We start from the raw sequence: 112979 nt of genomic DNA on the forward strand, positions 1-112979 counted from the left end.
CGCCAGCAGGCCGCACGCATCCAGGCCCAGGCCATCACCACGCAGATCATGCCCCTGGGCAATATCACTCAGATGACCCAGCAGGAACGTGACCTGATCGGTGCCTGGATCAACCAGGGGGCACAGACCAACTAAGTAATGCCGAGAAAGGCTGCGCTACCGGAAACGGTACCGCAGCCTTTGTTGCACAAGGCTGTGGGCAACCACACAGCCGCAAAATCACAAGAATAAAAAAGACCTGAGGTGTTGCATGTCCGAGTTATCCGAACCGCGCATCCCCGACGCGCCTGCGATTCAGCGCCTGCCGCTGCTGCAACTGATCCTGGTTGGCTTGCAGCATGTATTGCTGATGTACGGAGGTGCGATTGCGGTGCCGCTGATCATCGGACAGGCCGCAGGCCTGAGTCGTGAAGAAATCGCCTTCCTGATCAATGCCGACCTGCTGGTGGCCGGCATTGCCACTGTTGTTCAATCCCTCGGCATCGGCCCCATGGGCATCCGCATGCCGGTGATGATGGGCGCCAGCTTCGCCGCCGTCGGCAGCATGGTGGCCATGGCCGGCATGCCCGGTATCGGCATGCAGGGGATCTTCGGTGCCACTATCGCCGCCGGCTTCTTCGGCATGCTCATCGCGCCGTTCATGTCCAAGGTGGTGCGCTTTTTCCCACCCCTGGTCACCGGTACGGTCATTACCTCCATTGGCCTGTCGCTGTTTCCGGTGGCCGTGAACTGGGCCGGGGGCGGCAGCAACGCCGCTCAGTTCGGCTCCCCCATCTACCTGGCTATCGCCGCCCTGGTCCTGGGCAGCATCTTGCTGATTCACCGGTTCATGCGCGGCTTCTGGGTCAATATCTCGGTGCTGATCGGCATGGGCCTGGGCTACGTGCTGTGCGGGCTGATCGGCATGGTCGATCTCAGCGGCATGGCCGAGGCGCCCTGGCTGCAGATCGTCACGCCGCTGCATTTCGGCATGCCGCAGTTCCACCTCGCACCGATTCTTTCGATGTGCCTGGTGGTGGTGATCATTTTTGTCGAATCCACCGGGATGTTTCTGGCCCTGGGCAAGATCACCGGCCAAGAGGTCACGCCCCGCATGCTGCGCCGTGGCTTGCTGTGCGATGCCGGCGCGTCTTTTTTTGCCGGTTTCTTCAACACCTTCACCCACTCCTCGTTCGCCCAGAATATCGGCCTGGTGCAAATGACCGGCGTGCGCTGCCGTTCGGTGACCATCGTCGCCGGCGGCTTGCTGATCGTCCTCAGCCTGCTGCCCAAGGCGGCATTCCTGGTGGCGTCGATTCCAGCCGCGGTGCTCGGCGGTGCGGCCATCGCCATGTTCGGCATGGTGGCGGCCACCGGCATCAAGATTCTCCAGGAGGCCGACATTGCCGATCGCCGTAACCAGTTGCTGGTGGCGGTGAGTATCGGCATGGGCCTGATCCCGGTGGTACGTCCGGAGTTCTTCGCCCACCTGCCGCAATGGATGAGCCCGATCACCCACAGTGGGATCGCCATGGCGACCTTGAGCGCCCTGACGCTGAACCTGTTGTTCAACATCCTCGGCGGCCATGAGCGCGCCGCCGAAAATGCCCGACACGCCCACCCGCACTGATCGCCAATAGGGCGAGCAACGCCTCGCCCCGCTCACCTGCTGCACCGCACGCCCACCCCGGTCGACACCCGGGAGCTGGCGCCGGCCCCCTACGCCCTGACAATAAAAACAACAGAGGCCACAGGATGCGCGCTCCACACTCTCGCTGCCTGACGAGCACCGAACCGTCGGTGGCCATCAACCAGCCCTGGAGGGCTGTGCCCGCGCCTGGGCCGCAAAATGCCCGGCATTGGCCACGTGAGGACTCCCCCTCTTTGCGGACCCCAGTCCAAAGCCAGGCCAAACATGCCCCAAAGTTGTTTCAAGTGCGCTGTTGCGGGGCACTTGAGCCAGGTCACGGGAGCCAGTATTCTCCGCGACCGCGCATATCCGGTGAAAAAAAAAGCCCGGATCTAAAACCTGACCAGAAAGCCAACTTACCCAGGCCCTGGACAGTATCAAGGCGCATTGAATTCAAGCCGAATCCACTCTCAATCGACTGTTTCGCTACAGCCGAGCGGGAGTTTTTTTGCTTTTTAAGCGCGTTGGCTCAGCTCTTGCTATCAGCAATAAAGCTGACCGAATGGATGACTTTTACTGCAATTAAAAAAGGCGCCACACCAGAGCGCCCATTTGAAAAAACGTCGGACCACTTAACTTTGGGAGCAACCGAATGAAACATACGTGCACACGCCTGATGCTTGCAGGATCCTTGCTGGCCGGGGGCCAGGCCATGGCCGGCGACCTGTTGCAATGGCAAAACAACAGCCTGACTTACTTGTACGGCAAGAACTTCGAAGTCAATCCGCAAATCCAGCAGACCGTCACTTTCGAACACGCCGATGGCTGGAAATACGGCGACAACTTCTTCTTCCTCGACCGCATCTTTTACAACGGCAAGGAAGACGGCAACGTCGGCCCGGATACGTACTACGGCGAGTTCAGCCCACGCCTGTCGTTCGGCAAGATCTTCGACCAGAAACTGGAGTTCGGCCCGATCAAGGACGTGCTGCTGGCACTGACTTACGAGTTTGGCGAAGGCGATAACGAGTCATACCTGATCGGCCCGGGCTTTGACCTGGCGATCCCCGGCTTCGACTACTTCCAGCTCAACTTCTACCAGCGCCACACCGAAGGCAGCCGCCCGGGCGACAACGTCTGGCAGATCACGCCGGTGTGGTCCTACACCATTCCAGTGGGCGACTCGAACATCCTGATCGACGGTTTCATGGACTGGGTGGTGGACAACGACAAGAACGCCCGTGGCACCTACCACGCCAACCTGCACTTCAACCCGCAGATCAAGTACGACCTGGGCAAGGCGCTGAACTGGGGTGAGAAGCAGTTGTACGTCGGTGTCGAGTACGACTACTGGAAAAACAAATACGGGATCGAGGATTCGCGCAACTTCGAAACCAACCAGGACACCGCCAGCCTGCTGGTCAAGTACCACTTCTAAGGTCGTGGATGATGCGGCTTGCCTCGGTGCCTGAGGCAAGCCGCGTCGAGCCGGTGCTCAGGAACTGCGCGATCCCGGGCTCTGCCAAAAGGCCGGATCGGCGTTTTTCAGGCGTTCGACCGCGTTATGGATATGGGTCAGAGCCGCCTGCCGCGCGCCTTCCACATCCCTTGCGGCAATGGCCGCATATACTGCGAAATGCTCGGTACGCACCGTACTCGCCAGATCCCGCCGCCGCTCTTCATTGGAGCGCGTGATGCGGATCGCCTCCTTGATGAACTGCGCAATGAATTCATGCAACGAGGGATAAAGCGGGTTACCCGTGGCCTGGGAAATCGAAAAGTGAAAGGCCAGGTCCTGCTCCACTCCATCAAGGCCCGCCTGCTCGGCCGCATCGATGGCCAGCAAGGCCTGATGGATGGCCTGCAACTGTTCCTGGGTATGCCGCTGCGCCGCCAGCGCTGCCGCCTCGCCTTCGATGCCGCGCCGCAACTCGGTGACCCGCAGCACCGCCTCGATCGAGCCGCGCACGTCCAGGTCAATGGTGAAGGCCTTGATATGGGCGCCCTCGCTGACCACCGTGCCACTGCCCTGGCGCACCTCCACCAGGCCGGCTGATTTCAGGCGCGAAATCGCCTCGCGAATCACGGTACGGCTGACACCAAAACGCTCGGACAACACCGGTTCAGTCGGCAGGCGCGAGCCCGGCAGCGCCTCGCCGCTGGCGATATGCGCCTTGAGCGCGGCCGTCACCTGATCCGCCAGCGTGCCCTTGGCCGAGTCCTTGAGCGACGCCAGGGAGTCGACGCGGGAAGAGTTATCAGGCTTGGACATGGGTATCTCTGTATTCAAATGGGCTAACGGTACTGGATTTCCGTTAAGCCGTCGCGTCCGGTCGCCGACCATTGAATTCGTATGATGTATTATGATATCTAAGACACCTCAGCGAGTCCGATAAAAACAAAATCACCCAAAACAAGAAACTAGGATGGGTAAAGACATGCCTGAATCACTGACGCAAACTGCTGCCCGCTCACCCACTGCCTCCCTCGAGGATGTGGCCTACCGCAAAGTTGCCTGGCGCATCCTGCCCCTGCTGTTGCTGTGTTACCTGGTGGCCTACCTGGACCGGGTCAACGTCGGTTTTGCCAAGTTGCAGATGTCGCAAGACCTGCAATTCTCCGAAGCGGTCTATGGCCTTGGGGCCGGGATCTTCTTCATTGCCTACTTCCTCGTGGAAATTCCCAGCAACCTGATCCTGCACCGGGTCGGCGCCCGCCTGTGGATCGCCCGCATCATGATCAGCTGGGGCATCATTTCCTCGTGCATGGCCTTCGTCACCACGCCGACCTCGTTCTACGTGATGCGCTTTTTGCTGGGCATCGCCGAGGCCGGGTTTTACCCAGGGGTGATTCTCTACCTCTCGTACTGGTTCCCCTCCAGCCGTCGCGGCAAGATGTACGCCCTGTTCGCCACCGCCGTGCCGCTCTCGGGGCTGATCGGCGCGCCCTTGTCCGGCTGGATCATGACCGCCCTCAACGGCTTGCATGGCTACGCGGGCTGGCAATGGATGTTCTTCCTCGAAGGGCTGCCGTCGATCCTGGTCGGCGGCCTGGTGATCTACTGCCTCAGCGACCGCATCGCCGATGCCCGCTGGCTGACCCGCGAACAGAAAACCCTGCTGCAAACCCGGATCGAAGCCGAGACCGATGGCCATCAGGTGCACAGCGTCCGCCAGGTATTCCGCCAACCGCGGATCTGGCTGCTGACCGCGATCTACTTCTGCATGATCGCCGGCTTCTACACCGTGGGTTTCTGGCTGCCGTCGCTGATTCGCCAGGCGGGCGTCAGCGATATATTCGAAGTCGGCATGCTCACCGCGATTCCCTATGCCGCTGCGGCGCTGACCATGGTCCTGATCTCGCGCAGCGCCGACCGCCTGCGTGAACGCCGCTGGCACCTGGCGTTGACCGCCGTGCTGGGCGGTATCGGGCTGATGATCTCCGCGACCTGGAGCGACAATTTCACGGTGTCGATGATCGGCCTGACCCTGGGCGCCATGGGTGCCTTCAGCACCTTGCCACTGTTCTGGAGTTTGCCGACGGCCTTCCTCGGCGGCACGGCAGCCGCAGCCGGCATTGCCCTGATCAACTCCTGGGGCAACCTCGCGGGCTTTGTCTCGCCCTACCTCATGGGCTTTCTCAAGGACCTGACCCACAGCACCACGATCGGCATGTACGTCATGGCCAGCGCATTGTTCATCGGTGCCCTGCTGGTCTTCAGAATTCCCGGAAAACTCGTCAATCGCTGATAGTTGGAGTCACTCATGAATATTCTCGTCACCGGCGCGGCCGGCTTTCTCGGACGGCGCCTGATCGAAGCCCTGCTGCAACTCGGCTCGCTCACCAACCGCCACGGCCAGTTGCAGCCCATCACCCGCATCACCGCGTTCGACCGCGAACCTGTGCAAGGCATCACGGACCCTCGGGTCCTGGTCAAAGGCGGAGACATCACCGATGAACAGGTGCTGGCCAACCTGATCGACGCCGATACCGACAGCATTTTCCATCTGGCGGCCGTGGTTTCGAGCCAGGCCGAAAGCGATTTCGAGCTGGGCATGCGCGTCAACTTCAGCGCCACCCAGGGCCTGCTGGAGCGGGCGCGGCAATTGGGCACCTGCCCGAAGTGGGTCATGACCAGCTCGGTGGCGGTGTTCGGCGGGCAACTGCCCCAGGTCGTCGACGACGATCAGGTCTGGGCGCCGCAAAGTTCCTACGGCACCCAGAAAGCCATGAATGACCTGCTGCTGGCCGACTACAGTCGCCGCGGCTTCGTCGATGGCCGCAGCCTGCGCATGCCGACCATCGTCGTGCGCCCGGGCAAGCCGAACCTGGCAGCGTCAAGCTTTGCCAGCGGCATCATCCGCGAGCCGCTCAATGGCCTGGCCAGCGTCTGCCCGGTGCCTTTGAGGACCCGGCTGTGGCTGATGTCGCCGGCCCAGGCCATTGCCAACCTGATTCATGGCCATGAGCTGGCGGCGCAGCGCCTGACTGAAGGCCGGGTGATCAACATGCCCGGCCTGTCGCAAACGGTGGAGCAGATGATCGGCGCCTTGCGCGAGGTCTCGGGCGACGAGGTGGCGCAACGCATTGAGCTGCGTCCGGATGCCAGCATTGAGCGGATTGTCGGCTCATGGCCCGGAGAGTTCAGTGCCCGCTACGCCTGTAGCCTGGGGTTTACCGCCGATGAGAATTTTGCCAGCGTGATCCGCCAGTTCATCCGGGATTACCCGCCCCAGTGACTGGGTTTGCCTCTCCTGCCAGCCCAGTGGGAGAGGCGGCCGCCAACCCGAGAAAGCGCGACAACTCCTCGCGCTTGGCCAAGGCGTCCTTGCGTCCCAGCTCGATCAGTTCGCTGCAATATCCGGACTCGAACAACAGATAGCTGAGCACCCCGGCGCCGCTGGTCTTGGTGGCCCCCGGGCCACGCAAGAACACCCTCAGGGGCGCCGGCAATTCCTGGCGGTGACGGGCGGCGATCTCGTCGATCGGCTGGCTCGGGGCAATTACCAGCACCTCGACCGGCGCCACACCCAGGCCATTGCCCACGAACTCCGGAGGTAACAGGCGGCCGAACTGATTGAGCCGTTGCAACAGTTCGATATCGCTTTCAAGACTGTCAATAAAGGTGCTGTTGAGCATGTGCCCGCCGATCTGCGCCAGGGTCGGCTGCTGCCCGGTGTAGGAGCGCGGCCCGGCAGCATCCGCGCCTCGCGGGTTGCCGCTGACGCCCACCACCAGCACCCGCCGTGCGCCCAGGTGCAACGCCGGGCTGATGGGGGCCGACTGGCGTACGGCGCCGTCGCCAAAGAACTCCTGGTCGATCTTGACCGGCGCAAACAGCAACGGAATCGCCGAGCTGGCCAGCAGATGCTCCACCGTGATCCGCGTAGGCACGCCGACACGACGATGGCGCAACCAGGCATCAATCACCCCGCCGCCCTGATAGAAGGTCACTGCCTGCCCCGACTCGTAGCCGAATGCCGTCACCGCCACCGCGTGCAACTGGTTTTGCTCAATGGCTTCCTGGATACCCGACAGGTGCAACTGATCATTGAGCAAGTCGCGCAATGGCGAGCTGTTGATCAATGCCACGGGAACCTGGGCACCGAGGCCCAGCAGGCTATGGCCGACAAACCGACTGGCCTGGCTGATCACGCCGGGCCAGTCGCTGCGCATCACCTGGTGGCTGCGGAAGTTCTGCCAGAACGCCGTCAGACGCTGGATGGCCGCAGTAAAATCCATGGCACCGCTGGCCAGGCTGACCGCATTAATCGCGCCAGCCGAGGTGCCGACGATCACCGGAAAGGGGTTGGCGGCGCCCGCCGGCAGCAACTCGGCAATCGCCGCCAGCACCCCCACCTGATAAGCCGCACGGGCACCACCGCCAGACAGAATCAGACCTGTGACCGGTTCAACTGGGCTCATCGCAACACTCCGTCCATGGCGTTCAAGGGGGCCTGAAAGAAATCAACTCAACCGCGTTTGGCGTAGAGCTTAGGCTCACCCGGCGGCCGGCTCTTGAAACGCCGATGGGCCCAGAGGTATTGCTCCGGGCATTCACGCAAGGCGGCTTCGACCCACTGGTTGATGCGCAGGCAGTCGGCCTCTTCGGTTTCACCGGGGAAGTCGCTGAGCGGCGGGTGGATCACCAACCGGTAGCCGCTGCCATCGGCCAGGCGTTGCTGGGTGAAGGGCACCACCAGCGCTCGGCCCAGGCGGGCGAACTTGCTGGTGGCGGTCACAGTGGCGGCCTGAATCCCGAAGAACGGCACGAAAATGCTCTGCTTGGCGCCGTAGTCCTGATCGGGTGCATACCAGATCGCCCGGCCCGCACGCAGCAGCTTGAGCATGCCGCGCACGTCCTCGCGCTCAACCGCCAGGGAATCCAGGTTATGCCGCTCGCGACCGCGACGCTGGATAAAGTCGAACAGCGGGTTTTTATGCTCGCGGTACATACCGTCGATGGTGTGCTGCTGGCCGAGCAGAGCGGCGCCGATTTCCAGGGTGGTGAAGTGCAGAGCCATGAGAATCACGCCCTTGCCCTCACGCTGCGCCTGCTTCAGATGCTCCAGCCCTTCGACGTGGGCCAGACGTGCCAGGCGGGGCTTGGACCACCACCAGCTCATAGCCATCTCAAAGAAGGCGATACCGGTGGAGGCGAAGTTTTCCTTGAGCAAGCGCTTGCGCTCGGCCACTGACTTCTCGGGGAAACACAGTTCCAGGTTGCGCTTGGCAATCCGCCGCCGGTCGCCGGCCACCCGATACATCAGCGCCCCCAAAACACGGCCCAGGCGGACTATAAAGGGATAAGGCAGCTGGACCACCAGCCACAACAGGCCCAGGCCCAGCCACAGCGGCCAGAAACGCGGGGATAAAAATGCAGCTCGAAAACGCGGGCGATCCATTACAGATTCCGGACAGACAACAAGGCCGCGCATTCTACATCGGTTCGACCCGGCTTGCGGCTCGCGGGCGTTCTCGTTATAAGTCTCGGCACTTTTAGTGACAAGCCGCTTTATGCCGACCATGAGCCAAACCGAATCGCTAGACCAAGATCCTGTGTTCCAGTTAAAGGGCAGCATGCTCGCCATCACGGTGCTGGAACTGGCCCGCAACGACCTTGAAGGCCTCGATCGCCAATTGGCCGCGAAGGTGGCACAGGCCCCGAACTTCTTCAGCAACGCCCCCCTGGTGCTGGCCCTGGACAAACTGCCGGCCAGCGAAGGTGCAGTCGATCTGCCGAGCCTGATTCGCGTATGTCGCCAGCATGGCCTGCGTACCCTGGCGATCCGCGCCAATCGCATCGAAGACATTGCCGCGGCCATTGCCGTCGACCTGCCGGTGCTGCCGCCCTCCGGCGCCCGCGAACGGCCGCTCGACCCGCAGGAAAACGAGCTGCGCAAAAAACCGGAAAAACCGCCGGAACCGACCATCAAGCCGACCCGTATCATCACTTCGCCAGTACGTGGCGGGCAGCAGATCTATGCCCAGGGTGGCGATCTGGTAGTGGTGTCCTCGGTCAGCCCGGGCGCGGAACTTCTGGCCGATGGCAACATCCATGTATACGGCCCCATGCGCGGTCGCGCACTGGCGGGCGTCAAGGGTGATACCAAGGCCAGGATTTTCTGTCAGCAGTTGAGCGCTGAACTGGTCTCCATCGCTGGCCAGTACAAGGTTTCCGAAGACTTGCGACGTGATCCGTTATGGGGTGCGGGCGTGCAGGTCAGCCTGTCGGGTGACGTGTTGAACATCACTCGTCTTTAACGGATACTGCCGCATTTTCCAAGCATCTCTAAAACGTAGCGAAAACGGCTCAAACGAAGTGGGAAATTGGCAATAGGCGGTGTTTACCGAGGGTAAATCCTGCTGCTGACCGAACTCCAGCCCAGGCTGTCCGACTGAAGTAGTTTTCAAGAGATGTTTTTCAGGGGCTAAAAGTCCTTTTTCCTTAGGGGTGAAACACCTTGGCCAAGATTCTCGTGGTTACATCCGGCAAGGGTGGTGTGGGTAAGACCACCACCAGCGCCGCTATCGGTACCGGCCTCGCTCTGCGCGGCCACAAAACAGTCATCGTCGACTTCGACGTCGGCCTGCGTAACCTCGACCTGATCATGGGCTGCGAACGCCGCGTGGTGTACGACTTCGTCAATGTGGTCAACGGCGAAGCCAACCTGCAGCAAGCCCTGATCAAAGACAAGCGCCTGGAAAACCTCTACGTACTGGCCGCCAGCCAGACTCGCGACAAAGACGCGCTGACCGTCGAAGGCGTGGAAAAAGTCCTGATGGAACTCAAGGAAACCTTCGAGTTCGTGGTCTGCGACTCTCCTGCCGGTATCGAGAAAGGCGCTCACCTGGCCATGTACTTCGCCGACGAAGCGATTGTCGTGACCAACCCTGAAGTGTCTTCGGTACGTGACTCCGATCGCATGCTGGGCCTGCTGGCCAGCAAATCGCGCCGCGCCGAAAAAGGCGAAGACCCGATCAAGGAACATTTGCTGCTGACCCGCTACAACCCCGAGCGCGTGAGTAACGGCGAAATGCTTGGCGTCGAAGACGTCAAGGAAATCCTCGCCGTGACCCTGCTGGGTGTCATTCCGGAATCTCAAGCGGTGCTCAAGGCCTCCAACCAGGGCGTGCCGGTCATTCTCGACGACCAGAGCGACGCCGGTCAGGCGTACAGCGATGCCGTCGATCGTTTGCTGGGCAAAACCGTGGAACATCGGTTCCTTGATGTCGAGAAGAAGGGATTCTTCGAGCGCCTGTTTGGAGGTAGATAATGAATCTTTTTGACTTCTTTCGTGCCAATAAAAAGGTAAGTACCGCGTCGGTAGCGAAAGAGCGTCTGCAGATTATCGTGGCGCATGAACGCGGCCAGCGCAGCACCCCCGATTACTTGCCGGCCTTGCAGAAGGAACTGGTGGAAGTGATCCGCAAGTACGTCAATATCGGGTCCGATGATGTGCACGTCGCCCTGGAAAACCAGGGTAGCTGCTCGATTCTGGAACTCAATATCACCCTGCCGGATCGCTGATCGATCCCGCTGGAGCCACGGCGGCTCGGGACCTGATGCACTGCATCAGGCTTCCGAGCCGCCGTTGGCGTTTGTTACGAGGCTGTTTTAATGCCGCTGTCGAATATCCGCATCATCCATCAGGACGCCGCCGTACTGGTGGTGAACAAGCCCACCCTGCTGCTCTCCGTGCCCGGCCGGGCCGATGACAACAAGGACTGCCTGATTACCCGCCTGCAGGAAAACGGCTACCCCGAAGCGCGAATCGTCCACCGCCTGGACTGGGAAACCTCAGGCATCATCCTGCTGGCTCGCGACCCCGACACCCATCGCGAACTCTCGCGCCAGTTTCATGACCGCGAAACGGAAAAAGCCTACACCGCACTCTGCTGGGGCCAGCCGGAACTGGACAGCGGCAGCATCGACCTGCCCCTGCGCTACGACCCGCCGACCAAACCACGCCATGTGGTCGATCACGAATTTGGCAAGAACGCCCTGACCTTCTGGCGCGTGCTGGAACGTTGCGGCGACTGGTGCCGGGTAGAGCTGACACCGATCACCGGGCGCTCGCACCAGCTGCGCGTGCACATGCTGTCCATCGGCCACCCCCTGCTTGGCGACGGCCTGTATGCGCACCCACAAGCCCTGGCCGCCTGGCCACGCCTGTGCCTGCACGCCAGCATGCTCAGCTTCACTCACCCGCAAAGCGGCGAGCGCTTGCGCTTCGAGTGCCCGGCGCCGTTCTGATTCTTGCCGGAGTCAGCGCCCGTCTCAAAAAAGCCCCTCATCCCAGGGGCTTTTTTGAAACACCTTGTAGTGAAAGAACTCAAAAAAAATGTAACTTAAATGTGAATTTTTTGTGAAATAATGTGAAAAGTTTCGGATCCAAAATTGAAGAAATAAAGGCGGGATGCCAGCGTGCTCAGCAGTATGAATCTTCACATTGATTACCCTTTCACGTTTTCCTTTCTGAACACCACCTTGCATCTTCGTGAGAAACCCTCCAGCAAGGTCGCTCAAGCGCTCAAAAAACTCATCAAACATCGCCACGAAAAAAAGCAGACCCGTGCCAGTGCCCCCCTGAGTACCACCGATACTTCACTGTTCGCCAAAGTCCAGCCCCTGGACAGTTTCAAGGCGAAAGTCCGCGTGACCCTGGGCAAGCCACAACGCAATGGGCGTTTCGACTGGCCCCTGGAAGAGTTGATCAACACTCAGGAAGCCCAGAGTCGCGGGGTCAACATGCCTCCACTGCAGGGTTATGGCTACACCAAGGGGCGCCTGGGGCTGACCCACGAATATTTCATCATCACCCACCTGCTGGAAGACCACATAAACGGCGTGGAGTGGCTGCAAAAGTACCCTGAGAGGATCGAGCAGTTCGTGCGCGACGCCTTCGCCCTGCTGGGTTCCCTGATCCAGAAAGAAATCATCCACATGGATTTCTGGGCCGGCAATATCATGCTGCCGCCTACTGTCGACGCTGAACTCAAAGTCATCGACTTCGAAAACTGCTTTGCCAGGCCTGCCCAACACCACAGCGAAACCCTGGGCTTCCAACTGGGTTTTTTCTATCGGCGGGAAATCTACAAACTGATTACCGAAGCCGATTACGATCGCCTGGTCGATGAGTATGTGGGCCAGCAACAAAACGTCTCATCAGAGAAATTCCACGCGTTCTACCAGCCCAGCAAACATGAGCACGTGGGGCGCAAGCAACGGCGCGACGTCTATCTCAGCGGCCAACTGGTGGTTGGCTGAGCCGCGGGGGCAAGCGGACAACAATCGCCGCGTTGTCCCTGCAATGCCTTGGGCCAATACGTTAAACTCGCGCCACTGCTGTCTGGAGCTACTTATGCGCGAAGAGTTGAACCAAGGCCTGATCGATTTCCTCAAGGCCTCCCCTACCCCTTTCCATGCCACCGCCAGCCTTGTCCAGCGCCTGGAAGCGGCAGGTTTTCAACGTCTCGACGAGCGCGAGCCGTGGACCACCGAAGCCAATGGTCGCTATTACGTCACTCGCAATGACTCCTCAATTGTCGCGTTCAAGCTGGGCCGGCATTCGCCGCTACAGGGCGGGATTCGCCTGGTCGGCGCCCATACCGACAGCCCGTGCCTGCGGGTCAAGCCGCAGCCGGAGTTGCAGCGCCAGGGCTTCTGGCAGCTGGGTGTCGAAGTCTATGGCGGCGCGCTGCTGGCGCCGTGGTTCGACCGCGACCTGTCGCTGGCCGGGCGCGTCACCTTCCGTCGTGATGGCAAGGTTGAAAGCCAACTGATCGACTTCAAGGCGCCGATCGCGATCATTCCCAACCTGGCCATTCACCTCAACCGTGAGGCCAACCAGGGTTGGGCGATCAACGCCCAAACCGAATTGCCGCCGATCCTGGCCCAATTTGCCGGTGACGAGCGCGTGGATTTCCGTGCCGTGCTCACCGATCAGCTGGCCCGCGAGCATGGTTTGAACGCCGACGTGGTCCTCGACTACGAGCTGAGCTTCTACGACACCCAGAGCGCGGCGATCATCGGCCTGCATGGCGACTTTATCGCCGGCGCGCGCCTGGACAACCTGTTGTCCTGCTATGCGGGCCTGCAAGCCCTGCTGACCGCCGAGACCGATGAAACCTGCGTACTGGTGTGCAACGACCACGAAGAAGTCGGTTCCTGCTCGGCCTGCGGTGCCGATGGACCAATGCTGGAGCAGACCCTGCGCCGCCTGCTGCCGGAAGGTGATGAGTTCGTACGCACCATTCAGAAATCGCTGCTGATCTCTGCGGACAATGCCCACGGCGTGCACCCCAACTATGCCGACAAGCACGATGCCAACCATGGCCCGAAACTCAACGCTGGCCCGGTGATCAAGGTCAACAGCAACCAGCGCTACGCCACCAACAGCGAAACCGCCGGCTTCTTCCGCCACCTGTGCATGGCCGAAGAAGTGCCGGTGCAGAGCTTTGTGGTGCGCAGCGACATGGGATGTGGTTCGACCATCGGCCCGATTACAGCCAGCCACCTGGGCGTGCGTACCGTGGACATCGGCTTGCCGACGTTCGCCATGCACTCGATTCGTGAACTGTGCGGCAGCCACGACCTGGCGCATCTGGTAAAAGTGCTGAGCGCGTTTTACGCCAGCCGCGAGTTGCCATAATCCTGTAGCCGCTGCCGAGGCACTAGGCTACGCGGGCCGAAATGGGCGCAGTGGAAGTGTCAGTTTTATTGGACCAGCGCAGCCTTCGGCAGCGGCTACAGGTTTGTTTCTGATACACATCAATCCGGGTCGCAGTAAAGCGACCTAGACTTATTAGTACTCTCTCTGACAAGGCAGTCGCCATGATCTCGATGTCGTCGTTTCACTCCATGCTCATTCCGATCCTGACCGGGATGATCCTGCTGGCCATCGGCTTCAACTTCCGCGACAAAAACGCCGGGGTGTTCACCATGTGGGTGGGCATGCTGCTGATTCTCGGCACAGTGGTCTACAAGATCCTCGCCAAACTCGCCGAATAAATCAGCCCGCCAAGCTCGCATTGGCCCGGACTGCCTCGTACACTCGGTCGATCCGCTATTGTCCGAGGTTGCCCGCCCAGTGTTCGCTCGTCTGTTCCGCCTGCCCTACTGCCTGCTTGTCTGCCTGCTGACCCTGCTGCCGCTGACAGCTGCCCAGGCGGTCGGCCTGCCGGGGCTGCTCAATAACTCGAGCAAGACCCAGGCCCAGGCCGACCAGCCACTGGGGCAATCCCTGGATGAAGTGATCAAGTCACTGGAAAACGACCAGCAACGGGCGAAGCTGCTGGCCGATCTGAAAAAGCTGCGCGACACCACGAAAAAGGCTCAGCCGATCAGCGAGGAAGGCGTGCTCGGCCTGATAGGCGGCACCCTGGCGAGCCTGGAAAAACAGTTCTCCGGTGCCGACAGCCCGATCAACCGCTGGTCCGCAGAATTCGACCAGGCCAAGGACGAACTCTCGGCGCTGATGCTGCCCGCCAGCGAATGGCTGCCGATCATCTTTGCCTTTGCCATGATCCTCATGCTCTGGAGCCTGCTGGCCGCCGCGCTGATCTGGATCAGCCACCGGGTCCGCCTGCGCTTTGGCCTGACCGAGGAACTGCCGCAACACCCCAAGACCTGGGACATGCTGCGCTTTGCCCTGCGCAAGCTCGGCCCCTGGCTGATCGCGCTGTTGATCACGGTGTATATGAGCTACGCCCTGCCTTCCTCCCTGGGCAAGGACCTGGCCATGGTCCTGGCGTATGCGCTGGTGGTCGGCACCTTCTTTTCGGCGATCTGCGTGGTGGCGTTTTCGGTGCTTGACGGCCCGCATCGTCACCGCGCGCTCTACATTCTGCGCCGTCAGGCATTCCGCCCGCTGTGGTTGATCGGCAGTTTTGCCGCCTTTGGCGAAGCCCTCAGCGACCCGCGCCTGGTGGCCAGCCTGGGCAGCCACCTGGCGCACACCGCCGCCACGCTCGCCAATGTGATGGCGGCGCTTTCCACGGCGGTGTTCATCCTGCGCTTTCGCCGCCCGATCGCCCACCTGATCCGTAACCAGCCACTGTCGCGGCGCCTGACCCGCCGTGCGCTGAGCGATACCATCGAAATCATTGGCACGTTCTGGTACTTGCCAGCGCTGCTGCTGGTAGGCATCTCGCTGTTCGCCACCTTCGTTTCCGCCGGCGACACCAGCACCGCCCTGCGTCAATCGCTGATCTGCACCGTGCTGCTGGTGCTGTGCATGGTGATCAACGGCCTGGTGCGACGCCACTCGCTCAAGCCCCTGCGCGGACACAAGCGCCATGCGCTGTATTCCGAACGCCTGAAAAGCTTCTGCTACACCCTCGCCCACCTGCTGGTCTGGCTGGCGTTTATCGAGCTGGGATTACGGGTCTGGGGCATGTCGCTGATCCGCTTCACCGAAGGCGAGGGCCACGAAGTCAGCGTCAAACTGTTCAGCCTCGCCGGCACGCTGATCTTCGCCTGGCTGATCTGGATCCTCAGCGACACCGCCGTGCATCACGCCCTGACCCGCTCGCGCAAAGGCCTGGCCAATGCCCGCGCGCAGACCATGATGCCGCTGATCCGCAACGTGCTGTTCGTGGCCATCTTCATCATTGCCACCATCGTCGCCCTGGCCAACATGGGTATGAACGTCACGCCGCTGCTGGCCGGTGCCGGTGTGATCGGCCTGGCGATCGGTTTCGGTGCGCAGTCCCTGGTGGCCGACCTGATCACCGGCCTGTTCATCATCATTGAAGATTCCCTGGCTATCGATGACTACGTCGACGTCGGCGGCCACCTCGGCACCGTCGAGGGCCTGACCATCCGTACCGTGCGCCTGCGGGACATCGACGGCATCGTGCACACCATCCCGTTCAGTGAAATCAAGAGCATCAAAAACTACTCCCGGGAGTTCGGCTACGCGATTTTCCGCGTGGCCATCCCCTACAACATGGAGATTGATGACGCCATCAAGCTGATGCGCGATGTCGGCCAGAAGATGCGTTCCGACCCGCTGCAACGGCGCAATATCTGGTCGCCCCTGGAGATCCAGGGTGTAGAGAGCTTTGAATCCGGCAGCGCGGTGCTGCGCGCACGCTTCAAGACCGCGCCGATCAAGCAATGGGAAGTGTCACGGGCCTTCAACCTGTCGCTCAAGCGCCACCTCGACGCCGCAGGCCTGGATCTGGCGACCCCACGCATGAGCATCCAGGTGATCACCGGCGCCGGCGGTGCAGAAAAAGAGTAAGCCCCTCCCTCCTGCACGCCGGTCACTTGGCCAGTGGTCGGTATCAGGCCACGTCGACCCCGACATGGATCGCATCATGGCGCCAGAACTCCAGATCACAATCGATCAGCCGCTCGTGCTGGTCGTAGTTGACGCGGGCAATGCGCAATCCGGGGCTGCCCACCGACACCCGCAAGGCCGCCGCCGCCTCCACCTGCAACGAGGTCGGCACGATCTCGAAGCGCACCCGCCCGTAATGCAGGTCGTAGTGCCGGGCGTAGAGTTCGGTGATCGACTGGTTCAGGTCAAGATCGAGGATCTTCGGAAAGTACTGCGGGTTCAGGTAGTGCTCGACATACAGCACCAGCCGCTCATCGATGCGTCGCGCCCGGCAGATCTGGATCACGCTGGATAACGCCGGCAGTTGCAGCCAGGCACAGACCGCCGCCGACGCCGGCTGCAAGCGTGCGGAGATGACCTCGGTGGAAGGTACCCGTCCCTGGGCACTGACCATGGCGTGGAAGTGGCTGCGCTGCATCAGGTTGTAAGCCAGCCGTGGCGGCGAGACAAACCAGCCGCGGCGCTCCTCGCGATAAATCTGGCCCTGGGCTTCCAGCTGCAGCAACGCCTCACGCACCGTGATACGGGTGGTGCCGAACAACTCACTGAGTTTGCGCTCGGCCGGCAGCTTGCTGCCTGCCGCCAGCAGGCCATGGTCGATCTGTTCCTGCAGGACCTGGCCAATGGCGGTTACCGCCTTTGTTGCATCGATGCGCATCAACGTTACCTATCTGGACTAGACCAGCACTGTTACAGGGCAGCCAGCCTGGCAAACAAGGCCTCTGCAAGTCGCCCAAAGCCTAGGCAATACATATGACTGACAGATGACAAAGCCGCCGAACGGCTGTTGCAGACACCTGCAATTACTTCGCCAAGTCCTTTCATATCAGCTGTTTAGCCATGGTCTACGCTTATCTCGCGGCGCCCAACCTGCGGCCATCAAAAACCTTGCAGGACTGATGCCGACATCAAAGTGTCATCCAGCACGCCTAAATTGGCTCAGGTATTGCTGACCTAGACCAACCCAACCGCAAACGTCGATAAAAACGCAGCGTTGAACACGCCCAAAGGAGCTTTGGATGAAACAGCTTTTCCTGGCATCACTGTTAGGCTCGACCATTGCCATGTGCACCGCAGCCATGGCGGCTGATACCGATTTGAAAACCCTGGAAGCCGCTGCGAAAGCGGAAGGTGCGGTCAACAGCGTCGGCATGCCCGATGACTGGGCCAACTGGAAAGGCACCTGGGACGACCTGGCCAAACTCTATGGCCTCAAGCACATCGATACCGACATGAGCTCGGCCCAGGAAATCGCCAAGTTCGCGGCCGAAAAAGACAACGCCAGCGCCGACATCGGCGACGTCGGTGCCGCCTTCGGCCCGATCTCGGTCAAGCAGGGCGTGGTTCAGCCTTACAAGCCAAGCACCTGGGCCCAGGTCCCGGATTGGGCCAAGGACAAGGACGGCAACTGGGCCCTGGCCTATACCGGCACCATTGCCTTCATCATCAACAAGAAATTGCTGCACGGGTCCGAAGCGCCGAAAAGCTGGGCCGACCTGGAGAAAGGCAAGTACAAGGTTTCCATCGGTGACGTCAGCACCGCCGCGCAAGCCGCCAACGGTGTATTGGCCGCCGCCATCGCCAAGGGCGGCGATGAAAAGAACATCGAGCCGGCGTTGCTGCTGTTCGCCGAAATCGCCAAGCAGGGACGCCTGTCCCTGGCCAACCCGACCATCGCCACCATGGAAAAGGGTGAGGTCGAAGTCGGCGTGGTCTGGGACTTCAACGGCTTGAGCTATCGCAACAAGATGGTCAACAAGGACGACTACATCGTGCTGATCCCTTCGGACGGTTCGGTGATCTCCGGCTACACCACCATCATCAACAAATACGCCAAGCACCCGAACGCCGCCAAACTGGCACGCGAATACATCTTCAGCGACGCCGGCCAGACCAACCTGGCACGGGGCAACGCCCGGCCGATCCGTGCCGAACACCTGACTCTGCCGGCCGAGGTCCAGGCCAACCTGCTGCCTAACGAGCAGTACAAACACGTCACGCCGATCAAGGACCCCGATGCCTGGGAAAAGACCTCCAAAGGCCTGCCGCAGAAGTGGCAGGAAGAAGTGATCATCAACATGCAGTAAGGCTGCAATCCCCTGGGGCCGGGTTGCCGGCTCCTGGCGGTTCAACGCTGTATCTGATCCGGAGTCCTGCAACCCATGAAGCACAACGTCATCCTGGTGGTGCTCGACGGCCTGAATTACCAGGTCGCCCGAGATGCCATGGGCCACCTTCAGGCTTACTGCGGTGCAGGGCGCGCAGCGCTGTACCAGCTCGAATGCGAACTGCCCGCCCTGTCTCGCCCGCTCTATGAATGCATCCTCAGCGGGGTACCGCCGATCGACAGCGGCATCGTGCACAACAATGTCTCGCGGCTATCGACCCAACGCAGCATCTTCCATTACGCCCGGGATGCCGGGCTCAGTACCGCCGCGGCGGCCTATCACTGGGTCAGCGAGCTGTATAACCGGACGCCCTTTGTCGCGGCCCGTGATCGGCATACCGACAACCCGGAGCTGCCCATCCAGCAGGGGCATTTCTACTGGAATGATCACTACCCGGATTCGCACCTGTTCGCCGACGCCGAGCACCTGCGCCTGCGCCACGCGCCGAACTTCCTGCTGGTGCACCCGATGAACATCGACGATGCCGGGCACAAGCACGGCCTCGACACCGCGCAGTACCGCAACAGCGCACGCTCGGCCGACATCATCCTGGCCGACTACCTGCAAGGCTGGCTCGACGCCGGTTACCAGGTGCTGGTGACCGCCGACCACGGCATGAACAACGACCGCTCGCACAATGGCCTGTTGCCCGAAGAGCGCGAAGTGCCGCTGTTCGTGATCGGTGATGCGTTCAGTTTCAACCCTGACGCCGCGCCCACGCAGACCCAATTGTGCGGCACGGTCTGCGAGTTGCTCGGCGTCCCCCACGACAAACCTGCATGCCGGGAGCTGTTGAAGTGAATTCAGTCACCCGTGGTAAATGGCTGGCGATCCTGTGCCTGGTGCCTTTCGCCCTGTTCTTCATCGTGTTCCAGATCGCGCCGCTGATCTGGGTCATGACCAACAGCCTGCGATCGGAAGAGTTCGGCTGGGGCCTGGCCAACTTCAGCAAGATCTTCAACTCCAAGTTCTACCTGCAATCGATCCAGTACAGCCTGGAGCTGGCGTTCTGGTCCAGCACGTTCGGCATCGTCATCGCGGTGCTCGGCAGCTACTCGCTGCGTCGCGTGGATTCCAGATTGCGCAACTTCGTGAACGCCTTCGCCAACATGACCAGCAACTTTTCCGGCGTGCCACTGGCCTTCGCGTTCATCATCCTGCTGGGCTTCAACGGCACCATCACCCTGATGCTCAAGCAGTCGGGGATCATTCAAGACTTCAACCTGTACTCCAAGACCGGGCTGATCATTCTCTACACCTACTTCCAGATTCCCCTCGGCGTCCTGCTGCTGTACCCGGCGTTCGATGCCCTGCGCGAAGACTGGCGCGAGTCGGCTTCCCTGATGGGGGCCAATGGCTGGCAGTTCTGGCGCCACATCGGCTTGCCCGTGCTGACCCCGGCCCTGCTCGGCACGTTCGTCATCCTCCTGGCCAATGCCCTGGGCGCCTACGCCACGGTATTTGCCCTGACCACCGGTAACTTCAACGTGCTGCCGATCCGCATCGCGGCGATGGTGTCGGGGGATATTTCCCTGGACCCGAACATGGCCAGCGCCCTGGCCGTGGTGCTGGTAGCGCTGATGACCCTGGTGACCATCGTCCATCAGTTGCTGCTGAAGAGGAGCTACCATGTCTCGCGCTGAACAAGGCTCCGCCCACCTCTACCACCGGGTAGTGGTCTACCTGCTGTTCGTGATCCTGTTGCTGCCCCTGGCCGGGACCCTGATCTACTCCCTTGCCAGCAGCTGGTCGGCGACCATCCTGCCCAGCGGTTTCACCTTCAAGTGGTTCGTGCAGCTGTGGAGCGATCCGCGTTTTCTGAGCGCATTCGGCCAGTCACTGCTGGTCTGCGTCGGCGCCTTGATCCTGTCGGTGGTGCTGATCCTGCCGTTGCTGTTTGTCGTGCATTACCACTTCCCCAGGCTCGACGCGCTGATGAATATCCTGATCCTGCTGCCCTTCGCGGTGCCGCCGGTGGTGTCGTCGGTCGGCCTGTTGCAGCTTTACGGTTCAGGCCCCTTCGCCATGGTCGGCACGCCGTGGATCCTGATCGGCTGCTACTTCACCGTCGCCTTGCCGTTCATGTACCGGGCGATCACCAACAACCTGCAGGCAATCAACCTGCGCGACCTCATGGATGCGGCCCAATTACTGGGCGCCAGTACCTGGCAGGCGGCGATCCTGGTGGTGCTGCCGAACCTGCGCAAAGGCTTGATGGTGGCGTTGCTGCTGTCGTTCTCGTTCCTGTTCGGCGAGTTTGTGTTCGCCAACATCCTGGTCGGCACCCGCTATGAAACCCTGCAGGTCTACCTCAACAACATGCGCAACAGCAGCGGCCACTTCACCAGTGCGCTGGTGATCTCGTACTTCCTCTTTGTCCTGGTCCTGACCTGGGCCGCCAACACCTTGAACAAGGACAAAAGCCAATGAGCTATGTCAGCGTCCAGCATCTGCAAAAAAGTTACGGGCAAAAAGGCGCCGCCGCCACGCCGGTGTTCAGCGACATCAATTGCGAAATCGCCAAGGGCGAGTTCGTCACCCTGCTCGGCCCCTCCGGCTGCGGCAAATCCACCCTGCTGCGCTGCATCGCCGGTTTGACCCCGGTGGACGCCGGCAAAATCCTTCTCGAAGGCCAGGACATCGTGCCGCTGAGCCCGCAGAAACGCGGAATCGGCATGGTGTTCCAGAGCTACGCGCTGTTCCCCAACATGACCGTGGAACAGAACGTCGCCTTTGGCCTGCGGATGCAGAAGGTCAACGCCGACGACAGCCACAAGCGCGTGCTCGAAGCCCTGCAATTGGTCGAACTCAATGAGTTTGCCGGGCGCTACCCCCATCAGCTGTCCGGCGGCCAATGTCAGCGCGTGGCCCTGGCCCGCTCCCTGGTGACCCGCCCGCGCCTGCTGCTGCTCGATGAGCCGCTGTCGGCCCTGGATGCGCGGATCCGCAAGCACCTGCGCGAGCAGATCCGGCAGATCCAGCGCGAGCTGGGTCTGACCACGATTTTCGTGACCCATGACCAGGAAGAAGCCCTGACCATGTCCGACCGGATCTTCCTGATGAACCAGGGGCGGATCGTCCAGAGCGGCGACGCCGAGACCCTCTACACCGCGCCAGTGGATGCATTCGCCGCCGGGTTTATCGGCAACTACAACCTGCTGGACGCCGAGAGCGCGAGCCGCTTGCTGCAACGGACGATCAGCGGACGCATCGCGATTCGCCCGGAAGCCATTGAACTCAGCCGCAGCGGCGAGCCTGACGCCCTGGTGCGTAGCCACAGCCTGCTGGGCAATGTGATTCGCTATCGCGTGGAAGCCCGGGGCGTGGAATTGGTGGTCGATGTGCTCAACCGTTCGGCGGCCGACTTGCATGCCGACGGCCAGCGCCTGGCACTTTCCATCGATCCCTCAGCCCTGTGTGAGGTAGCCTGATGCCTTTGACAGCAACGCTTCTGAAGAGAGACCTGCACTGATGGCCCTGGCAATTTTTGATCTGGACGAAACCCTGATTCACGGCGACTGCGCCACCCTCTGGAGCGAGCAGATGGGGCGCCTGGGCTGGGTCGACAGCGAGTCGTTCATGCGCCGCAACCACGAGCTGATGGACGCCTACAGCCACGGCAAGCTGGCGATGGAAGAGTTCATGAGCTTCAGCCTGGAACCCATGGCCGGGCGCACCCCGGAAGAAGTCGCTCACCTGGTAGGACCCTGGGTCGAAGACGTGATCGAACCGATCATCTACAGCGACGCCTGCAAGGCCATCGCCGCCCATCGCCAGGCCGGTGACCGGATCCTGGTGATCTCGGCCTCGGGCACGCACCTGGTCAAGCCGATTGCCGAGCGCCTAGGCATCGATGAAGTGCTGGGGATCGAGCTGGAAGTCACCCACGGGGTCTACAGCGGCAACACCGTCGGTACCCTGACCTACCGCGAGGGCAAGATCACTCGGCTCCTGCAATGGCTGGATGAAGAAGAGGAAAACCTCGAGGGCGCAAGCTTCTATTCCGACTCGCGCAACGATTTGCCGTTGCTGCTCAAGGTCGACCACCCCCACGCGGTCAACCCCGACCCGGTGCTGCGCGAACATGCCGAAAAAGCCGGCTGGCCGATTCATCACTGGAAGTAACCAGCGCCTGATAGGGCCGCGGCTACCCTCTCTGGAGCCGCTGCCGAAGGCTGCGTTGCCCCTCGACAACGCCGCATCTCAACAGCGATTTCCCACCGCCCGACACCGCCAGGGCAGCCTCACGGCAGCGGCTACGAGTGACGGTCAAACCAAAGTGGGATCAATCACCAGCACCAGCTTGCCCGAGACCTGATTGGTCGCCAGTTCGGCAAATGCCGCTTCGGCATCCTTGATCGGGTAGGCCCTGGCCAATTGCGGGCTCAGGCGCCCTTCGGCGAACAGGGGCCAGACGTGTTGGCTCAGGTCGCTGAACAGGTCCGCCTTGAATTGCTCGTCGCGGCTGCGCAGGGTCGAACCGAGCAATTGCACACGCTTGGCCAACACCTGGGCCAGGTCCAATTTCGCCTCGCGCCCCCCCATCAAGCCAATCAGTGCCCAACGCCCGTCACGGGCCAGCAGCTTGAGGTTGAGCGCGGCATAGTTGGCACCGACCGGGTCGAGAATCACATCAAACGGCGCGAAATCATTCAGGCCTTCAAGACCATCGGTACGCACCACGCCCCCCTGTGCGCCCAGGGACTCACAGTACGCCAGGCGCTCGGCCGAACCGACGCTGACCCAACAGGGATTGCCAAAGGCCTTGCACAGCTGGATCGCCGCCGAACCGACGCCACTGGCACCGGCGTGCAGCAGAACCTTTTCCCCAGGCTTGAGCGCCGCCAGCTGGAACAGATTCAACCACGCCGTGCTGTACACCTCCGGCAAGGCCGCGGCCTCGGCCAGGGACAGGCCTTCCGGTACCGGCAATACATGACGGGCATCGACCACCACTTCCTCGGCCATGCCGCCGCCAGCCAACAGTGCACACACCCGGTCGCCGATCTGCCACGACGCCCCCGGCCCCACCTCGCTGATCACTCCGGAGCATTCCAGCCCCAGCACCTGGCTCGCACCGGGCGGCGGTGGATAGAGCCCGGCCTTCTGCAGCAAATCGGCTCGATTCAGGCCGGCAGCGGCCACCCGGATGCGAACTTGACCTACATCACACGCAGGGCTCGGCTCTTCAACCCACTCCACTTGACCTTCAACGCCTTGCAATGCTTTCACAGTGCCTCCATAGTGAGTCTGGACTGAGCCCGATGCTGTAGCGCCGGGCTTTTTGCATTATGCGACCGGCCCTTATGGAACCGGCGACTTCAAAGACGGCCTAATATGCGTTATCAATTGCCCCCGCGTCGAATCAGCATGAAGCATTTGTTCCCCAGCACCGCCCTCGCTCTTTTCATTGGTATTGGCCTGTTGCCGATGTCGGCCAATACGTTCGCAGCCAATAGCTGGGACAAACTTCAGCCTGATCGCGAAGAGGTGATTGCCAGCCTTAGCGTCGTCGAGCTGCTCAAGCGCCACCATTACAGCAAGCCTCCGCTGGATGATGCGCGTTCGGTGATTATCTACGACAGCTATATCAAGCTGTTGGACCCTTCGCGCAGCTACTTCCTGGCCAGCGATATCGCCGAATTCGACAAGTGGAAAACCCAGTTCGACGACTTCCTGAAAAGCGGCGACCTCAACGCCGGGTTCACCATCTACAAGCGCTACCTGGACCGGGTCAAAACCCGTCTCGATTTCGCCTTGGCAGAGTTGGACAAGGGCGTCGACAAATTCGATTTCACCACCAAGGAAACCTTGCTGATCGATCGCAAGGACGCTCCCTGGCTCAAGACCACCGCAGAGCTCGACGACCTGTGGCGCAAACGCGTCAAGGATGAAGTCCTGCGCCTGAAGATCGCGGGCAAAGAGCCCAAGGCCATCCAGGAACTGCTGACCAAGCGCTACAAGAACCAGTTGGCGCGCCTGGACCAGACCCGTGCCGAAGACATCTTCCAGGCCTACATCAACACCTTCGCCATGTCATACGATCCGCACACCAACTATCTGTCGCCAGATAACGCGGAAAACTTCGACATCAACATGAGCCTGTCGCTGGAAGGCATCGGCGCCGTGTTGCAGAGCGACAACGACCAGGTCAAGGTCGTACGCCTGGTGCCGGCTGGCCCGGCAGACAAGACCAAACAAGTGGCACCGGCAGACAAGATCATCGGTGTCGCCCAGGGCGACAAGGAAATGGTCGACGTGGTCGGCTGGCGCCTGGACGAAGTGGTCAAGCTGATCCGTGGCCCGAAAGGCACCCTGGTGCGCCTGGAAGTGATCCCGGCCAGCAATGCGCCAAACGATCAGACCAGCAAGATCGTGCCGATCACCCGCGAAGCGGTGAAGCTCGAAGACCAGGCGGTGAAGAAGTCGGTCCTCAACCTGAAACAGGACGGCAAGGACTACAAGCTCGGGGTGATCGAGATCCCGGCCTTCTACCTGGACTTCAAGGCCTTCCGTGCCGGCGATCCGGACTACAAGAGCACCACTCGCGATGTGAAGAAACTGCTGACCGAGTTGCAGAAGGAAAAAGTCGACGGCGTGGTCATCGACCTGCGTAACAACGGTGGCGGCTCGCTGCAGGAAGCCACCGAGCTGACCAGCCTGTTTATCGACAAAGGCCCGACCGTACTTGTGCGCAACGCTGATGGTCGCGTGGATGTGCTGGAAGATGAGAACCCGGGGGCCTTCTACAAAGGCCCGATGGCGCTGCTGGTCAACCGCCTCTCGGCGTCGGCCTCGGAGATTTTCGCCGGTGCGATGCAGGACTACCACCGCGCATTGATCGTCGGCGGCCAGACCTTCGGCAAAGGCACGGTGCAAACCATTCAGCCGCTCAACCATGGCGAGCTGAAGCTTACCCTGGCCAAGTTCTACCGGGTTTCCGGGCAGAGCACCCAGCATCAGGGCGTACTGCCGGACGTCAACTTCCCATCAATCATCGACACCAAGGAAATCGGCGAGAGCGCCCTGCCCGAAGCCATGCCGTGGGACACCATTCGTCCTTCGATCAAGCCTGCGGTAGACCCGTTCAAACCGTACCTGGCACAGCTCAAGTCGGAACATGAAGCACGTTCGGCCAAAGACGCGGAATTCGTCTTTATCCGCGACAAGCTGGCCCTGGCGCAGAAACTGATGGCCGAGAAGACCGTCAGCCTCAACGAAGTCGAACGCCGCGCACAACATGCCGACATCGAAGCCAAGCAACTGGCCCTGGAAAACGCCCGCCGCAAGGCCAAGGGCGAGGACCCGCTGAAAGAGCTGAAGAAAGAGGACGAAGACGCACTGGCCGCCGCCGAACCGGACAAGACCAAACCGGAAGACGATGCCTACCTCAGCGAAACCGGGCGCATCCTGCTCGATTACCTGAAGCTCAACACCTCGGTCGCCAAGCACTGACAATGATGGCAATTTAATGCTGACGCTCCTCGGAGCGTCATCAAACAGTCATCATTCTGTCGTGAAATAAAGGACCGGGCGCTGCTCTTGAATCAAGGGCTCGCCCGGTCCTTTTTTTTTCGACAGAGATCGCCATGACCACGACCGAACAGCTGAGTGCCTTGAGTTCAATCCTGGCTCAAAGCGGTTTGCACAGCCTGTTCCAGCCCATCATCAGCTTCTCCGAACGTCGAATCCTGGGTTATGAAGCCTTGAGTCGCGGCCCCTCCAACAGCCCGCTGCATTCGCCGGTAGCGCTGTTCGCCGTGGCCCGCCAGGCCGGACGCCTCAGCGAATTGGAAATAGCCTGCCGTCACAGTGCCTGCAAACGGTTCAGCGAGCAGCAACTGCCCGGCAAACTGTTCCTCAATGTCTCCCCTGAATCCCTGCTTGAAGCCGCCCACCAGCCTGGCCGTACCTTGCAACTGCTGGAGGACTTCGGTATCCCGCCGAGCCAGGTGGTCATCGAACTGACCGAACAGACGCCAATCGATGATTTCGGCCTGCTGCAAAACGCACTGCACCATTACCGCGACATGGGCTTCTCGATTGCCTTGGACGATTTGGGCGCCGGTTACTCTAGCCTGCGCCTGTGGTCGGAACTGCGTCCGGACTACGTGAAAATCGACCGCCACTTTATCGACGGCATTCATCAGGACGCGTTGAAGCGCGAATTCGTTGGCTCGATTCTGCAAATCGCCAGGGCCTCCCGGGCCCAGGTTATCGCCGAGGGCATCGAACTCGCGGAAGAGTTGGCGGTGCTGACCGAGATGGGCGTCGATCTGATTCAGGGCTATCTGCTCTGCCGCCCGCAAGAGCAGCCCCCCCGGGACGCCCGCGCCATGCTGCCCAAGCACGAGAGCAGCACGGTAGCCTTGAGCGATGAAAGCCCCGACCTCAGCGCCCTGCTCAACGAGCAACCGGCAGTGGCGCGTAATACGCCGACCGCCACCGTACTCGAGGCCTTCCGCTCCCAGGCCAACCTGAACTCGCTGGCGGTGCTGGATGAGCGCGGCCAACCCTGTGGCATCGTGCACCGCCATTCGCTGTCCGATGCCCTGCTCAAGCCCTTCGCCACCGACCTGTTCGCGCGCAAGCCCATCAGCCGGCTGATGAACGACGACTTCTTGGCCGTAGAGCTGAGTCAATCACTGCAGCAGGTCAGCCGGCTGATCACCAGCCGCGCACGCCAGCGCATCGAAGAAGACTTCATCATCACCCTCAACGGCGGCTACCTGGGCCTGGGGCGGGTAATCGATGTGCTGAAACTGATCACCGAGCTGAAAATCCAGCAGGCACGCTATGCCAATCCGCTGACCCTGCTGCCGGGTAATGTGCCGATCCAGCAATGCCTGACGCGCCTGCTGCAACAAGGGCGGGAGTCGGTGATCTGTTATGTGGATATCGACAGTTTCAAACCCTTCAACGATATCTACGGCTACGGCCGCGGCGATGAAGTGCTGCTGTGCCTGGCGCAATGCCTGAACGATCGTGTTGACCCCAGTCGCGACTTTGTCGGGCATATCGGCGGCGATGATTTTTTGCTGGTGCTGGGCCCCGAGGATTGGCGCAAGCGCTTGAGCCAGCTCCTGGATGATTTCCACAGCCAGTGCCGACGCTTCTACCGCGCCGAACACCTGGAAGCCGGGTGCTTCATCGCGCCCAACCGCCAGGGCGTGCGCCAGGAATTCGCCCTGCTGTCATTGTCGATCGGGGTGGTGCATCTGCATCCAGAGGCCTGTGGACAACTCGACTCCAGCCAGCTCGCCGAGCTGGCCTCCCAGGCCAAGCACCACGCCAAGAATGTGCTGGGTTACAGCATCCATGTGATCGACAGCCTGGACCTGGCGGCCACACTCAGCGCTGAGGGAGTGCAGGATCCGGTGGATTCAGCTGCGCAAGCTTGAGCTCGGCCAACGGGTGCCCGGCCTTGGCCGCCATGGTCCACCAGCGCGCGGCTTCGGCCGGGTCAGGTGCCTTGCTGGCTGTGCCGGCGAGGCTGATCACCCCGACCTGATAAGCGGCCTTGCCGTCCCCGGCCAACGCCGCCAGACGCAACAGGCGCACACCTTCCTCGCGAGCACCGAGCCCCTGGCCACGAAAAGTCAGGATATGCCCGTAGAAGCTCTGGGCATCGACATCGCCGAGGTTGGCCATGCGCGCAAATTGCCCTTCCAGCCAGTGCCAACTGCGCGGTTGCCGCACCAGCCATGACCAATGAAACAACCGGCGCGCCAGCCAGTAGCCGAAACGCGCCTTGAGTCGCCAGAACATGTCAGGCCTCCGCTGATTCGGGGTACTCGTATTCGAACACCCGCACCACTTCCGAAGCATGCCAGGAGGCCGCGGCTACACCGTCGGACGGCCCGGAAAAACGCCCGAGACGCTCGACACACTCAAAAAAACCGGTGCGTGGCAGGCGACTGGCGCCCTGGCTGATGACCAGCGAACTGCGCAGCGGTTGTTCCGCGCGCGCATCCAGAGCCGCCAAGTGTTCGAGCGCGGCGGTCAGGGTCTGCATGGCGGGGCTGGGTAACTGCAGGCGCTCAAGGAGCGCACGATAAGTAAGAAGATGACGCTGTCGACGGGCCTGATCCAGTTCACCCAACAGCCCATCCCAATGCTGACGACTGATCCTTACACTCACGGTTGCTCCCTCCACCCCGGCACCGTCAGTTCCCAGGCCAGGCTGCGGCGAATCGCAGCGTCGGGTAGACGCTCGCCGCTTTCAATCAGGGCCAGGTAAGACGGGCTGATGCCTACTTTGCGGGCCAGCGCCTCAATGGCGATGCCCTTCCCTTCGCGCAAACTGCGTAGTTGATCCAGGCCAGGAAGGACCTGGCCTGGTGCGGCCGCGTGGATGACGGAGTCCGGGCGCGGCGATGGGTCGGTGATCCCTGCTGCTGTCAATAAAGCCTGATACTGAGCCCATGGCACAACCGCATATTCGGGCTCGCCATCGCGTGCAATTATCTGAATATCCATTACTACCCCGTAGGACAACGACACTTAGCGAGTCGGACTTTTCCCTTGAAGTGTAATCCTAACAGTCGCCAAGGTCGCGGGGAGCATCATTGTATGGATCCGTTGCGCAGGATTCAGTCTTTCTTCGGGGCCTCGAGTTGCAATTGCTCCGGGGTATCGGGCAAACGTTCAACCACGGCGAGCTTCTCCGGCAGTTGGCGATTACGCCAAGCGCGGAAGGCATTGAGTTCGTCGTCCAGGGTTTTCATCACCCAGGCCAGCACGGCGATGTCGTCGATCATGCCGAAAACCGGAATGAAGTCGGGAATCGCATCCAGCGGACTGAGGAAATACATCAGGCCAGCCACAATTGAAATCATCGACTTGGGGCTGATCGCCCGATATTCGCCACGCCAGTAGGCCAGGCACAAGGCCTGGAGCAGTCGCAGGTCGTCCTTGAGCTTGCCGAGGCGGTTGCCCTGGCTGGCGCCTTTGCTCGCCACGGCGAACAACAGGGTAGGCAGGCGACCACGGCTGAGCAGCCTTCCGGCGAGGGGCAGGAAGCGGGAAAAATTCCACGGCGCTTTCATCTTCACTCCCACTGAAATGTTATCCACACAAATTGTGGATAACCTTGTGAACAGAGCTATTTTTCACGGCTGAAAGCCCCGTTTCATAAGGGCTGAGGTCAGATCGGGCGTTTTTTACTCACATAAAAAAACCCATTATTTCATTGACTTGGCAGCCTTGTGCGGCTACCCACTGCTTACCTCTTGATCAGACTGCGCCTTGCAGCGTCCGTTCGCATTTTTTACCAGCATCAAGCGCCAGATGCGACAACGCCCCGTCAAGCGGGGCGTTGTTTCAAACACAGACGCGTATTACTTGGCGGCGTCTTGCTTGGCTGGATCTTTTATACCCAGCAGTTCCAGCTCGAATACCAGCACCGAGTTGGCTGGAATCGCCGGGCTCGGGCTTTGCGCGCCGTAAGCCAGGTCGCTAGGGATGTACAGCTTGTACTTCTCGCCAACGTGCATCAGTTGCAGGCCTTCGACCCAACCCGGGATCACGCCGCTTACCGGCAGATCGATCGGGCTGCCACGCTCGACGGAGCTGTCGAACACGGTGCCGTTGGTCAGGGTGCCGGTGTAGTGAACAGTCACTACGTCAGTCGGCTTGGGCTGAGCGCCGTCGGCCTTCTTCAGCACTTCATACTGCAGACCGGAAGCGGTGGTGGTCACACCAGACTTCTTGCCGTTCTCTTCGAGGAATTTCTTGCCGGCTGCAGCCGACTCTTCGCTGACCTTGGCCATGCGCTCTTCTGCACGTTTTTGCAGGGCAGCGAAGGCTTCGACCAACTCGTCATCTTTCAGCTTCTGTTCTTTCTTGCCGACGGCATCTTCGATGCCCTGGGCTACCGCTTTGGAATCCAGATCATCCATGCCTTCCTGGGCAAGACTTTTGCCCATGTTCAGGCCAATACCGTAGGAAGCTTTTTGCGCCGGGGTTTTCAGCTCTACGCTGGTCTGCGAGTCACAACCCGCAAGTACCAGGCTAACCAGGGCCACCGCCGCCGCCAACCGATGCTGTTTCATGCTATTTCCTTGTTCATGCGCCAAAAGGGCAATCGAATAAAGCCGCGAGCTTATCAGGCGCCCACAACCAATGGCTACCGGCATGAGAGCAACAAACCCTGGATTAGTTCACGTCTTAAAGCGCATTTAATCAGCCTGCAAAGGCCAGGGCGGCACCCGCCGCCAAAGCCCGCGGGCGGCCTGATTACGCGATAATGGCGACTTGCCCAGCCTGGTGCCCTAGTGCATAAGGAAACAAAATTCGACAAGGATGTTTAACTTGCGCCTTTTCTACCGTGTATTGACCCTGATCGCACTGCTGCTCGGAATTATCCTAGCCGTCGTCCTGTACTACGTCGCCAACCCCAGATTGCCGGCCTATCAGCCGCCGCAACAGGTGCACTACCTGGAACAGTGGAGTGCTGCCGACCGCCAGACCTACTACTTCACCCCCCAGGGCACCCAGGTCAAAGGCCTGCGTTATGAGTGGTTCGGCGCCCTGGAGTTGCCGTTTTCCGAGCAGCGCTTCGCGGCACCCGAGTACTTGGCGCGCTTCGGCTTCCTGGTGGACCCGGCGCAGAAAGCCACGCCGAACAACCCGGGCAATCTGCCGGTGGGCTTTGCCCGCCACCAGAACCCGGGCAACTCGGCGCAGTACTTGGACATCACCTGCGCCGCCTGCCACACCGGCGAGCTGCGCTTCAATAACCAGGCACTGCGCATCGACGGTGGTTCGGCCCAGCATGTGCTGCCCTCCAGCGTGCCGACCCTGCGTGGCGGCAGTTTTGGCCAGGCGTTGGTGGCCAGCCTGGCCGCCACCTATTACAACCCGTGGAAATTCGAGCGCTTCGCGCGCAATGTACTGGGCGATGATTACGAGGCCCAGCACCAACAGCTGCGCAAAGATTTCAAGTTGTCGCTGAACAACTTCCTGCGCGTGGCCTGGAACGATACCCACCGGGGCCTCTATCCAACCGAAGAGGGCCCGGGACGCACCGATGCCTTCGGCCGTATCGCCAATGCCAGCTTCGGCGATGCGATCACTCCCGATAACTACCGCGTCGCCAACGCCCCGGTGGATTACCCGCAACTGTGGGACATCTGGACCTTCGACTGGGTGCAGTGGAACGGTTCGGCCCAGCAGCCCATGGCCCGAAACATAGGCGAAGCCCTGGGGGTGGGCGCCACCCTGAATTTCTTCGACGGCAACGGCCAGCCGCTGCAGAACGAAGCACGCTACCCCTCAAGCGTAAGGGTGCGGGACCTGAACCTGATTGAAGAAACCCTGCAGCGCCTCAAGCCGCCAGCGTGGCCGCAGGAGCTGTTCGGCGCCATCGACCTGCCGCTGGCGGCCAAGGGTCGTGGGCTGTTTAACGAGAACTGCGCCGGCTGCCACGTGCCTCCCGTGACCCAGGTCAACGGCCGCCCGGTCCAGCAATTGAAGATGCTGCCGGTCGAGGTGATCGGCACTGACCCCAACAGCGCCAACAACATTGCCGACCAGCGCTACGACCTCAGCGCCCTGAAGTGGGACGCCGCGCAACTGTCAGCGTCCAATGTGCAACTGCATCCGACGCTCACCGAGGCGCTGGACATGAGCCAACTGTCGGTAGCCAAGGGCCTGGCCTACGTCACCGCCTTTGTCGAGGAGCGCGCCTACCGCGATGCCCAGGTCACCCCCGAAGAGCGGCCCCAGCTCGACGGTTTCGGCCTGCCGATCGGCGTACGCGAACTGCGTGCCTACAAGGCCCGGCCGCTGGCGGGGGTGTGGGCCACGCCGCCGTTCCTGCATAACGGTTCGGTTCCAAGCATCTATCAGTTGCTGTCGCCTCAGGATGAGCGCGCCACCACCTTCTATAGAGGCACCTTCGAATACGACCCGCGCCACCTGGGTTATCGCACCGAGGCTTTCGCCAATGGCTTCGTGTTCGACACCCGAATCAGCGGCAACCACAACAGCGGCCACGAATTTCGCTCGGGGGCACGGGGCAACGGGGTGATCGGTCGCCTGCTGCAACCCGAGGAACGCTGGGCCCTGCTCGAATACCTGAAGGTCCTGGGCGGGCCGCTGGAACCACAACTGCCATGATGATCGACTTCGTTAAAAGGATTGCCCCATGCTGATAACCCTCTGGCTACGCGTCGGTGCCCTGCTGGGCAAGACTCTACTCTGGCTGCTGGGCCTGGGACTGCTCGGTTGGGCCCTGTCCAGCGCCTGGTTTGCCTGGCACCACAGCGGCGCGGTCTCGGCCCAGGAGCAGATTCCGTCGGGCGAGGCGGCCATGACCCAGGGCATCATCCAGACCGCCGTACGCATCGTCGACCAGCACCGCGAAGGCACTCGCTACCTGCGCGATGCCCACGCCAAGGCCCACGGCTGCGTCAAGGCCGAGGTCCGGGTGCTGGAGCAACTGGCCCCCGAGTTGCGCCAAGGGGTCTTCGCCGAGCCGGGCAAGACCTGGCAAGCGAACATCCGCTTGTCCAACGGCAATGCCTACCCGCAGTTCGACAGCATCCGAGATGCACGGGGCATGGCGATCAAGCTGCTCGACGTGGCGGGGCCACAACTGCTCAAGGACCAACCGCTGCGCACCGAACAGGATTTTGTGATGTTCAACCATCCCAACTTCTTCGTCAGCGATGTGGCGGAATACGCGCAGAACGTCGCGGCCCAGGCCGACGGCAAGAAGGTCCTGGCGTTCTTCCCCGGCTGGGATCCGCGCAGTTGGCAGGTGCGTCATCTGTTTATCGCCCTGGCTACCCTGTCACCCGCGCCTACCAGCCCGACCCAGACCACCTACTTCTCGGTATCGCCCTACAAGTTCGGCAGCGCCAACGCCAAATTCCGGGTCGCGCCGGATCCGGCGAGTTGCCCGAGCTACGAGCTGCCGGCGCAGAATCAGGACCTGCCCAACTTCCTGCGCAGCGCCCTGACCCAGCAACTGTCCACCGACCGGGTGGCGGCCTGCTACGTGTTGCAGATCCAGCGCCAGGACCCGAGCAAATACATGCCGCTGGAAGACACCAGCATCGAGTGGCGCGAAAGCGATGCCCCGTTCGAGACCGTGGCCCGGGTCAGGATTGCGCCCCAGGATTTCGATACCCCGGCGCAGAACCTGGCCTGCGACAACCAGTCCTTCAACCCCTGGTTCGGCCTGGAAGAACATCGCCCGATTGGCGGCATCAACCGCCTGCGCAAAGCGGTGTATGAAGCCGTCAGCGACTACCGCCACAGCCGAAACGCCGAGCAGTGATCAGCGCCGCGCAGCCCTCAGGGTTTACCCAGGACCTTGCTGAAGGTCTGCGCCGAGGGTTGCAGCCAGCGCGCCTGAACCAGCAGCGGGATGACGGCGGCGTCCGGTTCAACCCGCCCATCCACCTGCACGCGCTGGCGTTGCAGGTCGGCCTCGACCTTGAAACCGTGTTCGCCAGGCAGCTGCAAGACTGCCAACAGTTGCAGCCCATCCCGGCATTGCAGTTCGATCCGGGTGCTGCCCAGGTTGATCTGCCATGGGCTCAGCAGCGCGAGCTCGCTGCCCAGTAATTCACCTTCAGCGCTGCGACAACGACGCCCGGCGCCATTGACCTGGAGCCGCCCCTGCCAGCGCCCGTCCAGCACCCATGCCGTCGCGGGCATCGCGCTGGCCGCACGCGGTGCCAACTGCACCTGCCAGTTCCAGGGCCAGCCGCGGACCGAGCCCTCCCAGAACCGTTGTTGAAACCCCAGGTTCAACCGCACCTCCCGCGCCCAGGGTCGGACCTCCCACTCCAGCGGCCCCAGGCTTGCGAACCGGGTCGCCCGGCCCTGCCACACACTGCCCGAGACCCCGTCGGGCTGCCATTGCGCTGGCCAAGGCACCTGGCGGGCGACAAAGGCTGCCGGCAGTTCCAGCAACAGGGTCAAGGCAAACACCAGAACGCCCCAGGCGATGTGGCGGCTCATGCCCCCTCAACCCCGGCGGCCAGCTCCAGGCTGAAGGCGTATCCTTGCGCGCCACGCTCCAGGCTCCACTGCATCGGGCGCCCGCCCTGTTCCTGCACCGTGCGCAGCAACTGCTGCAAGGCTTGGGGACCGGGCAGTTCACCCTGCAACTGCCAGCGTTCGCCCTGGCGTTCGACATGGGTCAGGACCCACTGCCGCGAGGCGGCCAGGGCCTGCCAGTGTTCATTGGAAAACACCGGGCGCGGCGCCAGGGTGCGCGCCTGCTGGGCCAAAGCCTGCCACTGGCGCGCCTCTTGCCAGGCCGCCAGCAGGGGCCGGGTCAAGAGCACCAGCAGCAACAGCAGCACCAGGGCCCAGCCGACCAGCACGCCATAACGCCGGGCCGGGGCCAATTGCTTGAAGCTGTCCAGGTACGCAAGCATCCGTACGCTCATGGCTGTTCCCCCAGATCAAAGCTCAACTGCAGGTCAGCGCCAGGGCCCTGGGGCTCGGCACGCCATTGGGCCCCGGCTGCCTGGGCCATCGCCTGCCACTCAGCCGGCTCGGGCCGCACCCCGCTGCCACTGAGGCCCACGCGCCAGAGCCGGCCGTCAAAATGATTGCTCGATACCGACCAGCCCGGCTGTTGTTGCAACCAGGCCGACAGTGCCTGCTCCAGGGTGACGATCTGCTGCTGACGCACCCGCCAGTCAGTGTCCTGATTCTGCAACCGAGCGAGCGCGCCCCGCGCCTGGAGCGGGCTGCTGGACGGCCCGGCCACGGCCTTGACCTGAGCCTTCCAGTCAGCGAGCTGCTGCCAGGTCTGCAGCAGATAAACCGCACCCCAGCAGACCGCCAGCAACGCGCAAGCAAGCAGCAAGCGGCGCTGCAACCCGGTCATCAGCGCAGAGCGACGCCCGCGGCCAGGCTGCGGACGCGCGCCCTCCAGCACCCCGGGCACCTGCTCCAACGCTGCCAGTCGCGAGGGCCAGGTGCCTGCAATCTGCTCCACGGGCAACTCACGCCAGGCCTGCGGCAAAGTCGCGCCCAGCACCTGTGGCCACACCAGCCACTGCCCGGGCTGCGCCTGGCCACCGCGCTTGAGACACAGCAACTGCTCGCGCTGCCAACACACGCCGTGCCCGGGTTCGGGCTGCGGCAACAATTGCAGCTCGGCCCAGCCCTGGGTGATCTGCACCCCCAGCGCCGCACATTCGGCCAGCCACTGCTGCACCTGCTGGCGCTGCATCACCAGCAGCTCGAGGTGCCCGCAATCCCGGGACAAACAACTGACCAGCAACTGCTCGGCAGGCTGTTGCCCATAGTCTTCGAACAATTGCGGCCACTCATGGCGCTTGAGCCCCGGGGGCGCCGGCAGGCAGAAATGGCTGCAATCGAGCGCTGGAATGATCAAGGCCCCGGGCAGCTCCAGATAGGCGGCCGGCGGCGGCCAGTCACCGCTGGATCGAGGCTGCTGCGCGGCGTAGTGCAGCCATTGCCAGCCAGCGTCGGTGCTGGTCGGCGGCCGCACCAGCAGCCACTGTCGCGGCTTGGCCCGCAGACGCTCAAACATGCTGCGGCTCATGGCTGGGTGTCGGGCAAGGCGAAGGTACAGACATAAGGCGCTCCTTGGTGCTCGAACTCGATCCGCACGCCACGATTGGGCTGAGCGGCAACGGTGGAAGGAAAGGCCAGCCAGCGCGTGCCCTGATAAAAACTGAAGGTGGCCCGGTCGATGTTTTCCAGCGACTCACGCAGCTCCCAACGCGGCATGCCGGCCGCGTAAAGGTCGGCCGAGGTCAGGAGATTCAGGCGCCGTTGCCGGGGGTCGAACACCAGGCGCTGGCGCTGCACCCGGGATGTGGCGTCAGCCGCTGGCCAGGCGCCCAGTGCTACCCACTGCAAGTGGCCGAGCCCGGGTTGCCAATCCAGCCAGGTCAGCCCCAGTGGCAGACGCTGTTCATACAACTGACGCAGCACCAGGGCATCGAAACGCCGCTCCAGGGCCAGGCAGAACTCCAGCACCCGGGGTTCGCTGCCAGGCTCTTCAAGGCGCTCGCGAACCTTGATCCAGCCATTGACCAGGGCCGCGAGCAGCACCCCGAGCACCGCAGTCAAGGCCATCGCCACCAGCAACTCGATCAGGGTCAGGCCGCGCTGCGCCGCCCTCATGGGCGCACCAGAAACAGGCTGAACCGGCCCAGGGGCTGGCGCTGCTCGGGGTCGGCGAACAGCGTCAGCTCCCCGCGCCGCAGGCGGTTGACCCCGGTGTTGCCCAGCGCCAATTGCCAGTGACAGGTGGTGTGGCCCTGGCGCAGTTCGCCACTCACCGCGTTGATCTGCGGCCAGTAGCGTTCCACGCCAAAGCGCGCTTCCAGCTCCCGGGCGCACAAACTGCCGACACGGTGTTGCGCCACCGCCTGGTGGGTGGCGATGCGTTGGCGCAACAGCTGGCTGACCATCACCGCCATCAGTGCGGCGATCCCCAGGGCGACTGTGACTTCGAGCAAGGTAAAACCTCGTTGGCGCTTCATGGCTGGATCGCAATCTCCAGGGTGTTGTCGGCGCGCCATTGCCAGCGCTGGCTGCCCTCGGGCCAGCGCCAGGTCAAGGCCACGGGGCGGGCCAGTCCGGAGGGAGTGAAAATCACCTGCGGCTCGGCGCTGCGAGGCCAGTCGGGCTGCAACTGGGCCGGCCAGGGCGTGGAGCGTGCACCCTCGACGCGCCAGGCTCCCCGGCCCTGCGCCACCTGCCAGCGCACGAACTCCGGCTGCCGGCCGTTCCAGCGCAATCCCAGCAGTTGTCCGCCATGCCGGGCCTGGGCGGCTTGGGTCCGGGCGTCATTGGCCAATTGCGCCAGAGCCTGGCGCATCGGGGCCTGGCCGGCATCCAGCGCAGCCACGCCGAGGGCGCTGAACAACCCGACGATCAGCAAGACCACCAGCATTTCCAGGAGCGAGAAACCGTCGCAGCGCGGCATGCCTAGAGGTCCCAGCTACCAATGTCGGCGTCGGTGCCCTCGCCCCCTTCCTGGCCGTCGGCGCCCAGGGAGAACACATCCACCCGACCATGCTGGCCCGGGGTGCGGTAGCGGTAGGCGTTGCCCCATGGGTCCTGGGGCAGGCGCCGGATATAGCCATCGGCGCGCCAGCTGCGGGGCAACGGCTCCACGCTCGGCTTGCTGGTCAGAGCCAGCAGCCCCTGCTCGGAACTGGGGAAGCGCAGGTTGTCCAGGCGGTACATGTCCAGGGCCTGCTCGAGGGTCGCCAGGTCCGCCAGGACTTTCTGGCGCATGGCTTTGTCCTGGCTGCCCAGGACGCTGGGGGCGACCACCGCGATCAGCAGGCCGATGATAAAAATCACCACCATGATTTCCATCAGGGTGAAACCGCGCTCGCGGCGCTTGAACACACGATTGCCAGGCATGGCATGGATCTCCTTTTTCAGAAAGTAAGGCCTTGGTTGAGCTGCATGATCGGCAGCAGCACCGCCAGCACGATGAACAACACCACCGCCCCCATCAGCAGAATCATCAGCGGTTCGAACAGCGCCAGCAGCAGGTCGACCTGCCGCGCAAAACCGCGCTCCTGGTTGTCGGCAACCCGTTCGAGCATGTCGGGCAAGGTGCCGCTGGCCTCGCCGCTGGCCACCATGTTCAGCAGCATCGGCGGGAAATACCCACTGGCGCTCAGCGCCCGGTACAGGGTCACGCCGCCTTCGACCTGCTCGCGCACGGTTTCCAGAGCCTGGTGAATCTGCCGGTTACCCACCGTGGCGGTCGCCACTTCCAGGGATTCGAGCAACGGCACACCGCTGCCCAGCAAAATCGCCAGGCTGCGCGAGACCCGAGCGCTTTCCAGCACCGACAACAGCGTCCCGACCCGTGGCAGGCGCAATGCCAGGCGGTCGCGGCGCAAGCGCCACGGCGCCTGGCGCAGCAACAATCGGGCGCCCAGCCCCAGCACCAACGCCAGGGCCAACAACCAGGGGCCGAGCAGCACCAGGCCTTCGCTGGCGCCGATCAGCACTCGGGTAATCAGGGGCAGGCTCTGCCCGGTATGGCTGAACTGCTCGGTGAGTTTGGGCACCACAAAAGTCATGAGGCCGATCACCACCGCCAGCGACACCAGGATCAGCACCGCCGGGTACACCAGGGCGGTGCGGGCCTTGTGCCGCTGCTTCTGCACCTGCTCCAGGTGCTCGGCCAGCCGCTCCAGCACCGGGGCCAATTTGCCGGAGCGCTCGCCGGCCTCGACCAGTGCGCAATACAGGGTGTTGAACTGCCCGCCCTGGCGCCGCAGGCTCTGGGCCAGGCTCAGGCCTTCGCCCAGGGCACCGCGCACCGCCACCAGCAGGTTGCGAATCGCCGGCTCCGCAAGCTGGCGCTCCAGGGTCGCCAGGGCATCCACCAGGGGAATGCCGGCACTGAGCAAGGTCGCCAACTGCCGCGTCAGCTCGCACAGTTGCCCATGGTTCAAGCGTTGCCCGCGCGGGCTCGACAGGCTCCCGCGCTGCACCTGCAAGTCGCGGGCGAACAAGCCCTGCTCGCGCAGCAACTGCCGGGCATGGCGCTCGCTCTCTGCCTGGATGCTGGCTTTGCGGCTGCGCCCGAGCAGGTCCAGGGCCTGGTAGCGATACGTCGGCATCAGTCACGCACCGCGCGCAGTACTTGCTCGAGGCTGGTCTGGCCCAGGCGCAGGCATTCGGTGGCCATGGCCGTGAGGCTCTGGCGCTTGTCCGCCAGGTAGTCGTGCATGGCCATTTCGCTGGCACCGTCGTACAGCAGGCTGATCAGCCCGGCATCCAAAGTGATGAATTCGTAGAGCCCGATGCGTCCGTTGTAGCCGCTGCCCTGGCAGTCTTCGCAGCCCTGAGGGTGAAAGCTCTGCTCCAGCTGCGCCAGTTCCGGCCACAGCTGGCGCTCGGCAGCCTGCAACGGCACGGGGGTGGCGCAATGGCACAAGCGCCGCACCAGGCGCTGGGCCATGACGCCCTTGAGGCTGGAGGCAATCAGAAAGGGTTCGATGCCCATGTCGCGCAAGCGGGTCACGGCGCCCACCGCGCTGTTAGTGTGCAGGGTCGACAGCACCAGGTGCCCGGTCAGGCTGGCCTGCACCGCGATCTGCGCGGTCTCCTGGTCGCGAATTTCACCGAGCATGATCACGTCCGGGTCCTGGCGCAGAATCGCCCGCAGGCCACTGGCGAAGGTCATGCCGGCCCGGGGGTTGATCGCGGTCTGGCCGATGCCGGTGATCGCGTATTCCACCGGGTCTTCGACGGTGAGGATGTTGCACGAACCGTCGTTCAACGCATTGAGGCTGGCATAGAGGGTGGTGGTCTTGCCCGAGCCGGTGGGCCCGGTGCTGAGCAGAATGCCGTTGGGCCGCGACAGGCAGGCACGCAGCGCCTGCTCGACCTCGGCCGGCATGCCCAGGTTGTTCAGGTCCAGCAGGTTGGCCTGCTTGTCGAGCACCCGCATCACCACCCGTTCGCCGTGGATGCCGGGCAAGGTCGAGACCCGGATATCCACCTCGCGACCGCCCGAGCGCAGGGTGATGCGCCCGTCCTGGGGCTGGCGTTTTTCGGCGATATCCAGGCGTGCCATGACCTTGATCCGCGACACCAGCATCGCTGACAGGGCCCGGGGCGGGCGCAGGATCTCACGCAAATGGCCATCGACCCGCAGCCGCACCACCAGGCTCTGCTCGAAGGTTTCGACATGGATATCCGACGCCCGCAAACGCAGGCCCTCGGCGAACAACCCGTTGATCAGGCGGATCACCGGCGCTTCGTTGTCGCTTTCGAGCAGGTCCTCGATCCGCGGCAACTCGCTGATCAGGCTGTCGAGGTCAACCTGCTCGCCAATCCCTTCGATCAAGGCCGCGGTGGCCGACTCCCCGGCCTGGTACAGGCTGCCCAGGCGCACTTCGTACTGGGCCGGGTCCAGGTGCTCGACCGCCAATGGCAGGCCATGGACCCGCAACACTTCCTGCAAGGCATCGGTGTCGACATCCTCGCGCAGCAAAAGGCTCCAGCCATCCTGGCCCGGCACCCGCGCCAGGCCGGCCTGGCGTGCCAGCCGATAGGGCAACAGGCTGCTTACCATGTGCCGGCATCCAGGCGCTCGCGGCTGGCGGGGAACAACTGCAGCAAGGCATTGCTCTGCGAAAGCGCCGGCAAGGCCAGGGACGTGTTGACCTTGAGGTTGCGATATTTTTCGCTGCTGAGTTGGGCCAGGGTCTCACCGTCACGCATGATTCGCGGGCGGATAAACACCATCAGGTTCTGCTTGGTGCGCTGGCTGGAAGTGGAGCGGAACAGCCGGCCCAAGCCCGGAATATCGCCGAGCCAGGGCACGCGCTGGTCGCCGGATTTGGCTTCGTCGCCGATCAGCCCGCCGAGCACCACCAGGCCGTTGTCCTCGACCATGACCTTGGTCTTGATCTCGCGCTTGTTGGTGATGACATCGCTGGCGCCGGCACTGTCGGCAATCGAAGACACTTCCTGGACGATGTCCAGGCGCACGGTGTTGTCGATATTGATCTGCGGTTTGATCCGCAGCTTGATCCCCACTTCCTTGCGCTCGATGGTCTGGTAGGGGTTGGTGTTGTTTTGCGTGACCGAGCCGGTGACGAAGGGCACTTCCTGACCCACCAGGATCGACGCCTCGGCGTTGTCCAGGGTGAGCAGGGTCGGAGTCGACAGCAGGTTGAAGCCGCTTTCGCTTTTCAGTGCATTGAGCAGGGCCAGGAAATTCAGCCCGCCACCGCTCAGGTTGCCGACCCCGGCAGTCACCCCCGGGACATTCGCCAGAAGCTTGCCCAGCCCGGCGGTGTCGTTGCTGGAGGCGGCGGCCGCCAGGCTGGTGATGCTGGCGCCGCTGCCGGTGAAGTTGACCGCACCGCCGCCGAAGGAGTCGCCCATAAACAGCCACTGCACCCCCAACTCCTGGGCACGGGTGTCGGAGACTTCGGCAATGATCGCTTCGACCACCACCTGGGCGCGGCGGATATCCAGCTGTTCGACGATGGTGCGGTAGGCGGCGATTTCACTGTCCGGACCCACCATCACCACGGCGTTGGTGCCCTCCTCCGACTCCATGCGGATCCCCGAGGTGCTGACCGCCACCTGCTTCTGCTCGCCTTCGGCCGGTGGCGCGCCGGCCGCCGTGTCCTGGGTCAGGCCGCGCAGCACCTTGACCACCTCGGCCGCATTGGCGTGGCGCAGGTACATCACGACGGTGTTGGAACTGCGCAGCGCGCTCTGGGGTTGGTCCAGCTGCTTGAGCAGGGTCCGCACCCGCTGCCGGCTATCGGCACTGCCGCGCACCAGCAAGGCGTTGCTGCGTGGGTCGGCAATCACTTGCGCGCTGTCGGCGCCCTGTTCCCGGGCCAGCAGGCGGGTCATCAACTGCGCGGTGTCGTTGGCGCTGGCGTTGATCAGGGGCAACACCTCCAGGGGTTCCTGGCTGACCTGGTCGAGCTGCAACAGCAGGCTGTCGATGCGGTCCAGGTTGCTGCGCCAGTCGGTGATCACCAACAGGTTGGCCGAGGGATAGGGGGTAATCACCCCGACCCGGGGGTCGATCAGCGGCTTGAGGATGTTCAGCATCTGCTCGCTGGCGGCGTTGCGCACGCTGAACACCCGGGTCGCCATGCCGTCATTGACTTGCGGGTCCTGGCGCGAGGACTCCACCGGCACCGGCTCCAGGCGCGCCGCCTGGTCGGGCACGATCTTCACGCTGCCATTGGGCAGGTCGACCGCGGCAAACCCCTGGGCCCGCAGTTGGGCGAGAAAGATGTCGTAGATCTCTTCGCTGCCGAGCATCTCGATGCTGCGCACCGTGACCTTGCCCTTGACCCGGGGGTCGATGATGAAGGTGGTGCTGGTGATGCGCGACACGCTGTCGATAAAGTCGGTCAGCTCGGTGTCGATGAAGTTGACCTCATACAAGGCCTCCTCTTCTTCGGCGCCGGCCGGAATAAAACTCAAGCTCAGGCACAAGGCCGTCAGGCCCAGGCATTTATTGATCATGTGCATAGTCGGTTCATTCCTGGCGCGTGAGGCCGATCACCGGCCGCCGGGGCGGCCACGGCAGGCGTTCGTGCTGCCCTTGATTGTCGAAAATCAGCCCGCGCTCATCGATGTCGTGCAAGACGATGCCCGGGGCCAGGCGCTGACCAAGGGTCAACGTCCGTTCTTGTTGCTGGTAACGCAGCACCACCACCGTGGCGCGCAGCTGGCTGGCCTTGAGGCTGCCCAGGTAATCGACCTTGAGCGTGGTCAGCGGCAAGTCGCTGCCTGGCGCCTGGCGCGGTGCCCAATGCCGCTGGAGCAGGTCGGCCACCGGAGCCGGTTGCGGATACTGCGGCGGCGGTTGCGCGGCGCCGTGCCAGAGTTGCAGCACGCAGCGCGCCGCCAGCCAGGCCAGCAGGGTCACCAGCACCAGGTTGAACAGGCCGCCGGCACGGCTCAACTGATCAGGCTCCGTGGGTGCCACCCGGGATGACCCTGCACGTAACGCACGTGCGGCAGTTGCAGCGGCGCCAGTTGCCAATCCGCCGGCCGCTCGCGCAACCAGCCTTCCAGGTGTTGCCACAGCGGTTGCCCGGCCTCGGCGTCAAAGCCCAGGCCGAAGGTCCGGCATTGGCCGAGCGGTTCGGCAAACTCGCTGACCCGCTTGCCGCTGGGGCTGTAGGTGACCTGCCAGGGCTGGCCAAGCCAGCGCGGCAGATCCTGGCTGTTATCCAGCAGCAACGGCTCGCCAAACAGTTGCTCGGCCGCGTTCTCCAGTACCTGGCGCACCTGCTGCGCCGGCACGTCGACCACCGGCGCCGGGTAGCTGCCACTCAGGCTGATCAGGTGTTCGCGGGTAATCATCTGGCCCCGCGCCAGGGGGCTGTCGTAGCGCAACCCCGGCAGCAACACCGCGCTGTCGGGCTGGCTCGCCAGTGCCTGGTGCAACAGGCGGTCCCAACTGCCGCCGCGCACATCGCGGCGCCAAAGGTTTTCCGGGGCCCGGGCCAAGGGTTGATCGAGCCAGCCGGCGTGAGCCGCCCGCTGTTGTTGCAGGCTTTGGCGCAGGCGTTGGGCATGGGCTTGTCCGCCGGCGTCCAGGGCATTGTTGAAGGCCGGGTAGAAGCGCGCTTCGAACCGCCACTGCCCGGCCTGGGCCTGGCAACGGATACGAAACGCGCCGCTGGCCCGGGCCCCGCCCAGCAGCACCGGGACCCGTTTGCCGGAGCCTTGCAGGATTTCCACCGGTTGCGGCCACAGGTCCTGACCCCGGGCACAGAGCACCAGATCGACCTGGCTCAGGCGCTCGGCCAGCCAGAACCCCGGACCAGTGCCGACATCGGCCAGGGCCACCACCAGGTCGGCTTCGGCCCGGGCCTGAGTCAGCACCGGCTGCAGGCTGTGCAGCCATTGCTTGAGGGAAGCTTTCTGATCCCGGGCATAGGGATCGGTGATCCCGACCACGGCGATGCGCACGCCGCCACGGCGGAACACACTCATGCCGGGGGTGGCCAGGCGTTGCGCGCTGTCGCTGGCCAGCCCGGCGCCCAGTACCGGATGGCCGAACTGGTGGTACAGCCCCTGGCATTGGTCCGGCCAGAGCACACGTTCATCGCTGCTGACTCGCACTTCGCTGCCAAGCAAGGCGCTGCCCTGGACTCCGGAGACCCCGCGGGTCAGGTAGGCCAGGCCACTGCCGTTCCAGCACTGGCCGTTTTCCAGGGTCAGGCTGTTGCCGTGGCCGGACTCCTCGCGCAAGCGTTGCAGCAGCGCACCGAGCACCGCGTAGCCGCCGGTTTCCACACCATCGCTCAAGGCCGCATCAAGCAGGCCATCGAGCGGGCTGCCGCCGGCTTGGGCAGAACGGGCATTGGCCCCGGTGATCCAGGGTGCCTGGCCGATACGTGTCGCCGGCCCCAGGCGAGTGGCGGGCACCACCGGGCGACCCGGCTGGCGGGCGTCGAGGGTATCGGCGACATACAACAGATCCACCGGCTGGCTGTCGCTCGGCCCCGCCGCAGCCCCCAGGCTGGAGCAGCCGGCGAGCCAGGGCGCACAGGCCCCGAGCGTCATCCATCCCAATACATCGCGCCGCACCATTGAAGCCATTGTTCTCTCACCCTGAGGCTAACTCTTCACAGGGGCGGCATAGTGGCGGGCAATTAATGACGGTTTAATGTCAGTTTTTTAACAGGGCTGAAATCTGCGGCTTTGTAACAAAAGGAAATAAAAGAAAGCAGGTTAAATCCGTTTTTAACAAAACCGCCAAAGAATCATCACACTCGGCTCTTACAGTCCCGGTTCCTTTCAAACCAACCGTGATCTACAAAGGACCTGATGAAATGAGTCGAGAGACTGGCGACAACCAGAATCGCAATCTGAGCCTCAACGAGCCGATGGAATCGGTACTCACTACCTACCTCAGCCGTCGCAGCGTGGTACGTGGCGGGCTCGGCGCCGCGATCGCCATGATTGCCGGCACCGGCCTGACCGGCTGCTTTGACAGCGACAGCGGCTCAGACAACGACAGCACGCCGCCACCGACCACCAAGCCAGCACTGAAACTGGGCTTCAACTCGATCCCCGGCTCCCTGATCGACGCCTGCACCGTGGCCGCCGGCTACACCGCCCATGTCCTGGCGCCCTGGGGCACGCCGTTGAACAGCACCGCCGCCGCCTGGAAAAGCGACGGCAGCAACACCTCGACCGACCAGGCCAACTCGGTGGGCATGCACCACGACGGCATGCGGTTCTTCCCGATCAATGGCAGCTCCACCGACGGCCTGATCGCCATCAACCACGAATACATCGACCAGGCCGCCCTGCACCCGGCCGGCGCCACCCTGATCGGCGGCATTCGCCCGGTCGAGGAAGTGCGCAAGGAAATCAACGCCCACGGCGCCGGCGTGATGCGCGTGACCAAGATCAGCGGCCGCTGGCAGGTGATTGAAAACGACCCGCTGAACCGCCGCTTCACCACCGCCACGGTGATGGACCTGTCAGGCCCGATGAAAGGCACCGACCACGTCAAGACCAAGTTCTCGCCCACCGGCACCCAGACCCGCGGCACCAACAACAACTGCGGCAACGGCTACACGCCGTGGGGCACCTACCTCACCTGCGAGGAAAACTGGCCAGGGATCTTCATCAATAAAAGCGGCGCCCGGCCGGCAGACCAGGTGCGGATCGGCGTCGGCACCACCAACGGCAACTATCGCTGGGAAACCGCCGCCGGCGACCCGAGCGAAGTGGCCGAAGAGTTCAGCCGTTTCAACGTAACCCCCACTGGCGCCACCGCCACCGACGACTACCGCAACGAAGCCAGCACCTATGGCTATATCGTCGAGATCGACCCCTACAACTCCGCCACCCGCGCGGTGAAACGCACCGCCCTCGGCCGGTTCCGCCATGAAGGCTGCTGGCCGGGCCTGACCACCGCCGGCAAACCGGTGGTGTTCTACAGCGGCGACGACTCGCAGAACGAGTACCTGTACAAGTTCGTCTCCACCGCCCTGTGGGACCCGGCCGACGCCAACCCCAGCGATCGCCTGGCCACCGGCACCAAGTACATGGACAGCGGCAAGCTGTACGTGGCGCGCTTCAACGCCGATGGCAGCGGCGACTGGCTGCTGCTCGACGTGGCCAGCGCCACCACCGACGGCAGCACCCTGGGGGCGAAATTCACCGACCTGCCGGGGATCATCCTCAACACTCGGGGCGCCGCCGACGCCGTGGGCGCCACGCCCATGGACCGCCCGGAATGGACCTCGGTCAACCCGCTCAATGGCGACGTCTACCTGACGCTCACCAACAACACCAGCCGCACCGTGGCCAACGCCGCCAACCCGCGCGTCAACAACAAGCACGGGCACATCATTCGCTGGCACGACGCCGACAATCAGATCGCCTTCACCTGGGACATCTTTGTCTTCGGCGCCAACGCCGCCGGCACCCCGGACATCAACCGCTCCGGCCTGACCGTACTCAACCAGTTCGCCAGCCCGGACGGCATGAGCTTCGACAGCCGTGGGGTGATGTGGATCCAGACCGACAACGGCGAATCCACCCTCACCAGCTACACCAACGATCAGATGCTGGTGGTGATCCCCACCAACCTGGTCGATGCCCAGGGCAAACAGGTGCCGGTCAACGCCCAGAACCAGGTCGACCTGCGGCGCTTCTTCGTCGGGCCCAACGGCTGCGAAGTGACCGGCGTGACCTTCACCCCCGACAACAAAACCGTGTTCGTCAATATCCAGCACCCGGGCAACTGGCCGTCCACCGATGTGGCCACCGATGTCACGGTCGGCACTGTGCGCCCACGCGCATCCACGGTGGTGATCCAGCGCAGCGATGGGGGTGAACTGGCGATCTGACAACCGCCCCGCCACCACAAAAGCCCCGACTGGTTCGGGGCTTTTGCCGTCCGCCCTATAAAGGCAGCGGTTCGCGCGAGCGCAGCAGCATGCCCTGGGCCGGCACCCTGGCATGCCACTTGACCACGCCCTGGGCTTCGACCCGGTATTGGCTGCGAAACAGCTGGCCGTCCAGATCGATCTCCAGTTGCAGCAGAAAGTGATCGCCATTGAGCTGCAAGCCTTCACTGATCCGCTCGAACGTCGGGTCATCCAGCGCTCCCAGGGCCTGGCGCAGATCGCCGGCATCGCGATAGCCCCCGGCAGGGCGTGCACTGACCAGGCGAGTCAGCAGCGAGCGCGACACCTCGCCCTCATACAGCGCATCCAGCAGCGGCAGCATATCCAGGCTCAAGGCATTGGCGTTCAGGCGCCAGCCCGAGGTTTCGGCCAGGGCGCACAGTTGCGGGTAGCGCAGGGCCCGACCGGCATCGGCGGTCAGCAGCAGGTTCAACTCGCTGATATCGCCCATCAACTGATTGGCCGCCAGGCGCGGCGGCAACTGGCGCAGGTATTCGTTGCTTTCCGCACCCTGCAGGCGCGTCTGCTGGTCGGCGTCGAGCCAGTCGGCCAGGGTCTGCGCCAGGCGTTCGGCGGCCATGTCGGCGCCCAGCAACTGCACCAGCTGGCGTTGCGCACGCTCGGCCTCGGGGCCAATCAATGCATTGACGTTGAAACAGCTGTGCAGGTCGCGAATTCGAATGCTCGCCTTGCCGCCCTTGAAGTCATAGCTCAGGGGCTGCCCGCGCAAGGCCTGCCAGAACAGCGGGCTGGCGCGCCATAACGGGTCCTGCAGCGCCTGCTCGGTGAAGGCCAGCGCCGCCCGCTCGATAGCCCGCGCCTGCACCCGTTGCTGGATCAGCCGCACGCTGTCGACCTCCTGCCGCCCCTGCTCGACCATCCACGCCATGCCCCCCGCCAGCATTGCCAGGGCCACCAGGACCATCAACAACGCTGCCCCTTGCTGCCGTTTACCGAACATCGCCACGCCGCCTTTGTTGAACAACAGGCGACAGTCAACACAGTGGATGTTTCAGCCAGGTGGCAGGCTCACACAAATCCCCCGAAAACGTCACCGCAGCGTCACAAAGCCTCGGCAAACTGCGCCTTTATATTTCAAATCAATGGCTTGGAGCGTCGATATGGGTGGTATAGGGATTTGGCAACTGGTCATCGTGCTGCTGATCGTGATGATGCTGTTCGGCACCAAACGCTTGAAAGGGCTGGGCAGCGATGTGGGCGAGGCGATCAAGGGGTTCCGCTCATCGATGGGCAACGAGCCCGGTGCCCAGCAGGACCCGGCAAAAACCGGGCTTGAGGTGGACGCCGCGCACAATCGATCTGCAGACAGCAAACACTGATGTTCGATATCGGCTTCAGCGAACTGCTGCTGGTCGGCCTGGTGGCTCTCTTGGTGCTGGGCCCGGAACGCTTGCCGGTTGCTGCGCGCAACGCCGGCTTGTGGCTGGGCCGGGCCAAACGCGCGATGAATACGCTCAAGGCCCAGGTGACCCAGGAGCTGGATAACGAGCACCTGCTCCAGGGCCTCGACCAGGCGCCTCTGCGGCAACTGGAGCAGCAACTGCGCGACGGCATCCGCCTGGAGGCCCCGCCCCCGGGGGCGCCGCAACCCGAGAGCGGCACCCCATCAGGACACCCCACCCCATGAACGACTTGCCCTTGCCTGCTCGACGCCTGTCGGTGACCGGGCACCTGACTCAATTGCGCTCGCGCCTGCTGCGTTGCGCCCTGGCCATCACCCTGGTGTTCTGCGCCTTGTTTCCCTTCGCCCAGACCCTGTACAGCTTCGTCTCGCAACCGCTGCGCGAATTCCTGCCCGCCGGCGCCAGCATGATCGCCACCGGCGTGACCTCACCGTTTCTGGCACCGCTCAAGCTGACGATGATGATTGCCCTGTTCATCAGCATGCCGCTGCTGCTGCATCAGGTTTGGGGGGTGATCGCACCGGCGGTGTATCGCCAGGAACGGCGGATTGCCGCGTGGTTGCTGGCCGTCAGCGTGCTGCTGTTTTACGGCGGCATGGCGTTTGCGTTTTTCCTGGTGTTCCCGATGATGTTCGGCTTCTTTACCAGCGTCACGCCGGACGGGGTGGCAATGATGACCGACATCGCGCTGTACCTGGATTTCATTCTCGCGCTGCTGCTGGCGTTCGGCCTGGCCTTTGAAATTCCGGTGGCGACCTTCCTGGTGATCTGGGCCGGCATCACCGACGTGCAGACCCTGCAAAAAAGTCGGCCGTACGTGATCGTCGGCTGCTTTGTGGTCGGCATGCTGCTGACGCCGCCAGACGTGTTTTCGCAAACCATGCTGGCGGTGCCGATGTGGATGCTGTTCGAGGTGGGCCTGCTGGCCAGCCGCTCGGTGAGCAAGCCGCGCACCGACGAGTCGTCATCTCACGCAGTAGGTTGAGCAGGGCAAAATCCGGGCACAAAAAAAGCGACCCTAAGGTCGCTTTCTTTGGCGCTTCCAAGCGTTCAAGGGGCTTGGAAACTGAATAATGGCGCAGCGGACGGGACTCGAACCCGCGACCCCCGGCGTGACAGGCCGGTATTCTAACCGACTGAACTACCGCTGCGCGTAGCGTTGAAAGTAAGTGGTGGGTGATGACGGGATCGAACCGCCGACCCTCTGCTTGTAAGGCAGATGCTCTCCCAGCTGAGCTAATCACCCTTTACCTTCGTTGCGGGGCGCATTCTCTCACAAAAATTCATAACGTGCTGATTTAAATAAACAATTTATTAAAAAAAGCAGAAATAATTGCAAGACAACGGGCACCCGCAAAATACAGGCACAAAAAAACCCGCGTTAGCGGGCTTTCCGTGGTGACCTGGCGTTCAGCGTTCCAGGTAACCGAATATGGCGCAGCGGACGGGACTCGAACCCGCGACCCCCGGCGTGACAGGCCGGTATTCTAACCGACTGAACTACCGCTGCGCGTAACACTTGAAGCGAATGGTGGGTGATGACGGGATCGAACCGCCGACCCTCTGCTTGTAAGGCAGATGCTCTCCCAGCTGAGCTAATCACCCTTCACTTTCGGTGTGGCGCGCATTCTACGGAGCGACCCGAACTCTGGCAAGCACTTTTTATAATAATTTTTTCATGCCTTCCAAAGGCTTAGCGAAGGGTTGGCCTGAGCAGCCGCGAAGAGAATAATGCCCTCCTTTGTATAAAGGAGAGATTCACCCCATGTGGTTCAAAAACCTGCTTATCTATCGCCTGACCCAAGATCTGCCCTTTGATGCTGAGGCGCTGGAAACCGCACTGGCCACCAAACTGGCGCGTCCATGTGCAAGCCAGGAGTTGACCACCTACGGTTTCGTCGCGCCGTTCGGCAAAGGCGAAGATGCGCCCCTGGTCCACGTCAGCCAGGATTTCCTGCTGGTTGCCGCGCGCAAGGAAGAACGCATCCTGCCTGGCAGCGTCGTACGCGACGCCCTGAAGGAAAAGGTCGAAGAGATCGAAGCCGAACAAATGCGCAAGGTCTATAAAAAGGAGCGCGACCAGATCAAGGATGAAATCATCCAGGCCTTCCTGCCCCGCGCCTTTATTCGTCGTTCCTCGACCTTTGCCGCCATCGCGCCGAAACAGGGCCTGATCCTAGTCAACTCGGCCAGCCCGAAACGCGCTGAAGACCTGCTCTCCACCCTGCGCGAAGTGCTCGGCACCCTGCCGGTACGTCCGCTGACCGTCAAGACTGCACCGACCGCGATCATGACCGACTGGGTCAAGACCCAGGAAACCGCGGCCGACTTCTTCGTGCTCGACGAGTGCGAGCTGCGCGACACCCATGAAGATGGCGGCATCGTGCGCTGCAAACGCCAGGACTTGACCAGCGAAGAGATCCAGCTGCACCTGAGCACTGGCAAAGTGGTCACCCAGCTATCCCTGGCCTGGCAGGACAAGCTGTCCTTCATGCTTGACGACAAAATGACCGTCAAGCGCCTGAAGTTCGAAGACCTGCTGCAAGACCAGGCGGAACAGGACGGCGGCGAAGAAGCCCTCGGCCAGCTGGACGCCAGCTTCACCCTGATGATGCTGACCTTCGGCGAATTCCTGCCGGCGTTGGTCGAAGCATTGGGTGGCGAAGAAATACCACAAGGCATCTGACCCTTGCGGGACCCGGCCTGGCCGCAGCCGCAACGCCGCAGCCAAGCCAGCCACTGTTTATAGACGCCACCGCCCGGGTGGCGTTTTCACATAATAAGGAACAGGCCATGCGTGCACTGGCTGCATTGAGTCGTTTTGTCGGCAATACCTTCGCTTACTGGGTGCTGATTTTCGCCGTGGTGGCGTTCCTGCAACCCGGCTGGTTCATCGGCCTCAAGGGCGCCATCGTGCCGCTGCTGGGCCTGGTGATGTTCGGCATGGGCCTGACCCTGAAGCTCGATGACTTCGCTGAGGTCGCGCGCCATCCATGGCGGGTGGCGCTGGGGGTGGTCGCGCATTTCGTGATCATGCCGGGGGTGGCCTGGCTGCTGTGCCAGGTGTTCCATCTGCCCGCGGAAATCGCGGTCGGGGTGATCCTGGTGGGCTGCTGCCCGAGCGGCACCTCATCCAACGTAATGACCTGGCTGGCCCGGGGCGACCTGGCGTTGTCCGTGGCCATCGCCGCCGTCACCACCCTCCTCGCCCCGGTGCTGACCCCGGCGCTGATCTGGCTACTGGCTTCAGCCTGGCTGCCGGTTTCGTTCATGGAGCTGTTCTGGTCGATCCTGCAGGTGGTGTTGCTGCCAATCGTGCTGGGCGTGGCGGCCCAGCGCCTGCTGGGTGATCGGGTGCGGCACGCGGTGGAGGTATTGCCCCTGGTGTCAGTGGTCAGCATCGTGATTATCGTGACCGCCGTGGTCGCCGCCAGTCAGGCGAAGATCGCCGAATCGGGCCTGCTGATCATGGCCGTGGTCATGCTGCACAACAGCTTCGGCTACCTGCTGGGCTACTTCACCGGCAAGCTGTTCAAACTGCCGCTGGCCCAGCGTAAATCCCTGGCACTGGAAGTCGGCATGCAGAACTCCGGCCTGGGCGCGGCCCTGGCCAGCGCGCACTTTTCACCCCTGGCGGCAGTGCCCAGCGCGCTGTTCAGTGTCTGGCACAATATTTCCGGAGCGCTGCTCTCGACCTATTTCCGCCGCATGAGTGAAAAGGAAGACCGCAAGCAGGCCGCGCAACCCACAGCCGAGTAAGCGCGGGCTTGATCGAGGGATTATTAGTGGGCACTATACTGCGCATCGCGGGGACGACCTCGCGGCTCGATCGAGTTATCAATCTGGGGACGGCCCCATCAATCGATGGAGGTGTTCATGTCCTGGATCATTCTGTTTTTTGCCGGCCTGTTTGAAGTTGGCTGGGCCGTCGGCCTGAAATACACCGATGGCTTCAGCCGCCCGCTGCCCACCGCCCTGACCGTGATCGCCATGGCCATCAGCCTGGGCCTGCTGGGCCTGGCCATGAAGGAGTTGCCCCTGGGCACCGCCTATGCGATCTGGACCGGGGTCGGCGCAGTCGGCACGGTGATCGCCGGGATCATTCTGTTTGGTGAATCCATGGCCCTGGTCCGACTGCTGAGTGTCGGCCTGATCATCGCCGGGCTGGTCGGTCTGAAGGTCAGCGCCAGCTGACGGCAAGAAATCCGATGCCAATAAAAACGCCCGCAATCATGCGGGCGTTTTTTTGCCTGGCTGAAACTAGCGCACGCTGCCGCGCAACTGCCCCACCAGCGTCTGCAAGTGGGCCGGCTCGGCGGCCTCCACCGCCACCGGCGGACCGGCCACCAGGGTCACGTGCGACCAGAGCCGGCGAAACAGCCCCTTGCCCGGATCGCGGCTGAAGAAGCTGCCCCATAATCCTTGCAGCGCCAACGGAATCACAGGCACCGGAGTCTCCTGCAGAATCCGCGTCAAGCCACCCTTGAACTCATTGAGCTCGCCATCGGCGGTCAGTTTGCCTTCCGGGAAGATGCACACCAACTCACCGTCCTTCAGGTACTGGGCAATCCTTTTGAAGGCCTTTTCGTAAATCTGCAGGTCTTCGTGACGTCCGGCGATGGGAATGGTCCCGGCCGTGCGGAAGATAAAGTTCAGCACCGGCAGGTTGTAGATTTTGTAATACATCACAAAGCGAATCGGCCGGCGCACCGCACCGCCGATCAACAAGGCATCGACGAACGAGACGTGGTTGCACACCAGCAGGGCGGCGCCTTCGTCGGGGATCAAGTCCAGGTTGCGATGTTCGACGCGGTACATCGAGTGGCTCAGCAGCCAGATCATGAAGCGCATGCTGAACTCGGGCACGATCTTGAAGATGTAGCCGTTGACCAGAATGTTCAGCAGCGACACCACCAGGAACAAATGCGGGATCGACAGCTTGGCCACACTCAGCAACACGATGGAGACCAGCGCCGAGACCACCATGAACAAGGCATTGAGAATATTGTTGGCGGCAATCACCCGCGCCCGTTCCTTCTCCGGCGTGCGCGACTGGATCAAGGCGTACAGCGGCACGATATAGAAGCCACCGAACACACCGAGCCCGAGGATATCGAGCAACACCCACCAGCTCTGGCCAAACCCGAGCACCGCCAGCCAGCTGTGCCCTTCAGGGTTGGCGCTCAGTGGAATGCCCCCCGAATGCCACCACAGCAACAGGCCGAAAATCGTCAAGCCCAGGGAGCCGAAAGGCACCAGGCCGATCTCGACTTTGCGCCCGGACAGCTTCTCGCACAGCATGGAACCGAGCGCGATACCCACCGAGAACACGGTCAGGATCAGCGTGACCACGGTCTCATCGCCGTGCATCCACTCCTTGGCGTAGGCCGGAATCTGCGTCAGGTAGATCGCCCCGACAAACCAGAACCAGGAGTTGCCGACAATCGAGCGCGACACTGCCGGCGTCTGCCCCAGGCCCAGGCGCAGGGTGGCCCAGGACTGGCTGAAGATATTCCAGTTCAGGCGCATTTCCGGGCTGGACGCAGCGGCCCGTGGAATGCTGCGACTGGCCAGATACCCCAGGACCGCGACCCCGATCATGGCCGTGGAGACGATGGGTGCGTAGTGCGCCGAGGACATCATGATCCCGGCGCCGATGGTCCCGGCCAGGATCGCCAGGAAGGTGCCCATTTCCACCAGGCCGTTGCCCCCCACCAGCTCTTCTTCGCGCAGGGCCTGAGGCAGGATCGAATACTTCACCGGACCGAACAGCGCCGAGTGAGTGCCCATGGCGAACAGCGCCACCAGCATCAGCGACAGATGATCGAAGGCAAAGCCCACGGCGCCGACCACCATGATCGCGATTTCACCCAGCTTGATCAGACGGATCAGTGAGTCCTTGGCGAACTTTTCGCCAAACTGCCCGGCCAGCGCCGAAAACAGGAAGAACGGCAGAATGAACAACAAGGCACACAGGTTGACCCAGACCGAGCGATCGCCCTCGATGGTCAGCTTGTAGAGAATGGCAAGAATCAGCGACTGCTTGAAGATGTTGTCGTTGAATGCACCAAGGGACTGCGTGATGAAAAACGGCAAGAAGCGCCGCTTGCGGAGCAAGGTGAACTGCGAAGGGTGACTCATCTTCCATGTCCCTGAGTGGCGTGGATGCTGGTTATTGGAATGTCGATCTTTGATCCAGGCCACAACCTTACCTAATCCTGAGCAATTATTTCGCTAATCCTGCGATGCAGGGCGAAACAAACAGCTCGCCTTTATAGGCGCCTTGCACGGTGCGCTTGGCCACGATCAGCCACATGATCGCCAGTGCCAGCACCAGCACGCTGCCAAAGATACTGAAGAAGGTCAGGTTCAAGGTGCTCGCCAATTTCAGGGTGGCCAGCGCGTACACCCCCAAAGGAAAGGTAAAGCCCCACCACCCGAGGTTGAACGGGATGCCGGCACGCAGGTAGCGCCGAGTGATCAAGACCGCCATCAACATCCACCACAAGCCGAAGCCCCACAGCGTGATCCCGGCGACCAGCCCCAGCCCGGCTGCGATTTCGCCGATGCCCGGCAAGCCATTGGCGGCGAAGATCGCCGGCGCGTCGCTCCCCAGCAGCAACATGCCCAGGGCCCCGGTGCCGATCGGTCCGAGGGCCAGCCAGCTCGAGGCGGCCATGCTCTCGTGAGGCAATTTGTGCAAGGCCATGCGCAGCATGAGGATCGTCAGGATGCTGAAGGCCACGGGCAACGAAAACGCCCACAGCACGTAACTGGTCACCAGCACTACCCACTGCGAATGCGCCTCCAGCAGATGGGGTGCAAGCAGGCCGCCACTGGCCGCCGCTACTTCCGCGGCCACCACCGGCAACAGCCAGACGGCCGTCATCTGGTCGATGCTGTGCTCCTGGCGGGTGAACATCATGTAGGGGATCAACACCCCACAGGCCAGCGACAGAGCCACATCCAGCCACCACAAGACCTCGGCCAGCGACACCACGCCCTGGCCCCAGCGCGGTACGCCAAATAGCAGGAAGCCATTGATGATGGTCGCCAGCCCCATGGGAATGGTGCCGAAAAACATCGAGACCGTGGAATGGCCGAAGATCCGCCGTGCTTCATCGAAAAACAGCATCCAGCGCGCGGCATAGGCCGCGCTGAATAACAGAAACAGAAAAATGGTGAACCACCACAAGCCTTCGGCCAGCAGGTGCAAACCCGGGACTTGCAGCGGCAACTGGGCCAGGGCCAACGCCAGGACACCGGTGCCCATGGTGGCAGCGAACCAGTTGGGGGTGAAGTGCCGAATGGCTTCCCCTGGGTGCTGCAACTGGCTCAGCGGGCGGCGCTGGCTGGCGGGAGTTTTAGAGCATTGCATGGCGTGCCTCCTGTCCTCTGATGAGGTGGAGCCCATGATAGAAGCGAATAGAATATCTATATAACGGGTAATTTCTCTATCTGTTATCTACTTTGCAGATATAGATCAGACGCTGCCTTCGCTTTCGATCACCAGGATTCGCGCCACGCCTTGTGGATGGGCCACATGCTCGGTGCCGACATCCGCATAAAAGATATCGCCCACCTCCAACTGCACCGCCTTTTCAACGCCCGCCTCCCGGTAACGCATCTGCACGCAGCCATCGAGCACCACAAACACTTCCTGGCCATCGTTGATGTGCCATTTATAGGGCTGGTCGGTCCAGTGCAGGCGGGTGGTGATGCCGTTCATGGAGGCGATATCCAGCGCCGCCCAGGCGCGCTCACCGGTGAAGGATTTGCTGCGAATAATCTTGGTCACGGCGTGCTGCTCCATAACGGGGTCCATGCGCCCTGGCGCCTCAGGAACGCAAGGCTAACCCGAGGCGACAGGAAATCGGCGGCTGTTTTATCACCGGCCATTAGCGGTGCAGGCGTTGGCCGAACCTTGACGCACCAGGGCCAACAAGGCGCCGAGGGCCAGCATGATCAAGACCGCGCCATAGCCGTCGGTGGTGGCGATCAGGCCGAAGGTGCGGGTCAGGTTGCCGGCCAACAGCGACGGCAGGCAGAACGCCAGGTAACTCAGGACATAAAACGCCGACATCAACCCCGCCCGCTCATGGGGCAAGGCCAGGGGCACCACACTGCGCAGCGCCCCGAGAAAGCCGGCGCCAAAGCCGCTGCCGGCCACCAGGGTGCCGAAGAAAAACAGCGCCAGGCTGGCGCTGTGCACCGCACACAGAATCAACATGACCCCGGCGGCCAGCAGCCCGGCGCCCAAGCGCAGCACCTTGTCGGCCGGGCGATTGCGCAGGGTGAAAATCATCAGCGCACCGCTCAGGGTCAAGACGGCAACCAGGCCGCCTCCGATCAGGTTCGAAGTGGACCCGGTGGCCGCCCGCACCAGGGAAGGCGCCAATGACAGGTAAAAACCGCCCATGGCCCAGACCGCTATATCCACCGGCAGCGCCAGCCACAAGGCCCGTCGCGCCTGGGGCGGCACATGCAGAGTCGGACGCAGCGAGGCCCAGGCGCCTGGCTGGGGGCTGACACTTTCCGGCAAGCGCCAGACGTACAACGCCTGCGCCACGAACAACAGCAACAGAATCCAGTAGGCCAACTGCAGCGGCAGCGGCGCGAACTCCACCAGCAACCCCGTGCCCATGGCGCCGCAGGCCATGCCCAGCAAGGGCGCCACGCTATTGACCAACGGCCCCTGCTGGCGATCCGTATCGAGCAGGGCCGCGCCCAGCACGCTGGTGGCCATGCCGGTGGCAAAGCCCTGCATCACCCGCGCAGCCACCAGCCACGCCACGCTGTGGCCATTGATAAACAGCAGCATCGCCAGAATATCCAGGAGCAAGGCAATAAAGATCACCGGCTTGCGCCCCAGGTAATCCGATAACGAACCCACCGTCAGCAAGGCGGCCAGCAGGCTCAGGGCATAGACGCCGAAAATCAGGGTCAGGGTGGCGGGGGAAAACCCCATGGCCTCCTGGTACAGGTGATACAGCGGGGTCGGCGCGCTGGAGGCAGCTAGGAAACTGAGCAAGGTGATAGCCAAAAACACCAGGCTGGGACGGTTTGACACCGGGGTGTCGGCAAGGCTGGACATGGGCACGCTCCGCTAAAGCTAATATTTTGCTTTTGCGCAGTGTGCTACTGGCTCGAGCTTAAAGCAAATTCTTTGTGTTAAGGTGCCGCCCATGGCTATTAAAGAAGGTTTACGCCCAGGCGGCCGCAGCGCCCGGGTTCAGGAATCCATCCACTCGGCAGTCCGCGAACTCCTGGAACAACAGGAGCGCGCGACCCTGACCGTGCCGCAGATCGCCGCACGTGCCGGGGTCACGCCGTCGACCATTTACCGGCGCTGGGGCGATTTGTCGGCGCTGCTGGCGGATGTCGCCCTGGCGCGCATGCAGCCAGACAGCGAGCCCGCCAACACCGGCAGCCTGCGCGGCGACCTGCGCGCCTGGGCCGAACAGTACCTGGATGAAATGAGCTCGGAGCCCGGGCGCAACATGATGCGTGACGTGCAGTGCAGCGCCACTCCCGGCTACTGCGTGACCATCCTCGGCGGCCAATTGCAGATCATCCTCGCTCGCTACCCGACTGCCGACACGCCGCCCAGCGTCGACCGCCTGCTTAACCTGGTGGTGGCGCCAACCGTATTCCGCATCCTGTTTTCAGCCACGCCGCTGACGGTTCCAGAGCTGCATGAACTGATCGAACTGGCGCTTGGGCAATAAGCCCGACGCCCGTTCAAAGCGCCCCAGAACGCCACTTCCCCAGCCTGCCAGCCTATGCCGAAAACGGCCCGCAAGCCCTGCGACACCAGGCCACGCCAATACCATGGTCGACACTGACTAACCCCGGACATCGTGCGAGACTGTCGGGCCGGGCTGGAGTGCCCGGATGCCTTTTTGTCCGGAGTTCCCATGTCGCTGTCCAGCGGGCTGATCGCCGCCGTCGCCCTGGCCTATATGGCCATCATGTTCGCCATCGCCTTCTACGGCGACCGCCGCAGCGCGCCGTTGCCGCCGCGGGTGCGTGCCTGGGTGTACAGCCTGTCCCTGGCGGTGTACTGCACCAGCTGGACCTTCTTCGGCGCCGTGGGCCAGGCGGCGGAACAGCTCTGGTCATTCCTGCCGATCTACCTGGGGCCGATCCTGCTCCTGGTGCTGGCGCCCTGGGTCCTGCAAAAGATGGTGCTGATCAGCAAGCAGGAAAACATCACCTCAATCGCCGACTTCATTGCCGCACGTTATGGCAAATCCCAGTCCCTGGCGGTGGTGGTGGCGCTGATCTGCCTGGTCGGCGTCCTGCCTTACATCGCCTTGCAGCTCAAGGGCATCGTGCTCGGGGTCAACCTGCTGATCGGCGCCGGGGCCGATGCCATGGGCACCCGCGCGCAAGACACAGCGCTGATCGTGTCGCTGATCCTGGCCTTGTTCACCATCGTCTTCGGCACCCGCAACCTCGACGCCACCGAGCACCACCGGGGCATGGTGCTGGCGATTGCCTTCGAATCCCTGGTCAAGCTATTTGCCTTCCTCGCCGTCGGTGCCTTCGTCACGTTCGGCCTCTATGACGGCTTCGACGACCTGTTCAACCAGGCCATGCTCGCCCCGCGTCTGGAGCAATACTGGAAAGAAACCATCAATTGGCCGTCGATGGTGGTCCAGACCGGTGTCGCGATGATGGCCATCATCTGCCTGCCCCGGCAGTTCCACGTCACCGTGGTGGAGAACATCGAACCCCAGGACCTGCGCCTGGCCAAGTGGGTGTTCCCGGCCTACCTGGCCCTGGCCGCGCTGTTTGTAGTGCCGATTGCCCTCGCCGGGCAGATGCTCCTGCCCAGCTCGGTGCTGCCCGACTCCTTCGTGATCAGCCTGCCCCTGGCCCAGGCCCACCCTGCCCTGGCCCTGCTGGCGTTTATCGGTGGCGCTTCGGCGGCCACCGGCATGGTGATCGTGGCCAGCGTCGCGCTGTCGACCATGGTCTCCAACGACATGCTGCTGCCCTGGCTGCTGCGGCGCAAAAACGCCGAGCGGCCGTTCGAAGTGTTTCGCCATTGGATGCTCTCGGTGCGCCGGGTCAGCATCGTCGTGATTTTGCTGCTGGCCTACGTCAGCTATCGCCTGCTGGGCTCCACCGCGAGCCTGGCGACCATCGGCCAGATCGCCTTTGCCGCCGTGACCCAACTGGCGCCGGCCATGCTCGGCGCGCTGTACTGGAAACAGGCCAACCGCCGTGGCGTGTTCGCCGGCCTGGCCGCCGGTACTTTCCTGTGGTTCTACACCCTGATCCTGCCGATTGCTGCCCACAGCCTGGGCTGGTCCCTGAGCAGCTTTCCAGGCCTGGCCTGGCTGCACAGCAACCCGCTGGGGCTGCCGATCACCCCGCTGACCCAGGGCGTGGTGCTGTCGCTGGCGGGCAACTTCACCCTGTTTGCCTGGGTCTCGGTGCTGTCGCGCACCCGGGTTTCCGAGCACTGGCAGGCCGGACGCTTTATCGGCCAGGAAATCAGCGGCCGCCCCAGTTCACGTTCGATGCTCTCGGTGCAGATCGATGACCTGCTGAAACTCGCGGCACGTTTTGTCGGTGAAGAACGCGCGCGCCAGAGCTTTATCCGCTTCGCCTACCGCCAGGGCAAAGGGTTCAACCCCAACCAGAATGCCGATGGCGAATGGATCGCCCACACCGAGCGCCTGCTGGCGGGTGTGCTCGGCGCCTCCTCGACTCGCGCGGTGGTCAAGGCCGCCATCGAGGGCCGGGAGATGCAGCTTGAAGACGTGGTGCGCATCGCCGATGAAGCCTCTGAGGTCTTGCAGTTCAACCGCGCGCTGCTGCAGGGCGCCATCGAGAACATCACCCAGGGCATCAGCGTGGTCGACCAGTCGCTGAAACTGGTGGCCTGGAACCGACGCTATCTGGAGCTGTTCAACTACCCGGAAGGGTTGATCAGCGTCGGCCGGCCGATCGCCGACATCATTCGCTACAACGCCGAGCGCGGCTTGTGCGGTGCAGGCGAGGCCGAGGTCCACGTGGCGCGGCGCCTGCACTGGATGCGCCAGGGCCGCGCCCACACGTCCGAACGGCTGTTCCCCAATGGCAGGGTCATCGAGCTGATCGGCAACCCGATGCCCGGTGGCGGTTTCGTCATGAGCTTCACCGACATCACCCCGTTCCGCGAAGCCGAGCAGGCGCTGACCGAGGCCAACGAAGGCCTGGAGCAGCGGGTTGCCGAACGCACCCACGAACTGTCGCAACTCAACGCCGCGCTGACGGAAGCCAAGGGCACCGCCGAGTCGGCCAACCAATCCAAGACACGCTTCCTGGCGGCCGTCAGTCATGACCTGATGCAGCCGCTGAACGCCGCTCGCCTGTTCTCCGCCGCTCTGTCTCACCAGGACGACGGCCTGTCCACCGAAGCCCAGCAACTGGTGCAACACCTGGACAGCTCGCTGCGCTCCGCCGAAGACCTGATCAGTGACCTGCTGGACATCTCGCGCCTGGAAAACGGCAAGATCAATCCCGACCGCAAGCCGTTCGTACTCAACGAACTGTTCGACACCCTCGGCGCCGAATTCAAGGCCCTGGCTCAGGAACAAGGCCTGAAATTCCGCCTGCGCGGCAGCCGCCTGCGGGTCGACAGCGATATCAAGCTCTTGCGGCGCATCCTGCAGAACTTCCTGACCAACGCTTTCCGCTATGCCAAGGGCCCGGTGCTACTGGGCGTGCGCCGTCGCGGCGATCAACTGTGCCTGGAAGTCTGGGACCGCGGCCCGGGGATTCCACAGGACAAGCAGCAAGTGATTTTCGAGGAGTTCAAACGCCTCGACAGCCACCAGACCCGCGCCGAAAAAGGCCTGGGGCTGGGGCTGGCGATCGCCGATGGCCTGTGCCGGGTGCTCAACCATGGCCTGCAAGTCAGATCCTGGCCGGGCCAGGGCAGCGTGTTCAGCGTCAGCGTGCCCCTGGCGCGTACTCCTGCCGCTGCACCCGGCAAGACCGCCGAGCCTAACGGCACGCTGCCCAGCGGCGCCCAGGTGCTGTGCATCGACAATGAAGACAGCATCCTGATTGGCATGAACAGCCTGCTCAGCCGCTGGGGCTGCCAGGTGTGGACCGCGCGCAACCGCGAAGAATGCGCCGCGCTGCTCAGCGAGGGCGTTCGCCCACAACTGGCCCTGGTCGACTATCACCTGGACGACGGCGAAACCGGAACCGAGCTCATGGCGTGGCTGCGTACCCAGCTTGGCGAGCCGGTGCCCGGGGTGGTGATCAGCGCGGACGGCCGCCCGGAGATGGTGGCCGAGGTGCATGCAGCGGGCCTCGACTACCTGGCCAAGCCGGTGAAGCCGGCCGCCTTGAGGGCCCTGCTCAGCCGCCACCTGCCGCTCTGAGCCAGAGCGCCTAGGGGTCAGCCCCGGCCCGGGACGATGCGCGTGGGGTTACTCGGGCAGTTCGAGCAGCTCGCCATTGGCGTCGGTCATTGCCCGCTCCAGCAGGTCGGCTGGCAGGCTCTTGCTGGCACGGGCGCCGAGCAGCTTGAGTTGTTCGCTGCGGCTGACGAGGTTGCCGCGCCCTTCTGTAAGTTTGTTTCGCGCCGCACTGTAGGCCTTGTCCAGTTGCTGCAGACGATTGCCGACTTCATCCAGATCCTGAATAAACAGCACGAACTTGTCGTACAGCCACCCGGCCCGCTCGGCAATTTCCCGGGCGTTCTGGCTTTGCCGCTCCTGCTTCCACAGGCTGTCGATCACTCGCAGGGTGGCCAGCAAGGTGGTCGGGCTGACAATCACGATATTGCGGTCAAAGGCTTCCTGGAACAGATTCGGCTCGGCCTGCAGGGCTGCGGAAAAAGCCGCTTCGATCGGCACGAACAGCAGCACGAAATCCAGGCTGTGCAGCCCTTCAAGGCGCTTGTAATCCTTGCCGGCCAAGCCTTTGACGTGATTGCGCAAGGACAGTACGTGCTGCTTGAGCGCCGCCTGGCCAATCACCTCGTCATCGGCGACGACGTACTGCTGATAGGCGGTCAGGCTGACCTTGGAATCCACCACCACTTGCTTGTCGCCCGGCAACATGATCAGCACATCGGGCTGGAAGCGCTCGCCGTCCGGGCCCTTGAGGCTGACCTGGGTCTGATACTCGCGGCCCTTTTCCAGCCCGGCGTGCTCCAGCACCCGCTCCAGAATCAGCTCGCCCCAGTTGCCCTGGGTTTTCTGGCCCTTGAGGGCGCGGGTCAGGTTGGTCGCCTCGTCGCTCAGGCGCAGGTTCAACTGCTGCAGGCGCTCCAGCTCCTTGGCCAGGGAGAAACGCTCGCGGGCCTCGGCCTGGTAACTTTCCTCGACCCGCTTCTCGAACGACTGGATGCGTTCCTTCAATGGGTCGAGCAACTGCCCGAGGCGCTGCTGGCTGTTCTCGGCAAAGCGCTGCTCGCGCTCATCGAAGATTTTCCCGGCCAGCTCGGCAAATTGCGCCCGCAGTTCATCTCGCGAGCCCTGCAAATCGCTCAGGCGCTGTTGATGGCTTTCCTGTTGTTCCCGCAGCTCGGCATGCAGAGAGGCAGCCTGGGCATCCAGCCGGCGCAGCTCGGCCTCTTTGCCGGCACGTTCTAGGTTCCAGGCGTGGGCCGCGTCGCGGGCATTATCGCGCTCGATCTGCAGCAGCTCGACCTCACGGCGCACCGCCGCCAGATCGGCCTGCTTGGCGCCGTTGGCCTGGCTCAGGTCACTGATTTCGTCGCGACAGGCATCCAATTGCGCCGCCAGGCCCTCCTGGGCCAGTTGCGCAGTGGCCAGGCGCTCTTCGAGCAACGACAGTTCAGTCTGGCGGCTGCTGGCACGTCGTTGCAGTTGCCAGGCCAGCGCCAGCAGCGGTACCGCCGCCGCTGCCAGGCCGAGCAACAGGCTGGTCAAGTCCATCGCCATAGCGGCTCCCGCCCTTGAAATAAAGCCTGAAGGTTAACCAAGGCGCAGGTCCTTGGACAGCTCAGTCGTCGATCTGACCCAGCTCGCGCTGTGCACGGCGATCACCCGCGCGCGCCGCCTGGCGCAGCAGGTCCTGGCCAATCCGACGATCTCGGGCATTGCCGCACTCGCGGCACATCAATTGGCCCAGGCGGCTTTGCGCGGCCACGACCCCTTCACGGGCCGGCTGCTTGAGCAGGCGTCCGGCGAAATGCTTGACGTTGGGGTTGTCGCCCAGGCGTGGGCTGTCGAGCAGCCACAGGGCCACGCGCAAGGAAAAGCGCTTGGGGGCGGTAACACTCGCAGGTGCGGCGGTAACAGCAGGTGATACTGAGCGAAACTTCATAAAACACTGTGGGGCAGATCGGAAGGCGCGCCACTCTACTCCTTTTTTCGCAGGGGTAAAGCTTAAAAAAGCCTGCATGCCCGTGCTAGAGCAAGCGCTTGGGACAATCCACAGAAGCTGTGGATAAGTCAGTGGACAACCCCTCCACAACTCGCCGAAAGCCCCATGGGACGGGGCTCACGCTCAAACTGACGATTTTTTCACCAGTAAAAAAAACCGATGTTTTTCATTGACTTAAATTTTCATCACAGGCAATGGCCGGCCCAACGACCCAAGTGACAGCGCGGTGACATGCCGCGCAACTAATGTGCACAAGTACCTTGTTCGGGGTTATATCGCCGCACCAGACCCGGGCGCACCTGTGGAGAAAAGTGGCTACGACGCACCGGCACCTGGGCGACGGCCCTGCATCCCCTGGCCTGAGCCCCATTGCTGACCATGATAGATATTTTTTCCTAACACACTTGCATCCTCGCATTCAACACGATACTATCCGCGGCGTTAGTACCAAGCTGAAAGTCAATTCTGGTCGAACAAGTCCCCCGGTAACGCTGCCCTCAAGCGCAGCTGCCACCGACAACATGGGATCGACCACCTCGATGGTTTCCAGGTAAAACTTACGACGACACGGCCTTTGAATCGAAAGCAAAGGGTGTCGCGAAGCACATTTACTCTGACCGAACCAACCTGCAAATTGATCAGGATCTTCACCCCGGGCCCAGAACCTTTGCCCTTGTTGTGTTGCCTGCCCTCCTAAGTACCTACCTGCCAGCCTTAGCGCATTCATATCAAAAGCGCTTGCAACTGGCTGCTTTGTTCCAGTCGGGTTCGTCGTTCGACCAATGGTGGTCGACGTTACTGGAACGTTTTAACGTTGCACGGTTCTTAACCGTGTCATTTGTAGGAACACCTAATAACTATGTCTACTCAAATCCAGACTCAGGATGCCATTCGCACCCTAACCAACGCCTTTGCACCAATGAACTGCCTGATCATGGCCGCTCGCAAAGGCTGCTTCAGCTTCACCCTGGTCAACGAACACGGCATCGCTCGTCACAGCGAACGCCTGTACCCCGATCAATACTCCAGCGCAGAACCGCTGCAGGCAGTGATCGAGCGTACCCGTCAGGCACTGGTTGCCTGAAACGCCAGAACGTCGCAACCCCAAAAGCCTCGCCTGAACGCGGGGCTTTTTATTGCCTGTTGTTTCTGTTTATCCCCGGCCGAATAAAGTACGAATAGATATAACGGTTATAACGGGAAGCCGAAAATATTTTAAAAACAGTCCTTTACATCAAATATATGACACTACACTTCAACTCAAGCGGCATGATCCGCTTCCGGCGAACCTGACCCGATCCACTGCTGCCAAGCCCGATGTCAGGCATCGCCGACCAATAACAAACCGGAGTGTCGAGGGTGTTATGGGGATTGCGGCCAGGGAACTGCGTCTGTATGTGATTCGTCCGACCCTGCAGTATCTGGGTCGCCACAGTCCATGCGCAGAATCGTTGTTGCTGGGCATCGCCGCCAGCCAATCGGACCTGGGCTCAGCCCTGCACGACCGCCGCGGCCATGGCCTCTACTGCATTGCCGAACGCCGCCACGCGGCCCTCTGGGACCTGTACCTGGCCCTCGACCCCGAACTCGCCAGCCGAGTCCGGGGCCTGGCCAGCCAGCATGCTTTCCTGAGCAGCCCTCACCTGGAACTCACGGTAAATCTGCGCTATGCCACGGCCATAGCCTGGCTGCTGATCGAAGAACAACAAACCGCACTGCCGGCTGCCGACGACCTGCTCGGCATGGCCCGCCTCTGGAGACAGACTTTCCAACCCCAAGGACGGTTGCGGGATTTCACCTGCGCCTGGAAAACCCATGTCTCCCCGCTGAACCTCCTCCCCTGCTGATCGCGCTTTTTACACGATCGGCGAAGAAACGCCATTTTTGGTCGGATTGTCCTACAAAACCGCTCTAAATCAAGGCATACAGCCTATAGCGCCAAAACGAAAATGTTGGTAATTTCCGCCTCGGTGATCACCAGGAGTTCTAATAATGAAAAAAGTAATGCTCAAATCCACCATAAGTCTCGCAGTTGCACTTGCCTCTACCCAGCTCTTCGCCAGTGGTTTTGCTCTTAACGAACAAAGCATCAGCGGCATGGGTACCGGTTTCGCGGGGCGTTCTTCTTCTGCCGAAGATGCCAGCACTGTTTACGGCAACCCTGCCGGCATGTCCCTGTTGCAACGCGACCAAGTAACTGCCGGCGTAGCAGCAATCGATGCCAAGACCAATCTGAAAAACGTCAGGGGCGGCCCACCTGGCGGCACCAGTGACGGTGATATGGTCCCGTTCACCAGCGTTCCCATGGGCTTCTTCGTCAAGCAACTGGGCAACGGCTGGGCAGTGGGCCTGGGCGCCTATGCACCTTTCGGCCTGGTTACCAACTATGAATCCACCTCTGCCAGCCGCTATTACGGCGACAAGAGCATCGTCAAGGTCATCACCCTGCAACCGACTGTCAGCTATGCCTTCAATGACATGGTGTCGATCGGTTTCGGCCCGACCATCAACCGCCTGAGCGGTGAACTGACTTCGGCAACCCCGTTTCCAAACCCTGCGCTTTTCGGCCGCAACGACGGCAGCGTGAAGATCAAGGGTGACGATACCGCCATCGGCTACAACGTCGGCATCATCGTCCAGCCTACTGAAGCCACTCGCCTGGGTTTGACCTACCACTCGAAGGTCAAGTACAAGCTGGACGGCCACACCGACGTTGCCGGCCCGGGCTTTGGTCCGTTCAGCGGCAACCGTTACGACGCCTCGCTAGACATCACCACCCCGGAAATCGTCGACTTCTCGGTCACCCAAAAACTGGATGATCAGTGGACCGTCTACGCAGGCAGCACCTGGACTCGCTGGAGCCGTCTAAAAGACATCACCGTGAACAACGACAGTGTTCCCGCCCTGCTCGGCGGTTCCGCCGGCCCCGTCGGCACCATCACCGAGCCACAGAACTGGCACGATACCTGGGCCTCGGCTGTTGGGGTTTCCTACAAGGTCAACAAAGAGTGGGTTTTGCGCAGCGGCCTCTCGGTTGACCAGGCGCCAACCAACAACACCGATCGTTCTGTCCGCATCCCCACCGGCGACCGTAAGGCAATCAGCTTCGGTGCTGGCTACAGCCCGACTGATGACCTGACTCTGGACCTGGCTGTTTCCTACCTGAAGGAAGAAGACGTCAACGTCAACAGAACCGGCAAAGGCAACAATTACAGCGCTACCTACCAGAACAGCGCATGGGGCTACGGCCTGGGCGCCACCTACAAGTTCTAACATCTTGTAGATCGCGCAGCTTCAAGCCCAATAAAAAACCCGCACATGCGGGTTTTTTATTGGGCAGTGAATGCGTGCTCAAGATTTCGATGCCAGGGCTTTTTCCACCGCCTTGATCAACTCCGGGCTGTCGGGTTTGGTCAAGCTGGAAAAGTTGGCAATCACCCGCCCCTGGCGGTCGACCACGTACTTGTAAAAATTCCATTTCGGCGCGCTGCTCTGTTCGGCCAGAACCTTGAACAGGTGCACGGCGTCCGGGCCCCGGACTTTCTGCGGCTCGCTCATGGTGAAGGTCACGCCGTAGTTGACGTAGCAGACCTTGGCGGTTTCCGCGCCGTCCTTGGCCTCCTGTTTGAAGTCATTGGAGGGCACGCCCAGCACCTCCAACCCTTGCTCCTTATAGCGCTGATACAAGGCTTCCAGACCTTTGAACTGCGGGGCAAAACCGCAGAAGCTCGCGGTGTTGACCACGATCAACGGCTTGCCAGCAAAGCGCTGGCACAGGTCGATGGACTCCTTGGCGTGGAGCTTGGGCAACGAGCCTTGCAACAGGGATGGGCAGTCTGCGGCCCAGGCCGAACTCCCCAGGGCAACGAATAGAGCTGGAACCGCAAGCCAGCGCATCAACATATTCTGCGTCCTTGATCAAATCGTCAGACCGCGACGTTACTCGCCTGCCGTCGCCCCTAGCAAGCGCCCATGCCCAACTCCATCAGCGCCAGCCCACCGCGCTGCCAGCCCCACCAGGCCAGCAGCACCAGCCCGGTTCCGAGCACCAGGCCCAGGCCAAGCCAGCCTATACGCCTCACACCGCGCCTGCCTGGGCTTGCAGGCGTGCCACCGGGCGCTCCCGCACGGGCCAATTGAGAGCGGCCGCCAACAGACTCAAGAGAATCGCAACCTGCCAGATCAAGTCATAACTCCCGGTTCGGTCATACACCACACCTCCCAGCCAGCCACCCAGGAACGAACCCAACTGGTGGAAGAGAAACACAATGCCGCCGAGCATGGACAAGTTGCGCACGCCGAACAACGTCGCCACCGTGCCGTTGGTCAAGGGCACGGTCGACAGCCAGAGAAAGCCCATCGCCATGCCGAACAGGTAGGCGCTGGTCTGGGTCACCGGCAGCCACAGGAACAACCCGATGACCACCGCCCGCATCAGATAGAGCCCGGTCAGCAAGCGCGGCTTGGACATCCGCCCGCCGAGCCAGCCGGCGGTATAGGTACCGAAGATATTGAACAGCCCGATCAGCGCCAGCACCGTGGTGCCCACCGTGGCCGGCAGGTGCTGATCCACCAGGTAGGCCGGCAAGTGCACGCCGATAAACACCACCTGAAAGCCACAGACGAAAAAGCCGAAGGCCAGCAGCCAGAACCCGGAATGCCCGCACGCCTCGCGCAGCGCCTGGCCCAGGCTCTGCTCATGACCGAGCACCGGCAATGGCTTGTCCTTGAGCATGCTCACCAGCGGCACGATCAGCGCCACCAGCAGGCCCAGTACCAGCAGGGCCGAGGACCAGCCCAGCCAGCCGATCAGCCCCAGGGTGCCCGGCAACATGGCGAATTGGCCGAACGAACCGGCGGCACTGGCGACGCCCATGCCCATGCTGCGTTTTTCCGCTGGCAAGGCACGGCCGACGACGCCGAGAATCACCGAAAACGAGGTCCCCGACAGGCCGATGCCGATCAGCAGGCCGGCGCTCAGGGACAGCGACAACGGCGAATCCGAGAGTCCCATGAACACCAGGCCGATCGCATAGAGCACGCCGCCGATCAGCACCACCTTGGCCGCGCCAAAGCGGTCAGCCAAGGCGCCGGTAAAGGGTTGCGCCAGGCCCCAGATCAGGTTCTGCAAGGCGATGGCAAAGGCAAACACCTCACGCCCCCAGCCAAACTGCGCGCTCATGGGCGGCAAGAACAGGCCAAAGCCGTGACGCACCCCGAGGGACAGCGCCAGAATCAACGCACTGCCCAGAAGCACCCAACCGCTGGTACGCCACATCGATGACATTTTTATTCTCCAAATTACGGGTATCTACCCGCTTATAAACGAACGAATGGCGTTCAAGCCAATTCGTTGAGCAAGGCCAACAAGGTTTCGCGCTTCTCTGCACCCAGGCGATCGATCAAACGCTGCTGCGCGGCTTCCCAGGCCGGCAGCGCCGCCACCAGGCGCTCACAGCCGGCTTCGGTCAGCAACACCAGGCGATTGCGCTGATCTTCACCCTCCACCAGCGTCACCAGGCCCTCGCCTTCCAGAACCCGCAAATTGCGCCCCAGGGTGCTGCGATCCAGGCCCATGGCTTCAGCCAGGCTGGAAATACTCGGCTGATCCAGGCGTTGCAGATTGCACAGCAAGGAATACTGGGCAACGTTGATCCCGAAGCCGTCGAGGGCGCCGTCGTAATACCTGCTGACGCCACGGGCGGCACGACGCAGGTTGGTGCACAAACATTGAGAAGGAAGCATGGTGCGTGTATATACCCGCGATTCATGTAAAGCAAGAATTTTGCATTCAAGGCCCGGCTCAGAACAACGCCAGGCCCACCAGCACCGCCACTTCCAACAATTCCAGCAAGGCCCCCGCGGTGTCGCCCGTGGTGCCGCCCAGACGGCGCAGCATCAGCTGGCGCAGCCAGAAAAACACCACGGCCGACAACAGCAGTGTGAACACGCCGAGGTAACCGGCAAGCAGCACGCACCCCAGCGCCACCACCGCCAGCACCTGGCGCCCGGCACGCCGTGGCAGATGATCGGCCAGCGCCTGCCCCAGCCCCCCGGGACGCACATAAGGCGTGCACAGGAACAGACCCAGCAGCGAAGCACGTCCGATCAGCGGCGCCAGCAACAGAGCCACACCGTGATGCTGCTCGATCAACGCCACCAGCGCGACGAACTTGAGCAACAGCACCAACACCAGGGTCACCACCGCGATCGGCCCGCTGCGCGGGTCCTTCATGATGGTCAGCGTCCGTTCACGATCGCCAAAACCGCCGAGCCAGGCATCGGCGCTGTCCGCCAATCCGTCCAGATGCAGGCCGCCGCTGAGCAGCACCCAGGCACTGAGCAGCAAGGCCCCATGCAGCAGCAACGGCGTACCGTCGAGCAGCCCGTTGAGCCCCCACAACACAACGCCAAACAGCCCCCCCACCAGGGGATAGAACAGCAGCGAACGCCCCAGTTCCTGGGGTTGCGGCATGCCGGGCAGACGAATCGGCAAGCTGCTGAGAAACTGCAAGGCGATCCAGAACGCCAGCATATTCAGCAACCCTCGCTCAGGCGCCGATCCGCCTCGACCCGCAACGCAAACAAGGCGCCGTGAGCCACCTCGACATTCAGCAACTGCTCGCGGGGCAAGCCCCGTGCCCGGGCCAGCAACAGGCGCATCACTCCACCATGGCTGATCAACAACACACGCTGCCCGGCGTACGCCCCGTGCAGACGCTCGACAGCCGCCAATACACGCTCGGAAAATGCCAGCACCGGCTCGCCCGCAGGCGGCGTGAAGCTGTAAGGGTCAGCCCAGAACCGCCCGAGGGCCTCGGCGTCGGTCTCCATCAGCGCGGCGGCACTCTGGCCCTCCCAGGCGCCGAAATGCAGCTCCTGCAAGTCTTTCTCCAGGGTCACCGGCAACCCCAGGCGAGCCCCCAGTTCGTCGGCAAAGCGCGCGCAGCGCTGCAACGGCGAACTGACCAGCCGATCCCAGGGCCCCTGGGCCTCGACCGCCAGGCGCATCTGCTGCCAGCCCTTGGCAGTCAGGGCATCGTCCAGGCTGCCGCGCAAGCCGCCACCGAGTTCGGTTTCGCCATGGCGCAGCAGGTCAAGGCGCAAGGTCATGCCGGACGATCCGCCACGGCGGCTTCGGCAAAGGTTGCCATCTGCCCGTGCAGGTCGCAAGCCAGGCGCAACAGCGGCACCGCCAGCGCGGCACCACTGCCTTCACCCAGGCGCAGGCCAAGTTCGAGTAGCGGCTCGGCGCCAAGGATGTCGAGGACATGCCGATGACCCGGCTCAGCACCGCGATGGCCGAACAACAGCCACGGCCGGCAACCCGGGTTGAGGCGTACCGCCACCAGGGCGGCCACACTGCAGATAAAACCATCCACCAGGACCGCGATCCCTTCCTGGGCGCACGCCAAGTAGGCCCCGACCAGGGCCGCCACTTCAAACCCGCCCAGGTTGAACAGGGTCTGCAGAACGTCTTCACGCTGGGCGCCGTGGAGCTGCAAGGCGCGCTCGATCACCTGCGCCTTGTGGCTGACACCCGCCGCATCGAGCCCGGTGCCGGGCCCGGCGAGATCCGCCACCGGAATCTCCAGCAGCGCGCAGGCAATGGCACTGGCCGAGGTGGTGTTGCCGATGCCCATTTCGCCACCGATAAACAACTGGCTGCCTGCGGCCAGGGCCCGTCGCGCACTATCGCGACCGGCCTGCAAGGCTTGCTCACCCTGGGCCCGGGTCATGGCGGGGCCATTCACGAAGTTATGGGTGCCGGGGCCGAGGTTGAGGTGGCGCACGCCTGGCAGATCCAGGCCCGGGTTGATGGTGCCCAGATCGACCACTTCCAGCTGCGCACCCAGTTGCCGCGCCAGCACGCTGATCGCCGCGCCGCCGCTAACGAAGTTGAGCAACATCTGCCCGGTGACGGCCTGCGGATAAGCCGAAACGCCTTCGGCCACCACCCCGTGATCACCAGCAAAAATGGCGATCCACAGCTGGCTCAGCTCGGGCTTGACCCGCCCTTGCAGCCCGGCCAGTTGCACCGCTGCCAGCTCCAGGCGACCCAGAGACCCGGCCGGCTTGGTCAACTGCTGCTGACGGGCTTGCGCCTGTTCCAGGGCCTGGGCGTCCAGCGCTTTGCACGGTTGCAGCCACCAGGAGTCATTCATAATGCAGTTCCTTTCAAAGTCAGGGGCAGGCCGGCGACCGTCAGGATCACTCGCTGACAACGCTCGGCCAGGGCTTGATGCAACCAACCGGCTTCATCGACATAGCGGCGAGTCAATTCGCCCAGCGGCACGACACCCATACCGGTCTCGTTGCTGACAAAAATAATCTGCCCAGGCAATGCCTCCAGGCACTGCAACAGCGCTTCGCGCTCGGCCGCCAGGCGTTCGGCGTCATCGAGCATCAGCAGGTTGGTCAGCCACAGGGTCAGGCAATCCACCAACAGGCAACGCTCGGGCGCGGCGTTTTCCCTCAGCACCCGGGCCAGGGCCAGGGGTTCTTCGATCAATGCCCAGTGCGCCGGACGTCGCTCGCGGTGATGCAGGATGCGCTGGTTCATCTCGCCATCCAGCGGCTGGCTGGTGGCGATATAAGTCACGGCCAGGGCGCTGTCGGCAGCGAGCTTCTCAGCCAGGCGACTTTTCCCGGAACGGGCACCGCCAAGTATCAGTTGCAGCATGCTTGGACACCTTAGAGGTTGAAGGGCGAACCGGATCGCCAGTTAAAGCCCACAGAGTTCACGCAGGTAGGCGGTGTCCAGGTGTTGCTCCACCAGGTCGGCCAGGCGCTCGATATCGCGCTCGCGCAGGGCGTGGTAATCGACTTCCTGCACGTCTGCCAGGCCCGCCCAGCGCAACAGCGCCGTACAAGCCGCCGGGGCCTCGAACAGGCCGTGCAGGTAGCTGCCGAGAATCTGCCCATCGGCGCTGCAGGCGCCATCGCTGCGGCCGTCGTCCAGCAGCACCGCCGCCCGCTCCAGGGCCGGCCCGGTGGTGACTCCGGCATGGATTTCATAGCCACTGACGGCGGCGTTCTCCAGGGTCAGGCGACCACGCACATTGCGCAGTTGCTTGTGCGCCTCAAGCTCGGTAGCGAACGCCAGCAAACCCAGGCCCGGGCTTGAACCCGGCGGTCCTTCGAGCCCCAGCGGGTCATGGACCTGCTCGCCGAGCATCTGCAAGCCACCACAAATGCCCAGCAGCTTACCGCCGTAACGCAGGTGCCGGGCGATGGCCTCCTCCCAACCATTGGCCCGCAGGTACGCCAGGTCGCTGCGCACGCTTTTCGAGCCGGGGAGGATGATCAGGTCGGCCGACGGAATCGCCTGGCCCGGCCCGACGAACTGCAGATCGACCTGGGGGTGCAGGCGCAGGGGATCGAAATCGGTGTGATTGCTGATCCGCGGCAACACCGGCACCACCACCTTCAATACGTGTTCGACCTTGACGGCCTGGCGCTGGTCGATGCCGTCCTCGGCCTCCAGGTGCAGGTCCATCACATACGGCAGGACCCCGACCACCGGTTTGCCGGTGCGCGCCTCGAGCCAGTCCAGACCTGGTTGCAGCAAGGCGATATCGCCGCGAAAACGATTGATGATGAAACCCTTGACCCGTGCCTGCTCAGTGGCCGACAGCAGCTCCAGAGTGCCCACCAGATGGGCGAAGACCCCGCCGCGGTTGATGTCGGCAATCAACAGCACCGGACAGTCCACCGCTTCGGCAAACCCCATATTGGCGATGTCGCCGGCCCGCAGATTGATCTCCGCCGGCGACCCGGCGCCCTCCACCATCACCACCGGATAAGCCGCGCTCAGCCGTTGGTGGGACGCCAGCACCGCCTGCATGGCGATGGCCTTGTAGTCGTGATAGGCCACCGCATTCATGCTGGTGACGGCGCGCCCATGAATGATGACCTGGGCCCCTGTATCGCTGTTGGGCTTGAGCAGCACCGGGTTCATGTCAGTGTGCGGTTCGAGGTTGGCAGCCTGGGCCTGGACCGCCTGGGCCCGACCGATTTCGCCGCCATCGGCGGTGACCGCGCTGTTGAGCGCCATGTTCTGCGGCTTGAACGGCACCACGCTGACACCCTGGCGGATCAGCCAGCGGCACAGCGCGGTGACCAGGGTACTTTTACCGGCATCCGAAGTGGTGCCTTGCACCATCAGGGTGGTCATGGGGTGTCCTTGGAATAGGCCTGCAGCGCTTGCTCCAGGCGCGACCAGTCGGCTTCATCGGCCGGCAGGCCAAAACGCAGGCTGCTGTTGTGCATGAACAGCCGCAGGAGGATGCCGCGCCGCGCCATGAACTCGTAGAGGTTCTCGGCATCGGCCACGATCAACCATTGAAACAGCGCGCAGCCGCCCTGCGGCTTGAGGCCGTGGTGCTCAAGAATGGCCGCCAGGCGCAGGCTGGCCGCGTCGCAACGCAAACGCTGGCGCGCATGCCCCGGGGCATCCTGCAGGCAGGCCTGGCCCACCACCCGGGTCGGGCCACTCACTGCCCACGGGCCCACCTGCTCGGCCAGCAGTTTGAGCAGCTTGCGTTCAGCCAGGACAAAACCCAGGCGCACACCGGCCAGGCCGAAGAACTTGCCAAACGAACGCAGCACAATCAGCCCCACCTGATGCGCGTGGGACGCCAGGCTCAGTTGCGGGGTGGTGTCCATGAAGGCTTCATCCACCACCAGCCAGCCACCGCGCTGGGCCAGGCGCCCATGCCAGTCGAGCAGGCGCTCCGGAGTCAGGCTCAGGCCGGTGGGGTTGTTCGGGTTGACCACCACCAGCACATCGAGGCTGTCGAGGAAGAAGTCGACCTCCTGCTCCAGCACCTCGCGCACGATATAGCCACTGCGGCGCCAGGCCTCGGCGTGTTCGGCGTAACAGGGCGACAACACCCCGACCTTGCCGGCGCGGCGCAAACGCGGGAGCAACTGGATCGCCGCCTGCGACCCGGCGACCGGCAATACCTCGCTGGCGCCGTAGTAGTCACACGCCGCGCGCTCCAGGCCGTCATCGGTTTCCGGCAGGCGTGCCCAGGCGCGCTCGGGGATCTCCGGAATCGGAAATGGCCAGGGGGCCAGGCCACTGGACAGGTCCAGCCAGGCGTTCTCCGCGATGCCGTATTGCGCCGCGGCCTTGCGCAGCCGTCCGCCGTGCTCAAGCATAAAACTCAGCCCCCACACACAGGATCAATAGCCATAACCACACCCCGCGCTGCACCAATTGCCAGCCGCGATCGATGGACGCGGCATCCGCCGGCACGCCCTCACCCAACGGCGGGCGCTGGTGCAGTTCACCGTGATAGATCGCCGCGCCGCCCAGTTCCACCCCCAGGGCTCCGGCGCCCGCCGCCATGACCGGGCCGGCATTCGGGCTGTCCCAGGTCGGGCCCTGGCGCCGCCAGCACTTGAGCGCCAGGCGGGTCTTGCCTAGCAGCGCGTAGGTCAGAGCCACCAGCCGCGCCGGAATGTAATTGAGCACATCGTCGATTTTTGCCGCCGCCCAACCGAAGCGTTCGAAGCGTTCATTACGATAGCCCCACATCGCGTCCAGGGTGTTGCTCAGGCGATAGAGCACCACCCCCGGCGCGCCTGCCACGGCAAACCAGAACAACGCCGCGAACACCGCATCGCTGCCGTTCTCCAGCACCGATTCGGTGGCGGCGCGAGCGACGGCGGTGGCGTCCAGTTCGCTGGTCTCACGACTGACCAGGTAGCCGACCCGCTGCCGCGCCTGCTCCAGGTTATCGCTGCGCAGCGCCTGAGCCACCGGCTCGACATGCTCACCCAGGCTGCGCAAGCCAAGGGCGCAATACAACGCCAGAATCTCCACCAGCCAGCCGATATAAGGCAGCCATGAGAGCGCCGTGGCCAATAGGGTCAGCGGCAGCACCGCCAGTACCCAGGCCGTCACCCCATGGCTGCGCCAGCCGCGTCCGGCAGAATTGAAACGTTGCTCGATGCGATCGGCAAAACGGCCGAACGCCACCAGCGGATGCCAGCGCTTGGGCTCGCCCAGCAGCGCATCCAGCGCAACCCCGGCGACACTCAGCAACGCCACACTCATTGACTCACTCCCCAGAAATTTTCATACAGCAATGCACTCAGCGGACGCGGTTGCGCCCAGCCTTCCAGCGCCAGCATCGGTGCCGTGTAAAACTCGGTGACCGGCCCCAGACACAGCACCGCCAGCGGTTTGGCCCCTGGCGGCAATCCCAGCAAGTCAGCCAGGGCCTGGGGTTCGAACAGCGACACCCAGCCCATGCCCAGGCCCTCGGCCCGCGCCGCCAGCCATAGGTTCTGGATCGCGCAGGACAGCGAGGCCATGTCCATTTCCGGCAGCGTACGGCGGCCGAAGATGTGCCGTTCACGCCCATCCATCAAGGCCGCCACCAGCACCTCGGCACAATCGTTGATGCCCTCGACCTTGAGTTTCATGAACTCATCGGAGCGCTCGCCCAGGGCCTCGGCCGTGCGCACCCGCTCTTCTTCCACCAACTGCTGGATCTTGCCGCGCAGCTCAGGGTTGCTGATGCGGATAAAACGCCACGGCTGCATCAAGCCGACACTGGGCGCCTGGTGCGCGGCCTCGAGCAGGCGCTGCAACAGCACCGGCTCGACGCTGCCACCGGCGAAGTGGCGCATATCACGCCGCTCGGCAATGGCCCGATAGACCGCGGCCCGTTCGGCAGCCGAAAAAGCATTGTCGGTCATGAAGGTTCAGCTACCGCTGGCGCCGGCTTGCCGACAGTCGCCAGCGACGGCTCCGGGGCGAACAGCGCCGCCACCGCCACCGGGTTGGACGGGAAATAGAAGTGCACATACGAGGCGGTCATCCGCCCATCGCGATACACCGCTTCGGCGCCGCGCCCGCCATTGGGGCTCACGCCACGGGCAATCGGCGTCAGTTCGGTACTGGTCAGCGAATGGTGGTAGGTGTGGCCGCGCAAGGTTCCTTCCGGCAACTGCACATCTTGCAGGGCCAGGGCCGCCAGGCGCTTTTGCATCACCGCATCACCGGGCAGCAGCCCCAGCAGACGGGCACTGCGCCCCTCGACATCGGTCAGGGAATCCAGCAGGTAGAGCATGCCGCCACATTCGGCGAGCAAGGGTTTGCCGGCGCCGTGGTGGGCGCGGATCGCTGCGAGCATCGCACTGTTTTCGGCCAGGGCCTGGTGATGCAGTTCCGGGTAGCCACCGGGCAGGTACAGGCTGTCGGCAGGTGGCAGCTCGCGGTCGTGAATCGGCGAAAAGAACGACAACTCGGCGCCCATGGCCCGCAGCAGGTCCAGGCTCGCGCCATAGGTGAAGGCAAAGGCCTCGTCCCGGGCCACGGCGATGCGCACTCCGGCCAGCAACGGCTCGGCGCTCACTACCTCGGGGGCGGCGAAGGTGACCGCTGGCGGCAGCGCCACTTCGCAACTGCCGGCCAGGGCCTGCGCCGCCGCGTCCAGGCGCAGGTCGAGGTCGTTGAGTTCGCTGGCCTGCACCAGCCCCAGGTGGCGGCTCGGCAGTTCGATGCCGGTCTCCCGAGACAAGGCGCCATACCAGCGCAAGCCTTCGGTCAGGCTGCCTTCGAGCAACTGGGCGTGGCGCAGGGTGCCGACCCGATTGGCCAGCACGCCGGCGAATGGCAAGTCCGGCTGGTAGCGTGCCAGCCCCAGAGCCAGGGCGCCGAAGGTCTGGGCCATGGCCGTGCCGTCGATCACCGCCAGCACCGGCACGCCAAAATGCCGCGCCAGGTCGGCGCTGGACGGCGTGCCGTCGAACAGGCCCATGACCCCTTCGATCAGAATCAGATCCGCCTCGGCGGCGGCCTCCCACAACAGGCGCCGGCTCTCTTGCTCGCCGACCATCCACATATCCAGCTGATACACCGGCGCGCCGCTGGCACGTTCGAGGATCATCGGGTCGAGAAAGTCCGGGCCGCACTTGAACACCCTGACCTTGCGCCCCTGGTTGCGGTGCAAGCGGGCCAGGGCGGCGGTCACGGTGGTCTTGCCCTGGCCGGAAGCCGGGGCGGCGATCAATACCGCCGGGCAATGACGAGCATCACTCATGCTCGGGCACTCACAGTTCCACCCCTTTCTGCGCCTTGATCCCGGCCTGGAACGCATGTTTGACCACGCCCATTTCGGTGACGGTGTCCGCCAGCTCGATCATTTCCGGCTTGGCGCCGCGACCGGTGACCACCACGTGCTGCATGGGTGGACGGGCCTGCAGGTCGCCGAGCACCTGGTCCAGGTCGAGGTAACCGTGCTTGAGGGCGATATTCAGCTCATCGAGCACCACCAGGCCGATGGCCGGGTCGCGCAGTAACTGACGGGACACTTCCCAGGCAGCCTCGGCGGCGGCGATATCGCGCTGGCGATCCTGGGTCTCCCAGGTGAAGCCCTCGCCCATCACATGAAAACGCACCTGTTCGGGGAAGCGCCGGAAAAATAATTCTTCCCCAGTGCTGTTGCGGCCCTTGATGAATTGCACCACGCCGCATTGCATGCCGTGGCCCATGGAGCGAGCGAGCATGCCAAAGGCCGAGCTGCTCTTGCCTTTGCCATTGCCGGTCAACACCAGCAGCAGCCCGCACTCGTTCGGCGAGTTGGCGATGCGTTCATCGATCACGGCTTTTTTGCGCAACATGCGCGCCAGATGGCGCTCGTCACGATCGGGGGATTGGGTCATGGGGCAGCTCTCCGTTGGGGCTGGATAACGGGGGGCAGGAATAGAAATAGACGGCGTAAGCCTGGCATCGCCCACCGTGATGCCGTTGGATGGATCAGGCCGGTCTCCGGGCTTGTGAGCAGCACTAATGCCGAACCGCGCGCCTTCCCATGTCGGTTCGACACAGTGGCACCAAGCGCGGTCTTGACTCACTTACCGTTGCGGGGGCAGCGCCGGAATCGTCGCCCGTTCCTGTTCGGAACACGCACTCACCGGCTTCCCTGTTTCACCCTGTCGACCCATGGCCACAGAGCACCTGAAACAAGTCGCGAAGGTTAGAGGGTTGGGGGTGGAGCGTCAATTAAAGCCGGCCCTGCGTGAGCGCGAAGAACTGCACCAGATCAATAAAATGACGCCAATCTTGTGCCACACTGCAAGCAGTGATATCAAATAGCCACAATTCGGCTACCCAAATCTATCTGACAAAAACAAGGGTGAGTTCAATGCAAGGCATGATCATCAGCAATCCGAAACTGGAGTTTCTGCGCCCGATGCTGGAGCGCTGGTTTGATTGCATTGACCGCTACAACGAGGTACGCGGCGACAACGAATGCCCGTACTGGTTTGATGAGCAGGCCAACCTCGGCCTGCTGTCGGCCGCCGCCTGGATGGCAGAAATGGTCACCTTGCAGCACAGCCCGAGCAAAAAGCAGCTCGAAGAAGGCAATCGCAATGGCCGCGCCGACCTTTACGTGGCCACAAGGGAGGAACGCGCCTTCCTCCAGGTCAGCCAGCGCTGGCCACGGGTCAACAACCTGCAACTGACCCAGGCCCTGCAGGACGTCAGCAGTGATGCCAAAAGCATCGCCTACCCCAATGAGCTGCGGCTGGGCTGTCTGTTTATCGCCCCGCTCAAGGCCCAGCACAGCGCCACACCGGAAGAACTCCAGGACATGCTCGACGACTTGCAGAAGGAACACACCTGCGCCGTTGCCTGGTACTTCCCCTACGCCTACCGCAAGTTGCACAACGACAGCGGCAACTACCACCCCGGGGTCGCCGTGCTGTTCAAAGAGGCCCGCTGATCAGGTTGAACCATCGGCTGGCTATGCTCCTCTATGAATACAACGACTCCAGTGCATTCACAGGGACATCGGCATGCTCATCAAGCCCCAATTCGCTCTTCTGATCGCCGTCGCCGCGGGCCTTGCCGGCTGCGGCGAAACCTCCACCCTGCAAGTGTCGGACGGCACCGGCCCGTCACCGCAATTGCCGGAACCAAATAAAACCCTGATCCCTACGGTGAATATCGCGCCGGCCATCGGCTGGCCCGAGGGTGCTACGCCCATCGCCGCGCCAGGCACCCAGGTCGCGGCCTTTGCCGAAAAGCTCGATCATCCACGCTGGCTCTATGTGCTGCCCAATGGCGACGTGCTGGTGGCCGAGACCAACGCCCCGCCCAAGCCTGATGACAGTAAAGGCATCCGTGGCTGGGTCATGGAGAAGGTCATGGGTCGAGCCGGTGCCGGCGTGCCGAGCGCCAACCGCATCACCTTGCTGCGCGATCAGGACCACGACGGGGTGGCGGAAACCCGCACCGTATTCCTCGAGAACCTGAACTCGCCGTTCGGCATGACCCTGGTCGGCAACGATCTATATGTGGCCGATACCGATCAGTTGCTGCGCTTCCCCTATAAAGACGGTGAAACCTCCATCAGCGCGCCGGCGACCAAAGTCGTCGACCTGCCGGGCGGCACCCTCAACCACCACTGGACCAAGAACGTGATTGCCAGCAAGGACGGCAGCAAGCTTTACGTCACGGTCGGCTCCAACAGCAACGTCGGCGAAAACGGCCTGGACCAGGAGCAGGGACGGGCAGCGATATGGGAGGTGGATCGCGCTACGGGCAACCACCGGATCTTCGCCTCGGGCCTGCGCAACCCCAACGGCCTGGCCTGGGAACCACACAGCGGAAAACTCTGGACCGCGGTCAACGAGCGCGATGAAATCGGCAGCGACCTGGTGCCGGACTACATCACCTCTGTCAAGGACGGCGCCTTCTACGGCTGGCCATTCAGCTACTACGGGCAGCACGTGGACGTGCGGGTCTCGCCACAGAATCTCGACCTGGTCGCCAAAGCCATCGCGCCGGATTATGCAGTCGGGCCGCACACCGCCTCGCTGGGCCTGACCTTTGCCGAAGGCAGCAAGTTGCCGGCCTTCACCCAGGGCGCGTTTATCGGCCAGCACGGCTCATGGAACCGCAAGCCCCACAGTGGCTACAAAGTGATTTTCGTCCCGTTCAGCGACGGCAGGCCTCAGGGACAACCGGTGGATGTGCTCACGGGCTTTCTCAGCGACGACGAAAAAGCCATGGGCCGCCCGGTCGGCGTGGTGATCGATCAGCAGGGCAGCCTGCTGGTGGCCGACGATGTCGGCAACAAGATCTGGCGCGTATCACCAGCCAAGGCGCAATAACCTCAGCGCTTGCGGCACAAGGTGAGACCATCCCCCAGGGGTAACAGCGACAGATCGACACGCGGGTCATCCTTCAAGGCGCGATTGAGCGCCTGGATGGCCCGGGTGTCGGCGCTGTCTGCCTCGACCTGCAGCACCCTGCCGCTCCACAAGGTGTTATCAAATACCGCCAGCCCGCCCACTCGCAGCAAGCTCAGCGCACTTTCCAGGTAAGCCGGATAATTGGCCTTGTCGGCATCGATAAAGATCAGATCAAAACTGCCCTGATGCCCCGCCCCTTGGAGTTGCGCGAGGGTTTCCAGGGCCGGCGCCAGCCGCAGCTCGATGCGTCCCGCCAAGCCGGCTTCCTGCCAGTAGCGGATCGCGGTGGCGTTGTAATCACCCGGGATATCGCAACAGATCAGTGACCCATCATCCGGCAGCGCCGCCGCCATGCATAACGCGCTATAGCCGGTGAAGGTGCCAACCTCCAGCAAACGCCGTGCGCCCATGAGGCGCACCAGTAACGCCAGGAACTGACCCTGCTCTGGCGCCACCTGCCAGCGCGCCATGGGCAGGGCTTGGGTTTCTTCGCGCAAACGGCGCAGCAGGGGCGTCTCGCGCAAGGAGACGTCCAGCAGATAGTGGTAGAGGGCGTCGTCGAGATTGAGGCTACGGGCAGTCATCAACACCTCGACGCAGGCGGGAAACTAAGGGTTGTGAGCCAACTGCCCGGGTTGCAGGACGCGCTTGGCGCTGAGGTAGGCCTTTTGCCAATAGGCCTTGGACAGGCTGTCCAGCTTGACCGTACCGCCGGTGGCCGGGGCATGGACGAAACGCCCCTCACCGACATAGATCCCGGCATGACTGACCTGGGAACCGCCATTGGTGGCGAAAAAGATCAGGTCACCGGTTTGCAGCGAATCCTTGCTGATATCCGGGGCGCGCATGCCGATCATCTCGCGGGTCGAGCGCGGCAGGGAAATGCCCGCGGCGTCGCGATAGACGTAGCCGATCAGGCCACTGCAATCGAAACCGGCATCCGGGGTATTGCCACCCCAGCGATACGGCGTACCCACCAGGCCCAAGGCACGAAACAGCACATCTTCGGCAGCAGGGGAAAAGGTCTGAGTGGTATTGAAGACAGGGGCGCGTACTACCGGCGCAGGCGGTGGAGTACGGCTGGCGCAGGCGCTGAGCAGCGCTGCGAGAACAATGAGGGTGAGGCGGGCCGACGTCGACATAAGCAGAACAACCCTGATCCGGATGCGGCTTTCTCTGCCGTGAGGCTGAAAACAAAACCGCGTAAGCAAGGCTTACGCGGTTAGTCATCAACAATAGATCAGGATTCTAGCGGCTACGCGCCAAACTTCAAGTAAGACTTTAAGTTCGCCTTACAAAAAGTACGCTTACTTGCGAGCAGTGACCGTGGTCGGCGCCATGGCGAGTGCACGCTTGGCTTCGATAAAGGTTTTGCTCCAGTAGCGATCGCCCAGGCTATCGACTCGAACACCACCGCTGCGGCGGCTGCTGGAGTGGATGAACTGGTCATCGCCCAGGTAGATCCCGGCATGGCTGACACGGCCACGACCATTGGTGCTGAAGAACAGCAGATCACCAGGCTTGAGGTTGTTGCGAGCGACCAGAGGGGCATTCACGTTGATCATTTCGCGGGTGGAGCGGGGCAGGTTCATGCCGGCCTCTTCACGAAACAGATAACCGATAAAACCGCTGCAATCGAAACCGGCTTCAGAGGTGCCGCCGAAACGGTAACGGGTACCGATCAGGGACATGCCGCGTTCAAGGATGCTATCGGCCAGAACAGGCAGCTGATAAGGCTTGCTATCAGCGAACTCGGCCAGTTCTTTTTCGGTGGCCAGCTCTTCCTGGTAAACAACGGAAGACTGAGCCTTAACAGAGTGTTGAACCTGCTGCACTTGTTGCTGCTGGGTCACTGGAGAGTGAGCGGCGCAACCAAACAACAGGGTGACGAGTGCGAGAGGCACGAGGGGTGCGAAGCGATTTAGCATGGGCACGACCGTGGCTGAAGTTGTAAAGAAGCCGAGACTATGCCCTCTATCGTCCTCATTTGCAAATTCAATCGATCCAAATGTGACTTATGGGTTTCTCCTTTACATCTAAGGCCTTAAGCCCAATTTAAAAGCTGCGCGCGCCCTGAAGCGTTTCAGGAAGCGATTTTTTTGGCGCCTGGAATATGCCAAAACCCGCTGCAGGCCGCAGTTTTACCAGCCCAGGGTTTCTTTGAGGAAGGGGATTGTGAGCTTGCGCTGGGCCTGCAAAGAGGCCTGATCGAGACGTTCAAGCAGCTCGAACAACGCGCTCATGCTGCGGGTGCCGCGGGTCAAAATAAAATGCCCGACTTCGTCGGTCAGGTGCAGTCCGCGACGGGAAGCTCGCAACTGCAAGGCACGCAATTTGTCCTCATCGGACAAGGGCCGCATCTGAAAAATCAGCGCCAGTGTCAGGCGCGACTTCAAGTCCGCCAGCTTGACCGGCAATTCCCGAGGCGAGGTCGAGGCCGCGATCAGCAACCGCCGGCCACTGTCACGCAAGCGATTGAACAGGTGGAACAGCGCCTCTTCCCAATCCGCCTTGCCTGCGACCGCCTGCAGGTCATCCAGGCACACCAGTTCGTATTGCTCAAGGTTGTCGAGGATTTCGATACCGCGATCGAGCAGCTCCGCCAATGGCAGGTAGACCGCCGGCTCACCCATTTGCTCGAAACGCAGGCAGGCCGCCTGCAGCAGATGGGTACGCCCTACCCCATCCTTGCCCCACAGGTAGATCAGACTTTCGGTCCAGCCGGCGTCGGCTTCGCAAAGCCGCTCGACATAGCCGAGTGCAGCGGCATTGGCGCCTGGGTAGTAATTGATGAAGGTGGCGTCATCACGCAGACGCACACCTAGGGGCAGCTGAATCGGTTTCATGCTGACTGAACAGTTCGAAATGAACCGTTAGTGGCCTCTGTGTAAAGTTTGCAAAGTTTATACCCGTGACGCCGGCCGCACAATGCAGCAGACCACAAGCAAAATCAAAGGTTTGCGTTAATCGGAGGGAATCAGGGGCGCGGCTTTGGCGGCAAATGTGACAGCCAGAACAAGCGCCAGGGCGACCCCGATCCTGCCGGGGCCGCTCTGGCGCTGTCCCATGAGCGGCTACAAATCCGGGTCTTCGACACCACTGTAGATGTCAGAGTCCTTGTACAAGTCGTGCATATGGCGCACCAGCACCATGATCACCGCCGCCACCGGCAAGGCCAGCAGCACCCCGGTAAAGCCGAACAGTTCGCCGCCCGCCAGGATCGCGAAGATTACTGCCACCGGATGCAGGCCAATGCGATCACCCACCAGCAGCGGCGTCAGGACCATGCCCTCAAGCGCCTGGCCGACCATAAACACCGCGACGATGCCGATCATGGGATACAGGTCGCCGCCGAACTGGAACAACCCGGCAATCAACGCCGCACCAATACCGATGACGAACCCCATATAAGGCACGATGGCCGCCAGGCCGGCGATCAGGCCGATCAACAGCCCCAGCTCCAGCCCTACCAGCATCAGGCCGGCAGCGTAGATCACCCCCAGCGCCAGCATCACCAACAACTGTCCGCGGACAAACGCCCCCAACACCTCATGGCACTCGCCGGCCAGGGCCACCACGCGCTCTTCGCGATCGCGGGGCAGCAGGCTGCGGATCTTGGCCATCATCAGGTCCCAGTCACGCAACAGATAGAAGCTGACAACCGGGATCAGCACCAGGTTGGCCAGCCAGCCGATCAGCGCCAGGCTCGACGCAGTCGCCTGGCTCAGTACCACGCTGACAATGTCGGTGGTCTGCCCCATATGCTCGCTGATCGCGGCCTTGACCTTGTCGAACTTCCAGAAGCCATCGGCCAGCCCGAGCTTGGACTGCACCCACGGCATGGCCGTGTGCTGCAACCAATCGAGCATCTGCGGCGCCAGCTCGTACAGGCGAAACAGTTGCTTGGCCAGCATCGGCACCAGGATCAGCAACAGCGCCATGACGATCAGCGTAAACAGCGCGAACACCGCCACCACGCCCCAGGTGCGCGAGAGGCCATGTTTTTCCAGGCGATCCACCAGCGGGTCGAACAGATACGCCAGTAGCAGGGCCACCAGGAACGGCGTCAGGATCGGATGCAACAGGTACACAAACGCACACAATAGGGCCAACCCGCCCAACCAGACCCAACGACGCGAATCGGCCATGAACCACTCCATCTTCTATATAAGGAAAGAACTGCTTACCAACGAAAGCGCAATTGCGGAGTCGGTGCCGCCACAGCGCCTTCGACCGCCGGCTGAGCCGGGGCCGGGGCCTCGCCAGGCGCTACCTCCGCCAGCTTGGCCAGGGACAACTGCGCCCGCACCTGCTCCGGGCTGCCATTGACCCGGTAGACCACGCGATCACCCTCGACGCTCTGCAACTGCGCACCAAAAGGCTCCAACAAATGCTCCAGCGCCGCGTAGCGTTCCAGGTTCATGCCCTGCACTTCGAGCAACTGTTCGCTGGCCGTTCCCGGCTTGCTGACAAAACGCGGCGCCAGGCGCTGGCTGACCGCCAGCAACACGGCATCGGCCAGCGCCGCGGTATCGGCCCCCTGGACGCTGCCCTGCTCTTTTTGATCCCCCAGCCACAGGCGCCATTTGGCCTGCCACTGACCGCCCTCTTCCCGGGCATGCACGGCCAGCAAGGCATCGGCCCCATAACGTTCGGATGCCGCGCGTAACGGCGCCGGGTCCGCCCCCTCCAGGTTAGGAGCAGTGGCCACCAGTTGCTCTTCCAGGTCGCCCAGCGGCAGACGCAGTGGCAAACCGCGATGCTGCGCCGCGCGCCGCAGCGGCAAGGCGCTGGCCTGGCCATCCCCCACCAGGCTCGAGCCCTCGACCGAGTCGCTCAACCACCAGCCAAGGATGGAGGGGCGATTAGTGCCCCACAACGACAAACCCGCCTGGCGCAGCGCGCGATCAGTACTCACCGGGTCGAAATCGACCTGCAGGCTCTCCGGCGGCCCGGCGTCATAACCGTATTGACTGATGATCTGCTGCGGGTCCTTGCGCACCGCCGCCAGCCCGGGGCCCTGGGCCGCCTTGGCGTCGCCGGTCAAGCGCAATACCAGGGTCTCCAGCGCACGCTGGGTGGCCTGCTCACGCTCTTCCGGAGTTTGGCTGCTGACCGGTTCGCGAACTTGATAAAGGCCATTGAGGGTTTCGGCATGACTCGCCAGGCTGACCAACGACAAACAGCCCACAAAAAGAAATTTACACAGACGCATGGAAGATTCCCGACGACAAAAAACGGTTGAAACAGAACCTGTGAAGCAGATCGCGCAAGGCTGTGACCACTGACTGCGGCAAAACATTCACAGGTCCCGGGTAAGTTTTCGTACTGCCATAACGATAGCCGCTTAGAGGCTATACCTTATACAGCCATGTACACGGCCACCAACATGCGCCGTAATGGTTTTTTTAACGCGATATACCCCTGCCCGTCGGCCCGAGGATGGCCGCTGCCTCTCAAGCCTGATAAAATCGCGCGCCTTCGCAGACCGGCTATAGCTGGGCACCCTGAAATACTCCGACGGCAAACCCGCTCGCAGTGTCTTGGCGGTCTCACTGGACTCGGTCGATACCCCTGAATCCCCCCTAAAGGCCTGGATCATGAGCAAGCAACCCTCCCTGAGCTACAAGGACGCCGGTGTAGACATCGACGCCGGTGAAGCATTGGTCGAACGCATCAAGAGCGTCGCCAAGCGCACTGCGCGCCCGGAAGTCATGGGCGGCCTGGGCGGTTTCGGCGCCCTCTGCGAAATCCCGGCCGGCTACAAACAGCCCGTGCTGGTCTCCGGCACCGACGGCGTGGGCACCAAATTGCGCCTGGCGCTGAACCTGAACAAGCACGACAGCATCGGCATCGACCTGGTAGCCATGTGCGTCAACGACCTGGTGGTCTGTGGCGCCGAACCGCTGTTCTTCCTCGACTACTACGCCACCGGCAAGCTCAACGTTGAAACCGCCACCCAAGTGGTCACCGGTATCGGCGCTGGCTGCGAACTGTCCGGCTGCTCCCTGGTCGGCGGCGAAACCGCTGAAATGCCTGGCATGTACGAAGGCGAAGACTACGACCTGGCCGGCTTCTGCGTCGGCGTCGTGGAAAAATCCGAAATCATCGACGGCTCGAAAGTCGCTGCCGGCGACGCCCTGCTGGCCCTGCCATCGTCCGGCCCGCACTCCAACGGCTACTCGCTGATCCGCAAGATCATCGAAGTGTCGGGTGCCGACATCGAAAACATCCAGCTCGACGGCAAACCGCTGACCGACCTGCTGATGGCTCCGACCCGCATCTACGTCAAACCGCTGCTCAAGCTGATCAAGGACACCGGCGCAGTCAAGGCCATGGCCCACATCACTGGCGGCGGCCTGCTGGACAACATTCCGCGCGTCCTGCCAAAAGGCGCCCAGGCGATTGTCGACGTGGCCAGCTGGCAGCGTCCTGCGGTATTCGACTGGCTGCAAGAGAAAGGCAACGTCAATGAAACCGAAATGCACCGCGTGCTGAACTGCGGCGTGGGCATGGTCATCTGCGTGGCTCAAGAGCACGTTGAAACCGCGCTGAACGTACTGCGTGAAGCCGGCGAGCAGCCTTGGGTCATCGGCCAGATCGCCACCGCCCCTGAAGGCGCGGCTCAGGTTGAACTGAAGAACCTTAAGGCGCACTGATGCCTGCAACCTGTGATGTCGTGGTGCTGCTCTCCGGCACCGGCAGTAACTTGCAGGCCCTGATCGACAGCACGCGCACCGGCGACAGCCCGGTGCGCATCGCTGCGGTGATCTCCAACCGCGCCGACGCCTACGGCCTGCAACGCGCCAAGGACGCGGGGATCGCGACCCGCGCCCTGGATCACAAGGCCTTCGAAGGCCGCGAAGCCTTCGATGCCGCGCTGATCGAACTGATCGACGCCTTCCACCCCAAACTGGTGGTACTGGCCGGCTTCATGCGCATTCTCAGCGCGGACTTCGTGCGCCACTACCAGGGCCGCCTGCTCAATATCCATCCCTCGCTGCTACCCAAATACAAAGGGTTACATACTCACCAGCGCGCGCTGGAGGCCGCAGACACTGAGCACGGCTGCAGCGTGCACTTTGTCACCGAGGAACTCGATGGCGGACCTCTGGTCGTACAGGCAGTGATCCCGGTAGAGTTGGACGACTCGCCGCACAGCCTGGCGCAGCGAGTACATGCCCAGGAACACCAGATCTACCCGCTGGCCGTGCGCTGGTTTGCCGAAGGTCGGCTGACGCTCGGCGAACAGGGTGCTTTACTGGATGGTCAGCTACTTGCCGCCAGCGGCTATTTGATTCGAACCTAGGAGATTTTATGCGTCGTGCCCTGCTCTTCGCTTGCGCTCTGCTCGCCCTGCCCGTTGTGCAGGCGGCTGACCTTCAACCTTTCTCCGCCAGCTACACCGCCGACTGGAAACAGCTTCCAATGAGCGGTACCGCTGAACGCAGCCTTGAAAAAACCAGCAATGGCGCCTGGAAGCTGAGCTTCAAGGCCTCCATGATGATTGCCAGCCTCACCGAAGAAAGCACCCTGACTCTGGACAAGGACACCTTGCTGCCTCAGTCCTACCACTTCGAACGTGGCGGCCTGGGCAAAGCCAAAAAAGCTGACCTGGACTTCGACTGGACCGCCAAGATGGTCACCGGCACCGACCGTGGCGATCCGGTGAAGCTGTCGCTCAATCGCGGCATGGTCGACAAGTCCACCTATCAACTGGCCCTGCAGCACGATGTAGCCGCCGGCAAGAAGAGCATGAGCTACCAGGTCGTCGACGGTGGCGAAGTCGACACCTATGACTTCCGTGTCCTGGGTGCCGAGAAGGTCGATACCAAGGCCGGCCAGATCGAAGCGATCAAGGTCGAGCGCGTGCGTGATCCGACGCAAAGCAAGCGCACCACGGTGATGTGGTTCGCCAAGGACTGGGACTACCTGCTGGTCCGCTTGCAACAGGTTGAAACCGACGGCAAGGAGTACAACATCATGCTCCTCAACGGCACCGTCAACGGCAAGGCTGTCAAAGGCAGCTGATCCGGCTTCACCCGATAAAAAGCCTCGCTCATGCGGGGCTTTTTTTCGCCTGCCTTTCCGAAGATCCGCCTTCGACAGGCCTAACCAGCAAGCCGGCGAAGATGAAACTTTTGTCATAAAACTCAGCGGCCTGCGGCGAAATGTCACGGTTTCCGCGGCCTGCAGGACTTTTGCCGATTCTGCAAATATCTGTTGCAGCTCAAGAGCGTTTACTTAGCAAGCTAACAAAATATATAACGAAGGCCTGCACACGCCTTGCTGCAGATCAACAGAGATTGGAGCTAGCAGATGACTGTAAAAGTAACTGAACGCGACGATTCACATATGTCCCATGAAGGCGTAGCCGCAGGTATACGGATCTGGGACGTGCATCAACAAGACATGCTGGTGGGGATGTTTCATTCCGAAACCGACGCCCACAGCTATAAAGCTGAACTTGAAAAGCAAGAGCAGGGCCGAACGACTCAGGCCTCCTGACCGACTTGAAAAACGACAAACCCCGCCATGAGCGGGGTTTGTCGTTTACTGCGGCCTTACCACATCAGATCGTCAGGGATCTGGTAGGCGGCGTACGGATCATCCTCATCCGGCGCCTCAGTCGGCGTATTGAGCTGGACGATGCGCTGCGGATCGCGTTCCTGGATCTTCAGCGCCGCCTCACGAGGGATCACCTCGTAGCCGCCGCCGTGGTGCACGATAGCCAACGAACCACTGCTCAACTTGTTGCGCATCAGCGCGTTCACCGACAAGCGCTTGACCTTCTTGTCGTCGACGAAGTTGTAGTAGTCCTCGGTGGTCAGCTTGGGCAGGCGTGACACCTCGATCAACTGCTTGACCTGAGCCGCACGGGCCTTCTGCTCGGCCTTCTCCTGCTGCTGACGGTTCAGCTCCTGGTCACGCTTGACCTTTTCGGCCATCGCTTCCTGAGCCGCACGTTGCTGCGAATCGTCCAGTTCAATCTGGCCTTTATGGGCCAGGCGTTGCTGCTTCTGCTTGTCTTTGCCGACCTGTTTGGCCTGCTTTTGGTTGACCAGCCCTGCTTTGAGCAACTGGTCGCGAAGGGAAAGGCTCATGGTGCTTACTCACTTAGGCAACAGCCTCAGCCACAGCTGGGCAAATTCTTTTCCTGACGTTTGGCTTCGCCCCACAAGGCGTCCAACTCTTCGAGGGTGCAATCTTCCATGGGACGGTGGGTCTCGCGCAATGCCTGCTCGATAAATCGGAAGCGTCGCTCGAACTTGGCATTGGCCCCGCGCAAGGCGGTTTCGGGGTCGACCTTCAGATGCCGGGCCAGGTTGACCGCAGCAAACAGCAGGTCGCCGATTTCATCGGTGATCGCCGCCGGGTCGTTGTCGACCATGGCTTCGAGCACTTCGTCGAGCTCTTCACGGACCTTGTCCACCACCGGCAGCGCGTCCGGCCAATCGAACCCGACCTGGGCTGCGCGCTTTTGCAACTTGGCGGAGCGCGACAACGCCGGCAGGACCGCCGGTACATCATCGAGCAGGGACAACTGCAACGGGGCCGCCGACTGCTCGGCGCGCTCCTGGGCCTTGATCTCTTCCCAGCGGCGCTTGACCTGCTCTTCATCGAGCCGTGGCGTGTCCAGCGGTGCGTACAGGTCACCGGTAGGGAATACGTGGGGATGACGCCGGATCAACTTGCGGGTGATGCTGTCGACCACGCCGTCGAATTCAAAACGACCCTCCTCCCGCGCCAGCTGGCTGTAATACACCACCTGGAACAACAGGTCGCCCAATTCACCCTGCAAGTGATCGAAGTCGCCGCGCTCGATGGCGTCGGCCACTTCATAGGCTTCTTCGAGGGTATGCGGGACGATGCTGGCGTAGGTCTGCTTGATATCCCAGGGGCAACCGTATTGCGGGTCACGCAGCCGGGCCATCAGGTGCAACAAATCTTCAAGGCTGTACATCAATTCGTCCATTTCACACAGGCCATGGCCGCCGCCGGTCGAAACCGGCGGCGACGACAGGTCATGGGGTCCGGTTGCGGCGGGTTTCGATGATGTTCGGCAACTGGGAAATCCGCCCCAGCAAGCGCCCCAGCGCGTCCAACCCCGGGATCTCGATGGTCAGGGACATCAACGCCGTGTTGTCCTCTTTGTTCGAGCGGGTGTTGACCGCCAGCACGTTGATCCGCTCGTTGAGCAGCACCTGGGAAACATCGCGCAGCAAACCGGAGCGGTCGTAGGCGCGGATGATGATGTCGACCGGGTAGGTCAACACCGGCACCGGGCCCCAACTGACCTGGATGATCCGCTCCGGCTCGCGCCCGGACAGTTGCAGCACCGAGGCGCAATCCTGGCGGTGAATGCTCACCCCACGGCCCTGGGTGATGTAACCGACGATCGCATCCCCGGGCAGCGGCTGGCAGCAGCCGGCCATCTGGGTCATCAGGTTGCCCACGCCCTGGATCTGGATATCGCCGCGCTTGCCCGGCTTGTAGCCAGTGGCCTTGCGTGGAATCAGCTCCAGTTGCTCGTTGCCGCGTTCCGGCTCCACCAGTTGCTGGGCCAGGTTGACCAGTTGCGCCAGGCGCAGGTCGCCAGCCCCGAGAGCAGCAAACATGTCCTCGGCGATTTTCATGTTGGCCTTTTCGGCCAGCTTGTCGAAATCCACCTGGGGCAGGTCGAGGCGATTGAGCTCACGCTCGAGCAAAGTCTTGCCGGCGGCGACGTTCTGATCGCGAGCCTGCAACTTGAACCAGTGCACGATCTTCGCCCGCGCCCGGGACGTGGTCACGTAGCCCAGGTTCGGGTTCAACCAGTCGCGACTCGGCGTACCGTGCTTGCTGGTGATGATCTCCACCTGCTCGCCGGTCTGCAGGCTGTAGTTGAGCGGAACGATACGCCCGTTGATCTTCGCACCGCGGCAGTTATGGCCGATTTCGGTGTGTACCCGGTAGGCGAAGTCCAGCGGCGTCGCACCTTTGGGCAGGTCGATGGCGTGACCGTCCGGGGTGAAGATGTACACCCGGTCCGGCTCGATATCGACCCGCAGCTGCTCGGCCAGGCCGCCGATATCACCCAATTCTTCATGCCATTCGAGCACCTGGCGCAGCCAGGAAATCTTCTCTTCGTAATGGTTCGAGCCGGATTTGACGTCAGTGCCCTTGTAGCGCCAGTGGGCGCAGACACCCAGTTCCGCCTCCTCATGCATCGAGTGGGTGCGGATCTGCACTTCCAGCACCTTGCCCTCGGGCCCGATCACTGCGGTGTGCAGGGAGCGGTAGCCGTTTTCCTTGGGGTTGGCGATGTAGTCGTCGAACTCTTTGGGAATGTGCCGCCACAGGGTGTGGACGATCCCCAGCGCGGTGTAGCAGTCGCGCATTTCCGGGACCAGCACCCGCACCGCACGCACGTCGTAGATCTGGCTGAACTCCAGACCCTTGCGCTGCATTTTTCGCCAGATCGAATAGATGTGCTTGGCCCGGCCGCTGATGTCGGCATCGACGCCGGTGGCCTGCAACTCAATCTGCAACTGGTTCATCACGTCAGAGATAAACCGCTCGCGATCCAGGCGCCGCTCGTGGAGCAGGGTCGCGATCTGCTTGTATTGCTCGGGCTCCAGATAACGGAACGACAGGTCTTCGAGCTCCCACTTGATATGGCCGATACCTAGTCGGTGAGCCAGGGGGGCGTAGATATCGAAGACTTCGCGGGCAACCCGGTTGCGTTTTTCATCGTCGGCGGTTTTTACCGCACGAATCGCGCAGGTGCGTTCGGCCAGCTTGATCAGGGCCACGCGCACGTCGTCGACCATGGCCACCAGCATCTTGCGCAGGTTCTCGACCTGCGCCTGGGTACCCAGCACCAGGGACTGGCGCGGGCTCAGGCTGGCGCTGATCGCCGCCATGCGCAGCACGCCGTCAATCAGCTTGGCCACGACCGTGCCGAAGCGCTGGCTGACCGCAGGCAACTGGATCTGGCCTTCGCGGACGCCACGATAAAGTATGGCCGCCACCAGCGAATCCTGGTCCAGCTTGAGGTCGGCGAGGATCTCGGCGATCTCAAGGCCGGTGCGAAAACTCGAGGTGCCTTCGGCCCACAGGTTCTTCGCCGCATTGTGTTGTTGCTCGGCCTCGCGAGCGTACTCGCAGGCTTCTTTCAAGGCTTCACGGTCAAGTGCCAGATCGACGCTGACCGCATGATCGAGCCATGCCTCGAGATTGATACTGCCGTCGGTGTTGATCGGCTGGTGCGCTCTCACCTGTACCATCTTGCTTTACCTTCCCTACGACGCACATTCAATGCGTCAAATCGCTGACCTTAGGTGCCAGGGCCTGCTCGCAGGGCCAGCGAGCGGTGCCTGGCGGCCAGTCGGATTAGACGAGCCATCCTAGCTCGCTTCAAATAACGCCATGGCTTCGACATGCGCCGTCTGAGGAAACATATCGAGGATCCCGGCACGTTTTAACCGATAGCCCTGTTTGACCAATTCGACCGTGTCACGCGCCAAAGTTGCAGGGTTGCATGACACATAGACCAACCGTTGGGCGCCGAGGCTCGCAAGCTTGCGGACCACCTCGAAAGCACCGTCACGGGGTGGGTCCAAGAGTACCGCAGAAAAGCCCTCTTCCGCCCACTCGACAGCACCCAGAGGCTGCGATAAATCGGCCTGAAAAAACTGCGTGTTATGCAAATTGTTGCTGGCTGCGTTTTCAGCCGCGCGAGCCACCATGCTCGCCACGCCTTCAACCGCCACCACCTGGCGAACCTGCTGCGCCAGGGGCAAGGCAAAATTGCCCAGGCCGCAGAACAGGTCCAGGACCCGCTCATCAGCCTTCGGTGCCAGCCACTCCAGAGCCTGGGCCACCATCGCCTCGTTGACGCCGGCATTGACCTGGACGAAGTCCCCTGGTCGATACGCCAGGTGCAAATTCCAGGATTCCAGGCGAAAGCCCAGTGCCTGATTCGGCTCCAGGGGCTGTGGATCGCCTTCGCCATGCAGCCACAACTGGGCGTCATGGAAGGTGCAGAATTCCTTGAGAATGCTCAGGTCAGCCTCGGACAACGGCGCCATGTGCCGCAGCAGCACGGCAATCGCCGAGCCGCTGAACAGCTCCACGTGCCCCAGGGCCTGAGGCTTGCTCAAGCGCTGCAACATGGCCGGCAAGCGGCTCATGATCGGTTGCAAGGGCTGTACCAGCACCGGGCACTCGCTGATGGCAACGATGTCCTGGCTACCGGCAGCGCGGAAACCCACTTCAAGCTTTTTCGCCTTGGCATCCCAGCGCACGGCGATCCGCGCGCGACGCCGATAGCCAAACTCGGGACCGCTCAGCGGCGCCGCCCATTCATCGGGCTGCACGCCGGCAACCCGCGACAATTGTTCAGCGAGCATGCGCTGTTTCAGGGCCAGCTGTTCGTCGTGGGGCAGATGCTGGACACTGCAACCGCCGCAGCGGCCGGCATGGGCGCACGGCATCGGCCGACGCAGCTCGCTGGCCTGGAACACACGCTCGGTGCGCGCTTCTACGACCTTGCCGTGGGCACCCAGCACCCGCGCCTCGACCTCCTCCCCCGCCAGCGCCCCGGTGACAAACCAGGTGCGTCCGTCGAGAAAGGCAATCCCCCGGCCGTCATTGGCCAGGCGCTCGATGCTCAGGCGCTGTTTTTTACCGGTCGGTATCTGTGGGGCCCGGCTACCGCCCGTGGGCTGAAAGCGCAGGCCTCTCTCGTGCTTGGCCATCAGTTGGGCGCATCGAAGATGCCGGTCGACAGGTAACGATCGCCACGGTCACAAATGATCGCGACCATCACCGCGTTTTCCACTTCCCGGGACAGGCGCAGCATCGCCGCCACCGCACCGCCTGAAGAGACGCCACAGAAAATGCCCTCTTCACGGGCCAGGCGCCGGGTTACGTCTTCGGCTTCGCTCTGGGCCATGTCGACGATGCGGTCGACGCGGCTGGCCTGGTAGATCTTCGGCAGGTATTCCTGGGGCCAGCGGCGAATGCCGGGGATGGCCGAGCCTTCCATCGGCTGCAGGCCGATGATCTGCACATTGGGGTTCTGTTCTTTCAGGTAGCGCGAGGTGCCCATGATGGTACCGGTGGTCCCCATGGAGCTGATGAAGTGGGTGATCCCGCCCTCGGTCTGACGCCAGATTTCCGGGCCGGTGCCGGTGTAGTGCGCCTCGGGGTTGTCGCCATTGGCGAACTGGTCGAGCACCTTGCCACGGCCTTCGGCCTGCATCCGCTCAGCGAGATCGCGCGCGCCTTCCATGCCCTCTTCCTGGCTGACCAGGATCAACTCGGCACCGTAGGCTGTCATCGCGGCCTTGCGCTCGGCACTGGAGTTGTCGGGCATGATCAGGATCATTTTGTAACCCTTGATCGCCGCTGCCATGGCCAGGGCAATCCCGGTGTTGCCGGAGGTCGCCTCGATCAGGGTGTCGCCCGAGTGGATCTGCCCGCGCAACTCGGCGCGAGTGATCATCGACAGCGCCGGACGGTCCTTGACCGAGCCGGCCGGGTTATTACCCTCAAGCTTGAGCAGCAGGGTGTTGCTGGTGGCTCCGGGCAGGCGCTGCAGGCGCACCAGCGGGGTGTTGCCGACGCAATCGGCGATGGTTGGGTACTGCAAGGTCATGACGTATTCGCAATCCAGACTGCGGGGGCGCCTATCATACCGGCAAACGTGCGCAGGCCATATCACGCAAAGTGCGGGGCTTATGGCTTAAAGGCATAAGCCCCACTCAGACCCATCGCGACCTTAGGGCTTATACGCTGGCAGCCAGCAGGCGCATGTGCAGGCGCAAGCCGCGCTCGGTGTTTTCCGCCCAGATCTGGCCGCCCTGGCGCTGCACCGCATTGCGCGCGATGCTCAGGCCCAGGCCGAAGCCACCGTTGCCAGGCCGCGAACCGTCGAGGCGGGTAAAGGGCGCGAAAATTCGCTCCAGGTCCGCTTCGTCCACCCCGCCTCCCTGATCTTCCAGCCACAGGTGCCAGTATTCCCCCTCGCGGCAGCCATCAAGGCTGACCACCGCACCGAACGGCGAATGGCGGATGGCATTGCGCAGGACGTTTTCCAGGGCCTGGGCCAGGGTATTGAGGTTGCCGCGCACCCAGCACGCCGCCGTCAGCTCGCATTGCAACTGCTGCGCCGACCAGCCACTTTCAAAGCAGGCATTTTCCGTGAGCATTTCCCACAGCGCCTGCACCTGGATTTCCTCCGCCGCCAGGGGCGCGCGCTCGGTGTCGAGCCAGGCCAGTTGCAGGCTGTCTTCCACCAAGCGCTGCATGCCGTCGACCTCCCGAGACAAACGTTCGCGCAGAGCGGCCAGGCTGTGTTCGCTGTCGCACGCCACGCGCAGGCGACTCAGGGGCGTGCGCAGTTCATGGGAAAGGTCGCGCAGCAGTTGTTGCTGGAGGGACACGGTGCCTTGCAGGCGCTCGGACATTTGATCGAAGGCCCGGCCCAGTTCGCCCAATTCATCCTGGCGGCTGGTGGTCTGGCTGGAGACACGTGCATTCAATTGATCGGCGTTCCAGGCGTTGGCCTGTTCCCGCAACTGGTTCAGGGGCACCACCAGCAACCGGTACAGACCGACGCACAGCAACAGGGTGAACAAACCGGGGATCACGCCATTGGTCAGCACCCGCCACAGCAACCGGTACTGCCCGGGCATGAAACGCTGCGGCAACTCGATCACCAGGCTGCCGGCATCCGTGTCGCCAGGAAAGGGAATCCGCAACCAGGGCAAGCCACGGGTGTGCAGGCTCACCGGCCAATCAAGGCCGCGCAGAAAGGTCAGGCGCTGGTTTTCCCGGGTGCTCAAGGGCTTGCTGCTCAGTGACTGCAAGTCCTCGCCTATGACCCCGATCCAGGTCGATTCACGCGTGCCCATGTCCTGCAGCCAGGCATCGACACCTTCGTTCTGCCCCTGGGCCCAGGCCTGTTCGGCCTGGGCGGCGTACTCCAGCAAGGTGCTGCGCGCCTCATGGGAGAGGAACAGGTTCTTCTGTTCCATGTAGCGGCCCCAGGACCAACTGAGCCAGATCATCAGCAGGCAGAAGGCCACCAACAACAACGCCAATTTCCAGAACAGTGAGTGCCGACCCGGCACGTCAGACCACTTCATCGATGGCACTCAGTACATAGCCCTTGCCCCAGACCGTGCGCACCTCGCGCTCGGCGTAGCCGATGGCCTTGAGTTTGCGGCGGATCTGGCTGACATGCATGTCCAGGCTGCGGTCATGGGGGGCATAGCCGCGCTGCAGGACATGCTGATAAAGGAAGGCTTTGCTGAGAACTTCATCGGCGCTGCGGTTCAAGGTCTCCAGCAGCCGGTACTCGCTGCGGGTAAACCCGGCCCATTGCTGGCCAAAATACACATCGCACAGGTCATCGTCGAAACGCAGGCTGTGACTGTCGCGGTTCAAAGGAATAGCCACCGGACGCCGGTCGAGGGCCACGCGTCGCAGGATGGCTTCGATGCGCACCCGCAACTCGGCCATGCTGAACGGCTTGGGCAGGTAGTCGTCAGCCCCCAGGCGAAAGCCACTGATGCGATCGGCCTCGGCGCCCAGGGCCGACATCAGCACCACGGGTGTCGAGTGGCTCTGGCGCAGATGGGTCAGCACCGACAAGCCGTCCATGCCGGGCAGCAGAATATCCATCAACACCACGTCAAATGAACGCTCGCGCGCCATCTCCAGGCCTTCCCAGCCATTCTGGCACCAGGTCACCTCGAAACCGGAACGGCCCAATTGCTCGTGCACATAAGCGCCGAGCACAAGATCATCTTCAATCGCCAGAATGCGCGGATGGCCAACAGATACGGGAGTCATTAGCTTCTGCAAGTAATTCTCAATCATGCAATTATTAAAGATTGCCCGACCACGAGCAACCAATGCCTGGATTCGGGCCCGATAAACGCCCAACGGTTGTTTCGGGCCCGCGCAATTTGCCAAGATCGCTGACTCGCAAATCGCTACACTGCGCGAGTGGCGCCTCACGGAAGTGCGCGTCGTTCATTCAAAACAACAGGTTGGCAGGAGAGTCAGGTGCTTAAGAAACTGGGAATCAAAGGTCGCGTACTGCTGCTGACCTTGTTACCGACGAGCCTGATGGCCCTGGTGCTGGGTGGGTATTTCACCTGGATGCAGCAAGCGGACCTGCAAACCCAACTTCTGCAACGTGGCGAAATGATCGCCGAGCAATTGGCACCCCTGGTGGCCCCGGCCATGGGACACAAGGACAACGACCTGCTGGAGCGCATCGCCACCCAGTCCCTGGAGCAGTCGGATGTACGCGCAGTGTCGTTTCTCGCCCCGGATCGTACCCTCCTGGCCCACGCCGGCCCGAGCATGCTCAACCAACCGCCGATCGGTAACAGCAAGCATATGCTGCAACGCACCGGCAACGATGCGACCCGCTACCTGCTGCCCGTCTTCGGGCGCCACCGCAACCTCGCCGGCGACCTGATACCCGATGAAGCCGACCGCCTGCTGGGCTGGGTCGAACTGGAGCTGTCCCACAGCGGCATGCTGCTGCGCGGTTACCGCAGCCTGTTCGCCAGCCTGCTGTTGATCGCCGCAGGCCTGGCCGGCACCACGTTGCTGGCCCTGCGCATGAGCCGCACCATCAACACCCCGCTGAGCCAGATCAAGCAGGCCGTGGCCCAGCTCAAGGACGGCAACCTGGAAACCCGCCTACCACCACTGGGCAGCCAGGAACTGGACGAACTGGCCTCGGGCATCAACCGCATGGCCGGCACCCTGCAGAACGCCCAGGAAGAATTGCAGCACAGCATCGACCAGGCCACCGAAGACGTGCGCCAGAACCTGGAAACCATCGAGATCCAGAACATCGAGCTGGACCTGGCCCGCAAGGAGGCCCTGGAGGCCAGCCGGATCAAGTCCGAGTTCCTGGCCAACATGAGTCACGAGATCCGTACCCCGCTCAACGGCATTCTCGGCTTCACCCATTTGCTGCAGAAAAGCGAGCTGACCCCACGTCAGCTGGATTACCTGGGGACCATCGAAAAGTCCGCCGACAGCCTGCTGGGCATCATCAACGAAATTCTCGACTTCTCGAAAATCGAGGCCGGCAAGCTGGTGCTCGACAGCATTCCATTCAACCTGCGGGACTTGCTGCAAGACACCCTGACCATCCTCGCCCCGGCGGCCCACGCCAAACAGCTGGAGCTGGTCAGCCTGGTCTATCGCGATACGCCACTGGCGCTGCTCGGCGACCCGCTGCGGCTCAAGCAGATCCTCACCAACCTGGTGAGCAACGCGATCAAGTTCACCCGCGAAGGCACCATCGTCGCCCGCGCCATGCTTGAAGAGGAACACGAAGACAGCGTGCAGTTGCGGATCAGCATCCAGGACACCGGCATTGGTTTGTCGAACCAGGACGTGCGGGCGTTGTTCCAGGCCTTCAGCCAGGCCGACAACTCGCTGTCGCGGCAACCCGGCGGCACTGGCCTGGGGCTGGTGATTTCCAAGCGCCTGATCGAGCAGATGGGCGGCGAGATCGGGGTCGACAGCACGCCGGGCGAAGGCTCGGAGTTCTGGATCAGCCTCAGCCTGCCCAAGACTCGCGACGACGCCGAGGACCTGCCGGGCCCGCCTTTGCTCGGGCGCCGGGTGGCGATCGTGGAAAATCACGAACTGGCGCGCCAGGCGTTGCAGCACCAACTGGAAGACTGCGGCCTGGAGGTGACCCCGTTCAACACCCTGGAAGCCCTGACCAACGGCATTACCGGAGTGCACCAGACCGATCAGGCGATCGACCTCGCGGTGCTGGGAATCACCAGCAACGACATGCCGCCCGAGCGGCTCAACCAATATATCTGGGACCTGGAGCACCTCGGCTGCAAGGTCCTGGTGCTGTGCCCGACCACCGAGCAGACGCTGTTCCAGCTATCGGTGCCCAATCCCCACAGCCAGTTGCAGGCCAAGCCGGCCTGTACCCGCAAACTGCGCCGCGCCCTGTCCGACCTGGTCAACCCGCGCCAGGTGCGCAACGAGCCCGGCGAACCCTTGTCGAGTCGCGCACCGCGGGTGCTGTGTGTCGATGACAACCCGGCCAACCTGCTACTGGTGCAGACCCTGCTCGAAGACATGGGTGCCAAGGTGCTGGCGGTCGAAAGTGGTTATGCCGCGCTCAAGGCGATCCAGAACGAATCGTTCGACCTGGTGATGATGGACGTGCAGATGCCCGGCATGGACGGGCGACAAAGCACCGAGGCGATCCGCCTGTGGGAAAGCGAGCGCCATGGTTCGCCGCTGCCCATCGTCGCCCTCACCGCCCACGCCATGGCCAACGAAAAACGCGCGCTGCTGCAAAGCGGCATGGATGATTACCTGACCAAACCCATCAGCGAACGCCAATTGGCTCAGGTGGTGTTGAAGTGGACCGGCCTGGCCCTACGTAACCAGGGTCCCGAACGCTCCAGCGAGTTTCATGGCAAGAGCATCGAACTCCAGGTGCTGGACCACGATGAAGGCCTGCGCCTGGCCGCTGGCAAGGCTGATCTGGCAGCCGACATGCTGGCCATGCTGCTCGCGTCCCTGGAGGCCGACCGCGAAGCGATCCGTGCCGCGCGCGAAGCCAATGACCGCAACGCGCTGATCGAGCGGGTCCACCGCCTGCATGGCGCCACCCGTTACTGCGGCGTGCCGCAATTGCGCGCCACCTGCCAACGCAGCGAAACCTTGCTCAAGCAGGAAGATGTCAAGGCCTTCGCCGCACTCGACGAACTGGATCGGGCGATAACCCGCCTGGCCAGCGAGGCGCGTTTCAACACCTGACCCAAGGCAATGCCCGGCTCGCCCCGAGCCGCCATGCTGTGCCACCCCTTTAATCAGGATCACTCCATGCGCACGATTCTCTTCAGCAGCCAGACCTACGATCGCGACAGCTTCCTGGGCGCCGACCTGCCACCGGGCATCGAGCTGCAATTCCAGCCCGCCAGGCTAAGCCTGGATACCGTGGCCCTGGCCGAACAGCATGAAGTGGTCTGTCCCTTTATCAACGATGACCTGAGCGCACCGGTGCTGGAACAACTGGCGGCCGGCGGCACACGCCTGATCGCCCTGCGCTCGGCCGGTTACAACCACGTCGACCTGGTGGCAGCCAAGCGCCTGGGGCTGGCGGTGGTGCGGGTACCGGCCTACTCGCCCCATGCGGTGGCCGAACACGCGGTGGCGCTGATCCTGGCCCTGAACCGGCGCCTGCACCGCGCCTACAACCGCACCCGCGAGGGCGACTTCAGCCTGCACGGCCTGACCGGGTTCGACCTGGTGGGCAAGACTGTCGGCGTGGTCGGCACCGGGCAGATCGGCGCGACGTTCGCCAGGATCATGGCCGGGTTCGGGTGCCAACTGCTGGCCTATGATCCCTACCCCAACCCGCAGGTCGAAGCCCTCGGCGCCCGCTATATGGAGCTGCCGCAGTTGCTGGCCGAATCGCAGATCATCAGCCTGCACTGCCCGCTCACGGCCGACAGCAAGTACCTGATCAACAGCCGCAGCCTGGCGCACATGCAACCCGGCGCCATGCTGATCAACACCGGCCGTGGTGGCCTGGTGGATACCCCGGCGCTGATCGACGCCCTGAAAAACGGCCAGTTGGGCTACCTGGGGCTGGATGTCTATGAAGAGGAGGCCCAGCTGTTTTTCGAGGACCGTTCCGACCTGCCGCTGCAGGATGATGTGCTGGCACGGCTGTTGACCTTTCCCAACGTGATCATCACCGCCCACCAGGCGTTTCTGACCCGCGAGGCATTGGGCGCGATTGCCGCCACCACCCTGCACAACATCGCCGCCTGGGCCGCCGGCACCCCGCAGAATCTGGTACAGAACTGAATCGACGGACCGACGGTGGCGTGAAGGTCGGCTCGCTGCAAAGTCGCGTGCTAGCATAGCCGCCTACTTGGAGGACCCATGGTCGAACACGATTTCCGCTACACCCTGATGAACCCGCAACACACCCTGATCGAGTGCCGCGCCCTGGTGCCGGGGCGGTATCAGGTCACTGGCAACGGTGGCTCGATTCGCAACGATGACGTGTTGATCGTCACGCTCAAGGGCAGCAAGGACTTGTCCATGCGCCTGACCGTGGAAACCGTGCGCCACCTGATCAACCCCCTCGGTCAGTGGGTCGCCGTCGCCCGAGGCCCGGTGTTCGGCGAATTGGCCATTCATCAGTGGCAAGTCAATTGCGACAGCTGCGCCAGCGAATTGAGCTTTGAGTTCGCGGTCGACGCCAAGCTCGGCAACAAGGCCGAGAAACCGGCCGCCAGTGCGCGCATCGCCGAACTGGGTTGGGTCAGCGAAGGTGAAAAGCATCGCTGCCCGAAATGCCAGCAGGCCGCGCAATGAAACGCCTGGCACTGAGCGCCGCAGTGGCCGCAGGGTTGCTGGGTTGCGCCGCCGAGCCGCTGAAACTCCAGCACGACCGCAGCTACGTCCTGGAATGGATTGGCGAGCGGCCGTTGATCGACAACAGCCACCTGACCATCACCCTGGGTGAAGACGGTCGCGCCTACGGCAACGGCGGCTGCAACCACTGGTTCGCGCCCTATACCCTGGACGGCGACAAGCTCAGCTTCGGCAAGGTCGGCAACACCCGCAAACTCTGCGCGCCGGCGTTGATGGAGCAGGAGCGGCGCTTCCTGCAAGCGCTGGAAACCGTAGAGCGTTGGGATGTGTCGCCGATCGAGCAAGTGCGCTTCTGGCCGGCTGAAGGCAAACCGCTGCGCTTGTGGCTGGAAGAAGGCTGACTTGTAGCCGCAGCCTTCGGCAGCGGCTACAGATGCCCTGCAGACGTTATCGGGCTACGGGTTACTGACCGCGCAGGGCTTGCAGCTTGGCGATAACACCCGCTGCGGTCTGCTCGCCCATCAGTTGTTCGCGCACCTTGCCCTTGTCGTCGATCAGGTAGGTCACCGGCAGCGCTTCGCTGCGCGGCAGGTCGAAGATCGGCGCCGGGTCCTGGGCCAGCACGGTGAACTTGATCCCCAGCTTGTCGCTGGCGGCTTTCAGTTCATCGCCCTGCACATTATCGAAATTGACCCCCAGTACACTCACCGGCTGCCCCTTGAGCTGCTCGGCCAGCGCATTCAGTTCGGGAATCTCGGTGCGGCACGGCCCACACCACTCAGCCCAGTAATTGAGCACCAGCCATTGTTTATCAATGCGCTCACCCGCCACTTTCTGGCCATATTGGTCAACGCCGTAGTCGTTGCCGCAGCCGCCGAGCAACACCGTGGTGAAGAGTGCCAATGCCGCTGCCAGTCGCCTTGCCATGCCTTGATCCTTGTCTGAAAAATCATCTGAAACCGCTGTTGCCTGCGACCCATCGCCTCTCAAGGTTCAGGACAGCCCGCGGCGCAGGTAGAATAGCCGCCACCTAAGGCAAGATGCGACCCGCACATGACCGATCTGACGCTTTATCACAACCCGCGCTGCTCGAAATCCCGCGGTGCGCTGGAACTGCTGGAGGCCCGTGGCCTGGCTCCAACCGTGGTGCGCTACCTGGAAACCCCACTCGACGCCCCGCAATTGCAACGCCTGCTGGGCAAGCTCGACATCGGCGCACGCCAACTGCTGCGCACCGGTGAAGACGAGTACAAGAGCCTCAACCTGGCGGACAGCAGCCTCACCGAGGCGCAGTTGATCGATGCCATCGCCGCACACCCGAAACTGATGGAACGGCCGATTCTCGAAGCCGGCGACAAAGCCATCATCGGCCGACCGCCGGAAAAAGTGCTGGAGATCCTGCCGTGAGCGATTCCTACGTCCTGGTGTTGTATTACAGCCGCAACGGCTCGACCACCGAGATGGCCCGGCAGATTGCCCGGGGCATCGAACAGGGCGGCCTCGAAGCCCGCCTGCGTACCGTGCCTGCGATCTCCAGCGAATGCGAAGCCGTGGCGCCGAGCATTCCCGAAGATGGCGCGCTGTATGCCAGCCTCGATGACCTGAAAAACTGCGCCGGCCTGGCCCTGGGCAGCCCGACCCGTTTCGGCAACATGGCGGCGCCGCTCAAGTACTTCCTCGACGGCACCAGCAACCTGTGGCTGACCGGTGCCCTGGTGGGCAAACCTGCCGGGGTCTTCACCTCCACCGCCAGCCTGCACGGCGGCCAGGAAACCACCCTGTTGTCGATGATGCTGCCGCTGTTGCACCACGGCATGCTGATCACCGGCCTGCCCTACAGCGAATCGGCACTGCTGGACACCCGTGGCGGCGGCACGCCTTATGGCGCCAGCCATCACGCCGGGGCCGACGGCAAGAGCCCGCTGAACGAGCACGAAGTCACCCTGTGCCGGGCCCTGGGCCTGCGCCTGGCGAAAACCGCCCGGCAACTGGAGAGCAACCGTGGCTAAAAAGCCGAAAATCCTGCCCGCCGTCGAATGGCTGGAACCACGGGTGCGCCTGGCGCGCGTCCTCAGCCTGCTGTGCTTTCTCGGCCTGGTCGGCCTGCTGTGCGGTTATTACCTGCTGGTGGCCGACCTGCACGGCGCGCGCCCCTGGGTGATCCTGCTGATCGAGCTGGTGCCACTGCTCTTGATGGCCCCGGGCATGCTCAGTGGCAGTGCCCGCGGGCACTCGTGGATGTGCTTTGTGGTGAACCTGTACTTCATCAAGGGTGCCCTGGCGGCCTACGATCCCAACCGCCAGCTGTTCGGCGTGCTGGAAATGCTCGCCAGCCTGGCGCTCTTCTGCTCGGCCCTGCTGTATGTGCGCTGGCGTTTTCAGCTCAACCGCAAACTGGCGGGCGAAGGCACTGCCAGCCCCGCCTGATTCAAGCTCGCAGCACGGCCTCCCGCAAAGGATTGAACCTTGGAGGCCATCGAGCTGCCTCAAGTCCCATCGCCCGCGTACAACGCCCCAGCCCCCTCGAACCGATATGGAGAAGGCATGCACGATTACAAATGGCTGAACGAATATTGTCTTAACCGCTTCGGTTCGGCCAAAGCCCTGGAAGACCACCTGCCCACCCCGGCCTCCGACGCCTACCTGCGTTCGCTGAGCGCCGATCGCTACCTGTCGACGCTGGCTTTGCGGGTATTTCGCGCCGGGCTCAAACACAGCCTGGTGGATGCCAAGTGGCCGGCCTTCGAACAGGTGTTTTTCGGCTTCGACCCGGAAAAAGTGGTGCTGATGGGGGCCGAGCACCTGGAGCGCCTGATGCAGGATGCGCGGATCATCCGCCACCTGGGCAAGCTCAAGAGTGTGCCGCGCAATGCGCAGATGATTCTTGATGTGGCCCATGAACACGGCAGCTTCGGCAACTTCATTGCCGACTGGCCGAGCAGCGACATCGTCGGCTTGTGGCAGTACCTGGCCAAGCACGGCAACCAGATGGGTGGCCTTTCGGCACCGCGGTTCCTGCGGATGGTGGGCAAGGACACCTTTATCCCGACCTGGGATGTGGTGGCCGCGTTGAACGCGCAGAAGATCGTCGACAAGGTGCCCACCAGCAAACGCGATCAGGCCCTGGTGCAGGACGTGTTCAACCAGTGGCAGGAGCAAAGCGGGCGCCCGCTGTGCCAGCTTTCGGCCATGCTGGCCTTCACCGTCAACCACTGACAGGGGGCAATCCCCACTCGTTGACGACCGCACCAGGCGTGGCCCTTTGTCGAGGGCCGCGCCTATCTGCTCCCCCTGCGTCCCCACCCCGCTGCCGGCCTAGCTGACAGTCAGCTGAACTGATCGCATTAAAACGCCATGGCGACTTTTTAATACGTTACTTTTGCCGGGCTTTCGCAATGGACTGCCGGCCGGCACGTCATGGCCCGCCGCTGCACACAATAAAAAACCAGCCCGCCGATGCCCTGAACGGCCATCGCCGATGCGCCAACTCCCTGGGGGTTTACCACCGGCAATCGGCATTCGATTTTTTCACATTGCTTTCACCAATCCCCCACCTGCAGCGCCTTAGATTGCTTTACAGACACCGCGCCTGGGTGAAACCGCCAACTAAGTCATAACTACTACTCGGCGCAACCGTGAACTTTCGACAACTTCCATACCAGGCGAACAGCGTGACCTACTCGAGCCACTGCCCCCATTCCAGAGAAGCCCAAGATGAACTCCCGGGTTAAGCGGTCACTGCTGGGCAGCCTCTGCGTATTACTGGTGATACTGGTCACCGGGTTTGTGGTGTGGCCCCGGACTCCGGTCAACCTCGGCGACCCCAGACAGATGAGCAACAGCCATCTGTACCTGCATTGGCAGGCCGGAAACGTCATCGTCCTGGTCAGGCATGCCGAGCGCTGCGATCGCTCCAGCCACCCCTGCCTGGGCCCGGAGGACGGTATCACCCTGATCGGCCAATCGACCGCCATTGCGCTGGGCCACGCTTACCGCGCGCTGGGCATGGCCAATGCCGAGATCCTGAGCAGCCCCCTGACCCGCACCTTGCAGACCTCGCAGTACATGTTCGGCAAACCCGCGCAGGCCCAGCCATGGCTGTCCAGTTGCGGCCCGACATTGAAAAGCGATGTGCTGGCGCATAAACAGCCGCGGCACAACCTGATACTGATCACTCACAGCGGCTGTATCAGCGACCTGGAAAAACAACTGGGTTACGAACACGCCCTTGCCAGCGAGTACAGCAGTTCGTTGTTTCTTGCAGTGGAGCCCGATGGACAGTTGAAAGTACTGGGAATAATGAACAGTGAACACTGGCCGCCGACACTCAACAACGTCCAGCAGTAACTTGCAGAACTTTTTAAACATTCGAAGTGTTATTCAGCCAATCGACAGCTTTGTTTGAAGCCACTGGTATTTAGTTGCTTTTTTCGCGGCGTGTACTTTATTAGCCAATGCACCTCAGATCCATCACCTGCCCCCCGACACCGAGGACAGACATGCGCATGACTCTACGCCCCAGGCCCAAGGAACGGGCATCACCCCACCTCCAGCGACAGGAGTGCGGGGCATGACCAGACGTTGGGCGCTACCGCTGCTGTTTTTAGCCTTCGCCGCGTTTTACCTGTTGCCATTGACCACCCATGGCCTGTGGATTCCGGACGAAACCCGTTATGCCCAGATCAGCCAGGAAATGCTGCTCAAGGGTGACTGGATCGCCCCGCATTTCATGGGCATCCGCTACTTTGAAAAACCCATTGCCGGCTATTGGTTTATCGCCATTGGCCAGGCCGTGTTCGGCGACAACCTGTTCGGGGTGCGCATCGCTTCGGCGCTGAGTACCGGGCTGAGCATCCTGCTGGCCTATCTGCTTGCCCGGCGCTTGTGGAATGACCCGCGCAAGAGTTTCGCGGCGGCGCTGCTGTACATGAGCTTCGGCCTGATTGCCGGGCAGGCCGGCTACTCCAACCTCGACCCGCAGTTCACCCTGTGGGTCAACCTGAGCCTGGTGGCGCTGTGGTTTGCCCTCCAGGGCCAGACCCTGCGCGAGCGCCTGTCGGCCTGGGCAGCGCTGGGGTTTGCCTGCGGCATGGGATTTCTGACCAAGGGCTTTCTGGCCTGGCTGCTGCCGGTGCTGATCGCCGTGCCGTACATGGTCTGGCAGCGGCGCTTCACCGAGCTGCTGCGCTTCGGTCCGCTGGCGGTGCTGGTGGCGGCCCTGGTCTGCCTGCCATGGGTGCTGAGCATCCACGCCCACGAACCGGACTTCTGGCGGTTCTTCTTCTGGCATGAACATATTCGCCGCTTCGCCGCCGAGGACGCGCAGCACACCCGCCCCTGGTGGTTCTACCTGCCGCTGCTGGTGGTCTCCAGCCTGCCCTGGGCAGCGTTGCTGCCGAGCACCCTGCTCCAGGCATGGAAAGACAAGCGCCAGGCCGGCATTGGCTTTCTTTTGCTGTGGCTGCTGTTGCCCCTGGCCTTTTTCAGCCTGAGCCGCGGCAAGCTGCCGACCTACATCATGCCTTGCCTGCTGCCACTGGCCCTGCTGATGGGGTCGACCCTGATTGATCGGCTCAATCAGGCCCGAGGCCGGGCGCTGCGTATCAATGCCTTGCTCAACCTGGTGGTCGGTGTCGGCGCCCTGGTGGGGCTGATCTACATCCAGGTCAGCAAACCGCTGTATGGCCATGACGAAATGCTCGCCCTGTCGCTGGTGTTCATCATGCTGATGGGCTGGATCATCGCCAACCTGCTGGCCGCCTCGCGCCCCTTGGCGCTGTGGGCTGCGCCGGCCCTGGGGACCTTGCTGCTGGTGGCCCTGCTGCCGCCCGGCATGCCCGCCAGCGTGGTGCACAACAAGATGCCGGACCAGTTCATCAACCAGCACCTGGAGCAACTGCGCCAGACCAGCACCCTGCTGAGTAATGACCTGGGGGCGGCATCGGCCCTGGCCTGGCGCCTGCAACGTCCGGACGTGGCGCTATACAACACCGCCGGTGAGCTCCGGTACGGCCTCGACTACCCGGATTCGAGCCCGCGCAAGATCGATCTGGATCAGATCCAGCCCTGGATGAGCCAAGCCCTGAAGCGAGGCTCGGTAGGCGTGGTCATGCGGGTCAACGACGTGCAGGAGATCCAGGAAGTCGAGCGCCTGCCCCTGGGCGGCAAACGCTACGAGCAAGGCAACCTGGTGATCCTGATCTTCCCCCAGAGCCCGCCATAAGCCCGGTCGTCCCACGGTCAGCGCCTGCCCAACGGCGCTGACCGCCTGATCACTCGTCTCACCTGAGCACAATCCCCTGCTTGCCATAACCGGCCGGACGGCATTCGCCTGTGAGCCACTGAAACTGGCTCGGGTCCAACCACGGAGCGCTCCCCATGCAACGCGGTTTTAATCAGCACAAGGCCCTGGCGCTACTGCTGGGTGTGAGCGCTTTGATCCTGCTGCTCGGCCTGGGCAGCCGCGAGCTGTGGGGGCCGGAAACCCGCTGGGCGAACATTGCCCTGCAAATGCTGCAAAGCGGCGATTACTTCGACCCGTACCTCAAGGGCATGCCCTATTACGACAAGCCGCTGCCTTCCTACTGGTTGATTACCGCCAGCAGCGGGCTGTTCGGCGGGCTGGATAACTGGTCGCTGCGCCTGCCGTCGGTGATCGCGGCGTGGCTGAGCGTGTGGCTGATCCATTCGCTTGGCGAGCGCTTGTTTCGCCAGGGCACCGGGCTGATTGCCGGCTGGATGCTGGCGACCACCTTCTACTTTGCCTTCTGGGCCCGGGTGGCGACGGCCGACATTCTGACCCTGTTCGGGGTGCTGGCGGCGGTCTGGTGGTACTGGCGGGGGCCGGACGACACCCGCCTGAGCCGCTATTGCGGGTTTTTCCTGATACTGGCGGCCACTTCGCTGTGCAAGGGCCTGATCGGTTTCATCTTGCCCGGGCTGGTGCTGCTGCCACACCTGATGAGCGCCGGGCGCTGGAAGCGTCACCTCAATCTGCGGCTGTGCCTGGCCCTGCTGCTGGCCGGGCTGGTCTATATGTTGCCGTTCCTGCTCTCGCATCTGTATGGCCAGCCGACCGTGGGCGACAGCGGCCTGAGCCTGGTGCTGCGGGAAAACCTGGTGCGTTTTTTCGACCCGTTCGACCATGTCGGCCCGCTCTACACCTACCTGATCTACCTGCCGGTCTACACCCTGCCCTGGGCGCCGTGCTGGATCCTCGGTCTATGGGTCGCCCTGCGCCACTGGCGGCAGATCGAGCCCAATGCGCGCTGGCTGGTGTGGGGCCTGGGCCTGCTGATGCTGTTTTTTACCGCCAGCGGCAGCCGCCGCAGCTACTACGTATTGCCGCTGGTGCCCTTTGCCCAGTTACTCGCGGCCTGGTGGCTGAGCCGACGCCTTGCCCAGCGCCGAGCCGCCGGACAGGTCGGCGAGCGTGGCTGGAGCAAAGGCTTCGCGGTGGCTGCCGGGGTCATGCTGCTGGTGTTGGGGGTGCTCTACCCCTGGACCAATGGCGGTGGCGGGGTCATGCAGTTCGCCCAGGCGGTGCGGGCCGAGGCCGACAAACAGGCACCCTGGGCCCAATGGCGAGTGGTGATGGTGGAGGTCGATAACAAACTGCCGCTGTACCTGCAGAATCACGGCGCGCCGTTCTACTACCTACAGGACACCCAGGATTTCCCCCGCGACGGCGATAGCGCAGGGCTCATGGCCTGGCTGGAGAAAACCAGCGGCCAGCACTGGGACCCGCAACGCACCCTGATCCTGGCCCAGTACCACAATGGCGAGCCCCTGCCCCTGGGCTACCTGCAGGCCGATCACCAGGTGCTGCGCACGCTGCCGGACAACGGTGAACGCCTGTTCAATGCCCGGGATTTCGGCAGCCTGGCATACATCCCCGACGCCGCGCCCCGAGCCCGGCCTTGACGGCTGGGGTTCAGAGGTTCAGCACATTGACGAAACGCGAGGCGGCGGTTTCATCGATGCGCAGGCTGGTGAAGTCGAACAGGTTGCGGTCGGCCAACTGCGACAGCTGCACATTCTGCAAGCTGCGGAAGATGCTTTCGCTGCGGCCCGGGGTCTTGCGCTCCCACTCCTGAAGCATGTCCTTGACCACCTGGCGCTGCAGGTTCTCCTGGGAGCCGCAGAGGTTGCAGGGGATGATCGGAAATTGCTTGAGGTCGGAGTAGGCCTGGATGTCCTTCTCGTTGCAGTAGGCCAGGGGCCGGATCACCACATTGCGCCCGTCATCGGCCCGCAACTTGGGCGGCATGGCCTTGAGCGAGCCGTTGAAAAACATATTGAGGAAGAAAGTCTCGATGATGTCGTCGCGGTGATGACCGAGGGCCATCTTGGTCGCGCCGATTTCATCGGCAAAGGTGTACAGCGTGCCGCGACGCAGGCGCGAGCACAGCGAGCAGGTGGTCTTGCCTTCCGGGATCAGCTCCTTGACCACCGAATAGGTGTCTTTCTCGACGATGTGGTACTCCACGCCCAGGGTCTTGAGGTAGGCCGGCAGCACATCCTCGGGAAAGCCCGGCTGCTTCTGGTCCATGTTCACCGCAACGATGTCGAACTTGATCGGCGCCACCTTCTGCAAGTGCAGCAGCACATCGAGCATGGTGTAGCTGTCCTTGCCGCCGGACAGGCAGACCATGACCTTGTCACCGTCTTCGATCATGTTGAAGTCGGCGACCGCTTCGCCCGCCTGGCGACGCAGGCGTTTCTGCAGTTTGTTCTGGTTGACCGTAAGAGTGCCCATGGCGCTGGAATCCGCGAGGTGTGTGACGAAAAGCCGGGTATTTTACGCAAAAAATCCGCGCTGGGCGAAGAGCTGCAACGGCCAAGACTCTTCGGCGATTACGCATTCCCTTTACAGCGCGATTTGCTCTAACCCCCCGCAGCCACGCCAGCAAGTCCTTCCTATACTGCGACATAAGGTCGCACACACATACAGACCTTTACTTACTTGGCCTATTGGCCCGTAGGCGCTCCGCTGGGGGGCGATGGCAATAACAAAGGAGTGACTGAATATGATCCATCACGTCGTGGGCCTCTTCACCCACCCTGATCAAGAATGGCGAGAAATCCGTGGCGACCAGGAAGAAAGCATCAGCCACATGTACCTCACCCACACCCTGATTCTCGCGGCCATACCGGCTGTTTCCGCGTTTATCGGCACCACCCAGGTCGGTTGGGTTATCGGCAGTCGAGCCCCGGTGATGCTCACCGTGGAAAGCGCACTGTGGATGACCATCATGTCCTACCTGGCCATGCTCGGCGGCGTGGCCGTCATGGGCGCCTTCGTGCACTGGATGGCCCGCACCTACGACGCCAACCCAAGCTTGGCCCGCTGCATCGCCTTTGCCACCTACACCGCGACGCCCTTGTTCGTCGGCGGCCTGGCGGCGCTGTACCCGCATATGTGGCTGGGCATGATCATCGGCACGGCGGCTATCTGCTACACGGTGTACCTGCTGTATGTGGGGTTGCCGACCTTCATGAACATTCCATCGGACGAGGGTTTTCTGTTTTCCAGCTCGGTACTGGCCGTTGGGCTGGTCGTGCTGGTGGCGATCATGGCGTTTACCGTGATCGTCTGGGGCCTGGGTGTCGGCCCGGTCTACACCAACTGAGGCAGTAACAGACGCCATTCATCTCCTAAAACCAGATCTGCCAACACAGGCCGCCGCAAGGCGGCCTTCTAAGTGGTGGGCCGGCATGACCATTCGGCGCCTGGACGATTCGGAAACCCCGGGCTTTGCGGCATACTCGACACCTCTGGAGAACCGTTAAGCATGCCCGAGCAACTCAATACCCGCGTCGAAGACTGTTTCCAACTCGCTGAATCCTTTTTCAAACGACCTTTCAAACGTCCCGTGGTCAGCCTCAAGTTGCGTGGCCAGAAGGCCGGCGTGGCGCACCTGCACGAGAACCTGCTGCGCTTCAACCCGCAGCTGTACCGGGAAAACACCGAAGACTTCCTCAAGCAGACCGTGGCTCATGAGGTCGCGCACCTGATCGCCCATCAATTGTTCGGCGAACGCATTCAGCCCCATGGCGAAGAATGGCAATTGATCATGCGCGGCGTGTACGAACTGCCGCCCAACCGCTGCCACACCTATGAGATCCAGCGGCGTCGCGTGACCCGCTATATCTACCGCTGCCCCTGTGCCGACAGCGACTTCCCGTTTTCCGCCCAGCGTCACAGCCTGGTCGGCCAGGGCCGGCGCTACCTGTGCCGACGCTGCCGGCACACCCTGGTGTTTAGTGGTGAAATGCGGGTGGAATGAGGCCCGGCTGCGGCTACAGAGTCACCTTGGCCCGGCGTAGCTGGTCAATACGCTCAGGGCTGTAGCCCAACTCCCGCAGCACCTGCTCGGAATGCGCGCCGACCGCAGCACCGATATGCCGCGGCTCGGGCAAACCCTGGGAAAACTTCAGCGGACAGGCCATCTGCGCCTGCGCGCTGCCGTCGCCACGGGGCACCTGGCTGACCAGTTGCCGCGCCTGCAACTGCGGGTGCTCCAGTGCTTCCGCAAGGCTGAGGACCGGTT

General features: G+C 62.6%; 113 protein-coding genes, 4 tRNA genes and 1 riboswitch (2 of these 118 running past the window's edge). Of the genes, 54 read left to right on the forward strand and 63 right to left on the reverse strand.

Annotation, left to right across the window (positions count from 1 at the left end):
- From JFU57_RS31760 to JFU57_RS31770, 3 genes are all read left to right on the forward strand, one after another.
- On the forward strand, positions 1–135 hold the 3' end of the coding sequence (locus JFU57_RS31760; RefSeq protein ID WP_201131940.1) for a urate hydroxylase PuuD. It extends 1158 nt beyond the left edge of the window; 135 of the gene's 1293 nt are visible here — the last part of the coding sequence; its start codon lies beyond the left edge, outside the window; it ends in the stop codon at positions 133–135.
- A gap of 115 nt (positions 136–250) precedes the next feature.
- Positions 251–1609, forward strand: a complete 1359-nt coding sequence (locus JFU57_RS31765) for a nucleobase:cation symporter-2 family protein (RefSeq protein WP_078470745.1) — start codon at positions 251–253, stop codon at positions 1607–1609.
- 652 nt (positions 1610–2261) lie between these two features.
- Positions 2262–3047 (forward strand): outer membrane protein OmpK, encoded by a 786-nt coding sequence (locus JFU57_RS31770; protein ID WP_078470746.1) that lies wholly within the window; start codon positions 2262–2264, stop codon positions 3045–3047.
- Positions 3048–3104: 57 nt separating this feature from the next.
- On the opposite strand, the gene JFU57_RS31775 is transcribed toward JFU57_RS31770, so the two are convergent.
- A complete protein-coding gene (locus JFU57_RS31775) occupies positions 3105–3881 on the reverse strand; it encodes a FadR/GntR family transcriptional regulator (protein ID WP_207202255.1) in 777 nt (258 codons plus the stop codon).
- 166 nt (positions 3882–4047) lie between these two features.
- Between JFU57_RS31775 and JFU57_RS31780 the strand changes: the two genes are divergently transcribed.
- Positions 4048–5358, forward strand: a complete 1311-nt coding sequence (locus JFU57_RS31780) for an MFS transporter (RefSeq protein ID WP_201131941.1) — start codon at positions 4048–4050, stop codon at positions 5356–5358.
- Positions 5359–5373: 15 nt separating this feature from the next.
- Positions 5374–6348, forward strand: a complete 975-nt coding sequence (gene denD / locus JFU57_RS31785; protein ID WP_201131942.1) for a D-erythronate dehydrogenase — start codon at positions 5374–5376, stop codon at positions 6346–6348.
- On the opposite strand, the gene JFU57_RS31790 is transcribed toward denD, so the two are convergent.
- A complete protein-coding gene (locus tag JFU57_RS31790; RefSeq protein WP_201131943.1) occupies positions 6323–7534 on the reverse strand; it encodes a patatin-like phospholipase family protein in 1212 nt (403 codons plus the stop codon). The two genes, denD and JFU57_RS31790, sit on opposite strands and share 26 nt — an antisense overlap.
- A gap of 47 nt (positions 7535–7581) precedes the next feature.
- A complete protein-coding gene (locus JFU57_RS31795; protein WP_201131944.1) occupies positions 7582–8514 on the reverse strand; it encodes a lipid A biosynthesis lauroyl acyltransferase in 933 nt (310 codons plus the stop codon).
- A 121-nt stretch (positions 8515–8635) separates the two neighbouring features.
- Here JFU57_RS31795 and minC point away from each other — a divergent pair, with 121 nt between their 5' ends.
- The 8 genes from minC to JFU57_RS31835 all read left to right on the forward strand — a co-directional run bounded on the left by minC (position 8636) and on the right by JFU57_RS31835 (position 16359).
- Positions 8636–9373, forward strand: coding sequence for a septum site-determining protein MinC (gene minC, locus JFU57_RS31800; RefSeq protein ID WP_201131945.1), 738 nt, complete (start codon positions 8636–8638; stop codon positions 9371–9373).
- 200 nt (positions 9374–9573) lie between these two features.
- Entirely contained in the window at positions 9574–10386 is an 813-nt protein-coding gene (gene minD, locus JFU57_RS31805; RefSeq protein WP_020295538.1) for a septum site-determining protein MinD, read from the forward strand.
- The gene (minE, locus tag JFU57_RS31810) at positions 10386–10640 is read left to right on the forward strand and encodes a cell division topological specificity factor MinE (RefSeq protein ID WP_019693048.1); all 255 of its coding nucleotides are present in this window, start codon (positions 10386–10388) and stop codon (positions 10638–10640) included. The genes minD and minE overlap by 1 nt, the downstream gene beginning before the upstream one ends.
- Before the next feature lie 90 nt (positions 10641–10730).
- Positions 10731–11366 carry an RluA family pseudouridine synthase gene (locus JFU57_RS31815; RefSeq protein WP_020295539.1) on the forward strand — a complete coding sequence of 212 codons (636 nt, stop codon included), beginning with the start codon at positions 10731–10733 and terminating at the stop codon, positions 11364–11366.
- Positions 11367–11537: 171 nt separating this feature from the next.
- Entirely contained in the window at positions 11538–12380 is an 843-nt protein-coding gene (locus JFU57_RS31820; protein ID WP_446739667.1) for a lipopolysaccharide kinase InaA family protein, read from the forward strand.
- Between the two features lie 94 nt (positions 12381–12474).
- Entirely contained in the window at positions 12475–13764 is a 1290-nt protein-coding gene (locus JFU57_RS31825; RefSeq protein WP_078470752.1) for a M18 family aminopeptidase, read from the forward strand.
- 182 nt (positions 13765–13946) lie between these two features.
- Complete coding sequence (locus tag JFU57_RS31830; protein ID WP_020295542.1) at positions 13947–14123, forward strand: hypothetical protein; 177 nt, start codon at positions 13947–13949, stop codon at positions 14121–14123.
- A gap of 79 nt (positions 14124–14202) precedes the next feature.
- Positions 14203–16359, forward strand: a complete 2157-nt coding sequence (locus JFU57_RS31835) for a mechanosensitive ion channel family protein (protein ID WP_078470753.1) — start codon at positions 14203–14205, stop codon at positions 16357–16359.
- Between the two features lie 43 nt (positions 16360–16402).
- On the opposite strand, the gene JFU57_RS31840 is transcribed toward JFU57_RS31835, so the two are convergent.
- Positions 16403–17116 carry a UTRA domain-containing protein gene (locus JFU57_RS31840; RefSeq protein ID WP_020295544.1) on the reverse strand — a complete coding sequence of 238 codons (714 nt, stop codon included), beginning with the start codon at positions 17114–17116 and terminating at the stop codon, positions 16403–16405.
- 361 nt (positions 17117–17477) lie between these two features.
- On the opposite strand from JFU57_RS31840, the gene JFU57_RS31845 reads away from it, so the two are divergent.
- From JFU57_RS31845 to JFU57_RS31870, 6 genes are all read left to right on the forward strand, one after another.
- Complete coding sequence (locus tag JFU57_RS31845) at positions 17478–18545, forward strand: ABC transporter substrate-binding protein (RefSeq protein ID WP_201131947.1); 1068 nt, start codon at positions 17478–17480, stop codon at positions 18543–18545.
- Between the two features lie 75 nt (positions 18546–18620).
- Positions 18621–19427 (forward strand): alkaline phosphatase family protein, encoded by an 807-nt coding sequence (locus JFU57_RS31850; RefSeq protein WP_201131948.1) that lies wholly within the window; start codon positions 18621–18623, stop codon positions 19425–19427.
- Entirely contained in the window at positions 19406–20269 is an 864-nt protein-coding gene (locus JFU57_RS31855) for an ABC transporter permease (protein WP_201131949.1), read from the forward strand. The genes JFU57_RS31850 and JFU57_RS31855 overlap by 22 nt, the downstream gene beginning before the upstream one ends.
- The gene (locus tag JFU57_RS31860) at positions 20256–21056 is read left to right on the forward strand and encodes an ABC transporter permease (RefSeq protein WP_201131950.1); all 801 of its coding nucleotides are present in this window, start codon (positions 20256–20258) and stop codon (positions 21054–21056) included. The genes JFU57_RS31855 and JFU57_RS31860 overlap by 14 nt, the downstream gene beginning before the upstream one ends.
- Positions 21053–22057 carry an ABC transporter ATP-binding protein gene (locus JFU57_RS31865; protein WP_201131951.1) on the forward strand — a complete coding sequence of 335 codons (1005 nt, stop codon included), beginning with the start codon at positions 21053–21055 and terminating at the stop codon, positions 22055–22057. The genes JFU57_RS31860 and JFU57_RS31865 overlap by 4 nt, the downstream gene beginning before the upstream one ends.
- 40 nt (positions 22058–22097) lie before the next feature.
- Positions 22098–22751, forward strand: a complete 654-nt coding sequence (locus JFU57_RS31870) for an HAD family hydrolase (protein ID WP_020295550.1) — start codon at positions 22098–22100, stop codon at positions 22749–22751.
- Positions 22752–22895: 144 nt separating this feature from the next.
- On the opposite strand, the gene JFU57_RS31875 is transcribed toward JFU57_RS31870, so the two are convergent.
- Entirely contained in the window at positions 22896–23858 is a 963-nt protein-coding gene (locus tag JFU57_RS31875; protein WP_078470759.1) for a zinc-binding dehydrogenase, read from the reverse strand.
- Between the two features lie 138 nt (positions 23859–23996).
- Between JFU57_RS31875 and JFU57_RS31880 the strand changes: the two genes are divergently transcribed.
- Together JFU57_RS31880 and JFU57_RS31885 are read left to right on the forward strand one after the other, a co-directional pair.
- Complete coding sequence (locus JFU57_RS31880) at positions 23997–26081, forward strand: carboxy terminal-processing peptidase (protein WP_177326754.1); 2085 nt, start codon at positions 23997–23999, stop codon at positions 26079–26081.
- Positions 26082–26215: 134 nt separating this feature from the next.
- Positions 26216–28027 (forward strand): bifunctional diguanylate cyclase/phosphodiesterase, encoded by a 1812-nt coding sequence (locus tag JFU57_RS31885; protein ID WP_078470760.1) that lies wholly within the window; start codon positions 26216–26218, stop codon positions 28025–28027.
- On the opposite strand, the gene JFU57_RS31890 is transcribed toward JFU57_RS31885, so the two are convergent.
- From JFU57_RS31890 to JFU57_RS31910, 5 genes are all read right to left on the reverse strand, one after another.
- Positions 27978–28394: a tetratricopeptide repeat protein gene (locus JFU57_RS31890; RefSeq protein WP_201131952.1), complete on the reverse strand. Its 417-nt coding sequence runs from the start codon at positions 28392–28394 to the stop codon at positions 27978–27980. The genes JFU57_RS31885 and JFU57_RS31890 overlap by 50 nt on opposite strands.
- 1 nt (position 28395) lies before the next feature.
- On the reverse strand, positions 28396–28767 hold the full coding sequence (locus JFU57_RS31895; protein WP_003179080.1) for a hypothetical protein: 372 nt from the start codon (positions 28765–28767) through the stop codon (positions 28396–28398).
- Positions 28764–29105, reverse strand: coding sequence for a helix-turn-helix domain-containing protein (locus tag JFU57_RS31900; protein WP_043228752.1), 342 nt, complete (start codon positions 29103–29105; stop codon positions 28764–28766). The genes JFU57_RS31895 and JFU57_RS31900 overlap by 4 nt, the downstream gene beginning before the upstream one ends.
- 113 nt (positions 29106–29218) lie before the next feature.
- On the reverse strand, positions 29219–29674 hold the full coding sequence (locus JFU57_RS31905) for a YkvA family protein (RefSeq protein ID WP_020295557.1): 456 nt from the start codon (positions 29672–29674) through the stop codon (positions 29219–29221).
- Positions 29675–29965: 291 nt separating this feature from the next.
- Entirely contained in the window at positions 29966–30679 is a 714-nt protein-coding gene (locus JFU57_RS31910; RefSeq protein ID WP_020295558.1) for an FKBP-type peptidyl-prolyl cis-trans isomerase, read from the reverse strand.
- Positions 30680–30938: 259 nt separating this feature from the next.
- Here JFU57_RS31910 and JFU57_RS31915 point away from each other — a divergent pair, with 259 nt between their 5' ends.
- Both JFU57_RS31915 and JFU57_RS31920 read left to right on the forward strand, forming a co-directional pair.
- A complete protein-coding gene (locus JFU57_RS31915; protein ID WP_201131953.1) occupies positions 30939–32747 on the forward strand; it encodes a di-heme-cytochrome C peroxidase in 1809 nt (602 codons plus the stop codon).
- Between the two features lie 28 nt (positions 32748–32775).
- Entirely contained in the window at positions 32776–33912 is a 1137-nt protein-coding gene (locus tag JFU57_RS31920) for a catalase family protein (RefSeq protein ID WP_201131954.1), read from the forward strand.
- A gap of 17 nt (positions 33913–33929) precedes the next feature.
- Here the strand turns inward: JFU57_RS31920 and gspN are convergent, their stop codons facing one another.
- From gspN to JFU57_RS31980, 12 genes are read right to left on the reverse strand one after another with little or no spacing between them, the layout of a single operon-like run.
- Positions 33930–34601: a type II secretion system protein N gene (gene gspN, locus JFU57_RS31925; RefSeq protein ID WP_201131955.1), complete on the reverse strand. Its 672-nt coding sequence runs from the start codon at positions 34599–34601 to the stop codon at positions 33930–33932.
- Positions 34598–35035 carry a type II secretion system protein GspM gene (gspM, locus tag JFU57_RS31930; RefSeq protein ID WP_078470765.1) on the reverse strand — a complete coding sequence of 146 codons (438 nt, stop codon included), beginning with the start codon at positions 35033–35035 and terminating at the stop codon, positions 34598–34600. Before gspM ends, gspN begins: the two co-directional genes overlap by 4 nt.
- Complete coding sequence (locus JFU57_RS31935) at positions 35032–36153, reverse strand: GspL/Epsl periplasmic domain-containing protein (protein WP_201131957.1); 1122 nt, start codon at positions 36151–36153, stop codon at positions 35032–35034. Before JFU57_RS31935 ends, gspM begins: the two co-directional genes overlap by 4 nt.
- An 8-nt stretch (positions 36154–36161) precedes the next feature.
- Positions 36162–36752, reverse strand: coding sequence for a prepilin-type N-terminal cleavage/methylation domain-containing protein (locus tag JFU57_RS31940; RefSeq protein WP_078470767.1), 591 nt, complete (start codon positions 36750–36752; stop codon positions 36162–36164).
- Positions 36749–37114, reverse strand: coding sequence for a type II secretion system protein (locus tag JFU57_RS31945; protein WP_201131958.1), 366 nt, complete (start codon positions 37112–37114; stop codon positions 36749–36751). Before JFU57_RS31945 ends, JFU57_RS31940 begins: the two co-directional genes overlap by 4 nt.
- Positions 37111–37560 (reverse strand): type II secretion system minor pseudopilin GspH, encoded by a 450-nt coding sequence (gspH, locus tag JFU57_RS31950; RefSeq protein ID WP_201131959.1) that lies wholly within the window; start codon positions 37558–37560, stop codon positions 37111–37113. The genes JFU57_RS31945 and gspH overlap by 4 nt, the downstream gene beginning before the upstream one ends.
- Before the next feature lie 2 nt (positions 37561–37562).
- Positions 37563–38006, reverse strand: coding sequence for a type II secretion system major pseudopilin GspG (gspG, locus tag JFU57_RS31955; RefSeq protein ID WP_020295567.1), 444 nt, complete (start codon positions 38004–38006; stop codon positions 37563–37565).
- A gap of 17 nt (positions 38007–38023) precedes the next feature.
- Complete coding sequence (gene gspF / locus JFU57_RS31960; protein ID WP_201131960.1) at positions 38024–39226, reverse strand: type II secretion system inner membrane protein GspF; 1203 nt, start codon at positions 39224–39226, stop codon at positions 38024–38026.
- Positions 39226–40674 (reverse strand): GspE/PulE family protein, encoded by a 1449-nt coding sequence (locus JFU57_RS31965; protein WP_201132249.1) that lies wholly within the window; start codon positions 40672–40674, stop codon positions 39226–39228. The genes gspF and JFU57_RS31965 overlap by 1 nt, the downstream gene beginning before the upstream one ends.
- 5 nt (positions 40675–40679) lie before the next feature.
- The gene (gene gspD, locus JFU57_RS31970; protein ID WP_201131961.1) at positions 40680–42620 is read right to left on the reverse strand and encodes a type II secretion system secretin GspD; all 1941 of its coding nucleotides are present in this window, start codon (positions 42618–42620) and stop codon (positions 40680–40682) included.
- A gap of 7 nt (positions 42621–42627) precedes the next feature.
- A complete protein-coding gene (locus tag JFU57_RS31975; RefSeq protein ID WP_078470771.1) occupies positions 42628–43056 on the reverse strand; it encodes a hypothetical protein in 429 nt (142 codons plus the stop codon).
- A complete protein-coding gene (locus JFU57_RS31980) occupies positions 43053–44705 on the reverse strand; it encodes a lipoprotein UxpA (RefSeq protein WP_178102941.1) in 1653 nt (550 codons plus the stop codon). The genes JFU57_RS31975 and JFU57_RS31980 overlap by 4 nt, the downstream gene beginning before the upstream one ends.
- Positions 44706–44938: 233 nt before the next feature.
- On the opposite strand from JFU57_RS31980, the gene JFU57_RS31985 reads away from it, so the two are divergent.
- Positions 44939–46972 carry a PhoX family protein gene (locus tag JFU57_RS31985; RefSeq protein ID WP_201131962.1) on the forward strand — a complete coding sequence of 678 codons (2034 nt, stop codon included), beginning with the start codon at positions 44939–44941 and terminating at the stop codon, positions 46970–46972.
- Between the two features lie 55 nt (positions 46973–47027).
- Here JFU57_RS31985 and gspK read toward each other — a convergent pair whose 3' ends face one another.
- Complete coding sequence (gspK, locus tag JFU57_RS31990; RefSeq protein WP_020295574.1) at positions 47028–47993, reverse strand: type II secretion system minor pseudopilin GspK; 966 nt, start codon at positions 47991–47993, stop codon at positions 47028–47030.
- Positions 47994–48153: 160 nt separating this feature from the next.
- Between gspK and tatA the strand changes: the two genes are divergently transcribed.
- The 3 genes from tatA to tatC are packed head-to-tail and all read left to right on the forward strand — an operon-like array spanning position 48154 to position 49441.
- On the forward strand, positions 48154–48372 hold the full coding sequence (gene tatA, locus JFU57_RS31995) for a twin-arginine translocase TatA/TatE family subunit (protein ID WP_020295575.1): 219 nt from the start codon (positions 48154–48156) through the stop codon (positions 48370–48372).
- Entirely contained in the window at positions 48372–48680 is a 309-nt protein-coding gene (gene tatB, locus JFU57_RS32000; RefSeq protein ID WP_078470777.1) for a Sec-independent protein translocase protein TatB, read from the forward strand. The genes tatA and tatB overlap by 1 nt, the downstream gene beginning before the upstream one ends.
- Positions 48677–49441, forward strand: a complete 765-nt coding sequence (tatC, locus tag JFU57_RS32005) for a twin-arginine translocase subunit TatC (protein ID WP_201131963.1) — start codon at positions 48677–48679, stop codon at positions 49439–49441. Before tatB ends, tatC begins: the two co-directional genes overlap by 4 nt.
- Before the next feature lie 89 nt (positions 49442–49530).
- Here tatC and JFU57_RS32010 read toward each other — a convergent pair.
- The 4 genes from JFU57_RS32010 to JFU57_RS32025 all read right to left on the reverse strand — a co-directional run bounded on the left by JFU57_RS32010 (position 49531) and on the right by JFU57_RS32025 (position 50061).
- A tRNA-Asp gene (locus JFU57_RS32010) sits at positions 49531–49607 on the reverse strand.
- Between the two features lie 19 nt (positions 49608–49626).
- Positions 49627–49702 (reverse strand) — tRNA-Val (locus JFU57_RS32015).
- A 187-nt stretch (positions 49703–49889) separates the two neighbouring features.
- Positions 49890–49966: transfer RNA gene (locus tag JFU57_RS32020), tRNA-Asp, on the reverse strand.
- 19 nt (positions 49967–49985) lie between these two features.
- Positions 49986–50061 (reverse strand) — tRNA-Val (locus tag JFU57_RS32025).
- Between the two features lie 160 nt (positions 50062–50221).
- Here JFU57_RS32025 and rdgC point away from each other — a divergent pair.
- The 3 genes from rdgC to sugE all read left to right on the forward strand — a co-directional run bounded on the left by rdgC (position 50222) and on the right by sugE (position 52650).
- Positions 50222–51142, forward strand: coding sequence for a recombination-associated protein RdgC (gene rdgC / locus JFU57_RS32030; RefSeq protein WP_020295578.1), 921 nt, complete (start codon positions 50222–50224; stop codon positions 51140–51142).
- Positions 51143–51249: 107 nt separating this feature from the next.
- A complete protein-coding gene (locus tag JFU57_RS32035) occupies positions 51250–52215 on the forward strand; it encodes a bile acid:sodium symporter family protein (RefSeq protein WP_201131964.1) in 966 nt (321 codons plus the stop codon).
- 117 nt (positions 52216–52332) lie between these two features.
- Positions 52333–52650, forward strand: coding sequence for a quaternary ammonium compound efflux SMR transporter SugE (gene sugE / locus JFU57_RS32040; RefSeq protein ID WP_020295580.1), 318 nt, complete (start codon positions 52333–52335; stop codon positions 52648–52650).
- A gap of 66 nt (positions 52651–52716) precedes the next feature.
- Here sugE and JFU57_RS32045 read toward each other — a convergent pair whose 3' ends face one another.
- The 4 genes from JFU57_RS32045 to JFU57_RS32060 all read right to left on the reverse strand — a co-directional run bounded on the left by JFU57_RS32045 (position 52717) and on the right by JFU57_RS32060 (position 57550).
- Positions 52717–54597, reverse strand: a complete 1881-nt coding sequence (locus JFU57_RS32045; protein WP_078470780.1) for an MFS transporter — start codon at positions 54595–54597, stop codon at positions 52717–52719.
- Between the two features lie 85 nt (positions 54598–54682).
- Entirely contained in the window at positions 54683–55834 is a 1152-nt protein-coding gene (locus JFU57_RS32050; protein WP_201131965.1) for a TDT family transporter, read from the reverse strand.
- A gap of 105 nt (positions 55835–55939) precedes the next feature.
- Complete coding sequence (locus JFU57_RS32055; RefSeq protein WP_201131966.1) at positions 55940–56269, reverse strand: cupin; 330 nt, start codon at positions 56267–56269, stop codon at positions 55940–55942.
- Between the two features lie 75 nt (positions 56270–56344).
- Positions 56345–57550: an MFS transporter gene (locus JFU57_RS32060; protein ID WP_078470783.1), complete on the reverse strand. Its 1206-nt coding sequence runs from the start codon at positions 57548–57550 to the stop codon at positions 56345–56347.
- A gap of 91 nt (positions 57551–57641) precedes the next feature.
- On the opposite strand from JFU57_RS32060, the gene JFU57_RS32065 reads away from it, so the two are divergent.
- Both JFU57_RS32065 and JFU57_RS32070 read left to right on the forward strand, forming a co-directional pair.
- On the forward strand, positions 57642–58184 hold the full coding sequence (locus JFU57_RS32065) for a TetR/AcrR family transcriptional regulator (RefSeq protein ID WP_201131967.1): 543 nt from the start codon (positions 57642–57644) through the stop codon (positions 58182–58184).
- 189 nt (positions 58185–58373) lie between these two features.
- Positions 58374–61844, forward strand: coding sequence for a hybrid sensor histidine kinase/response regulator (locus tag JFU57_RS32070; RefSeq protein ID WP_201131968.1), 3471 nt, complete (start codon positions 58374–58376; stop codon positions 61842–61844).
- A 48-nt stretch (positions 61845–61892) separates the two neighbouring features.
- Here JFU57_RS32070 and rmuC read toward each other — a convergent pair whose 3' ends face one another.
- Both rmuC and JFU57_RS32080 read right to left on the reverse strand, forming a co-directional pair.
- Positions 61893–63260 (reverse strand): DNA recombination protein RmuC, encoded by a 1368-nt coding sequence (gene rmuC, locus JFU57_RS32075; RefSeq protein ID WP_178102950.1) that lies wholly within the window; start codon positions 63258–63260, stop codon positions 61893–61895.
- A 175-nt stretch (positions 63261–63435) separates the two neighbouring features.
- Entirely contained in the window at positions 63436–63759 is a 324-nt protein-coding gene (locus tag JFU57_RS32080) for a sel1 repeat family protein (RefSeq protein WP_201131969.1), read from the reverse strand.
- A gap of 919 nt (positions 63760–64678) precedes the next feature.
- Between JFU57_RS32080 and JFU57_RS32085 the strand changes: the two genes are divergently transcribed.
- The 3 genes from JFU57_RS32085 (at position 64679) to JFU57_RS32095 (ending at position 67092) form a co-directional block, all read left to right on the forward strand.
- Positions 64679–64903, forward strand: coding sequence for a hypothetical protein (locus JFU57_RS32085; protein WP_008051046.1), 225 nt, complete (start codon positions 64679–64681; stop codon positions 64901–64903).
- A 280-nt stretch (positions 64904–65183) separates the two neighbouring features.
- Positions 65184–65666 carry a hypothetical protein gene (locus JFU57_RS32090; protein WP_078470787.1) on the forward strand — a complete coding sequence of 161 codons (483 nt, stop codon included), beginning with the start codon at positions 65184–65186 and terminating at the stop codon, positions 65664–65666.
- 145 nt (positions 65667–65811) lie between these two features.
- The gene (locus JFU57_RS32095; RefSeq protein WP_201131970.1) at positions 65812–67092 is read left to right on the forward strand and encodes an OmpP1/FadL family transporter; all 1281 of its coding nucleotides are present in this window, start codon (positions 65812–65814) and stop codon (positions 67090–67092) included.
- 78 nt (positions 67093–67170) lie between these two features.
- On the opposite strand, the gene JFU57_RS32100 is transcribed toward JFU57_RS32095, so the two are convergent.
- The 14 genes from JFU57_RS32100 to cobO are packed head-to-tail and all read right to left on the reverse strand — an operon-like array spanning position 67171 to position 78501.
- Positions 67171–67722: a glutathione peroxidase gene (locus JFU57_RS32100; RefSeq protein ID WP_201131971.1), complete on the reverse strand. Its 552-nt coding sequence runs from the start codon at positions 67720–67722 to the stop codon at positions 67171–67173.
- A 56-nt stretch (positions 67723–67778) separates the two neighbouring features.
- Positions 67779–67901: a hypothetical protein gene (locus JFU57_RS33485; protein ID WP_274609809.1), complete on the reverse strand. Its 123-nt coding sequence runs from the start codon at positions 67899–67901 to the stop codon at positions 67779–67781.
- Positions 67898–69106: an MFS transporter gene (locus JFU57_RS32105; protein ID WP_446739668.1), complete on the reverse strand. Its 1209-nt coding sequence runs from the start codon at positions 69104–69106 to the stop codon at positions 67898–67900. The genes JFU57_RS33485 and JFU57_RS32105 overlap by 4 nt, the downstream gene beginning before the upstream one ends.
- A gap of 53 nt (positions 69107–69159) precedes the next feature.
- On the reverse strand, positions 69160–69564 hold the full coding sequence (locus JFU57_RS32110) for a MarR family winged helix-turn-helix transcriptional regulator (protein ID WP_078470791.1): 405 nt from the start codon (positions 69562–69564) through the stop codon (positions 69160–69162).
- Positions 69565–69622: 58 nt separating this feature from the next.
- On the reverse strand, positions 69623–70354 hold the full coding sequence (locus tag JFU57_RS32115; protein WP_201131972.1) for an adenosylcobinamide-GDP ribazoletransferase: 732 nt from the start codon (positions 70352–70354) through the stop codon (positions 69623–69625).
- Between the two features lie 2 nt (positions 70355–70356).
- Complete coding sequence (gene cobC, locus JFU57_RS32120) at positions 70357–70932, reverse strand: alpha-ribazole phosphatase family protein (protein ID WP_201131973.1); 576 nt, start codon at positions 70930–70932, stop codon at positions 70357–70359.
- Entirely contained in the window at positions 70929–71984 is a 1056-nt protein-coding gene (cobT, locus tag JFU57_RS32125) for a nicotinate-nucleotide--dimethylbenzimidazole phosphoribosyltransferase (RefSeq protein ID WP_201131974.1), read from the reverse strand. The genes cobC and cobT overlap by 4 nt, the downstream gene beginning before the upstream one ends.
- On the reverse strand, positions 71981–72502 hold the full coding sequence (gene cobU / locus JFU57_RS32130) for a bifunctional adenosylcobinamide kinase/adenosylcobinamide-phosphate guanylyltransferase (RefSeq protein ID WP_078470795.1): 522 nt from the start codon (positions 72500–72502) through the stop codon (positions 71981–71983). The genes cobT and cobU overlap by 4 nt, the downstream gene beginning before the upstream one ends.
- A gap of 42 nt (positions 72503–72544) precedes the next feature.
- A complete protein-coding gene (locus JFU57_RS32135) occupies positions 72545–73996 on the reverse strand; it encodes a cobyric acid synthase (protein ID WP_201131975.1) in 1452 nt (483 codons plus the stop codon).
- On the reverse strand, positions 73993–74985 hold the full coding sequence (gene cobD / locus JFU57_RS32140) for a threonine-phosphate decarboxylase CobD (RefSeq protein ID WP_078470797.1): 993 nt from the start codon (positions 74983–74985) through the stop codon (positions 73993–73995). Before cobD ends, JFU57_RS32135 begins: the two co-directional genes overlap by 4 nt.
- Positions 74978–75886 carry an adenosylcobinamide-phosphate synthase CbiB gene (cbiB, locus tag JFU57_RS32145; RefSeq protein ID WP_078470798.1) on the reverse strand — a complete coding sequence of 303 codons (909 nt, stop codon included), beginning with the start codon at positions 75884–75886 and terminating at the stop codon, positions 74978–74980. The genes cobD and cbiB overlap by 8 nt, the downstream gene beginning before the upstream one ends.
- On the reverse strand, positions 75883–76533 hold the full coding sequence (bluB, locus tag JFU57_RS32150; RefSeq protein ID WP_201131976.1) for a 5,6-dimethylbenzimidazole synthase: 651 nt from the start codon (positions 76531–76533) through the stop codon (positions 75883–75885). Before bluB ends, cbiB begins: the two co-directional genes overlap by 4 nt.
- Positions 76530–77879 (reverse strand): cobyrinate a,c-diamide synthase, encoded by a 1350-nt coding sequence (locus JFU57_RS32155; protein WP_201131977.1) that lies wholly within the window; start codon positions 77877–77879, stop codon positions 76530–76532. Before JFU57_RS32155 ends, bluB begins: the two co-directional genes overlap by 4 nt.
- A gap of 10 nt (positions 77880–77889) precedes the next feature.
- On the reverse strand, positions 77890–78501 hold the full coding sequence (gene cobO / locus JFU57_RS32160; protein ID WP_201131978.1) for a cob(I)yrinic acid a,c-diamide adenosyltransferase: 612 nt from the start codon (positions 78499–78501) through the stop codon (positions 77890–77892).
- An 80-nt stretch (positions 78502–78581) separates the two neighbouring features.
- Positions 78582–78815, reverse strand: a riboswitch (cobalamin riboswitch).
- A 168-nt stretch (positions 78816–78983) separates the two neighbouring features.
- Between cobO and JFU57_RS32165 the strand changes: the two genes are divergently transcribed.
- Together JFU57_RS32165 and JFU57_RS32170 are read left to right on the forward strand one after the other, a co-directional pair.
- A complete protein-coding gene (locus JFU57_RS32165; protein WP_201131979.1) occupies positions 78984–79565 on the forward strand; it encodes a hypothetical protein in 582 nt (193 codons plus the stop codon).
- A gap of 73 nt (positions 79566–79638) precedes the next feature.
- Positions 79639–80958, forward strand: coding sequence for a PQQ-dependent sugar dehydrogenase (locus JFU57_RS32170; RefSeq protein WP_201131980.1), 1320 nt, complete (start codon positions 79639–79641; stop codon positions 80956–80958).
- A gap of 2 nt (positions 80959–80960) precedes the next feature.
- Here JFU57_RS32170 and JFU57_RS32175 read toward each other — a convergent pair whose 3' ends face one another.
- The 6 genes from JFU57_RS32175 to JFU57_RS32200 all read right to left on the reverse strand — a co-directional run bounded on the left by JFU57_RS32175 (position 80961) and on the right by JFU57_RS32200 (position 86254).
- A complete protein-coding gene (locus JFU57_RS32175; protein ID WP_201131981.1) occupies positions 80961–81623 on the reverse strand; it encodes a class I SAM-dependent methyltransferase in 663 nt (220 codons plus the stop codon).
- Between the two features lie 24 nt (positions 81624–81647).
- Positions 81648–82181 carry a C40 family peptidase gene (locus JFU57_RS32180; RefSeq protein WP_020295608.1) on the reverse strand — a complete coding sequence of 178 codons (534 nt, stop codon included), beginning with the start codon at positions 82179–82181 and terminating at the stop codon, positions 81648–81650.
- A 165-nt stretch (positions 82182–82346) separates the two neighbouring features.
- Positions 82347–82967 carry a C40 family peptidase gene (locus JFU57_RS32185; RefSeq protein WP_043228701.1) on the reverse strand — a complete coding sequence of 207 codons (621 nt, stop codon included), beginning with the start codon at positions 82965–82967 and terminating at the stop codon, positions 82347–82349.
- Between the two features lie 213 nt (positions 82968–83180).
- Positions 83181–83885 (reverse strand): DnaA regulatory inactivator Hda, encoded by a 705-nt coding sequence (gene hda / locus JFU57_RS32190; RefSeq protein WP_078470804.1) that lies wholly within the window; start codon positions 83883–83885, stop codon positions 83181–83183.
- Between the two features lie 228 nt (positions 83886–84113).
- Complete coding sequence (locus JFU57_RS32195) at positions 84114–85187, reverse strand: AI-2E family transporter (RefSeq protein ID WP_078470805.1); 1074 nt, start codon at positions 85185–85187, stop codon at positions 84114–84116.
- 35 nt (positions 85188–85222) lie between these two features.
- Entirely contained in the window at positions 85223–86254 is a 1032-nt protein-coding gene (locus JFU57_RS32200; protein ID WP_178102942.1) for a DUF2066 domain-containing protein, read from the reverse strand.
- Between the two features lie 385 nt (positions 86255–86639).
- Here JFU57_RS32200 and purM point away from each other — a divergent pair, with 385 nt between their 5' ends.
- The 4 genes from purM (at position 86640) to JFU57_RS32220 (ending at position 89547) form a co-directional block, all read left to right on the forward strand.
- The gene (purM, locus tag JFU57_RS32205; protein ID WP_020295613.1) at positions 86640–87698 is read left to right on the forward strand and encodes a phosphoribosylformylglycinamidine cyclo-ligase; all 1059 of its coding nucleotides are present in this window, start codon (positions 86640–86642) and stop codon (positions 87696–87698) included.
- On the forward strand, positions 87698–88348 hold the full coding sequence (gene purN / locus JFU57_RS32210) for a phosphoribosylglycinamide formyltransferase (protein ID WP_020295614.1): 651 nt from the start codon (positions 87698–87700) through the stop codon (positions 88346–88348). Before purM ends, purN begins: the two co-directional genes overlap by 1 nt.
- Positions 88349–88356: 8 nt before the next feature.
- On the forward strand, positions 88357–89070 hold the full coding sequence (locus JFU57_RS32215; RefSeq protein WP_020295615.1) for a DUF3108 domain-containing protein: 714 nt from the start codon (positions 88357–88359) through the stop codon (positions 89068–89070).
- A gap of 288 nt (positions 89071–89358) precedes the next feature.
- The gene (locus tag JFU57_RS32220; RefSeq protein WP_020295616.1) at positions 89359–89547 is read left to right on the forward strand and encodes a hypothetical protein; all 189 of its coding nucleotides are present in this window, start codon (positions 89359–89361) and stop codon (positions 89545–89547) included.
- Positions 89548–89603: 56 nt separating this feature from the next.
- Here the strand turns inward: JFU57_RS32220 and JFU57_RS32225 are convergent, their stop codons facing one another.
- The 7 genes from JFU57_RS32225 to JFU57_RS32255 form a co-directional block, all read right to left on the reverse strand.
- Entirely contained in the window at positions 89604–90143 is a 540-nt protein-coding gene (locus JFU57_RS32225; RefSeq protein WP_020295617.1) for a DUF2058 domain-containing protein, read from the reverse strand.
- Positions 90144–90169: 26 nt separating this feature from the next.
- Positions 90170–91003 carry a nucleoside triphosphate pyrophosphohydrolase gene (mazG, locus tag JFU57_RS32230; RefSeq protein ID WP_201131982.1) on the reverse strand — a complete coding sequence of 278 codons (834 nt, stop codon included), beginning with the start codon at positions 91001–91003 and terminating at the stop codon, positions 90170–90172.
- A gap of 61 nt (positions 91004–91064) precedes the next feature.
- Positions 91065–93308 (reverse strand): GTP diphosphokinase, encoded by a 2244-nt coding sequence (gene relA, locus JFU57_RS32235; protein WP_078470809.1) that lies wholly within the window; start codon positions 93306–93308, stop codon positions 91065–91067.
- Between the two features lie 120 nt (positions 93309–93428).
- Entirely contained in the window at positions 93429–94781 is a 1353-nt protein-coding gene (gene rlmD, locus JFU57_RS32240) for a 23S rRNA (uracil(1939)-C(5))-methyltransferase RlmD (RefSeq protein WP_078470810.1), read from the reverse strand.
- Positions 94781–95683: a cysteine synthase CysM gene (gene cysM, locus JFU57_RS32245; RefSeq protein WP_020295621.1), complete on the reverse strand. Its 903-nt coding sequence runs from the start codon at positions 95681–95683 to the stop codon at positions 94781–94783. The genes rlmD and cysM overlap by 1 nt, the downstream gene beginning before the upstream one ends.
- 130 nt (positions 95684–95813) lie before the next feature.
- The gene (locus JFU57_RS32250; protein WP_201131983.1) at positions 95814–97175 is read right to left on the reverse strand and encodes a HAMP domain-containing sensor histidine kinase; all 1362 of its coding nucleotides are present in this window, start codon (positions 97173–97175) and stop codon (positions 95814–95816) included.
- On the reverse strand, positions 97162–97884 hold the full coding sequence (locus JFU57_RS32255) for a response regulator transcription factor (RefSeq protein ID WP_201131984.1): 723 nt from the start codon (positions 97882–97884) through the stop codon (positions 97162–97164). Before JFU57_RS32255 ends, JFU57_RS32250 begins: the two co-directional genes overlap by 14 nt.
- Positions 97885–98100: 216 nt before the next feature.
- On the opposite strand from JFU57_RS32255, the gene JFU57_RS32260 reads away from it, so the two are divergent.
- The 4 genes from JFU57_RS32260 (at position 98101) to JFU57_RS32275 (ending at position 102827) form a co-directional block, all read left to right on the forward strand.
- Positions 98101–100854, forward strand: a complete 2754-nt coding sequence (locus tag JFU57_RS32260; RefSeq protein WP_201131985.1) for a response regulator — start codon at positions 98101–98103, stop codon at positions 100852–100854.
- A gap of 66 nt (positions 100855–100920) precedes the next feature.
- The gene (locus JFU57_RS32265) at positions 100921–101910 is read left to right on the forward strand and encodes a 2-hydroxyacid dehydrogenase (protein ID WP_201131986.1); all 990 of its coding nucleotides are present in this window, start codon (positions 100921–100923) and stop codon (positions 101908–101910) included.
- A gap of 78 nt (positions 101911–101988) precedes the next feature.
- Positions 101989–102426 carry a hypothetical protein gene (locus tag JFU57_RS32270; RefSeq protein ID WP_078470815.1) on the forward strand — a complete coding sequence of 146 codons (438 nt, stop codon included), beginning with the start codon at positions 101989–101991 and terminating at the stop codon, positions 102424–102426.
- Positions 102423–102827 (forward strand): META domain-containing protein, encoded by a 405-nt coding sequence (locus tag JFU57_RS32275; protein ID WP_078470816.1) that lies wholly within the window; start codon positions 102423–102425, stop codon positions 102825–102827. Before JFU57_RS32270 ends, JFU57_RS32275 begins: the two co-directional genes overlap by 4 nt.
- 61 nt (positions 102828–102888) lie before the next feature.
- Here the strand turns inward: JFU57_RS32275 and JFU57_RS32280 are convergent, their stop codons facing one another.
- Complete coding sequence (locus JFU57_RS32280) at positions 102889–103353, reverse strand: TlpA family protein disulfide reductase (protein WP_201131987.1); 465 nt, start codon at positions 103351–103353, stop codon at positions 102889–102891.
- Positions 103354–103479: 126 nt separating this feature from the next.
- On the opposite strand from JFU57_RS32280, the gene arsC reads away from it, so the two are divergent.
- From arsC to JFU57_RS32315, 7 genes are all read left to right on the forward strand, one after another.
- Positions 103480–103833: an arsenate reductase (glutaredoxin) gene (gene arsC / locus JFU57_RS32285; RefSeq protein ID WP_201131988.1), complete on the forward strand. Its 354-nt coding sequence runs from the start codon at positions 103480–103482 to the stop codon at positions 103831–103833.
- Positions 103830–104435, forward strand: a complete 606-nt coding sequence (gene wrbA / locus JFU57_RS32290; RefSeq protein WP_020295630.1) for an NAD(P)H:quinone oxidoreductase — start codon at positions 103830–103832, stop codon at positions 104433–104435. Before arsC ends, wrbA begins: the two co-directional genes overlap by 4 nt.
- Positions 104428–104853, forward strand: coding sequence for a DUF2069 domain-containing protein (locus JFU57_RS32295; RefSeq protein WP_201131989.1), 426 nt, complete (start codon positions 104428–104430; stop codon positions 104851–104853). Before wrbA ends, JFU57_RS32295 begins: the two co-directional genes overlap by 8 nt.
- 117 nt (positions 104854–104970) lie before the next feature.
- Positions 104971–105642, forward strand: coding sequence for a DNA-3-methyladenine glycosylase I (locus JFU57_RS32300; protein WP_201131990.1), 672 nt, complete (start codon positions 104971–104973; stop codon positions 105640–105642).
- Between the two features lie 498 nt (positions 105643–106140).
- Positions 106141–106773 (forward strand): lipopolysaccharide core heptose(II)-phosphate phosphatase PmrG, encoded by a 633-nt coding sequence (gene pmrG / locus JFU57_RS32305; RefSeq protein ID WP_078470821.1) that lies wholly within the window; start codon positions 106141–106143, stop codon positions 106771–106773.
- Between the two features lie 223 nt (positions 106774–106996).
- On the forward strand, positions 106997–108649 hold the full coding sequence (gene arnT / locus JFU57_RS32310) for a lipid IV(A) 4-amino-4-deoxy-L-arabinosyltransferase (protein WP_201131991.1): 1653 nt from the start codon (positions 106997–106999) through the stop codon (positions 108647–108649).
- 155 nt (positions 108650–108804) lie between these two features.
- On the forward strand, positions 108805–110349 hold the full coding sequence (locus JFU57_RS32315; protein ID WP_201131992.1) for an ArnT family glycosyltransferase: 1545 nt from the start codon (positions 108805–108807) through the stop codon (positions 110347–110349).
- A gap of 10 nt (positions 110350–110359) precedes the next feature.
- Here the strand turns inward: JFU57_RS32315 and ttcA are convergent, their stop codons facing one another.
- Entirely contained in the window at positions 110360–111184 is an 825-nt protein-coding gene (gene ttcA, locus JFU57_RS32320) for a tRNA 2-thiocytidine(32) synthetase TtcA (RefSeq protein ID WP_078470824.1), read from the reverse strand.
- Between the two features lie 271 nt (positions 111185–111455).
- Here ttcA and JFU57_RS32325 point away from each other — a divergent pair, with 271 nt between their 5' ends.
- Together JFU57_RS32325 and JFU57_RS32330 are read left to right on the forward strand one after the other, a co-directional pair.
- Positions 111456–112058 carry a Yip1 family protein gene (locus tag JFU57_RS32325; protein ID WP_020295637.1) on the forward strand — a complete coding sequence of 201 codons (603 nt, stop codon included), beginning with the start codon at positions 111456–111458 and terminating at the stop codon, positions 112056–112058.
- A 162-nt stretch (positions 112059–112220) separates the two neighbouring features.
- Positions 112221–112715 carry a SprT family zinc-dependent metalloprotease gene (locus JFU57_RS32330; protein WP_020295638.1) on the forward strand — a complete coding sequence of 165 codons (495 nt, stop codon included), beginning with the start codon at positions 112221–112223 and terminating at the stop codon, positions 112713–112715.
- Positions 112716–112728: 13 nt separating this feature from the next.
- Here JFU57_RS32330 and JFU57_RS32335 read toward each other — a convergent pair whose 3' ends face one another.
- A protein-coding gene (locus tag JFU57_RS32335) for a CaiB/BaiF CoA transferase family protein (protein ID WP_201131993.1) crosses the window boundary here: on the reverse strand, positions 112729–112979 show its 3' end. Its footprint extends 931 nt past the window's final position; 251 of the gene's 1182 nt are visible here — the last part of the coding sequence; its start codon lies off the right edge, out of view — the gene reads right to left on this strand; the stop codon is at positions 112729–112731.

The sequence above is a fragment of the Pseudomonas sp. TH07 genome, assembly GCF_016651285.1.
Taxonomy (GTDB): Bacteria; Pseudomonadota; Gammaproteobacteria; order Pseudomonadales; family Pseudomonadaceae; genus Aquipseudomonas.

Bases quoted from the DNA above. Each gene is read 5' to 3' on its own strand.
- JFU57_RS32045 (WP_078470780.1), bottom strand. From the start codon at position 54,597: ATGAGTCACCCTTCGCAGTTCACCTTGCTCCGCAAGCGGCGCTTCTTG.
- JFU57_RS32135 (WP_201131975.1), bottom strand. From the start codon at position 73,996: ATGACCACCCTGATGGTGCAAGGCACCACTTCGGATGCCGGTAAAAGT.
- JFU57_RS31855 (WP_201131949.1), top strand. From the start codon at position 19,406: ATGCCGGGAGCTGTTGAAGTGAATTCAGTCACCCGTGGTAAATGGCTG.
- tatA (WP_020295575.1), top strand. From the start codon at position 48,154: ATGGGTGGTATAGGGATTTGGCAACTGGTCATCGTGCTGCTGATCGTG.
- arnT (WP_201131991.1), top strand. From the start codon at position 106,997: ATGACCAGACGTTGGGCGCTACCGCTGCTGTTTTTAGCCTTCGCCGCG.
- JFU57_RS32330 (WP_020295638.1), top strand. From the start codon at position 112,221: ATGCCCGAGCAACTCAATACCCGCGTCGAAGACTGTTTCCAACTCGCT.
- JFU57_RS32275 (WP_078470816.1), top strand. From the start codon at position 102,423: ATGAAACGCCTGGCACTGAGCGCCGCAGTGGCCGCAGGGTTGCTGGGT.
- bluB (WP_201131976.1), bottom strand. From the start codon at position 76,533: ATGACCGACAATGCTTTTTCGGCTGCCGAACGGGCCGCGGTCTATCGG.
- JFU57_RS32035 (WP_201131964.1), top strand. From the start codon at position 51,250: ATGCGTGCACTGGCTGCATTGAGTCGTTTTGTCGGCAATACCTTCGCT.
- rdgC (WP_020295578.1), top strand. From the start codon at position 50,222: ATGTGGTTCAAAAACCTGCTTATCTATCGCCTGACCCAAGATCTGCCC.
- JFU57_RS31905 (WP_020295557.1), bottom strand. From the start codon at position 29,674: ATGAAAGCGCCGTGGAATTTTTCCCGCTTCCTGCCCCTCGCCGGAAGG.
- minC (WP_201131945.1), top strand. From the start codon at position 8,636: ATGAGCCAAACCGAATCGCTAGACCAAGATCCTGTGTTCCAGTTAAAG.
- JFU57_RS32085 (WP_008051046.1), top strand. From the start codon at position 64,679: ATGTCTACTCAAATCCAGACTCAGGATGCCATTCGCACCCTAACCAAC.
- JFU57_RS31885 (WP_078470760.1), top strand. From the start codon at position 26,216: ATGACCACGACCGAACAGCTGAGTGCCTTGAGTTCAATCCTGGCTCAA.
- JFU57_RS31850 (WP_201131948.1), top strand. From the start codon at position 18,621: ATGAAGCACAACGTCATCCTGGTGGTGCTCGACGGCCTGAATTACCAG.
- JFU57_RS31825 (WP_078470752.1), top strand. From the start codon at position 12,475: ATGCGCGAAGAGTTGAACCAAGGCCTGATCGATTTCCTCAAGGCCTCC.
- JFU57_RS31945 (WP_201131958.1), bottom strand. From the start codon at position 37,114: ATGAAGCGCCAACGAGGTTTTACCTTGCTCGAAGTCACAGTCGCCCTG.
- JFU57_RS32115 (WP_201131972.1), bottom strand. From the start codon at position 70,354: ATGCTGGCGTTCTGGATCGCCTTGCAGTTTCTCAGCAGCTTGCCGATT.
- JFU57_RS31860 (WP_201131950.1), top strand. From the start codon at position 20,256: ATGTCTCGCGCTGAACAAGGCTCCGCCCACCTCTACCACCGGGTAGTG.
- JFU57_RS32250 (WP_201131983.1), bottom strand. From the start codon at position 97,175: ATGAAGTGGTCTGACGTGCCGGGTCGGCACTCACTGTTCTGGAAATTG.
- gspH (WP_201131959.1), bottom strand. From the start codon at position 37,560: ATGCCGCGCTGCGACGGTTTCTCGCTCCTGGAAATGCTGGTGGTCTTG.
- gspD (WP_201131961.1), bottom strand. From the start codon at position 42,620: ATGCACATGATCAATAAATGCCTGGGCCTGACGGCCTTGTGCCTGAGC.
- cobU (WP_078470795.1), bottom strand. From the start codon at position 72,502: ATGCTGCAACTGATACTTGGCGGTGCCCGTTCCGGGAAAAGTCGCCTG.
- ttcA (WP_078470824.1), bottom strand. From the start codon at position 111,184: ATGGGCACTCTTACGGTCAACCAGAACAAACTGCAGAAACGCCTGCGT.
- JFU57_RS31780 (WP_201131941.1), top strand. From the start codon at position 4,048: ATGCCTGAATCACTGACGCAAACTGCTGCCCGCTCACCCACTGCCTCC.
- rlmD (WP_078470810.1), bottom strand. From the start codon at position 94,781: ATGGCCAAGCACGAGAGAGGCCTGCGCTTTCAGCCCACGGGCGGTAGC.
- JFU57_RS32195 (WP_078470805.1), bottom strand. From the start codon at position 85,187: ATGGCCGATTCGCGTCGTTGGGTCTGGTTGGGCGGGTTGGCCCTATTG.
- cobO (WP_201131978.1), bottom strand. From the start codon at position 78,501: ATGACCCAATCCCCCGATCGTGACGAGCGCCATCTGGCGCGCATGTTG.
- JFU57_RS32220 (WP_020295616.1), top strand. From the start codon at position 89,359: ATGACTGTAAAAGTAACTGAACGCGACGATTCACATATGTCCCATGAA.
- hda (WP_078470804.1), bottom strand. From the start codon at position 83,885: ATGAAACCGATTCAGCTGCCCCTAGGTGTGCGTCTGCGTGATGACGCC.
- JFU57_RS31815 (WP_020295539.1), top strand. From the start codon at position 10,731: ATGCCGCTGTCGAATATCCGCATCATCCATCAGGACGCCGCCGTACTG.
- JFU57_RS31845 (WP_201131947.1), top strand. From the start codon at position 17,478: ATGAAACAGCTTTTCCTGGCATCACTGTTAGGCTCGACCATTGCCATG.
- JFU57_RS32180 (WP_020295608.1), bottom strand. From the start codon at position 82,181: ATGTCGACGTCGGCCCGCCTCACCCTCATTGTTCTCGCAGCGCTGCTC.
- JFU57_RS31830 (WP_020295542.1), top strand. From the start codon at position 13,947: ATGATCTCGATGTCGTCGTTTCACTCCATGCTCATTCCGATCCTGACC.
- JFU57_RS31775 (WP_207202255.1), bottom strand. From the start codon at position 3,881: ATGTCCAAGCCTGATAACTCTTCCCGCGTCGACTCCCTGGCGTCGCTC.
- cobD (WP_078470797.1), bottom strand. From the start codon at position 74,985: ATGCTTGAGCACGGCGGACGGCTGCGCAAGGCCGCGGCGCAATACGGC.
- JFU57_RS32200 (WP_178102942.1), bottom strand. From the start codon at position 86,254: ATGCGTCTGTGTAAATTTCTTTTTGTGGGCTGTTTGTCGTTGGTCAGC.
- JFU57_RS32065 (WP_201131967.1), top strand. From the start codon at position 57,642: ATGGCTATTAAAGAAGGTTTACGCCCAGGCGGCCGCAGCGCCCGGGTT.
- cysM (WP_020295621.1), bottom strand. From the start codon at position 95,683: ATGACCTTGCAGTACCCAACCATCGCCGATTGCGTCGGCAACACCCCG.
- gspG (WP_020295567.1), bottom strand. From the start codon at position 38,006: ATGCCTGGCAATCGTGTGTTCAAGCGCCGCGAGCGCGGTTTCACCCTG.
- gspM (WP_078470765.1), bottom strand. From the start codon at position 35,035: ATGAGCGTACGGATGCTTGCGTACCTGGACAGCTTCAAGCAATTGGCC.
- gspN (WP_201131955.1), bottom strand. From the start codon at position 34,601: ATGAGCCGCCACATCGCCTGGGGCGTTCTGGTGTTTGCCTTGACCCTG.
- gspK (WP_020295574.1), bottom strand. From the start codon at position 47,993: ATGTTCGGTAAACGGCAGCAAGGGGCAGCGTTGTTGATGGTCCTGGTG.
- tatB (WP_078470777.1), top strand. From the start codon at position 48,372: ATGTTCGATATCGGCTTCAGCGAACTGCTGCTGGTCGGCCTGGTGGCT.
- JFU57_RS31840 (WP_020295544.1), bottom strand. From the start codon at position 17,116: ATGCGCATCGATGCAACAAAGGCGGTAACCGCCATTGGCCAGGTCCTG.
- JFU57_RS32315 (WP_201131992.1), top strand. From the start codon at position 108,805: ATGCAACGCGGTTTTAATCAGCACAAGGCCCTGGCGCTACTGCTGGGT.
- pmrG (WP_078470821.1), top strand. From the start codon at position 106,141: ATGAACTCCCGGGTTAAGCGGTCACTGCTGGGCAGCCTCTGCGTATTA.
- JFU57_RS31980 (WP_178102941.1), bottom strand. From the start codon at position 44,705: ATGGCTTCAATGGTGCGGCGCGATGTATTGGGATGGATGACGCTCGGG.
- JFU57_RS32155 (WP_201131977.1), bottom strand. From the start codon at position 77,879: ATGAGTGATGCTCGTCATTGCCCGGCGGTATTGATCGCCGCCCCGGCT.
- JFU57_RS31900 (WP_043228752.1), bottom strand. From the start codon at position 29,105: ATGGATATTCAGATAATTGCACGCGATGGCGAGCCCGAATATGCGGTT.
- JFU57_RS32185 (WP_043228701.1), bottom strand. From the start codon at position 82,967: ATGCTAAATCGCTTCGCACCCCTCGTGCCTCTCGCACTCGTCACCCTG.
- JFU57_RS32265 (WP_201131986.1), top strand. From the start codon at position 100,921: ATGCGCACGATTCTCTTCAGCAGCCAGACCTACGATCGCGACAGCTTC.
- JFU57_RS31880 (WP_177326754.1), top strand. From the start codon at position 23,997: ATGAAGCATTTGTTCCCCAGCACCGCCCTCGCTCTTTTCATTGGTATT.
- JFU57_RS31985 (WP_201131962.1), top strand. From the start codon at position 44,939: ATGAGTCGAGAGACTGGCGACAACCAGAATCGCAATCTGAGCCTCAAC.
- JFU57_RS32055 (WP_201131966.1), bottom strand. From the start codon at position 56,269: ATGGAGCAGCACGCCGTGACCAAGATTATTCGCAGCAAATCCTTCACC.
- arsC (WP_201131988.1), top strand. From the start codon at position 103,480: ATGACCGATCTGACGCTTTATCACAACCCGCGCTGCTCGAAATCCCGC.
- purN (WP_020295614.1), top strand. From the start codon at position 87,698: ATGCCTGCAACCTGTGATGTCGTGGTGCTGCTCTCCGGCACCGGCAGT.
- JFU57_RS32165 (WP_201131979.1), top strand. From the start codon at position 78,984: ATGCAAGGCATGATCATCAGCAATCCGAAACTGGAGTTTCTGCGCCCG.
- JFU57_RS32170 (WP_201131980.1), top strand. From the start codon at position 79,639: ATGCTCATCAAGCCCCAATTCGCTCTTCTGATCGCCGTCGCCGCGGGC.
- JFU57_RS32175 (WP_201131981.1), bottom strand. From the start codon at position 81,623: ATGACTGCCCGTAGCCTCAATCTCGACGACGCCCTCTACCACTATCTG.
- cobC (WP_201131973.1), bottom strand. From the start codon at position 70,932: ATGACCTTGCGCCTTGACCTGCTGCGCCATGGCGAAACCGAACTCGGT.
- JFU57_RS31865 (WP_201131951.1), top strand. From the start codon at position 21,053: ATGAGCTATGTCAGCGTCCAGCATCTGCAAAAAAGTTACGGGCAAAAA.
- JFU57_RS32090 (WP_078470787.1), top strand. From the start codon at position 65,184: ATGGGGATTGCGGCCAGGGAACTGCGTCTGTATGTGATTCGTCCGACC.
- JFU57_RS31790 (WP_201131943.1), bottom strand. From the start codon at position 7,534: ATGAGCCCAGTTGAACCGGTCACAGGTCTGATTCTGTCTGGCGGTGGT.
- JFU57_RS31770 (WP_078470746.1), top strand. From the start codon at position 2,262: ATGAAACATACGTGCACACGCCTGATGCTTGCAGGATCCTTGCTGGCC.
- relA (WP_078470809.1), bottom strand. From the start codon at position 93,308: ATGGTACAGGTGAGAGCGCACCAGCCGATCAACACCGACGGCAGTATC.
- cbiB (WP_078470798.1), bottom strand. From the start codon at position 75,886: ATGAGTGTGGCGTTGCTGAGTGTCGCCGGGGTTGCGCTGGATGCGCTG.
- JFU57_RS32060 (WP_078470783.1), bottom strand. From the start codon at position 57,550: ATGTCCAGCCTTGCCGACACCCCGGTGTCAAACCGTCCCAGCCTGGTG.
- gspF (WP_201131960.1), bottom strand. From the start codon at position 39,226: ATGCCGACGTATCGCTACCAGGCCCTGGACCTGCTCGGGCGCAGCCGC.
- JFU57_RS32300 (WP_201131990.1), top strand. From the start codon at position 104,971: ATGCACGATTACAAATGGCTGAACGAATATTGTCTTAACCGCTTCGGT.
- JFU57_RS31920 (WP_201131954.1), top strand. From the start codon at position 32,776: ATGCTGATAACCCTCTGGCTACGCGTCGGTGCCCTGCTGGGCAAGACT.
- JFU57_RS32280 (WP_201131987.1), bottom strand. From the start codon at position 103,353: ATGGCAAGGCGACTGGCAGCGGCATTGGCACTCTTCACCACGGTGTTG.
- JFU57_RS32095 (WP_201131970.1), top strand. From the start codon at position 65,812: ATGAAAAAAGTAATGCTCAAATCCACCATAAGTCTCGCAGTTGCACTT.
- JFU57_RS32325 (WP_020295637.1), top strand. From the start codon at position 111,456: ATGATCCATCACGTCGTGGGCCTCTTCACCCACCCTGATCAAGAATGG.
- mazG (WP_201131982.1), bottom strand. From the start codon at position 91,003: ATGTACAGCCTTGAAGATTTGTTGCACCTGATGGCCCGGCTGCGTGAC.
- JFU57_RS31765 (WP_078470745.1), top strand. From the start codon at position 251: ATGTCCGAGTTATCCGAACCGCGCATCCCCGACGCGCCTGCGATTCAG.
- JFU57_RS32105 (WP_446739668.1), bottom strand. From the start codon at position 69,106: ATGTCATCGATGTGGCGTACCAGCGGTTGGGTGCTTCTGGGCAGTGCG.
- purM (WP_020295613.1), top strand. From the start codon at position 86,640: ATGAGCAAGCAACCCTCCCTGAGCTACAAGGACGCCGGTGTAGACATC.
- cobT (WP_201131974.1), bottom strand. From the start codon at position 71,984: ATGAATGACTCCTGGTGGCTGCAACCGTGCAAAGCGCTGGACGCCCAG.
- JFU57_RS32100 (WP_201131971.1), bottom strand. From the start codon at position 67,722: ATGTTGATGCGCTGGCTTGCGGTTCCAGCTCTATTCGTTGCCCTGGGG.
- JFU57_RS32050 (WP_201131965.1), bottom strand. From the start codon at position 55,834: ATGCAATGCTCTAAAACTCCCGCCAGCCAGCGCCGCCCGCTGAGCCAG.
- tatC (WP_201131963.1), top strand. From the start codon at position 48,677: ATGAACGACTTGCCCTTGCCTGCTCGACGCCTGTCGGTGACCGGGCAC.
- JFU57_RS32110 (WP_078470791.1), bottom strand. From the start codon at position 69,564: ATGCTTCCTTCTCAATGTTTGTGCACCAACCTGCGTCGTGCCGCCCGT.
- JFU57_RS31935 (WP_201131957.1), bottom strand. From the start codon at position 36,153: ATGTTTGAGCGTCTGCGGGCCAAGCCGCGACAGTGGCTGCTGGTGCGG.
- JFU57_RS32080 (WP_201131969.1), bottom strand. From the start codon at position 63,759: ATGAAGTTTCGCTCAGTATCACCTGCTGTTACCGCCGCACCTGCGAGT.
- JFU57_RS31795 (WP_201131944.1), bottom strand. From the start codon at position 8,514: ATGGATCGCCCGCGTTTTCGAGCTGCATTTTTATCCCCGCGTTTCTGG.
- JFU57_RS32255 (WP_201131984.1), bottom strand. From the start codon at position 97,884: ATGACTCCCGTATCTGTTGGCCATCCGCGCATTCTGGCGATTGAAGAT.
- JFU57_RS32270 (WP_078470815.1), top strand. From the start codon at position 101,989: ATGGTCGAACACGATTTCCGCTACACCCTGATGAACCCGCAACACACC.
- JFU57_RS31890 (WP_201131952.1), bottom strand. From the start codon at position 28,394: ATGTTCTGGCGACTCAAGGCGCGTTTCGGCTACTGGCTGGCGCGCCGG.
- JFU57_RS31940 (WP_078470767.1), bottom strand. From the start codon at position 36,752: ATGAGGGCGGCGCAGCGCGGCCTGACCCTGATCGAGTTGCTGGTGGCG.
- JFU57_RS32225 (WP_020295617.1), bottom strand. From the start codon at position 90,143: ATGAGCCTTTCCCTTCGCGACCAGTTGCTCAAAGCAGGGCTGGTCAAC.
- JFU57_RS32215 (WP_020295615.1), top strand. From the start codon at position 88,357: ATGCGTCGTGCCCTGCTCTTCGCTTGCGCTCTGCTCGCCCTGCCCGTT.
- JFU57_RS31910 (WP_020295558.1), bottom strand. From the start codon at position 30,679: ATGAAACAGCATCGGTTGGCGGCGGCGGTGGCCCTGGTTAGCCTGGTA.
- sugE (WP_020295580.1), top strand. From the start codon at position 52,333: ATGTCCTGGATCATTCTGTTTTTTGCCGGCCTGTTTGAAGTTGGCTGG.
- JFU57_RS31870 (WP_020295550.1), top strand. From the start codon at position 22,098: ATGGCCCTGGCAATTTTTGATCTGGACGAAACCCTGATTCACGGCGAC.
- minE (WP_019693048.1), top strand. From the start codon at position 10,386: ATGAATCTTTTTGACTTCTTTCGTGCCAATAAAAAGGTAAGTACCGCG.
- denD (WP_201131942.1), top strand. From the start codon at position 5,374: ATGAATATTCTCGTCACCGGCGCGGCCGGCTTTCTCGGACGGCGCCTG.
- JFU57_RS32070 (WP_201131968.1), top strand. From the start codon at position 58,374: ATGTCGCTGTCCAGCGGGCTGATCGCCGCCGTCGCCCTGGCCTATATG.